The following is a 115,343-nucleotide window of genomic DNA, read 5'->3' on the forward strand; positions in this document are numbered from 1 at the left end:
GAGCCGATATGGGTGAAGAGCCATGCGACAGCTATGAGACAGCCGGTGAAAATCCATGGCACGAAGTAAATCTCGGGCTGGTGGACATCGGTAATGGTGGATGTTCCGTCGATGAACCCGCCGAGGTGCCTCAGCCATGCGTTGGACATGGCATGTGGCATCGTCAGCCAGGCCCAGCACAGGGCTGCTGCTGCTGGTGCGGCAATACTTCGGGGAAGACGTCCGCCGGCGTACCAGCCGATCACGGCCCACTCGGTAGGAACGATGATCATGTGTGCCAGTGCGGTCCATCCGGCACCGGAAGGAAATACTCCGGTATTGATTCGTGCCAGTACGACGGCGAAGACAAGAAGTGCGGCTCCTAGAGCGGCGGCAGGAGCACCGATGAACAGGATCAGCGACCATCGTGACCGTGCGGATGCGGTCAACATGGGGCGTATGTGTCGCATCCGCCCCGAGTCCCATGCGGCACATGCGGCGACGGCCGGGGCGACTGTGGCCAGAGCGTAGATCGTGCTCTCGCCCGACTCGACTCCGTAGTGGGATGGAACGGTGGAAACCGCACTCTGCATGTACAGGTACACGAACAGGGCGGCCGGCAGGATGACCCATAGGGCCGCCGAACGACGCAACTGATGCCAGAGGATCACCGGGATCCTCCTTCGAGGACAGCAGTGTAGGCGTCTTCCGCGGCACGTTCCGAGTGGACCTGGGTGCCCGAACGGGCGAGAAACGAAGCCACGGGTCCGCTGAACAGGACCCTTCCCCCATGAAGGACCACGACGTCGCTGAAGGCTTCGCTGATGTCGGCGATGTCATGGGTGGAGACGATCACATGCGTTTCGTTCCGCAGCGACGCGATGAGCTGAAGGAAAGATCTTCGCTGCTTCGGGTCGAGTCCTACGGTGGGTTCGTCAAGGAGTAGGACCTTGGCACGGTGGACGAGGGCCTGAGCGATTGCGACACGCTGCTGCTGTCCGCCAGACAGATCACTGACCTTCCGGTCCGCCTGCCTACCAAGCCCTACACGTTCCAGCGCCTCACCAGATGCGCTCGAGGCGTCGCGCTGCGTCATGCCCTTGAGCCATCCCGCGTAGGTGACGTGTTGCCGGCAGGTCATCCCCGAGAGGAACGAAGGCTTCTGCGGGAGCCACGCCACTGATGCGCGGTAGGCCGCGGACTGTTTGCGGTTCCACGGGCTCAGGCCGTCGAATGTCACGTCTCCGGACCGTGGGCGCAGTGCGCTCGCGCCGAGCGACAGCAGTGTGCTCTTGCCTGCTCCATTGGGTCCGAGGAGAACGGTGGCTCCAGAAGTGAAAGCAAGGTCAAGGCTCTGGATGACGTCATCACCTCCTCGATAGCGGAAGGTGCAGTCGCGGAAGGTGAGAGTCATGGAGGACCTTTCTGGGCGCCGGGCCCTGCCGCATGGTGTGCAGCGGGGCCCGGCGAGGTACCGATCAGTAGTAGACGGCCACCGACTGGACCGTCACGGGAGCGTAGACGTTGGACCCGTAGTCGATCACGAAGTAGTAGTCACCGCTGCCGTGGCCGTCCCACGTGGCACTCGATGTGGCACCGGAGTTGAAGCAGTTGGTGAAGTTCGCGTTCGTGTACTTCGGGTCAGGCCCGAAGGTGTCCTTACGCAGCATCACGCCCACGGCTTTGGGGAGGCCGCCACCTCTGTTGCAGCTGGTGAACTTAATAGTCGTGGAACCGCCGTTGTCGGTCCAGCGACGTGACTCGAAGTCATTGCCAGCGCTGGTGATGTGACTGGTCCAGGATGACGCCTGAGCGGGCACCGCGAGAACGCCGACAGCTGCCGCCGCTGCCGCGGTACCGATGATCATGGCGCGCTTGCCTGCGCGGGTCATCGTTGAGCCGGTCATGAAATGACCTTTCTGTAGGGCGAGTTGACATCGTCAACCTCATCAAACCCTAGAAACTGCACAGGATGAATGTAGATTCTCATGTGATGGTGATCTCATATGTGACTGAGTGTTCGCTTTGACTCCACGATCGTTCGCGTGTATCCGCACGCCGCCGTCGGGGCCCGTCAAGAGAGGAGCAGGCAGGCGAGCCGACCGCCCATGTCCTATGAGCGGCAACGGCAGTTGGTGGCGGGGTGGAACTTCGATATTCAGCAGCGCCCGACAGCGGATGGCTACACGTACACGCTGCCGTTGAAGGCCAAGGGTCTGACCTCGATTCTTCACTGGCGGTGTGACGCCGGTCGGCTCGGCGACTTGCCCGTAATATCCCCTGCCGTTCGAGGATGGGCCGTCGCGTGACGCTGCGGGGCGTCGGGTTCCACGGGCCCGAGGGTGCTGCGGGTTCCCTCCTCTCCGGTGTCGTTGGGGCGGGGCCGGTCGTCAGGTGTCGGCCGGGAGGCCGGTTGCGTGTCGCCAGGCGGTGGCGAACGCGGGTGCCCAGGGCCAGGTGCGGTCGAGGTGCAGGGTGCGCCGGCGGGCGTGGGTGGTGAGGCGGGCGGGCAGGTGATAGAGCTTCGTCCGGATTGTCTCCGGTTCGGCGGCGGCGAGTTCGGGTTCGTCGTGCAGGAGGAGGAGTCGGGTCCAGGCGTCGAGGTCGGCGGCGAGGGTGGCGGCCAGCATCCAGGCGGCGTTGAGCTGGAAGGACTTGGAGGGCAGTAGCCCGAGCCCGACTCTCTTGATCGCTTTGATGCGGTCCTCGACCTCGGCGTGATCACGGTAGAGAGCGTCGACGAACCACACCTGTCCGGAGCCTGGGACCCCGGAAAGCCCCTGGTGGGTGGGGATGTTCGTGGCGACGATCTGGTAGCGCCAGCCGGTGCGCTGCTCGAACGCGGTCAGCTTCTTCAGGTCGCGGCGCGAGGGTTTGACCCGGCGCACGATCAGCCGTGTCCCCTCGGGCCAGCCGGTCAGGTCGCGGACCCCGGTCAGCTCGGCGACCTGGTAGGTGACCTTCTCCCCGTCCGGGCCCTTGATCTCGTGGACCTCGCCGTCCTGGCGCAGCGCGTCACTCCACACGTCCGCGGGCAGCAGTGCGATCGCTCTCTCGTCGGCGGTGTTGATGGCCCAGCCGGTGATCCAGCGCACCCGGCGGCGGCTGGTGGTCAGCGCCTGCAGATGCTCAAGGAGGCCATGACTGAAGGCCGCGCCGTCGATCCGGATCAGCAGCTTCGACCACAGCGGCAGCGGGAGCTGGTGCAGGGCTGCCGCGAGGACGCTCTTGTGGTCGGCGATGTCGTTGGCCGCGGCGTTGCCCGGCCGCAGCAGCATCGTCACGCATTCGCGGGTGTTGGCCAGCCAGGCTCCCAGCGGGTGATGCCCGTAGCTGCCCTTGAACGTGCCGGCCGCGCCGTCCTTCTTGCTGGTGCAGGTCACGAGGGTGGCGTCGAGATCGAGGACGTACCAGTTGGTGAGCTTGCGCCCGCATACCGAGATCCAGGGAAACCCGCCGGGGCGCAGGGCGAGCAGCGTCCACACCCCACGCCGTATCACGGCACGGACGCGCTCCACCCGGGCTGCGACCGGGCCGTCGATGGCTTCCAGCGTGCGCCACAGGGTGCTGTCCGAGACCGGACAGGGGAACAACGGCCGCCAGTGATGCTGCAGTTGCTCGGCCTGCAGGATGTTCCTCGCGCCGAGGACGATCGCGCAAGCCAGCTGGACAAGGGCCATCCCGCGATCCCGCCACCCCGGCCCGACGCCCTGCGGCAGCGCGGCGGTCAGGGCCCGGGTCAGCCCGACGCGGTCCGCTATCCGGCGCAGCAGCACCACGCCCGCGTGCCCGACCAGGTTCTTGCCGTCGGCCCGCACGACGAGCCGGTGATTCCATTCGGTAGCCTGCACCTGTCGGGTGCCCCCACTCTGCGACGTTCTTGATCTAGGAAATCCAGATCATCGCAGGTCAGGGGCACCCTTCTGCTGTCAGGTCGTCACATCGCTGGCGGACGGCCCTCGTAGCTGAATACACGAGGATGAAGGTCAAGCAGCAGGCCGACGGAAGCCTGTTGTTCACCGACAGGAAGAACAAGAAGCGGTCCGTCATGCCCGCCCCGGTGATGTGGGACGCCACGGTCGACAAGGTCTCCGGCGAGCACACCAATCGGGCCAAGGTCGACATGAAGGTGGTCCAGCGCAAGGGCGCGGTCGACCTCGTCATCACGCCGGACGCGAAGTTCCTCGCCAACCCCGAGACGATCTTCCCGGTGACCGTGGATCCGTCCACCTCGTCGCTGGGCAATGTTTTCGACACCTACGTACAGCAGGGTGAGACCGTCGACTGGTCCACCGACACCGAACTGGACCTCGGCAACCCCGGCACGACGAACAGCGACGGCACCCCGCGCACCGCCAGGTCGTTCATCACCTGGAACACCGCGCCGATCTCCGACGCGCTGGTCTCCAGCGCGAAGCTGAGCCTATTCAACTTCCACTCCGGCAACACGACCTGCGCCGCCCAGTCCTGGGAGGTATGGGCCGCCGGCAAGGCGTCCACCGCCTCGCGCTGGACCGCACAGCCAGCCTGGACGGCGAAGAAGGCCACGTCCACCGAGACCAAGGGCAACCCGGCCTGCACCTCGGCCCCGGACGGCTGGATCAACGCCGACGTCAGCACCCTGGTGCAGGAGTGGGCCTCGGCGAAGAACGCCACTTCCGGCATGGGCCTGCGCGCCACCAGCGAGACGGTGACCGCCCAGTGGAAGAGGGTCAACTCCGCCAACAACGCGGCCAACCCGCCCAAGCTGGTGGTCACTTACAACTACCGGCCGCGCACCGGCACCAAGCAGGAAGCTGGCCCGCCCTACTTCTCCTACGGCGGCGCCTACACCGTCAACACGGTGACGCCGACGCTGCGCGACACCTTCGTCGACCCCAACGGTGACAAGGTCAACGGCACCTTCCAGATCTTCGACAACGCCACCAACACCCAGGTCGGCGACGTCATCGTCTCCCCGTTCGTGCCGTCCGGGCAGGCCGCCTCGGTGACGGTCCCCGCCGGGGTGCTGGCCAACGGCAAGACGTACAAGTTCCGCACGTCACCCTACGACGGAGTGCACTACAACACCGGCTGGTCGGCGTGGAAGACCTTCACCGTCGACACCACCGCTCCCCCCGCCCCGACGAAGATCGTCTCGGCGGACTACCCGAGCAGCGCGTGGGTCAAGGGCGCGGGCCAGGCCGGTACGTTCACGGTCACCCCGCCCGGCTCGGACCACAACTGGCTCGAATGGTCCCTCGACGTCGTGACCTGGACCAAGACCGCCACCAGTGGTGCCACTGGGGACAAGCCGATCTCGATCGCACCCGCGCGTGACGGCACCCACACCGTGCAGGTGCGCTCCGTCGACAAGGCGGACAACAAGTCGGAGGCGATCGAGTACACCTTCCACGCGGGCCCCGGCGGGTTCATCCAGCCGAGCGAGGGCGAGCGTACTGCCCGCCGTCTGCCGCTGGTCGCCGAGGCCGACGCGGCCAAGTACGACAGCGTCTCCTTCCCCTGGCGCCGCTCGGAAGCCGACCCGTGGGTGACGATCCCCGCCGGTGATGTCACCTCTGGCGGCACCGCGTTGACCGCTTGGCCGGTGGCTCTCAGCGGCGGCAAGAACGCCGCGCTCGTCTGGAATGCCACCAGCACGGTCGACCCCGACGGCACCGTACAGATCAAGGCCGACTTCACCGGCCCCAACAGCGCCACCGGCAGCACCCAGCCGCTGACGATCGTCGTCGACCGCAACGCGGCCGGCGCGGCGTCCGACGAGATCGGCCCCGGCTCGCTGAACCTGCTCACCGGTGACTTCACCCTTTCCGAGAGCGATGCCTCCTACCTCGGCCTGTCCGTGAACCGTACGGCGTCCTCCCGGACCCCGACGCCGGGGCGAAGCAGGAGGGACAGGTCTCCATCTTCGGCAAGGAGTGGACAACCGGCACGGCGGCGGAGCTGACCGACTCGGACTACAGCCACCTGCGCCAGACGTCCGCAACCGCCGTCGCTGTCATCACCGCCGATGACAGCGAACTGCACTTCACTGCCAACGCTGCCAAGACCGGGTGGATCCCCGAGCCCGGCGCCGAAGACCTCACGCTCACGGGCAGTGTGAGCGGGAGTTTCACGCTCTCCGATACCGACGGGGCGGTCACCGCCTTCACCAAGCCCGACGCCGCCGCCACCACTTGGCAGGTCTCCTCTACGCTGCTGGACGGCTTGGCGAACTCCACCACCGTCGTCTCAGAAACGGTGACCGTCGACGGCAAGAAGCTGGCCCGCCCCAAGCGGGTCATCGCGCCGAGTTCCGGCGCTACTGCCGCCGCCTGTACCGCGGCTCCGGCGACCAAGGGCTGCCGGGCCCTGGAGTTCGTCTACGCCGCCTCCACCACCGCCACCAGCAGTGTCTTCGGTGACTTCACCGGGCAGGTGAAGGAGATCCGGCTGTGGTCCACCGCTCCCGGCGCGGCCACGGCGACCAGCAAGTCGGTCAGGACGTACCTCTACGACGAGTCGGGACGGCTCCGTCAGTCGTGGCATCCGCAGATCTCTCCCTCCCTCAAGACGGAATACGCCTACGACAGCGCGGGCCGCGTCACCCAGGTCACGGCTCCCGGCGAACTGCCGTGGACCTTCGCCTACGGCAAGGCCGGATCCAGCAGTTCAGCCGGTGACGGCATGCTGCTCAAGGCATCCCGCCCCGGCCTGAAGCAGGGCACCGCCGACACCGTCGAGGGCGAGGCCGCCACCACCGTCGTCTACGACGTTCCACTCAGCGGGGCCAACGCCCCGTACCAGATGGCCGCCGCGAATGTCGCCGCCTGGGGGCAGACGGACGTCCCCACCGACGCCACCGCGGTCTTCCCCGCCGACGCGACACCAGCCGGCAACTCCGGCGACAGCCTCGGCGCCGGCTCCTATACCCGGGCAGGCGTCACCTACCTGGGCATATCCGGCCGCGAGGTCAACAGTGTCACCCCCGGCGGACACGTCACCACCAGCGAATCCGACCGTCATGGCAACACTGTCCGTGAACTGTCGGCAGCCAACCGCTCCGTCGCACTGGGCACCACTCCCGCCGACAAGGTGACACAAGCCGAACTCGGCATCGGGCAGCTGACCTCGGCCGAACGAGCCGAGCTGCTGTCCACCCGCTCGGTCTACAACGAGGACGGCACACGGGAACTGGAGGAGTTCGGCCCGTTGCGCCGGACCGACCTGACCTCGGATCTCAAGTCCGGTGCCACCACCTTGGTGGCGGCCGGAAGCCCTGTGACCGCTCGTAGTTGGACGGTCAACGAATACGATTCGGGACGCCCGACCGATGGCACTGCCACAGTCAAGGACCAGGTCACCAAGGTCACGACCGGGGCCCAGGTACGCGAGCACCCGGGCGTGCAAGGGGAGACCCGTGTAAACCAGACCGAATTCGACTGGGCCAAGGGCGTGGCCACCAAGACGGTCCAGGACCCGGTAGGTCTGGCGATCACCACCTCGACCGAGTACGACGCCCAGAGCCGGGTCACCAAAGAAGTTCCGCCCGGCTCCACCGGTTCTGACGCCGCCGCTCGCGTGACCACCTACTGGTCCGCCACGGGTACCGGCGCCTGCGCCGGACGGCCCGAATGGGCCGACCTGGTCTGTTCCGTCGGCCCGGCCGGTGCGATCACCGGCGGGGGAACCAATCCCACCGAGCTGCCGACCACCGCCACGGAGTACGACTGGTGGGGCAACGCGGTGAAGGTGACCGACGTCGCCAACGGCGTCACCCGCACCACCTCCACCAGCTACGACAGCGCCGGCCGGCCGACCACCGCACGCGTCACCGGAGGCGTGGGCCAGGCCGTACCCGACAGCACCACCGAGTACGACCCGGCGAGCGGCAAGACCATCAAGACCACCTCGCCGACCGGCGGGACGATCACAGAGGCGTTCGACAAGCTCGGCCGACAGATCTCCTACACCGACGCCGACGGCGGTGTGACCACCACCGAGTACGACCAGCTCGACCGGCCGGTCAAGAGCACCGACAACGCGCCATCGACCGTCACCTTCACCTACGACCACGCCGCCGAACCACGTGGTCTGGCGACGAAGACCACCGACTCCATTGCCGGGGTATTCACCGCCGCCTACGACGCCGACGGATCCGTCACGTCCGAGAAGTTGCCCGGCGGCTACACCCTCACCCAGACCGAGGACACCACAGGGTCGGTGACCGACCGCGTCTACACCCGCGACAGCGACGGTGCCGTCCTGGTCACCGACACCGTGACCGAGTCCGTACACGGCCAGATCACCATCCACGCCGGCTGGTCCGACCAGAGCTACGGCTACGACGCGGTCGGTCGGCTCACTTCGGTACAGGACACCGCGGACACCGTCTGCACCCGCCGTACCTACGGCTTCGACCAGCGGACCAACCGCACCTCCCTCGGCACAGCCACCGCGGCGCCGGGGACCGACTGCCCCACCACCGCGGACACCACCAAGAACTCCACCTACGACAGCGCCAACCGCCTCACCGACACCGGCAACAGCTACGACGCGTTCGGACGCACCACTGCTCTGCCCACACAAGGGACTGTCGGCTACTTCGCCAACGACCTCGCATACCAGCAGACCGCGAACGGCAAGCGGCAGACCTGGCAGCTCGACGCCGCCCACCGCTTCCGATCTTGGAAGACCGAAACCAGCAGCGGCACCACCTGGACGCAGACCGGGTCCAAGCTCAACCACTACGACGGCGACGGCGACAACCCCCGCTGGATCGTCGAGGACACCGCCACCGGCACACTCACCCGCAACGTCGACTCCGCCGCCGGCGACCTCGCGGCGACCACCAGCAAAACCGGCGATGTCGTCCTGCAGCTCACCAACATCCACGGTGATGTCGCCCTCCAGCTACCGCTGGACACCTCCAAGGCGCCCATCGCCCTGGACAGCGACGAGTACGGCAACCCGCGCAGCGGACAGGCTGCTGCCCGCTACAGCTGGCTCGGCGGCAAACAGCGATCCGCTGAAACCCTCACAGGACTCACGCTGATGGGCGTACGCCTGTACAACCCGACTACCGGACGCTTCCTGTCCACCGACCCGGTCTACGGCGGAAATGCCAACGCCTACGATTACGTGCACGCCGACCCGGTCAACCGCTTCGACCTCGACGGAAAGTGGAGCTGGCGCAAGGCTTGGAAGAGCACCAAGCGATTCGTCAAGAAGTACAAGTGGGACATCGCGCTGACCGCGGCCAGCTTTGTCCCGGGACTGGGCGCGGCGGCTTGGGCCTATCGCGCCTACCGGGTGGTGCGGGTGGCACGCCTGGCCCACAAGCTCAACTACGCTCGCGGCAGCATCCGTGCCACGCGCGCCACCGCCTGGCTCGCGGGACGCATGTGGACCGGCCGTGGCGCCGTCCGAGGGGTGGCCAACAACGGAGCCAGGATGTGGTCGCGGGGCAAGTACTCCTACCGGTCAGCTGCCCGGAAGGGTAAGTTCGGCCGGTCCTCGAACCTCACTTGGGGCGCGAAGAACCACCACAACTACTTCAACTTCCACATCAACCACGTAAGGATCTCTCGGTGGGGTCGGTACTGATTGACCGCTCGTCTTGGCCGCAGGACGGAAGGATCGGTCGGATCACCGCGGGCGAGTACGCGGGGTCATACCTGCTCCTCGCCGCGGAGATCAATGACTCGTGGGCCTTCTACATCAGTGAAGACCCGCGAACCGGCAAAGTCGACGAGCTCGAAGCCGACGACTTCTGGGCCACGGAGGAGGACACACCTCTGCTCGTCGAGGAGATGGCGGTTGACTGGGCCGCCGACTCGGAAGACGAGGCGCTGGAAAAAGAGATCTTCGACATCCGCAGCGAATGGCACAAACGGCGCCGTAGAGGCTCCATGATCCGGTCACTGTTCCGACGTCCGGGACAGCCCGACTGATCTACCTGGGGGCCACCGGCCGGAGCGGACTTCCGGCCGGTGGCCCCACTCGCAGAAGCGGCCGCAGTCGCGGACAACCGCTGCGAGGGTCCACCGGCCTGCGGCTGTCTCCCGATCAGGCAGGTGCCCATGCCTACATCCCGTGAAGGAAGCAGGATGTTTGCCGCGCACGACAGTTACCCACTCGTCCGGGCCGGGGCCCGGTTCGAGAACGGCCTGCTGGTCGAACGCACCGAAAGCCACGCGGCCTGAGGAGAATGCCCACATGACCGTCTCCGACACCTACGGCACGAACTCCTACACGGCCAAGGACTTGGCCGGCCTACTCGCCGACCGACTCGACGTGACCTTCACCGAACGCGAGAGCGACTACCTCGGCGTCTACTTCCTGGCCACCCTCGCCGACACGACCCGCCTCCAGATCCAGCCGAACGCCATTCCCGGAGACGACGGGGAAGACGATCTCTACGACGACGAGCACCCCGACGTGTCGGTACTCCTGCTCATCACCTCGCCAGCCGCCGCCGAGCCTCTCAACGACGAACTCTCGGCGATCGGAGGACTCACCAGGCTCCGATCAACTCGAAGCTGAGCAACTGCCGATCCACAAGTCTTGACTATTGCTCGCGGCTGTTGCCGAGATGGCACTACACCAGCCCGGGCCAGTGGCCATCCCGACGTCCGACGTCGACGACATGGCGCGGCTGTGCGGTGACCATCCGGCTCATCGGCATCTGAGCGGGGAAGCGCCGTTGTCAGCAGTACGTGCGACCGCGGCCGCTGTCGCAGGTGTGTACGCAGCGGAACTGACGGATCGGGCGTGATGGGGAACCTTGATGTGAGGACCTGGCGGTGATCGCCCGTCGACGAGATGACGACCGCTGCGGGGCTGCGTGGTGCGCGGTTGAACGTCCCTGATGCAGAGCCGGCGGACGCAGGAGCCGCACAGGGTGACGGACGTCCAGAGCCCATCGAGTACCGCCGTAGGCTCTGAGGCATGAGTCTGCGCCTGAGCACCGTGATCCTTCCGTACCGCCGCTGGAATGAAGGCGGCCGTGCGGCCTGGCAGCGCGCAGAGGAACTCGACTTCTACACCGCGTACACCTATGACCACCTGTCCTGGCGGAGCTTCCGTGACGGACCCTGGTTCGGCGCTGTCCCGACCCTGACCGCCGCCGCGACTGTCACCCGGCGCATGCGCTTGGGGACCCTCGTCACATCGCCTAATTTCCGGCACCCAGTGCCGTACGCCAAGGAGCTGATCTCCCTTGACGACATCTCCGGCGGCCGGTTCACGCTGGGTGTCGGTGCAGGCGGCGCAGGATTCGACGCCATCGTGCTCGGGCAGGAGGCGTGGACGCCGCGCGAGCGTGGCGACCGGTTCGCCGAGTTCGTGCCGCTGCTCGACCGGCTGTTGACCGAGGGTTCGGTGTCGTACGAGGGCGCCTTCTACTCCGCGCATGAGGCGCGCAACATCCCGGGCTGTGTGCAGCGCCCGCGGCTGCCCTTCGCGGTGGCCGCGACCGGGCCGCGCGGGCTCCGCCTCGCCGCGCGGTACGGGCAGGCGTGGGTGACCACCGGGGACCCCAAACTGTTCGAGTCGGGCACCCCCGAGCAGTCGGTTCGGGCTATTCGCGGACAGCTCGAGAAACTGGCCGACGCGTGCGCTGAGCTCGGCCGCGATGAGGCCGAGCTCGGCAAGGTCCTGCTCACCGGTTTCACACCGGACCGTAGCCGTCCGCTGGAGTCCCTGGACGCGTTCGTGGACTTCGCGGGCCGACACCGGGAGCTGGGGTTCACCGAGATCGTGATGCACTGGCCGATCCCCGACTCGGACTTCGCCGCGGATGAGAAGGTCTTCGAGCAGATCGCCATGGAAGCGCTCGCCCAGCTGCGCTGAGTGGTCATTGGCCTTCTACAAGGGCCGAGGGGCTGGGGGCCGAGGTAGTCTGCCCATCTGCCCGTCACAGGGTTTGCCAGGCGGCCAGCCCTGCGAACATGTCCTCAACATCTTGGCCGCATTGTCGCAGGTCACGATGTGGTGGGCGAAAAAGGCTTGACTGACGTCACCAGGGTGCCCAGGCGCAGGCGGTCCGTGGCCGTGGCGGCGGCGGTGAGGGTGGGCAGGGCTCCGAACCAGGGGCCGTCCCGGAAGGACCGCCAGGACAGGTGGTCGTAGGTGTACGCGGCGTGGAAGCCGAGTTCCTCGGCGCGCCGCCACTTGGCCCGGCCTCCCTCGTGCCAGCGGTCGACGGGAAGGATCACGGTACTCAGCCGCAGGTTCATGCCCCGAGCCTACGTCGGGCCCGGAGGTGTCTCCCCGCACCCCCGGAGCGCCACGGCCCCACGCCCGGCAGGGCCACCGGTCCTCACGGCCGCCCACCCCGCCGGGGCCCCGAAGCGTCACGGCCGCACACCCGGCAGGGCGAGCGTCACGGCCTCTCGCCTGCTCAGGTCCACGAGCGTCACGGCCGACACGCTCGGTCGCGCCACCAGCACCTCACGGCGGCACGCCCGGTCGGGCACCGGAGCTACCGCGCCGGCCCTCGGCATCGGGCCGACTGCACCGCTTCGGCCCCGCAGGCGGGCGGCCCCTCGCACGATCGTGCGGCCATCTGCGGGAGAATGGCCCGGTGACCTCAGCGACTCGACAGCCCGAGACCCCGGCCGCCGCCCTCCCGCCGCGGCTCATCGCCACCGATCTCGACGGCACACTGTTGCGGGACGACCAGTCCGTCTCCCCGCGCACGGTCGCCGCCCTCGCCGCCGCCGAGGAGGCGGGCATCGAGGTCTTCTTCGTCACCGGCCGCCCGGCCCGCTGGATGGACGTCGTCAGCGACCACGTGCACGGGCACGGACTGGCGATCTGCGGCAACGGCGCCGCCGTGGTCGACCTCCACGGCGGCCCCGGCGCCCACCGGTTCGTGAAGGTGCGCGAACTGGCACGGGAGAACGCGCTGGACGCAGTCCGGCTGCTGCGCGAGGCCGCGCCCGGGACCATGTACGCCGTCGAGCAGACGTACGGCTTCTACCAGGAGCCGGAGTACCCCAAGATGCACATGGAGATCCCCGACCACCTCGCTCCGGCCGAGCAGCTGCTCGCTCAGGACGCGCCCGGGGCCGGTGAGCCGGTGCTGAAGATCCTCGCGTTCCACCCCACGATCGACCCCGACGCCTTCCTCACCGTCGCCCGGCTGGCCATCGGCGACCGTGCCAACGTGACCCGCTCCAGCCCCAGCGCCCTGCTGGAGATCAGCGGCCCCGACGTCTCCAAGGCCAGCACGCTCGCCCTGTGCTGCGCGGAGCGCGGCATCTCCCACGAGGAGGTCGTCGCGTTCGGGGACATGCCGAACGACGTCGAGATGCTCACCTGGGCCGGGCGGTCGTACGCGATGGGCAACGCCCACGCCGACGTACTCGCCGCGGCCTCGGGACACACCGTCGCCAACAACGAGGACGGGGTCGCCGTCGTCATCGAGCAGCTGCTCGCCGAGCGGGGCTAGAACCGGGTCAGGACGGGTCGGCCGCTCTCGGACGCGGCTCCCCTCCCAGACAGCCTCCTGCGTCGCCGACGGCCGTGCCGATCGCCGTGCGGCACGCCCGTGCCTACAGCGGCGGCGAACCCCACGGACCGTGCGGCCACGGACCTTCCAGCCACCAACCCTCCGGTCACGGGCCCTCCGGTCACCGGGTCACCGCCAGGAGCTCCGCGGCTTCCTCCCGCTCGGTCATGCGGCGCAGCGGACCCTCCACGGCGGTCAGCTCCGCGTACGGGCCGCGCTGTACCACCCGCCCCTCGTCCAGGACGACCACCTCGTCGACCGCCGCCAGGCCGGCCAGCCGATGGGTGACGATCAGGGTCGTGCGGCCCTCGGTGGCGGCCAGCAGGTCGTGGGTGAGGGCGTCGGCGGTCGGCAGGTCCAGATGCTCGGCGGGCTCGTCGAGGACCAGAACGGGAAAGTCGGCGAGCAGTGCCCGGGCCAGCGCCAGCCGCTGCCGTTGTCCGCCGGACAGCCGGGCCCCGTGCTCGCCCACCAGGGTGTCGAGCCCGTCGGGCAGGCCGTCGGCCCATTCCAGCAGCCGGGCCCGCGCCAGCGCGTCCCTCAGCTCCGCCTCGCTCGCCCCCTTCCGCGCCAGCAGCAGGTTCTCGCGGACCGAACTGTCGAAGAGGTGCGCGTCCTGGGCGCACAGCCCGACGAACCGGCGCACGTCGTCGCCGTCCAGCGAGCGGGCGTCCACCCCGGCCAGCGTGTACGAGCCCGCGCCGGGGTCCAGGAACCGCAGCAGCACCTGCGCGAGCGTGGTCTTGCCCGAGCCGGAGGCACCCACGACGGCGATCCTGCGCCCCCGCGTCAGTGTGAGGTCGACGCCGGTGAGGGCGTCCCGGTTCTGCCCGGCGTGGCGGGCCGCCAGCCCCTGGACCACGAGCGGGAACGGCGACGCGGGCGCCCGCCCGGGCCGCGCGGGTTCGCGTACCGCTTCGGGAGAGTCCAGCACTTCGAACACCCGCTCCGCGCTCCGGCGCACCCGCTGGCGGTATCGCACGGCCGCGGGCAGTCCGAGGACGGCCTCGAAGGCGGCCAGCGGGGTCAGGACCACCACCGCCATGATCACGCCGGCCAGCCGCCCCTCCGTGACCGCCCGAGCCCCCACGAGTGCCGCGGCGGTCACGGTCAGCCCGGACGCCAGCGCGGTCAGTCCGTCGCCGAGCGCGGTGGCGGTCGCCGTGCGCGAGGCGATCCGGGTGAGCACGGAGTCCGCCTCGCGCACCTCTGAGGTACGGGAGCGCAGGGCGCCCGCCACGGTCAGCTCGGCCGTGCCCGTGAGCAGGTCGGCCGTGCGTGCGGCTAGCGTGCCCCGGGCGGGGGCCAGCCGGCGCTCCGCCCGGCGCGCCACCGCGCCGGTGACCAGCGGGACGCCCACCCCGGCCGCCAGCAGCCCGGCGGCGAGGACGGCCCCGGCCTCCGGCAGCAGCCACGCCGTGAAGGCGACGGACCCCGTCGAGACGACGACGGCGGCGCCGACGGGCAGCAGCCAGCGCAGCCAGTAGTCCTGGAGGGCGTCCACATCGGCGACCAGTCGCGACAGCAGGTCGCCGCGGCGCGTCGTGCGCAGCCCGGCGGGCGCCAGCCGCTCCAGCCGCCGGTAGACGGCGACCCGGGTGTCGGCCAGCATCCGCAGCACGGCGTCGTGCGACACGAGCCGCTCGGCGTACCGGAACACCGCCCGTCCGATGCCGAAGGCGCGGGTCGCCGTCACGGCCACCATCAGGTACAGCACGGGCGGCTGCTGCGAGGCCCGCGAGATGAGCCAGCCGGACGTGGCCATGAGGCCCACGGCGCTGCCGAGAGCAAGGCTGCCCAGCAGCAGCGCGAGACTGAGCCGCCCGCGCCTCGCCCCGGCCATGGCACGAACCCGTGCGAGAACGCCGTCGTCCTTCCCGCCACCGCTCACGCCGGTGTTCCCGCCGGTGTTCCCGCCGAGCTGCGTCCCCAGCGCACCCGGGACGGCCTCGACCGCCTTCTCCGCCACCCCCGCCGCCCCCGCCGAAAGGTCGTGATCGCCCGCGGGGGAGGCCTCCAGGGGGCCGTGCGCCACCGCCCCGGCCGCCGCGCCCGGTCCGGCTCCAAGGCCGGCCTCGGCCTCGGTCTCGGCTTCGGCTGTGATGTCGGCCCCGTCCGCGGCCGGCTCCAGCCGCACCACGCGGTCCGCTACCGCGAGCAAAGCGGGCCGGTGCACGACCAGCAGCACCGTCCGGTCGGCCGCCAGCCGACGCACGGCCGCCACGACCTCCGCCTCGGTCTCCCCGTCGAGCGCCGCCGTCGGCTCGTCCAGGAGCAGCACGGGACGGTCCGCGAGGAACGCCCGCGCCAGTGCGAGCCGTTGCCGCTGCCCGGCGGACAGCCCGGCACCGTCCTCACCGAGTGCGGTGCCGGCCCCACCGGGCAGGGCGTCGACGAACTCCAGCGCGCCCGCGTCCGCCAGCGCACGCCGCACGTCCGCGTCGTCGGCGTCGGGACGCGCCAGCCGGACGTTCTCGACGATCGTCCCTGCGAAAAGGTACGGACGCTGGGGCACCCATGCGACCCGCGACCGCCACTGCTCCAGGTCGACGTCCGCGAGGTCGACTCCCCCGGCCAGCACCCGGCCCTCGGTCGGACGCACGAAACCGAGCAGAGTGTTCAGCAGGGTCGACTTGCCGGCGCCGCTCGGCCCGACGAGCGCGACCGTCTCGCCGGGCCGGACGGTGAAAGTCATGTGCGAGACGGCGTCGGCGGCCCGCCCGGGGAAGCGGACGGTCACATCCTCGAAGGCCAGGCCGCCTCCGGTCACCGCAACCGTGCCCGGCGCCGGCACCGCCGTCTCCAGCACCTCGAAGATCTCCTCGGCTGCCGCGAGGCCCTCGGCTGCCGCGTGGTACTGCGCTCCGACCTGCCGCAGCGGGAGATACGCCTCGGGGGCGAGCACGAGGATCACCAGCCCGACGTACAGGTCCATCTCACCGTGCACGAGCCGCATGCCGATCGTCACAGCGACCAGGGCCACGGAGAGCGTCGACAGCAGCTCCAGCGCGAACGACGAGATGAAGGCGATCCGCAGCGTCCGCATGGTCGCCTGGCGGTACTCGCCGGTGATACGGCGGATCGACTCGGCCTGCGCCTTGGCCCGCCCGAACACTTTCAGCGTGGGCAGCCCGGCGACGACGTCCAGGAAGTGCCCCGACAGCCGGGACAGCAGTCGCCACTGACGGTCCATCCGCGCCTGCGTGGCCCAGCCGATCAGCATCATGAAGACCGGGATCAGCGGCAGAGTCCCGACGATGATCGCGGCGGACACCCAGTCCTCGGTCACGATCCGCGCCAGTACCGCGACCGGGACAACGACCGCCAGCCCCAACTGCGGCAGATAGCGCGAGAAGTAGTCGTCCAGGGCGTCCACACCACGTGTGGCGAGGGCGACCAGTGAACCCGTGCGCTGCCCGCTGAGCCAGCCGGGCCCCAAGGCGGTGGCCCGCTCCAGCAGCCGGCCCCGCAGCTCCGACTTCACGGCGGCGCTGGCGCGGTGCGCGGCGAGTTCGGTGAGCCAGGCGACCAGCGAACGGCCGATTGCCACCGCCACCAATAGCACCAGCGGGGTGCGCAGTTCGGCGACCGTCATACCGTGCTGGAAGGCGCCGACCACCACCTCAGCGATCAGCATCGCCTGCGCGATGACCAGCGCCGCCCCGACAGCGCCCAAGCCGACGACCGCCACCAGAAGGAAGCGGGTGGCCCGGGCGTATCGCAGGAGACGCGGGTCAATCGGTTTCACGTGAAACACCCTCTCCTCGACGGGCGCGTTTCATGTGAAACACGCCCTCTCTCCTCATGGGTGGTGTTTCACGTGAAACACCACCCATTCCGGCCTGCGTCGGCCGTCGCCGGACTCAGTGCACCGGCTCGGCGAGGTGCTGCGTGCCGATCCGCTTGCGGAACACCCAGTAGGTCCAGCCCTGGTAGAGCAGGACAAGCGGGGTGGCGACCCCCGCACACCAGGTCATGATCTTCAAGGTGTAAGGACTCGACGAGGCGTTGGTCACCGTCAGGCTCCAGTCCTCGTTGAGCGAGGACGGCATGACGTTCGGGAAGAGCGACAGGAAGAGCATCGCCACGGCGGCCACGATCGTCACGCCGGAGAAGGCGAACGACCACCCCTCGCGCCCCGCCTGGTTCGCCACGAGGGCCGCGATCAGTGCGACGACCGCCACGACGAGGGCCACCAGACTCTTGGCGTCACCACTGTCGATCTGCGTCCAGGCCAGGAAGACCAGCGCGAGGACGGCGGTCACGACACCGACCTTCGACGCCAGCTTCCGGGCCCGCTCCCGGATGTCGCCCACCGTCTTGAGCGCCGTGAACACCGCCCCGTGGAAGGTGAACAGCGTCAGCGTCACCAGACCGCCGAGCAGCGCGTAGGGGTTGAGCAGGTCCCAGAAGCCGCCCACGTACTCGAAGTTCCGGTCGATCTTGACGCCTCCCACGATGTTGCCGAAGGCGACGCCCCACAGGAACGCCGGGAGGAGCGAGGTCCAGAAGATCGCTGTCTCCCAGTTGCGCTGCCAGTTCTCCTCGGGCCGCTTGGCCCGGTACTCGAAGGCGACGCCGCGCACGATCAGGCAGACCAGGATGAGCAGCAGGGGCAGGTAGAAGCCGGAGAAGAGCGTGGCGTACCACTCGGGGAAGGCGGCGAACGTCGCGCCGCCCGCCGTGAGCAGCCACACCTCGTTGCCGTCCCATACCGGCCCGATGGTGTTGATGAGCACCCGCCGCTCGGGCCGGTCGCGGGCGAGCAACCGGGTGAGGATCCCGACCCCGAAGTCGAAGCCCTCCAGGAAGAAGTAGCCGGTCCACAGGACGGCGATGAGGACGAACCAGACGTCGTGCAGTTCCATGACTGTGCAGCTCCCTCGGCCTAGTAGGAGAAGGCCATCGGCTTGTCGGCGTCCTGGGAGTCGCCGCCGATCTTCGTGGGCGGGTTGAGGTCGGCCTCGGTGAGTTCGGGCGGGCCGGCCTTCACGTACTTGGCCAGCAGTTTGACCTCGACGACGGCGAGGATGGCGTACAGCGCGGTGAAGACGGTCATCGAGAGGAGGACCTCGCCCTGGGAGACCCCGGGGGAGACCGCGTCCCGGGTCTGCAGGACGCCGTAGACGACCCAGGGCTGGCGGCCCATCTCGGTGAAGATCCAGCCCCAGGAGTTGGCGATGAGCGGGAAGCCCAGAGTCCAGATCGACACCAGCCAGTAGAGCCGCGTGAGCTTGGGGCCGAGCGCCTTCTTCCTGAACAGCACCACGTGCGGCACCTCGTCCTCGCCGATCCTCAGGTGCTGCGGCAACAGGAACTTGCGGCGGGTGAGCCAGAGTCCGGCCAGTCCGATCGTGAAGGAGGTCATGCCGAAGCCGATCATCCAGCGGAAGCCCCAGTAGGCGACGGGGATGTTGGGCCGGTAGTCGCCGGGCCCGAACTTCTCCTGCTCGGCCTTGTTCACGTCGTTGATGCCGGGCACATACGAGCTGAAGTCGTCGTTCGCGAGGAAGGACAGCAGACCCGGAATCTCGACAGCGACCGTGTTGTGGCCCTTCTCGACGTCGCCGTAGGCGAAGACGGAGAAGGGGGCGGGTGCCTCGCCGTCCCACAGCGCCTCGGCTGCCGCCATCTTCATCGGCTGCTGCTTGAACATCACCTTGCCGAGGACGTCGCCGCTGACGGCGGTGAGCAGACCGGCGATGACCACGGTGACCAGGCCCAGCCGCAGCGAGGTCTTCATCACCGGGATGTGCTTCCTGCGGTAGAGGTGGAAGGCGGCGATGCCGACCATGAAGGCGCCACCGGTCAGGAAGGCCGCGGACAGGGTGTGGAAGACCTGGGCGAGCGCGGTGTTCTGGGTGAGAACGGCCCAGAAGTCGTTCAGCTCGGCCCGGCCCTTCTCCTCGTTGAGCCGGTAGCCCACAGGGTGCTGCATCCACGAGTTGGCCGCGAGGATGAAGTAGGCCGACAGGATCGTGCCGATCGAGACCATCCAGATGCAGGCCAGGTGGATCCTCTTCGGCAGCTTGTCCCAGCCGAAGATCCACAGGCCGATGAAGGTGGACTCGAAAAAGAAGGCGATCAGGGCCTCGAAGGCCAGCGGAGCGCCGAAGACGTCGCCGACGAAACGCGAGTAGTCGGACCAGTTCATACCGAACTGGAACTCCTGCACGATGCCGGTGACGACGCCCATCGCGATGTTGATCAGGAAGAGCTTGCCCCAGAACTTGGTCGCCCTGAGGTACTTCTCGTTCTCCGTGCGCACCCACGCGGTCTGCAGACCGGCTGTCAGGGCCGCCAGGGAGATCGTCAGGGGGACGAAGAGGAAGTGGTAGACGGTGGTGATGCCGAACTGCCAGCGCGCCAGGGTCTCCGGCGCCAAAGCCAGGTCCACGTCGCCGCTCCTTACTCACGCTTGTGAATGCGTTCACATTCACAAGCCATTATGCCGTACGGGCTTTCGATAGAGAAAGGGGGGTCCCCGCCCACTCGCGGAAACCCCCCACACCCGTCCTGACCAGCCAGAACCCCCTGGCAACCGGACGATGACCACCCGCACCGGGCGCTACAGCTCCTTACGGAAGCCCTCCGCCGCCTTCAGGAGGATGTCGTTCGCCTCGTTCTCGCCGATCGTCACCCGCACGCCCTCACCCGGGAACGGCCGCACCACGACGCCGGCGTGCTCGCACGCCGCCGCGAAGGCCGCCGTCCGCTCGCCCAGTCGCAGCCACACGAAGTTGGCCTGCGTCTCGGGCACCGTCCAGCCCTGCGCACGCAGGGCCTCGACCACGCGCAGCCGCTCGCACACCAGCGTGCCGACCCGGCCCAGCAGCGCGTCCTCGGCGCGCAGCGAGGCGATCGCGGCCTCCTGCGCGAGCTGGCTGACGCCGAACGGCACCGCCGTCTTGCGCAGCGCCTCCGCGACCGGCTCGTGGGCGATGGCGAAGCCCACCCGCAGACCGGCCAGGCCGTACGCCTTGGAGAAGGTCCGCAGCACGCACACATTGGGCCGCTTCCGGTACAGCTCGACGCCGTCCGGCACCTCGGGGTCGCGGATGAACTCGCGGTAGGCCTCGTCGAGCACGACCAGCACGTCCTGCGGCACCCGGTCCAGGAAACGTTCCAGCTCGGCCCGCCTGACCACGGTGCCCGTGGGGTTGTTGGGGTTGCAGACGAAGATCAGCCGCGTCCGGTCGGTGATCGCGTCGGCCATGGCGTCCAGATCGTGGACGTCCCCCGGCGTCAGCGGCACCTGCACGGCCCGCGCGCCGCTGATCTGCGTGATGATCGGATACGCCTCGAAGGACCGCCAGGCGTAGATCACCTCGTCGCCGGGGCCCGAGGTCGCCTGGACCAGCTGCTGGGCGACGCCGACCGAGCCGGTGCCGGTGGCCAGATGCGCGGCCGGAACGCCGAAGCGCTCGGAGATCTCGTTCACCAGCGCCGTGCATGCCAGGTCCGGGTAGCGGTTGAAGGCAGCGGCCGCGGCCGTCACGCTCTCCATCACCCCGGGCAGCGGCGGATAGGGGTTCTCGTTCGAGGACAGCTTGTAGGCCACGGGACCGCCCGCCGCAGCCGGCCTGCCCGGCTTGTAGGTGGGGATACCCTCCAGCTCGGCGCGCAGCTTGGGGCTCGTCTCGCTCACCGCAGTCCTCCTCGTGACACCACCGGCTTCAATACTGCTCACCTTATGAGGATTCGGCCCCGGTGCGTACAGGCGAGAAGCCCGCGATGGGGAACCGGCAGGAGCGGGACGCCGTCCGGCCACTACGGAAGGCCCCGTCCGGCCACTACGGAAGGCCCCGTCCGGCCGCCTCGGAAGGCCCCGTCCGGCCACTTCGGGAGGCGGGGACTTCCGTGATGTATGCGGATGAAGACGGATGAAGGGGCGGACGTCCGGGGGGCGCGCCGCACCTATATCCATGCGCCGGTGGCTCACGCCGTGGCGCGCATCCCTCGTGCAGGTGAGTTGAGACCTCTTCGAAACATCGGTGCGTTGGCAGGCTCATCCGTGCCGACACGTCACGTCCTGGGGTTGGAACCGCCAACTGACTTTGTTTCTAGTGCACTTGACCCACTTTCACCTTGCAGAAACGTGCCTGTCAACGCGTGCATATGCGTCCGCCCTACCCCACCGAATGAGCCCTACTATCGGCTCGCCATGACAGCAGCAGGGAAGCACCAGGTGAGCCGCGCGGAAACCTCACGCCGAAGCAGCCGGCCGGGCCGGGCGGGCATCAGGGACGTGGCCGCCGCCGCCGGAGTGTCCATCACGACCGTCTCGGACGCCCTCAACGGCAAGGGCAGGCTCCCCGATGCCACCCGACGCCATGTCCGCGAGGTCGCCGACCGACTGGGCTACCGCCCCTCCGCGGCCGCCCGAACCCTCCGTACCGGCAAGTCGGGCCTCATCGGCCTGACCGTGACCACGTACGGGGATGAACCTTTCACCTTCACCGAGTTCGCCTACTTCGCGGAGATGGCGCGCGCCGCCACGTCGGCCGCGCTCGCCCGCGGCTACGCGCTCGTGATCCTCCCCGCGACGTCGCGCCACGACGTGTGGTCGAACGTCGCCCTGGACGGCACGGTCGTCATCGACCCCTCCGACCATGATCCGGTGGTCAGCGAGCTGGTCCGACAGGGTCTACCGGTCGTCTCCGACGGCCGCCCGGCCGGCGCGCTCCCGGTCACCGCGTGGGTGGACAACGACCACGAGGCAGCCGTCCTCGACATCCTCGACCATCTGGCCGACGCCGGCGCCCGCCGCATCGGCCTGCTCACCGGCACCACCACGGACACGTACACGCACCTGTCGACCAACGCGTACCTGCGGTGGTGCGAGCGGGTCGGCCAGGACCCCGTCTACGAGGCCTATCCCGCCCACGACCCGTGCGCGGGCGCCGTGGCCGCCGACCGGCTGCTGGCCCGCCCGGACCGGCCGGACGCCGTCTACGGCCTGTTCGACCCCAACGGCACCGACCTTCTCGCCGCCGCCCGCCGCTACGGGCTGCGCGTCCCGGAGGAGCTGCTGATCGTCTGCTGCAGCGAGTCAACGGTGTACGCCAACACCGAGCCGCCCGTCACCACCCTCTCCCTCAAGCCGCGCCGCATCGGAACGGCGGTGGTGCAGCTCCTCATCGACGCGATCGAAGGCGTCCAGTCGGAAGAGACCGTCGAGCAGGTGGTACCGACCGAGCTCATGGTGCGAACGTCGTCCCAGCGCCGCCTGCCGCGCACGACGGTCAGCCCGCCCCGGACACCGGAGAAGGGGTGACCGGGCCGGCCGGCCTGAGAGCGACCACGCCGGAGGGGTGACCCCTCCGCGTGCCGCCGGGTGACCCCACCGGGGGAGTCACCCGGGGAAGGCACCCGGGGAAGGCGCCCACGGATGCGCCGGAGGGAAAGCCATCGGCCTCGGTCGGGACAGCCGCTGCGGGCACGGGGACCCGGTTCCGGGAGTGGCCGCGTCGCGTCAACGCCGGTGAGGAAGCAGCACGTATGGGCGATTTCCGGTGCGCGGGGAACGGCGGGGGCAGCCGGAGTCCGGGACGATCCGTCGGACGACGGCGAGGCTCCCGGCCGGCCCTCGCGGCAGACCCCGGCGCCCGCCCCCGCGCATCGCGCTCCCCCCTGCAGTCACCGAAGTCACACACGTCCCAGCCGACGCAACGCCTTTCACCGGGCCCCCGCCCGGCGTCCACCCCGCCGACCGGCGGGAGCCGTCCGGTGGTGCGGCGGTGCGGACACGGTGTGCGGGAGGGGCGGGGACTGCCGAAGCCCGGGCCAATCGGGGCGAAAGCCGCGACGAACCGGAGCCTCGCCTCGATTCCCCACCCCTGGGTCATCACACGGCGCGATCCGCATTCCTATGATGGGCGCACGGCACCGCGGGCCGCTGCGACCAGGCAGCCCGAAGGGTGCAGATGCGGCGCGATGGTGGAGGGGTCTGATGACTCAGGGGGCCGGTCAGGGACCCGAGGTGGAGCGGACGGCGACGTTGCGTGACTTCCGGGTGCCCGCGTACGTCAACGAGACCGGTCCGTACGACCACGACACCCATCCCGGGAACGCCGCACCGCCCATCGAGGAGCCGCTGGAACACCCGGACGGCTATACGCCGACCCAGCGCGACCTGCCCGTCATCCACCGTCGCGGCGACACACTCCAGGTGACCGTGGACCCGGCAGCCGTCCAGGCGCCGGTGCCCGCGACCGGCCCGGGCCCGCTGTTCGTCGTCGGCGACGTGCACGGCTACCTCGACGAACTGGTCGGCGCCCTGCGAGAGCAGGGGCTGCTCGACGCGGCCGGCAACTGGTGCGCGGGCACGGCCCGCCTCTGGTTCCTCGGCGACTTCACCGACCGCGGTCCGGACGGCATCGGCGTCATCGACCTCGTCATGCGGCTGTCCGCCGAGGCCGCCGCGGCCGGCGGGTACTGCAAGGCGCTCATGGGCAACCACGAACTGCTGCTGCTCGGCGCCAAACGGTTCGGCGACACCCCGGTCAACTCCGGCGCCGGCACCGCCACCTTCCAGGCGGCCTGGCTGCTCAACGGCGGCCAGAAGTACGACATGGACCGGCTCCAGGACCACCACCTGCAGTGGATGTCCCGTCTCGACGCCATGGAGGAGGTCGACGGCCATCTGCTCGTCCACTCCGACACCACCGCCTACCTCGACTACGGCGACTCGATCGAGGCGGTCAACGACACCGTCCGCGAAACGATCACGCGTAACGACGCGGACGAAGTGTGGGACCTGTTCCGCAAGTTCACGAAGCGTTTCTCCTTCCGCGACGAGGGCGGCGCCGACGCCGTGCGTTCCCTCCTCGATACGTACGGCGGCACCCGCATCGTTCACGGCCACAGCCCGATTCCGTACCTGCTCGGCGAAGTCGGCTCCGAGGAGGGCGAGGACAGCAGCGGGCCGCATGTCGAGGGACCGCACGTCTACGCCGACGGGCTGGCCATCGCGATGGACGGCGGCGTGACGATGGCCGGGAAGCTCCTGGTCCAGCAATTGCCCCTGAACGCCTGAGCGTCACCGATCGCCTACGGTGCGTCACCCGGCCCGCTCCGGACCCGTCACCGTCACCGCAGGCCAGAGGCCAATTTCGGCAAACCCCCTGTCACGCCATGCCGTCGCCGCTCTACCATCGGTTCATCCGTAGCAGGCTCCCCTCCGTTTCTGCCCGACGGCTCGTTGGCATGCGAGCCCCAAGCCCTACGGAGCATCGGGGGATGCACATGAACAGCGTTCCGCAGCACCTGCACAGCGAGGACCGCCAGGAGTACGAGCGGATCCTCGACGAGGCGCTGCGCTCCGCCCCGTACCACCCGGAACTGACCGATGTGGGACAGCGACTCAACGCCGAACAACTGCGCACCATGGCCCTCAACGCCTCCGCGCTCATCACGGTGGCCGCGGCGGCCGAGTACCAGCACTACGTCAAGATCCGCGAGGAACTGCGCCATCCCGCGCCGACGACCCCGTCGGGCCCCTCGTCCACCACCGGGACCGGCCCCGCGGAGCCGGGCGCGACCGCGATGGGCATCGCCAACAGCATGGGGGAGGCGGCCCAGGCCGCCGAAGCCGCCGGCGCCGGCGCGGTCGCCGCCGTCCTCACCCCCGTCCTCGCCGGGACCGCGGCGGCGATATTCCTCCTCGTCGGCTACATCCTCAGAGCGCTCGACCCCCAACAGGCGTTCGCCCAGACGATGCTCACGGCGGGCTGGGCCTTCGGGGCCGTGGCCGCGGCCGCGATCCTCGTCGCCACCATCGCGCTGCTGCTCACCGCCCTGCGCAACCGGCCATCACTGGAAGCCGGACCGTACAGCGAACTGAGCGAAGAGGTGGACCAGGCCAGAGAGGCCTGGCGGGAAGCCCTGCTGGAGCGCGGCATCCTGCCGTTCCTCCAGGAGGCCCTCACCGCTCCGGGGGCGGTGGCCCCCGTGCACAGCGACCCCGTGCCGCCCGCCCCCGTCAGCCGCCTGCCGAAAATCGGCTACGACCGCCCGGGGTTCAGCAGCCCCGACGACGGCCGCTCGGCCGGCTCACGGCCCAGTTTCAGCAGCCCCGACTACTCCAGCCCGGACTTCGGCGGGCCGGACCACCAGCCGGAATAGCACCCTGGCACCCTGGCACCCCTGGCCGCCACGACCCCCTGGCCGCCGGAATGGGCGTCCGGCGTGCGCCCCGGCGAGCCCAGCAGCCAGACCGCCCGGCAAGCCTCACCGCCCGGCCGCCAGGTCCACAGGCCGGTGCCGGGAACGCAGACCGGCCGACGCCCCGAGCATCGGCCGACGCCCGAGGGCCGGGATGGCCAGAGTCGAGGCGGTGCCGGTTGGGCTGAAGCCGGCTCAGGCAGCACCAGGGATCGGCTGAAGCAGGGGGCCGAGGCTCGGCAACGGCCTGCCCCGTCTCAGGCGACGGACGGCGGTGCGGGACCGGAGCGCCACCGACAGCCGCAGGCACGCGCCTCCCGACGGCTGCAGGCACGCGCCTCCCGACGGGCGCAGGCCGTCAGAGGATGCCGGCCTGCCCCGCAGCCGTGATCCAGCTGGGGAACTCGGAGAGAAGCCGGTCGTACAGCTCCTGGTCCGGGACGCTGCCGATGTCGTCGACGGCGAAGAAGCCCACGTTGTCCACGCGACGCCCGGGCAGCGTGTCGAACCGTTCCAGGACACCGTAGTTGGACCGGCCGAGTCCCACGAACTGCCAGAAGATCGGCTCCTCGACCGCGGCCCGCAGCTCCCGTTCGATCGCCGCGTCCCGGTAGACCCCACCGTCGGAGAAGAACAGCACCAGGGTCGGAACAGGTGCCGGATTCTCCCGCACAAAGGACCTGACCTGTGCGATCGCCTTCTGCTCCTCGTTCTGGATGCCGACCGAGCGCATGTCCACCTGCCCGGGCTCCATCCCCTTGCGAGGCTTCTTGCCGCGCCGGAACAGACTGATCTCTCCCCCGCGCACATGCAGTCGCAGCCACTCGGGAAGCTCCCCCAAGCGCAGGTCGGGAAGGCGAGCGGCTTCGCTGGCGAACGTCCATGCCTGCATCTCCCCGTCGTCGTCGAGTTGCGCCACCACCGCCGCCATCCGCTCCACGACGTCCGCCACCACCCCCCGGGAGTACAGGAACGCCATGGAACCGGAGGCGTCGAGGACGAGCACGACCCTGGCGCTGATCCCGGCCGCCCCCCGCTTGCTCAGGCTGACGGCGACCTGCTCCTTGCGCAGCGACAGACGCTTGCGCATGTCCACGGGAAGCCGCTCCTCCCCCTTGGTCAGGCGGGGACCCGAGGGCCCGGTGACACCCGCACCCGTCTCCCGCAGGCCTGGGTGACCGGGCGTCACCGAAGCCGACGGGACAGCCGAGGGCCCGCCCGGGCCAACGACCCGGGGCGTGTCCGGGTGGACCTCCCGGGGCGTGTCCGGGTGGACCTGCGGCGCCCTGCCCGGCTGACCGGACGCCTGCTCCTGCCCCTCGTCGATCGTGATCCCGAAGTCGGTGGCCAGCCCCGCGAGTCCGGACGCGTATCCCTGCCCGACCGCCCGGAACTTCCAGCGGCCCTCGCGCAGGTACAGCTCACCGCCGATGAACGCCGTCTCCGTGTCGGCCTGCATCTCGAAGCGAGCCAGTTCGGACCGCCCGTGCGTGTCCAGCACCCGCAGCGTCAGACCGGTGACCTGCCCGAAGACACCGCCGTCGGCCGACGCACACAGCACCACCCGCGTGATCACGCGCTCCAGCGCGCTGAAGTCCACCTCCACCGTGTCGGTCATGAAGCCGTCGGCGCGCTGCTTGCCGAGGTGCCGCACAGCCCCGGACGCGTGCCGGGGCTGGTTGTAGAAGACGAAGTCACCGTCGCCCCGCACCCGTCCGTCGGCGGTCAGCAAGAGCGCCGAGGCGTCGACGTCCGGCCCTCCGGCGCCCTCGGACCAGCTGAGTTCCACACGAACAGCGTGCGAGTCGACCGCCAGGTTGGCGCCCTTGCTCATGGATCGCGCAGTCATGAGCACAGTCAAGCACCGCGTCCCCGGGTCCCGGCCGGGTGAACCTCCCCGGCCGGGAACGCGGGCGGACCGCACCCGGGCCTCGGAACGGCCCGGGTCGTCCGTCGGCCACCCCCGTCAGGTGGCCAGGGGCAGATACACCCGGTTCCCGCCCTCCGCGAACTCCTTGGACTTCTGCGCCATGCCTTCCTCGATCTCCGCCCTGCTACCGCCGTGAGCACGCCGGATGTCCTGTGAGATCTTCATCGAGCAGAATTTCGGACCGCACATCGAGCAGAAGTGCGCCGTCTTCGCGGGCTCGGCCGGGAGGGTCTCGTCGTGGAACTCCCGTGCCGTGTCCGGGTCGAGGGCAAGGTTGAACTGGTCCTCCCAGCGGAACTCGAAGCGGGCGTCGGACAGCGCGTCGTCCCATTCCTGCGCACCGGGGTGCCCCTTGGCGAGGTCGGCGGCGTGGGCAGCAATCTTGTAGGTGATGACACCCGTCTTGACGTCGTCACGGTTGGGCAGACCAAGGTGTTCCTTGGGCGTGACGTAGCAGAGCATCGCCGTGCCCCACCAGGCGATCATCGCAGCGCCGATGCCAGAGGTGATGTGGTCGTACGCGGGCGCGACGTCCGTCGTCAGCGGGCCGAGCGTATAGAACGGAGCTTCATCACAGATCTCCTGCTGAAGGTCGATGTTCTCCTTGATCTTGTGCATCGGGACATGCCCCGGGCCTTCGATCATGGTCTGTACGTTGAAACGCTTGGCGATCGTGTTGAGTTCCCCGAGCGTCCTCAACTCGGCGAACTGCGCCTCGTCGTTGGCGTCCGCGATGGAACCCGGTCGCAGCCCGTCGCCCAGCGAGTAGGTGACGTCGTAGGCGGCGAGGATCTCGCAGAGTTCCTCGAAGTTCTCGTAGAGGAACGACTCCTTGTGGTGGGCGAGGCACCAGGCGGCCATGATCGAGCCGCCGCGCGACACGATGCCGGTCTTGCGGTTGGCGGTGAGCGGGACGTACGGGAGACGGACACCCGCGTGGACCGTCATGTAGTCCACGCCCTGCTCGGCCTGTTCAATGACCGTGTCCTTGTAGATCTCCCAGGTCAACTCCTCGGCGCGACCGTCGACCTTCTCCAGTGCCTGGTACAGCGGCACCGTGCCGATGGGGACGGGGGAGTTGCGCAACACCCATTCGCGGGTGGTGTGGATGTTGCGCCCGGTGGACAGGTCCATGACCGTGTCGGCGCCCCAACGGGTCGCCCAGGTCATCTTCTCGACCTCCTCCTCGATGGAGGACGTCACCGCCGAGTTCCCGATGTTGGCGTTGACCTTCACCAGGAACCGCTTGCCGATGATCATCGGCTCGATCTCCGGGTGGTTGACGTTGGCCGGCAACACGGCCCGGCCCGCCGCTATCTCATCGCGCACCACCTCAGGAGAGACGTTCTCCCGGATGGCCACGAACTCCATCTCGGGCGTGATCTCTCCCCGGCGCGCGTACGCGAGCTGAGTGACGGCCCTGCCGTCCCGGCCACGGCGCGGCAGGCGCGGTCGGCCCGGGAACACCGCATCCAGGTTGCGCAGGCCTCCACGCGGCGAGGTGTGCTTGATGCCGTCGTCCTCGGGACGGACGGGACGGCCCGCGTACTCCTCGGTATCGCCACGGGAGATGATCCAGTTCTCGCGCAGCGGAAGGAGTCCCCTGCGCACGTCCGTCTCGACGAGCGGATCGGTGTACGGGCCGGACGTGTCGTACAGCGTGACCGACCGGCCGTTGGTGAGGTGCACCTGTCGGACCGGCACCTGGAGGTCGGGGCGTTCACCCTCGACGTACCCCTTGTGCCAGCCGATGGACCTCCCGCTCTCCACAGCGTTGACGTCGACCGCGTGCTCGCTGGTGACGTCCTGCATGGAGGCAGGCGTGCGTGCGTCCTTGTTGGTCATGAGACCTACTCCCTACGCCGGCATTACCCGGTAACAGGTTCGGCGGTCGACGCAGCGGCTACCGTCTCCCGACGCTCATGGGAAACATCACTCGATTCGAGAGACGTTTCACGTGAAACATCGCGAAGGCGGAGGTCAGCGTCCTCTCAGCCCGGTGCTCCGAGCTCCCGCGTGTGCAAAAGGTGGCTCCACGCTAGCGGCTCTTGTGGCGCGGTGAACAGTGGGCCTCTTTCGTTCTTGCGATGATCGGGCGGTGACGACACACCAGCCCCCGTACCCGCCGCCTGAGCCGCCCCGCCGGCCTGCCGCCGGAAACGGTCCCGGCAGTGGCCCAGGTGCCGGTGCCGGCAACAGCTTCGAGCACGGCTCCAGACGCGGCCCCGGAGAAGACCGCCGTGTCGATCGCGGTGTCGATCGCGGTGTCGACAGCGGTTTTGAGGGCGGGGGTGACCGCGGTCGCCCCCACGGCACTGGCCCTGCACACCCTCCGGGATACGCCGGCGGGTTGGGCGGCCTGGGCGGTCTGCGTCGTCAGGGTCGTGGTGCGACTCCAGGCGGCCAGGACCCAGGTCCCGGCGGAGCTCCTGCGCAAGGGCGCGGGAACGGACAGGGGCAGCGATTGGGGCAGGGCACCGGGACGGGATCGCCGGGGCAGCCACCTGAGTACGGGCGGGAACAGAATTCCGGTAACGGTCACGATCCGTTCTTCGACGCACCTCGTCACAGCGGCTGGGGGAACGGCCCTGCCGACAGCCACGGCGAGGGGCACGATGACGGCCACGGGCACCACCGCCTCGGTGACGACGCGCAAGGGCCCGGCCACGCCCACGAGGCCTCCCACGGCCACGGTTCCCATTCCGGTCACGGTCCCGGCGCTGTTCCCGGTTCAGCCGGCGCCGCCAACGGTGGGAACGACGGATACGGGCCAGGACACGGGCCAGGACACGGGTCAGGGCATGGGTCGGGGCATACGCATGGCCACAGCCACAGTCACGGTCCGGCCGCCCCCGTCTCCCAGCACCTGCGCAAGGTCATCGCAGCCATCCTCATCCCGTTCGGCGCCGCGGTGATGGTCGGGCTCGTGGTGCTGTGGCCCGGCGGGGCCCCGGCGCACGAGCGCACCGGCGTCGGCTTCGACCGGCAGACCCAGCAGGCCACGGTCACCAAGGTGCTGCGCGTGAGCTGCGCGTCGGTGAACGCCTCCGGCGACACCCCCACCGGGGACACTTCGACGGCCGAAGGATCCTCCGCCCAGCAGCAGGCGAGCGGCACCTGCAAGAAGGCCACGATCCGGGTGGACACCGGCGACGACAAGGGCCGCACGTTCACCGAGATCGTCCAGCCGGACCAGTCACGACAGTTGGAGCAGGGCGAGAAGGTCGTGGTCGCCTACGAGCCCTCCGCGCCGAAGGACCTCCAGTACTCGGTCGCCGACGTGAACCGCCGTGTCCCGATGGCGTTGCTGGCCATCATCTTCGCGGTCGCCGTCGTGGTCGTCGGGCGGCTCCGCGGCGTCATGGCCCTGATCGCGCTGGCCATCAGCTTCATGGTGCTGAACTTCTTCGTCCTCCCCGCGATCCTGCAGGGCTCCAACCCGCTGATCGTGGCGGTGGTGGGGTCGAGCGCCATCATGCTGATCGCGTTGTATCTCTGCCACGGTCTCTCGGCCCGCACCTCCGTCGCGGTGCTCGGCACGCTCATCTCGCTGCTGCTGATCGGCGTCCTCGGTTCGCTGTTCATCGACTGGGCGTTCCTGACCGGCAACACGGACGACAACACCGGCCTGATCCACGGCCTGTACCCGTCCATCGACATGAGCGGTCTGCTGCTCGCCGGCATCATCATCGGCTCGCTCGGTGTCCTCGACGACGTGACCGTCACCCAGACATCGGCGGTCTGGGAGCTGCACGAGGCCAACCCGTCGATGGGCTGGCGTGCTCTGTACCGCGCCGGCATCCGCATCGGCCGGGACCACATCGCCTCAGTGGTGAACACGCTCGTTCTCGCCTACGCGGGCGCGGCGCTGCCCCTGTTGCTGCTCTTCTCGATCGCGCAGAGCAGCGTGGGGACGGTCGCCAACAGCGAGTTGGTCGCCGAGGAGATCGTACGGACGCTGGTGGGCTCGATCGGCCTGGTCGCCTCCGTGCCCGTCACGACGGCTCTGGCGGCCCTCGTGGTCGCCGCGGACCGGCCGCCCGCGGGGTCGGCGCCCACAACAGCTCAGAGGGCGTCTCCAGCGGCATCGACGGCTTCGGCGGGAGCTGCGGGAGCGGCACCCGCGGTTTCGGCCCAGAGTCGGGGCGGCCGCGGCAGACGGCGCAAGCACTGATCGCTCGCCGGGCCGGAAATCCGCCGGTCCGGCCCCCGCTGCGCCGGCCCGCCATGACGACAGCTCCCGCGCTACCCCACCAGGGCAGCCGAGCGGCTCGCCCAGCACGTGCGGGCCCACGCAGCACAGGCCGCACAGGCCGCACAGGCCGCACAGGCCGCACAGGCCGCACGCGAGGATGGGCGGTGCCGAGCGGCGCGGACCGCGCACATAGGGCTGGCGCGGCCCGCGTCGGAACCGGAGGCGCCCGCAGCCGGCCACGCGCCGTCAGGAGACGAAGAACCGTTCCTGCGCAATGCTGCCCACAGCGAGGCACCCGGATCCGGCACCGCCCACCACCACCGTCACCTCAGCCGGCGTTCTGCTCCTCCGCCAGGATGCGGTTCAGCGCCTCGTCCAGATGGGTGTCGAAGTCGGCGAGAGCCCCCTCCTGGCCCAGCGGAACCACCTTGTCGGTTCGGTCGAGGAAGGCCACCAGCGGGGCAGCCGATGAGCGGAAGAGCGCCTGGTCGCCGCCGACCTGAAGCCGAATCAGAACTTCGCCCAGCACATCGGGTTCCACGGGTGACACCCGGACGTCTCCCTCTCCGCACGGCCTGCCCACCCCGTCGATGAGCAGCTCGCGCCCGAAAGCCCAGGTCACCGGGGCATCGCCGGGCAGATGGAAAGTGAGCCGCACGGCATAGGGATCGCACGACTCGTACCCCAGCTCCACGGGGATGCGGAACGAGAGCTCCTCGGAGACGAGGAAGCTCATCATGACCTCTGCCTGTACTGCCTGTACGGACTCGCGCATCGCCTTACCCCGTCATTTGCCTTCGACTGGCCGGGAATGGACCATCTGACACTGCACGCATCTTGCAGAAAGTACACAACAGATCACAAGGAGTGAGTTTTCAGATACTGATAGAGATCGCGAGTGATCCCAACAGTCGCCCCACCTCGTTCTGCAACTCCCGGGCCGCGGGCAGCAGCCGATCGGCGTGATGGGCGGGAAGGGAGATCGCCATGGTGGCTGCCGTGGTGCCCACGGTGATCGGAATGGCGGCGCAGACCGTGCCCAGCGCGTACTCCTGCCGCTCCAGAACGGGGTCCATGCGCCGCATGCGTTCCAGGCGCCGCAGCAGTGCGTGGTTGTCCCGCACGGTGTAGGGGGTGATGGACTGCGCCGGGTAGCGGCGCAGGTGGTCGCGGCGGGTGTCCTCGTCCAGCTGGGACAGAAGGCACTGGCCGATGGCGTGCGCGTGTCCGGTCTCGCGGAAGTCGGCCCATTCCTCCACCGCCGGATTTCCCGGGGTGTCCGAGACGCACATGATCTCGATCTCGCCGTCTCGGTAGCGGGCGTAGTACACGGGCACACCGATCGAATCGCGCCACTGCGCGAGAGTGTCGGCAACCGTGCTGCGACGTTTCTGCGCCGCTCCGCTGCTGCCGAGCCGCTCAGCGGCCTCGCCGAGGAAGAACAGTCCCTTGTCCCGGCGCAGATAGCCCTCGTGCACCAGGGTGCGCAGCAGGTGGTAGGCCGTGGGCAGCGCCAGACCGGTCTCCCGGGCCAGCTGCTTGGCCGGGGCTCCGTATGTGTGCTCGGCGACGGATTCCAGCAGCCGCATGGCTCGCTGTACAGAGCCGATCAGGGTGGCCGCCGGATGCGGCTGCTCGGGAACCCCGGGGTTAGGGGGGAGTTGGAAGGGAGGTGCCGGGGAGCGCGGCTGGTCGGGAGGCACGTGCGGCTCTGCGGATGCGGTGTCAACCATGGCCAAGGGTCACTCTCGAAGGGCGAGGGGGCGGTCCGTGCAAGGAACACGGGTGGGGGTGTACGCCGCTCGCGGGCATCGTCCCGCGTCGAGTTCCGGACTTTAACCGGCTGCCACCGCGTGCAGACGGACTGTCAGGAAAACTTCCCCCGGGCGAGGGAACCGGCGAATCGTGTTACCGATCACCGGTCTCCCGCACCGCTCACCAGTCGCGGCGCGACGAGGAACTCGACAGGAACTTCCGCACCACGTAGATCAGTCCGCCGACCAGCGCCACGAAGACCAGCAGCTTGAAGAGCAGGCCGATCACGAACCCGACGACGCTGGCTATCAGCCCGCCGAACACGACCAGGGCGATGACCGGCACCGCGACCCACTTCACCCACCACGGCAGTCCCGAGAAGATCTCTTGCATCGCCCTGGTCCTCATTCTCTTCGGTCGAGGTCCGGCACTCCTGTCGGGCCGGATCATTTCGATGTTCTGGCATCGATGCTAGGGCCGAGAGGGGTGCCGGCGGGGGCCTCGCACCCCTTGTCCTCCCCTGACCGATCCCCTAGGGAACCCTGAGGCCGGACCTCGGCTGCACGGTGGAGACGGTCAGCCCTCCGGCGGCGAGAACACTACGAGGACTCGCAGGTCCTCGCTGATGTGATGGAACTTGTGAGCGACACCCGCCGGGACGTACACCACGCTGCCGCGGGCGACCTGTGTGGTCTCCAGGCCGACGGTGATCGACGCTCGTCCGCTCACAACGAAGTACACCTCGTCCTGGTTGTGCGGGTTCTGTGGATCATGCGTGCCCGCATCGAGCGCGTACAGCCCGACCGACATGTTCCGTTCGCGCAGAAACTGCAGGTAGGCCCCGTCATTGGCGGCGCGTTCCGCCTCCAGTTCATCCAACCGGAATGCCTTCATCTACCTTGTCCGCCCTCGTCCGGTGCTCGTTGCCGATCTCTCTGCCACGATCAGACACATGAAGAATTTCGTAGTCAAGACGATCGCCAACGCAGGTGCCCTGGCGGTCGCCGTCTGGCTGCTCGACAAGATCACCCTGACCGGTGACAGCACGGGCAAGAAGATCGGCACCCTCCTCGTCGTCGCCTTGCTCTTCGGCCTGGTGAACTCCGTGGTCAAGCCGATAGTGAAGGTACTGACCTTCCCTCTGTTCATTCTCACGCTCGGTCTGATCACCCTGGTGGTCAACGCCCTGATGCTGCTGCTCACCTCATGGCTGGCCGACAAGTTCGACCTGAGTTTCCACGTGGAGGGTTTCTGGACCGCGGTTCTGGGCGGCCTGATCATCTCGGTCGTGTCCTGGGCGCTCAACGTCGTCCTGCCGGACGGGGACTGAGCAGTCGATGACCTACCGTGTCTGTTTCGTCTGCACCGGCAACATCTGTCGCTCGCCGATGGCCGAGGCGGTCTTCCGCGCGCGAGTGGCGGAGTCCGGCCTCGAGGGACTGGTCGAGGTCGACAGCGCAGGCACGGGTGACTGGCACGCGGGCGAGAACGCCGACGCGCGTGCCCTCGCCGTCCTGGAAGGGCACGGATACGCCCTCGACCACACGGCCCGGCGATTCGAGCCGTCCTGGTTCGCCCGCCTCGACCTGGTGATCGCCTTGGACTGCGGCCATCTCAGGGCCCTACGCGGGCTGGCTCCCACGCCGGAGGACGCAGCGAAGGTACGGCTGCTGCGGTCCTATGCCCGCCCGAAGGCCGGACGTCTCCCGGGGGCCGCCTCACCCGCTGCGTCCGACCCGGCCGACCCGGCTGACGGCGACCTCGACGTCCCCGACCCCTACTACGGGGGTCTGGAAGGCTTCGAGGAGTGCCTTGAGATGGTGGAGGAGGCGAGCAACGGTCTGCTCGCCGCCGTACGGGACGATGTGGAAGGCCAGTGACATGAACGGTTTCGCTGCGAACGGGGGCCCTTCGGGGGGCGACGGCGAGGGCACCCGCGCGGTGCGGGCCGGGCTGCCCGAGCCGGTGAAGTACGAGCCGACCCTCCCCGGTCCGGTGTTCGCAGCCCACTTCCACCTGCCGGGCGAGCCCACGGGTCCCTACACCTACGGACGCGACGAGAACCCGACGTGGACCCGCCTGGAGGACGCCATCGGCGAGCTCGAGGCGCCGGGGCAGGACGGCGTCGAGACGCTCGTCTTCGCCTCCGGCATGGCCGCGATCTCCTCGGTGCTCTTCTCTCAGTTGCGCGCCGGCGACGCCGTCGTGCTGCCCGATGACGGCTACCAGGCACTGCCTTTGGCGCGTGCACAACTGGAGGCGTTCGGCATCGAGGTGCGGACCGCGCCGACGGGCGGCAACGCACAACTCGCCCGCCTCGACGGTGCGAAGCTGCTGTGGATCGAGTCCCCGTCGAACCCCGGGCTCGAGGTGTGCGACATCGGCCGGCTGGTCGAGGCGGCACACGCGCGCGGCGTGCTGGTGGCCGTCGACAACACGCTCGCCACCCCGCTCGGCCAGCGCCCGCTGGCGCTGGGCGCCGACTTCTCGGTGGCCAGCGGCACCAAGCAGCTCACGGGGCACGGCGATGTCCTTCTCGGCTACGTCACCGGGCGTGGCGGCCGGCCGATGACGGCCGTACGGCACTGGCGCAAGATCGTGGGGGCGATTCCCGGGCCCATGGAGGCGTGGCTCGCCCACCGATCGATCGCTACCTTGCAGCTGCGGGTGGACCGGCAGAGCGCCGGCGCTCTGGCCGTGGCCGAGGCTCTGCGGGGGAGGCCCGAGGTGAGCGGACTGCGCTATCCAGGACTGCCGGACGACCCCTCGCACAAGGTCGCCTCGCAGCAGATGCGCCGCTATGGGTGCGTGGTCTCCTTCACGCTGCCCACGCGCGCGCGTGCCGAGCGTTTCCTCGAGGCCCTGCGCCTGGTGGACGAGGCGACGAGCTTCGGCGGGGTCCGCTCCACCGCGGAGCGGCGCGGACGCTGGGGCGGGGACGCGGTACCGGAGGGGTTCGTCCGGCTGTCCGTGGGCGCCGAGGACGTCGAGGACCTCGTGGCGGACGTGCTGCGTGCGCTGGAAGAGTCGGCGGAATGACCGGCTTACGCACCCCCCTCCAGGCGTCCCCGGTCACAACGGACGGTCCGAGCCTCCCCCCTCGTGGCTCGGACCGTCCGCGGTTCTGCACGCGAAGAACCGCGTCCACAAGGCTAGTTGACTCTGTGTCAGTGTCCAATCACTCTGACGGCAGAGACCTATCGACTTATTTATAGTTGAGCCCTGCCTCAGAGCCGGGAGGGAAGCGGGAAAGAGGAGGAAGCGCCATGGATCTGGCCTTGCTGCGCACGTTCGTGACGGTGCACCGGGCCGGCTCCTTCACCCGCGCCGCCGCTCTGCTGGGCCTGTCCCAGCCGGCCGTGACCTCGCAGATCCGCACTCTGGAGCGCCAATTGGGCCGCCCCCTGTTCCTGCGCCAGGCTCGCGGCGTCACCCCGACCAGCATCGGCGACGAGCTCGCCCACAAGGCCGCTCCGCATCTCGACGCCCTGGCGGAGATCGCTCAGACCGGCCTGGACGACGAGTCCGCCGAGCGCACGCTGCACCTCGCCGGACCTCCCGAGTTCACCGCCGAGCGAGCCCTGCCCGCGCTCACCGGACCGTCCCGCGACGACGGTCAGGGATTCGCCGTGCGCGCCTCCTTCGGGAACGCCGAGGAGGTCCTGGAGGGCGTGGCCGCCGGGCACCATGACCTCGCCATCAGTACGGCCCGGCCGCGAGGAGCGCTCCTCATGGCCACCCCGCTGTGCGACGAGGAGCACGTCCTGGTCGCCGCCCCTCAGTGGGACGAGCTGATCGACGCCGGAACGCCGTGCCGCAAGGACGCGTCCGCGCTGGAGAACCTGCCCGTCGTCGAGGTTCATGAGTCGCTTCCCCTGGTCTCCCGGTACTGGGCAGCGGTCTTCGACTCCCGCCCAGCGGCATCGGGCGCCGTCATCGTTCCCGACCTTCGTGCGGTGCTTGCCTGCGCGATCGCGGGCGCCGGCCTTGCGGTGCTGCCCCGCTATCTGTGTGCGGCCGCACTCGAGCGCGGGGAGGTCGTCGCGCTGCATGAGCCCACGGTGCCTCCGCTGCGCACCTACGTCCTGGTCGTGCGCACCGGAACGCTGGCGGTGCCCCAGGTGGCAAGGGCCCACGAGCGCTTGCTGGCGGCCGCTGCCGACTGGTGCTGACGCCCTTTCCGCACGATGTCACAGCGTGGGTCCGTCTGGTCACGCATCACGATGTTTCACGTGGAACCAGCCGGGCCACATTTCTCCCATGACCGTCCGACCCGTGGTCAAGCGCACCGCACGAGCCGTCCTGCTGGACGGCGACAACCTGATCCTGATCAAACGCACCAAGCCCGGTGTGGATCCCTACTGGGTCACGCCTGGTGGCGGGGTCGAGCCGGACGACGCAACAGTCGTGGACGCCCTGCACCGCGAGGTCCACGAAGAACTGGGCGCCAAGATCACCGACGTGGTCCCGTGCTTCGTGGACACCGTCGAGCACATCGGCGACGACGGCGGTGCGACCGGTGTGAAAGTGCAGCACTTCTTCGTCTGCCGTCTGGAGTCCATGGACCCGGCACAGAGGCACGGCCCTGAGATCGAGGAACCGGCCGGCGAGTACGAGATCGTCCGTGTGCCGTTCACCCGTGTCGGAATCGCCTCCGTCCACCTGGTGCCGCTGTCGCTGCGGCACTATCTCGACGGCAACATCGAGGGCGTTCGCGCGATGCACGCACCCGACCTCGGCTGACGCCCGGATCCGGTAGCGGCGCGACGCGGAGTACGGGGTCCCCGGGGCCTGGCGTCAGTGGCCTGGTCCGAGAGCTGCTCAACGGTGTCTGGCAGGGGTACGGCCAAATGCACGTGCCCCAAACGACCGAAGGAAACGGGTGGACGCCAACAGTGCTGGTCGGACAACCTGAACGACGTGCCGATTCCGTCCCTCACCGCGCTGCCCATCCGTCGTCTGACGCACCGCGATCTCGCCGCCTGCGCCGACTTGTCCGAGGACCGGGGGTGGCCACGCGAGGAGCACAAGTGGCGCCTTCTTCTGTCGGCCGGAATGGGTTACGGCATCGACGACCCCGACGGGGGCCTCGTCAGTGCCTGCGTCGTCACCGAGTACGGCCCGTACGGCACTCCCTCCCTCGGGGCCGTCGGCATGGTATTGGTCGCCGAGCGGCACGCCCGGCAAGGCGTCGGCCGACGCCTCATGCGGCACATCGTCTGCCGGATGGGCACCACGCCACTGACCCTGCACGCGACACCGAACGGCCGTCCGCTCTATGAGGAACTGGGCTTCAAGACCACCGGCCGGGCGGAAATGCTGCGCGGGCGTTTCACGACGGACGCACCGGGTCGGGACGTCCAACGGGCGGGCGTCGCCACACGTGCCGCCACGGCCGAGGACCTGCCCTCGATCCTTCGCCTTGACGAGGAGGTCTTCGGCGTCGACCGCACCCATGTGATCACCCGCCTGCCCGCCTTCGCCGACCAGTTCCGGGTCGCCGAGGAGGACGGCCGGATCATCGGCTACTCGGCGGCCTGGCCCAACATGGACACGCAGGTCGTCGGCCCGTTGATCGCCCGGGACACGAAGACCGCGCAATCCCTTCTCGCCTCCCTCGCGGCCCGGACCGACCGGCCGCTGCGCACGGACATCGACGTTCGGCACGAGGAGCTGCTGGCGTGGGCGAAGGCACGGGGACTGGAGTCGGTCGCCTTCAACTCCGTGATGACCCATGGCATCCCGGAGTTGCCAGGGGACTGGCGCCGCCGTTTCGCTCCCCTGACCGTGGCCGCCGGCTGACGAAACGAAGGGGCTGACGAGCAAAGACGCGGGGGAACACCGACTCATCACCCGGCGGGTCACCCGGCTGGAGGACCGCGGGCTCCTCGAGCATTACCTCTGCCCCAGCGACCGCCGTGGCATCTGCACCAGCGTCACCGAAGCCGGCCCGACGCTGCTCGCGGCAGCCCGTCCGACCAGCGACACCGGCCTGCGCGAGGCCCTCGACGAAGCGCCGAGAACCCTGAGCCGGCCCCCTCGTACGGGTCGTGGAGACCCTCAAGGCACCCGCCGCCGCATGAGCCTAGAGTGGCGGCATGGGAGATCTTGAAATACGCGCCGCCGTCGCAGAGGACGTTCCGGCGATCGTCGGGATGCTGGCGGACGACCCCCTGGGGGCACAGCGCGAGTCGCCGGACGACCTGAGCCCCTATCTGGCCGCTCTGGAACGACTGGCGGCCGACCCTAACCAGCGCTTGGTCGTCGCCGTCCGCGAGGGGCGCGTCGTCGGCTCTTTGCAACTGACGATCGTCCCGGGCCTGTCCCGGCGTGGTGCGACCAGGTCGATCGTCGAGGCGGTACGCGTGCACGCCGACGAGCGCGGCAGCGGTCTGGGCACACGGTTCATGGAGTGGGCGATCGAGGAGTCCCGACGGGAGAACTGCCAACTGGTGCAGTTGACGTCTGACGTCACCCGCACCGACGCCCACCGGTTCTACGAGCGACTCGGTTTCACGGCCTCACATGTGGGTTTCAAGCTGCAGCTCTGACGGGTTGGGCCTCAGGAGCGGAACGCCGAGGCGGAGGCACCGTGTTTCACGTGAAACAGGGCGCACCCCGTTCGTCGGCTCCAGGCACCGCCCGTTCCCCTCGTGGCGGTCAGCTGATCCCCCGCCATCCCTCGGAGTCGACTCCACCGGGCACTGCGGCCCCTACGTCGTACGGCTGGCGCGTGAACACGAACGAACCCAGGTCCAGGTGGTCCACACTCCCGTCAGGCCGCCGTACGGCCTTCAGGCGCTCTCCGGCGTAGTAGCCCTCCAGGCCGGTCCAGGTACCGTCGCCGTTCGGCCGGAACCGGGAACGCCGTCCGCCGCCGGACAACGGCCCCAGGGAGACGAGCCCGTCGGCCGTGACCCGAAGAGCGAAAGCGCTCGTGCCCCAGTACCACTGCCCCGCCAACTCCAGTGCGGAAGCGTCAACTTCGGCCAGCGGGCGCCACGGTTCGGGGATCCGTGGCTCGGCGTCGGCGACGATGCGCACGAGATCGGACGCCACCTGAGAGGTCATGAGGCCGGAGGTGCAGTTGGCGAGCACCACCGCGGCCACATCGTCCTCCACACCGATGGTGAGGGACGCCAGGAAGCCCGGCACCGATCCGGAGTGGCCCACGAGCAGACGGCCGTCACGGTGCTGGATCTGCAGCCCAAGGCCGTAGGTGGCTCCCTCGGCAAGATCCCCCGGCTCTGCGGGCGCCGACGGCGTCCGCATCTCGCGCAGGGTCGCCGCACCGAGTACCCGGTCGTCGCCGCGCGTCAGAAAGGCGGCGAAGCGTGCGAGGTCGCCTGTCGTGGACCAGAGCTGTCCCGCGGAGGCCATACGCCCGAAGTCCTCCACCGGCTCGGGCAGCATGACGTCGGCCCAGGGATGAACGGCCCAGCCGCCCGCAGCCGGCACCCCCGGCCGCACCCCCGTGCGCTTCAGCCCCAGAGGTTCGATCACCTCACGCCGCACTGCTTCTTCCCAGGACACCCCTCGGAGCTTTTCCACGAGTGCGCCCAGGACGGTGTAGCCGACGTTCGAGTAGTGATACCGACGTCCGGCCGCGTACGGAACGGCCTGGTCGCCCAGGACGTCGGCGAGCTCGGGACGCAGCGAGCCCGGGGTGCGCTCCCACCACGGGCCGGGCGACTCGGCGGCCAACCCTGCGGTGTGGGACAGCAGTTCGGCCACGGTGGCCTCGCCCGCGCCGGTGCCGGGCAGGTGCTTCTCCAACGGATCCTCGAGACCGAGCAGTCCCTCGTCACGCAGCCGCAGTACGAGGACGGCGGTGAAGGTCTTGGTGATCGAGCCGATCCGGTACTGCACGTGCTCGTCCGGTGCGTGACCCTCTACCGAGGTCCGCGCCCCGTGCCACACGGCCTGCCCGTCCCTTACGACCGCGGCGACGAGCGACGGGGCCCGACCTTCCGCTTGAGCCACGGCGATCCGGTGGAGCAGGGCCCGTCGGGTGCCGGCCAGCAGGCCTTCCTGAGATGTCGTCATGGGCTCAGTCCACCCGCCGCAGCCCTCCGCGTCGAGCTCATTTCACCGGGGCCGCGCGATCAGGTCTGGGCCATGTCCACGAACCGTGAGTAGTGGCCCTGGAAGGCGACCGTGATCGTGGCCGTCGGGCCGTTACGGTGTTTGCCCACGATGATGTCGGCCTCGCCCGCGCGCGGGGACTCCTTCTCGTACGCGTCCTCGCGGTGCAGCAGGATCACCATGTCGGCGTCCTGCTCGATGGAGCCGGACTCACGCAGGTCGGACACCATCGGCTTCTTGTCCGTTCGCTGCTCGGGGCCACGGTTGAGCTGTGAGAGCGCGATCACCGGCACCTCCAGCTCCTTGGCCAGCAGCTTGAGGTTACGGGACATGTCCGAGACCTCCTGCTGACGGCTCTCGGAACGCTTGGAGCCGCCGGCCTGCATCAGCTGCAGATAGTCGATGATCACGAGCTTGATGTCGCTTCTCTGCTTCAGCCGACGGCACTTGGCGCGGATCTCCATCATGGACAGGTTCGGGGAGTCGTCGATGTACAGCGGCGCGGAGGAGACCTCGGGCATGCGGCGGGCCAGCCGGGTCCAGTCGTCGTCGGTCATGGTGCCGGAGCGCATGTGGTGCAGGGCGACACGGGCCTCGGCGGACAGCAGACGCATCGCGATCTCGTTGCGGCCCATTTCGAGGGAGAAGATGACGCTCGGCAGGTTGTGCTTGATCGACGCCGCGCGTGCGAAGTCCAGCGCGAGCGTGGACTTTCCCATGGCGGGACGGGCCGCGATGACGATCATCTGGCCCGGGTGCAGACCGTTGGTGAGCGAGTCGAGGTCCGTGAAGCCGGTGGGCACGCCCGTCATCTCACCGCTGCGCGAGCCGATCGCCTCGATCTCGTCGAGAGCGCCCTCCATGATGTCGCCGAGCGGCAGGTAGTCCTCGCTGGTGCGCTGCTCGGTGACGGCGTAGATCTCCGCCTGGGCCCGGTTGACGATCTCGTCGACGTCGTCGTCGGCCGCGTATCCCATCTGGGTGATGCGGGTTCCGGCCTCGACCAGACGGCGCAGGACCGCCCGCTCGTGGACGATCTCCGCGTAGTACTCGGCGTTGGCTGCCGTCGGCACCGTCTGGACGAGGGTGTGCAGATACGACGAACCGCCCACCTTGTTGATCTCGCCACGCTTGGTGAGTTCGGCCGCGATGGTGATCGGGTCGGCCGGTTCTCCCTTGGCATAGACGTCGAGGATCGCCTGGTAGATCGTCTCGTGCGCCGGCTTGTAGAAGTCATGGCCCTTGAGAACCTCGACCACGTCCGCGATGGCGTCCTTCGACAGGAGCATGCCGCCGAGGACGGACTGTTCGGCGTCGAGGTCCTGCGGCGGCACCCGCTCGAAAGGCGTTCCGCCCCCCTCCCAGTCGCCGCTGTCCCGGCCCCGCTCGTGCTGCTCCTCGCGTCCACGGCCGCCGCTCCCCCCTCGCCGGGAGGCGGGCAGACGATCACTGGGACCGCTGTCGGCCCACGGGTCGTCCAAGGGCTCGGAAATGCTCACCGAGCCACCTCCTCCCGTCCGCCGAGCGGACCTCGCCGTGCCTCTGTTCTACGGCACGGCACTGACAATTGAGAGACCCAACTCCGTTTGTGGCGCGTCGGTTTTGTGAGCTTTCCTCGGCCGACGGACGGAGCGGGCGCCGGACCACGGTAGGCCCGCGGGCACCGTCAGCCAATCTGGTTATCCACAGGCCATGTGGACGACGGCCCGGATGCTGTGGAGAACTCCGCCAAACCTGTGCACGACCCGGTGGACAGGCCTGTGAACAAGCCCTCGATTTTTCTGAACTACCCCCCCTGACCTGCACTTTCCCCATCCACCGGCTGTGCAGAAGAAAAAGTTGCCCGGTCGGACCAAGATCCCTTCGAACGGCGCGCGAGAAGGAGTGGGACACAACAGCGAGTAAGGGTCTCAAGTCAATTGTGTCTGTTACCTGTGGACGATTAGATTAGTGCTCATGACACAAGCTCCCGCGCCAGCCAAAACCCCCCGGCGGCGGCACGATCGCGAGATCCTCGCACTCGCCGTGCCGGCGTTCGGCGCACTGGTCGCCGAGCCTCTCTTCGTCATGGCCGACAGCGCGATCGTCGGCCATCTGGGCACTGCCCAACTGGCTGGACTCGGCATCGCTTCCGCTCTCCTCACGACCGCCGTCAGCATCTTCGTCTTCCTCGCCTACGCCACCACCGCCGCCGTTGCCCGCCGCGTCGGCTCCGGTGACCTTCAGGCCGCCATCCGGCAGGGTATGGACGGCATCTGGCTGGCGCTGCTGCTGGGCGCTGCCGTTATCGTCACCGTCCTGCCCGGTGCCCCGGCCCTCGTGGACCTCTTCGGCGCCTCGGACACAGCCGCGCCGTACGCCACCACTTATCTGCGCATCTCGGCCCTCGGCATCCCTGCCATGCTCGTCGTCCTGGCGGCAACAGGGGTGCTGCGCGGGCTGCAGGACACGAGGACACCTCTCTATGTCGCCGTCGGCGGATTCGTCGCCAACGGTGCCCTGAACGCCGTTCTCGTCTACGGTGCGGATCTCGGCATCGCGGGATCCGCCTGGGGTACCGTCATCGCCCAGTGGGCCATGGCCGCGGTCTACCTCGCGGTGGTGATCCGGGGAGCCCGCCGACTTGGCGCCTCACTGCGGCCCAACGCTGCGGGCATCAGGGCGTCGGCCCATGCCGGAGCCCCTCTGCTGGTCCGAACGCTGTCGCTCCGGGCGATTCTGATGATCGCCACCGCCGTGGCGGCCCGTCTCGGGGACGACGACATCGCGGCCCACCAGATCGCTCTGGGCTTGTGGAATCTGCTCGCCTTCGCCCTCGACGCCATCGCCATCGCCGGACAAGCCATCATCGGGCGGTATCTGGGCGCCGATGATCCCCAAGGGGCGCGGGACGTCTGCCGTCGCATGGTCGAATGGGGCATCGCCGTGGGTGTGGCGCTCGGCCTGCTGGTCGTCATTGCCCGGCCGCTGTTCCTGCCTCTGTTCACCAGCGACCCAGCGGTGAAGGACGCCGCTTTGCCCGCTCTGCTCGTGGTCGCGCTCTCCCAGCCCCTCTGCGGCATCGTCTTCGTACTGGACGGTGTGCTGATGGGTGCGGGAGACGGCCCCTATCTGGCCTGGGCGATGGTGGCCACCCTGGCCGTCTTCACGCCTGTGGCACTGCTGGTGCCGGTTCTCGGCGGCGGTCTGACTGCGGTATGGGGAGCGATGGCGTTGATGATGACCGTGCGGATGCTCACCCTCTGGCTGCGGGCCCGCTCGGGTCGCTGGGTCATCACCGGTGCAAGCCTCTGACCGTTTCACGTGAAACAGGCAAGCAGAAGGGGCCGCACCCGATGGGTACGGCCCCTTCTCAGCTCTCAAGCCGATTCCCAGCTCTGTGAGCCGGGCGAGCGCAGCGATCAGGCCGCGACGACCTCGATGTTGACCTTGGCGGCAACCTCGGGGTGCAGACGCACGGACGTCTCGTGAGCGCCCAGGGTCTTGATCGGCGAGCCGAGCTCGATGCGACGCTTGTCGACCTCGGGGCCACCGGAAGCCTTGATCGCCGAGGCGACGTCGGCCGGGGTGACGGAACCGAAGAGACGACCGGCGTCGCCGGAGCGGACGGCCAGACGAACCCTGACGCCCTCGAGCTGGGCCTTCACAGCGTTGGCCTGCTCGATGGTCTGGATCTCGTGGATCTTGCGAGCACGACGGATCTGCTCGACGTCCTTCTCGCCACCCTTGGTCCAACGGATCGCGAAGTTCCGCGGGATCAGGTAGTTGCGAGCGTAGCCGTCCTTGACGTCGACGACGTCGCCCGCGGCGCCGAGGCCGGAGACCTCGTGAGTGAGGATGATCTTCATTTGTCGGTCACCCTTCCCTTATCGCGCCTGGGCGGTGTAGGGCAGCAGCGCCATCTCACGGCTGTTCTTGACGGCCGTGGCGACGTCACGCTGGTGCTGCGTGCAGTTGCCGGTCACGCGACGGGCACGGATCTTGCCGCGGTCGGAAATGAACTTCCGCAGCATGTTCGTGTCCTTGTAGTCCACGTACGTGACCTTGTCCTTGCAAAAAGCGCAGACCTTTTTCTTAGGCTTGCGCACAGGCGGCTTCGCCATGGTGTTTCTCCTGTGTGATCAAGAAGTGGGGATACGACCCGCCTTCGACCCGATCGGGCCCGGACAACCGGGCCCGAAGGCCTAGAAGGGGGGCTCGTCCGAGTAGCCGCCGCCGCTGGCGCCGCCGGAGTTGCCACCCCAGCCGCCGCCACCGCCACCGCTGCCGCCCTGGTTGCCACCAGCGGGAGCGCCGGTCGCCCAGGGGTCGTCGGCCGGAGCGCCGCCGCCGCCCTGCTGGCCGCCGCCGGAGTTGCCACCCCAGCCGCCGCCACCCTGGCCGCCACCGCCACCGCCGCCGTAACCACCCTGGCCACCGCGGCCGGAAGCCTTGGTGACCTTGGCCGTGGCACTGCGCAGGCTGGCGCCGACTTCCTCGACGTCCAGCTCGTAGACCGTGCGCTTGACGCCCTCACGGTCCTCGTAGGACCGCTGCTTCAGCCGGCCCTGCACGATGACGCGCATGCCTCGCTGGAGCGACTCCGCGACGTTCTCCGCCGCCTGACGCCAGACCGAGCAGGTCAGGAACAGGCTCTCGCCGTCCTTCCACTCGTTCGTCTGGCGGTCGAAGGTGCGGGGAGTGGACGCGACACGGAACTTCGCGACCGCCGCACCGGAGGGGGTGAAGCGCAGCTCGGGGTCGTCGACAAGATTGCCGACGACCGTGATGACGGTCTCGCCTGCCATGGGGGAACCTCTCGGCGGGTTTGCTGCTGGCTGCTGGTGCTGCTACTCGGAATCCCGAGATCAGCTGAGCGTGAGCTCAGTGGGTCTCGGGGCGGAGGACCTTGGTCCGGAGGACCGACTCGTTCAGGTTCATCTGGCGGTCGAGCTCCTTGACGACCGCAGGCTCGGCCTGCAGGTCGATGACCGAGTAGATGCCCTCGGGCTTCTTCTTGATCTCGTACGAGAGACGACGACGGCCCCAGGTGTCGACCTTCTCGACCTTTCCGTTGCCCTCACGGACGACGGAGAGGAAGTTCTCGATCAGCGGGGAGACAGCGCGCTCCTCGAGATCGGGGTCGAGGATGACCATCACTTCGTAGTGACGCATGTGGAACCCACCTCCTTTGGACTCAGCGGCCACGGTCGATCCGTGGCAGGAGGGTTGTGATGCGTACGCAACGGTATCGGCCGCCACTGACAATCGGGGGTCGGCTGGCGACATCCTCGATCTGAGCTGGGCGGACTCCCTGGCATGGCCTGGGCAGACACCGGTGCAGAGGGTACAGACTACCTGCACACACGCTTCCGGTTGAAATCCGGCGTGGGTGACCGTCAATCTGTACACGTCGGGTGTGTATGGCGCTACGATGCGCCGCCTTCCGCAGGAGGTGCCGTATGGCACAGGCATTGCGACCCAATACCGCCGGATCTCTCTTCGCCACCGACGGCAAACCCCATCCGCTCCAGCACGCACTGCTCGCGGTGACGCTGGTGCTCGGCGTGACGGCCTTCATCACGTCGTTCTTCCACAGCCTGCATCTGCTCAGCTCCTGGACCGGACTGGTGGGAATCCTGACCGGCGCGTACGGGCAGTGGATCTCCGAGACCACCCGTGAGCGCTTCGGTCTGATCCTGGGTCTCGGCGCCGCGGGCTTCGGCTTCTTCATCGGCATGGCGCACGGCGGCCTGTTCGGCGGACTCTGGTGACCCGGTCGGCGCCGCCGGCCGCGGCGCCCCGGGCCTCCCGCGTCCCGTAGGACACCCGGAACACCCACGAACCCAGACGGAACGCCCCGGCCGCGCACGGGCCGGGGCGCAGGTCCCATACGCCCAGTCAGGCCGCTCGAAAGGCGCAGTAGGCTTCGGCGCGAGAGCCGGAGCCCCTGAACCCATGGGGACACACCAGCCCGAGGAGCGCCCCGAATGAGCCTGACCCTGAGGACGATCAGCCGAGAGCAGCATCTGGCATACATCCAGAGCCTGCCGTCGGCGAGCCACATGCAGGTTCCGGCCTGGGCCGACGTCAAGGCCGAATGGCGTTCGGAGAGCCTCGGCTGGTTCGACGAGCGGACCGGGGAACTGGTCGGCGTGGGTCTCGTCCTCTACCGCCAGTTGCCCAAGATCAAGCGCTACCTGGCTTATCTGCCCGAGGGCCCGGTCATCAACTGGTACGCGCCGAATCTCAACGAGTGGCTGGAACCGATGCTGGCGCACCTCAAGCAGCAGGGCGCGTTCTCGGTGAAGATGGGTCCGCCGGTGATCATCCGTCGCTGGGAGGCCACCTCCATCAAGGCCGGCATCCAGAACCCGGACGTGAAGCGGCTTCGCGACATCGAGGCCGATTTCATCGAGCCGCGTGCCTTCGAGGTGGCCGACAAGCTGCGCCGCATGGGCTGGCAGCAGGGTGAGGACGGCGGCGCCGGTTTCGGCGACGTCCAGCCGCGCTACGTCTACCAGGTGCCGCTGGCGAACCGTTCCCTTGAAGAGGTCCACAAGAACTTCAACCAGCTGTGGCGGCGCAACATCAAGAAGGCCGAGAAGGCCGGCGTCGAGGTCGTCCAGGGCGGTTACCACGACCTCGAGGAATGGCAGCGGCTGTACGAGATCACGGCCGTGCGCGACCATTTCCGGCCGCGCCCGCTGTCGTACTTCCAGCGCATGTGGACGGCCCTCAACTCCGAGGACCCCAACCGGATGCGGCTGTACTTCGCCCGCCACAACGGTGTGAACCTCTCGGCCGCCACGATGCTGATCGTCGGCGGACACGTCTGGTACTCCTACGGCGCCTCCGACAACATCGGCCGTGAGTTCCGTCCGTCGAACGCCATGCAGTGGCGCATGCTGCGCGACGCCTACGCGCTCGGCGCCACCGTCTACGACCTGCGCGGCATCTCCGACTCACTGGACGAGACCGACCACCTCTTCGGCCTGATCCAGTTCAAGGTCGGCACGGGCGGCCAGGCCGCCGAGTACCTCGGCGAGTGGGACTTCCCGCTCAACAAGCTGCTCCACAAGGCGCTCGACATCTACATGTCGCGCCGCTGACGCCGGTCACGTTCAGTGCTTGCATGTCTCTGACACCCTCTGACACCCCTGACACCTCTGACGCACTTCCCCCACAACCGCAGCCACGAGAAAGGTCCCGGGTCCGGCCATGGCGCTCACGCTCTACGTCGACACCGCGCGCTGGCGGGCGCACCACAAGCACGTGCAGGAGCAGTTCCCGGGGCTCGTACCGGTCTGCAAGGGCAACGGCTACGGCTTCGGGCACGACCGGCTGGCGGAGGAGGCCACCCGACTGGGTTCGGATGTCCTCGCCGTCGGCACGACGTACGAGGCCGCGCGCATCAAGGACTTCTTCGGCGGCGACCTCCTGGTGCTGACGCCCTACCGGCGTGGTGAGGAGCCCGTCCCGCTGCCCGACCGGGTCGTGCGCTCGGTGTCGTCGGTCGACGGCGTGTACGGCCTCGTGGGGGCCCGCGTGGTCATCGAGGTGATGTCGTCGATGAAGCGGCACGGCATCAGCGAGCAGGACCTGGCGCAGCTGCACGCGGCCATCGAGAACGTCCGGCTGGAGGGCTTCGCCATCCACCTGCCGCTGGACCGCACCGACGGCTCCGACGCCGTCGAGGAGGTCATCGGCTGGATGGACCGGCTGCGGGCGGCCCGGCTGCCGCTGCACACGATGTTCGTCAGCCACCTCAAGGCGGACGAACTCGCCCGGCTGCAGCAGCAGTTCCCGCAGACCCGCTTCCGCGCCCGGATCGGGACGCGGCTGTGGCTCGGGGACCACGACGCGACCGAGTACCGCGGCGCCGTCCTGGACGTCACCAAGGTCTCCAAGGGCGAGCGCTTCGGCTACCGGCAGCAGAAGGCGGCCTCCGACGGCTTCCTGGTGGTCGTCGCGGGCGGTACGTCGCACGGGGTGGGCCTGGAGGCCCCCAAGGCCCTGCACGGCGTCATGCCGCGTGCGAAGGGCGTCGCCCGGGCCGGTCTCGCCACGGTGAACCGGAACCTCTCCCCGTTCGTCTGGGGCGGCAAGCAGCGCTGGTTCGCCGAGCCGCCGCACATGCAGGTGTCCATCCTGTTCGTGCCCTCGGACGCTCCGGAGCCGCACGTCGGCGACGAGCTGGTGGCCCATCTGCGGCACACCACCACCCAGTTCGACCGGCTCGTGGACCGCTGAGCGGCGTACGGATGTGACAGAGGCCGTACGCGGAACCTCCGTGTACGGCCTCTGTCACATCCGCGCGGTGTGGTGTTCGCTCACGGCGAACTGTCGATGACGTCCTGCTTGCCCCAGTCCACCTGGTGGCCGTCGAAGTGCGAGGCGTGCCCGGGAGGATGGGCGGCCGCGCCCAGAACGAAGACGTCCTCCGCTCCGTCGAGCACCCCGCCCGAGGGATCGTCGTCGCCGCCCAGACGTACCACGTCCCGTTCTGGCATCAGGATGTCACGCACGACCACTCCGCACAGGTAGAGCGTTCCCAGCAGGTGGACGCCGATGGCCCAGTGGTAGCCGTCGGTCGGCAGGCCTTTGTGGGCGTCGCCGCCCATCGTGTACGCGAGGTACATCCAGATGCCCAGGAAGTAGACGACCTCGCAGGCCTGCCAGATCAGGAAGTCCCGCCACTTCGGCCGGGCCAGCACCGCCAGCGGCACCAGCCAGAGCACGTACTGCGGCGAGTAGACCTTGTTGGTCAGGATGAAGGCCGCGACGATCAGGAAGGCCAGCTGGGCGAAGCGGGGCCGGCGGGGCGCGGTCAGCGTGAGCGCTGCGATACCCACCGCGCACAGCACGACCAGGAGCGTGGCGAGCGTGTTCACGCTGTCGGTGGTCAGCGGGTCGCTGGAGTTCTGGGCCAGGATCAGCCAGAAGGAGCCGAAGTCGACGCCGCGCTCCTGACTGAACCGGTAGAACTTGGACCATCCCTCGAAGGCGAAGAGCATGACCGGCAGGTTCACCAGGAGCCAGGCCACGACCGCGCCCCCAAGCGCCTTGCCGAAGTCTCGCCACTTCCCGGCACGCCAGCACAGCATGAACAGCGGGCCGAGCAGGAAGACCGGGTAGAGCTTGGCGGCGGTGGCAAGCCCCAGCAGGAGGCCGAACGCCACCGCCCGTCCCCGGGACCACATGAGCATGGCCAGGGCCGTCAGCGCGACCGCCAACAGGTCCCAGTTGATGGTCGCGGTCAGTGCGAAGGCGGGCGCCAGGGCGACCAGCAGGCCGTCCCACGGCCGTCGGGCGTGTGTCCGGGTCACACAGACGGCGATCACGGCCGCGCACGCCATCAGCATCCCTGCGTTGACCATCCAGTACCACTGCTCCTGGTGCTGGATGCTGCCGCTGCCCGGCGTCAGCCAGTTGGCCACCTCCATGAACACGCCGGTCAGCACGGGGTACTCGAGGTAGTCCATGTCGCCAGGGAGCTTGTCGAAGTACGGCACGAGCCCGTCGGCGAAGCCACGCCCCTGGTAGAGGTGCGGGATGTCCGAGTAGCAGGCGTGCGTGTACTGGGAGGTGGCCCCGAAGAACCAGCCTCCGTTGTAGCAGGGCGCCTTCTGGATCAGTCCTAGGGCGAACATCCCGATCGCCACGAGCGCGATGATCCGCACGGGGGTCCACCAGGACGTCCCCAGCAGGGCTCGCCGGCCGAGAGGACCTCCGATCAGCTCACTGCCGGCCGCGGCCACCGGATCGTCACGGGTCGGCTTTACGGGATCCGGCTCGTTCACTCGCGCCGACGTCGATTCTGCACTGGGCATAGGCGCCATCCTGCCGTACCGACCTAGGGAAACACCGAGGGCCGCCCCACCGGGTGCGGTGGAGCGACCCTCGTTTCACGTGAAACATGCGCATGTTTCACGTGAAACACCCAAGCCAGACTGCGAGCCGGCTGATTTACGGCTAACCGGCTGGGCCCCCGAAGAACCCACCTCTGGGATCGCCCTCGGTCTCCGATGAGCTGGGCGACGGGCTGCCGCCGCCGTTACCCCCGTTGCCGCCGTTGCCGTTCCCGTTGTTCGTCCCGCCGTTGCTCTCGTCGTCGCAGCCGAAGAAGCGGTTGCAGGTCTCCGATGAGGAGGGCGAGGGTTCGATCGAGGGCTCGCTGGGGGACGGCGACGGCGACGGCTCCTCTTCCTCGGTTTCGGAAGCGGAAGGCGACGGCGACGGCGACGGCTCCGCGTTGACGATCTCGCCGATGGGCTGGGGCTCCGGGAAGCCCTTCGCCGGGGTGCCCTTCAACGCCGCGCTCATGTAGTCGTGCCAGATCTGTGCCGGGAACGAGGCACCGTGGATCTTCTTCTGGCCACCCGTTCCAAACATCTCCAGGAACGTACGGTTCTTGTTCGACTCGTCGTCGTCGTAGCGGAACATGCTCACCGCGGTCGACAGCTGCGGGGTGTAGCCCACGAACCAGGCCGACTTGTTGCCGTCGGTGGTACCGGTCTTACCGGCGACCTCACGGCCGGGCAACTGGGCGTTGGTACCGGTGCCCTTCTCGACCACGGTCTTCAGCACGTCCGTGACGTTGTCGGCGACCTTCGCGGTGAACGCCTGCTTCGTCTCGTTCTCGTGCGTGAAGATCTGGCCCTTCTCGCTCGTGACCTTCTCCACGGAGTACGGGTCGCGCTGCTTGCCGCTGGCGGCGAAAGTGGCGTACGCGCCTGCCATCCGGATCGCGCTCGGGTCGGAGATACCGATCGAGAACGACGGGAAGCCGCTGTTGGTCAGGCTGGACTCCTTCAGACCCGCGCTCTTGGCGGACTCCTTCACCTTGTCCAGGCCGACGTCCATGCCCAACTGCACGAAGGCGGAGTTCACCGACTCACGCATCGCCTCACGAAGGTCGATCTTGAACTTGGGCGGGGTGCCGAGCGAGACGTTGCCGTCGTTCGTCTGCAGCCACTCCTCGCCCTTCTCGTTCTTCCAGACCGTACCGTCGTAGTTCTCGATCTTGAGCTTGTTCTTGCCGCTGAACAGGCTCTCCGGCGAGACGATCGTGCGTTCGTCCTGCGCCTGCGACGACCCCAGATCCGGATCGCGCACGCCCCAGGTCATCGCGGCCGCCAGTACGAACGGCTTGAACGTCGAACCGACCTGCGCGCCGGTCTGGTCGGCGTTGTCGGTGAAGTGCTTGGTGGCGTCCTCACCGCCGTAGACGGCCCGGATGGCACCGGTGGACGGTTCCACGGACGCCCCCCCGAACTGCACGTGGGTGTCCGTCTCCGGCCGTTGCTTCGGCTTGATGTTGGCCTGCTGGACCTTCTTGACCGACTCCTCGAGCTTCGTGACCTTGGCACGGTCGAAGGTCGTGTAGATCGAGTAGCCGCCCTGCTGCAGCAGCTCCGGGGTGATCCCGGTCTTCTTGCTGTTGGTGACCAGGTAACCGTTGGCGAGGTCGACGAGATAGCCGATCTGGCCCTTGAGGTCCGTGTTCGACCGGGGGTTCTCCCACTTGGGGAGCGTGGTGAACTTGGCGCGCACCGAGGCGTCCAGATGGCCGTACTGGACCATCTTGTCGAGCGTGTCCTGCATCTGGCGCAGAGCCCGCTTGCTGTTGGCGGCGGGCGTGGCGCCGACCGAGTCGACCGAGGTCGCGCCGGCGGGGTCGTAGTACGTGGCGCCCTTCAGCATGGCGGACAGGAAGGCGCACTCACCCGGGTTGAGCTTGATCGCGTCCTTGTCGAAATAGGCGCGTGCGGCGGCCTGAATGCCGTAGGCGTTGCGCCCGTAGTAGGCCGAATTCAGGTAGCCGGCCATGATCTGGTTCTTGTCGACCTCTGCGCCCACCTTGATGGACACGAAGATCTCCTTGAACTTCCGGGAGATCGTCTGCGACTGGTCGTTGAGCATCGCGTTCTTGACGTACTGCTGGGTGATCGTCGATCCGCCCTGCGTCTGTCCGCCCCGGGCCATGTTGAACACAGCGCGGGCGATGCCCTTGGGGTCGATGCCGCTGTCGTCGTAGAACGTCTTGTTCTCCTGCGAGATCACCGCCCAGCGCATCTCCTCCGGGATCTGCGAGAGGTCGATGTTCTGCCGGTTCGTCTCCCCACCGGTGGCAACCATCTGGCTGCCGTCCTTCCAGTAGTAGACGTTGTTCTGCGCCGTCGCCGTTTTGGCGATGTCCGGGATGCCCACCATCGCGTATCCGATGCCCGCCACGGCCACCAGGCTGCCGACGAAACCGACGAACAGGCCGGTGACGAGCTTCCAGGACGGGACCCAGCGCTGCCAGCCGTCCTTCCCGGCGCGCGGGTAGTCGACCAGACGCTTCCGGCCGGGCGTGGCACGCCCTCTGCCCCGGGCCGGGCCGGTGGAGCCGCCACGGCGGCCTCCCGCGGGCTCGGCTGCTCTACGCCGTCCGCCCGCGTTCCTCGGGGACGTGCGTCGGGCGTCGGCGCGGCTGCCGAGCGGCTGCTCCTCGCCTCCGGCCCCTTGCCCCAACCCGTAGTCGGAGGGAGATCCGGTGGCGCCTCGCGGTGCCGCGCGGCGGCCGGAGGACGGACCGGACTGGCCGCGTCGGGCCGCGGCACGTCCGCCTCCCTGCGGCTGCGGCGGTTTGCGACGGTGCTCGCTCATCGAACGATTACTCCTCGGGCAGGCGCATCCGTGCGCGCCTGGAAAAGGCGGCTGGTTTCCTGTCCCCCCAAAGTACGGACGCGGTGGGTCGCGCATTCACCCGTACTGCACCGAGGACCTCGACGCCCCCCGGCGTCTCATGGGTCCCGGTGGTGTGCATGGCGCACAGACTACGCACCGCCAAAACCTGCCCAGACGTCAAATTCACCCCAAAAGGGACGACCTGCCTCCAAGTAATCGGTGATGTGATCCCGTTCACCACTTCCCCCCTTGTCGCATCCGGAACGCCGTTCTATCGTCGTGATGTATCGAGTCGATACATCAGCGCGAGATAAGCAGAGGCGGACCGAAGGGAGGCGACGATGAGCCGGCGTTCCGGGATCCTCGAGTTCGCTGTCCTCGGGCTGCTCCGCGAGTCCCCGATGCACGGCTATGAGCTGCGCAAACGACTCAATACGTCACTGGGTGTGTTCCGTGCGTTCAGCTACGGCACGCTCTACCCGTGCCTGAAGACGCTGGTCGCCAATGGCTGGTTGATCGAAGAGCCGGGACACACCTCCGAGGATGCCCTCGCCGCTCCCCTCACCGGGCGGCGCGCCAAGATCGTCTACCGATTGACGGCGGAAGGTAAGGAGCACTTCGAGGAACTGCTCTCGCAGACGGGCCCGGACGCGTACGAGGACGAGACCTTCGCCGCTCGTTTCGCCTTCTTCGGGCAGACGTCGCGCGATGTGCGCATGCGCGTGCTGGAGGGCCGCCGCAGCCGGTTGGAGGAGCGCCTCGAGAAGATGCGCGCATCCCTGGCCCGCACGCGGGAGCGCCTCGACGACTACACGCTTGAGCTCCAGCGCCACGGAATGGAGTCCGTGGAGCGCGAAGTGCGCTGGCTGAACGAGCTCATCGAGAGCGAGCGGGCCGGACGGGACCTCAAAGGTTCCGACTCCGGGGGGCCCGCTCAGCAGAACACCACATCTGGATCGACGGGCGTCCTGCCCCGTCCCGGGGACACCCCCGGGACGGATTCGCCCGACGACACCGCCACGTGAGCGCCCACTCAGGGCCTCACTCGTACACACAGGGAGCAACCGGAATGGGTTCGGTTCGCGTAGCCATCGTCGGCGTGGGCAACTGCGCGGCATCGCTGGTGCAGGGCGTCGAGTACTACAAGGACGCCGACCCGGCGACCAAGGTGCCGGGCCTGATGCACGTGCAGTTCGGGGACTACCACGTCGGTGACGTCGAGTTCGTCGCGGCTTTCGACGTCGACGCGAAGAAGGTCGGTCTCGACCTCTCGGACGCCATCGGCGCCAGCGAGAACAACACCATCAAGATCTGCGACGTCCCGAACAAGGGCATCACGGTCCAGCGCGGCCACACCCTGGACGGTCTCGGCAAGTACTACCGCGAGACCATCGAGGAGTCCGCCGAGGCCCCGGTCGACGTGGTCCAGATCCTCAAGGACCGCCAGGTCGACGTCCTCGTCTGCTACCTGCCCGTGGGCTCCGAGGACGCGGCGAAGTTCTACGCCCAGTGCGCCATCGACGCCAAGGTCGCGTTCGTCAACGCCCTCCCGGTCTTCATCGCCGGCACCAAGGAGTGGGCGGACAAGTTCACCGAGGCGGGCGTCCCGATCGTCGGCGACGACATCAAGTCCCAGGTCGGCGCCACCATCACTCACCGGGTGATGGCGAAGCTGTTCGAGGACCGAGGTGTCCGGCTCGAGCGCACCATGCAGCTCAACGTCGGCGGCAACATGGACTTCAAGAACATGCTGGAGCGCGACCGCCTCGAGTCCAAGAAGATCTCGAAGACGCAGGCCGTCACCTCGCAGATCCCCGACCGCGAGCTGGGCGAGAAGAACGTCCACATCGGCCCGTCGGACTACGTGGCGTGGCTGGACGACCGCAAGTGGGCGTACGTCCGTCTCGAAGGCCGTGCCTTCGGCGACGTCCCGCTGAACCTCGAGTACAAGCTCGAGGTGTGGGACTCCCCGAACTCCGCGGGTGTCATCATCGACGCCTTGCGCGCCGCGAAGATCGCGAAGGACCGCGGCATCGGCGGCCCGATCCTGTCGGCGTCGAGCTACTTCATGAAGTCCCCGCCGGTCCAGTACTTCGACGACGAGGCCTACGCCAACGTCGAGAAGTTCATCCGCGGTGAGGTCGAGCGCTAGCCCGACCGAACAGAAATTCGCTCCTGCCAGGGCTGAACAGGGTCCCCGGGTATCCGACCCGGGGACCCTCCCCGTATGTGAGGCTGTGCCCATGGCCGTCGTCCGTGATCTGCGCGTCCTGCTGCGCTTCGGGAACTTCCGTCGGCTGCTCGCTGTACGGCTGCTCTCCCAGTGCGCGGACGGCGTCTACCAGGTCGCGCTCGCCACCTACGTCGTGTTCTCCCCGGAGAAACAGACGTCGGCCGCGGCGATCGCCTCCGCCATGGCCGTCCTGCTTCTGCCCTACTCCCTGGTCGGCCCCTTCGCCGGCGTCCTCCTGGACCGCTGGCGCCGCCGGCAGGTGTTCCTCCACGGCAACCTGCTGCGCGCCCTGCTGGCGTCCGCGACGGCCGCCCTGATGGTCAGCCAGGTGCCCGACTGGCTCTTCTACGCCTCCGCGCTGTGCGTCACCGCGGTCAACCGATTCGTTCTCGCCGGCCTGTCCGCGGCTCTGCCTCGCGTGGTGGACGGTGAGCGTCTGGTGATTGCCAACTCCCTTTCGCCGACGGCCGGGACGCTGGCCGCGGTCGCGGGCGGTGGTCTCGCCTTCGCCGTCCGCTTGGTGGTCGCGGACTCCGACGCCGCGGTCGTGCTGCTGGCGTGCGCACTGTATCTGTGCGCCGCGCTCATGTCCCTGTCCATGGCCGCGGATCTGCTCGGCCCCGGCCGGGCGCTGGACCCGACCCGGCTGACGGCCGCGCTCAGGGGCACCGCCCGCGGCCTCTCGGCCGGCGTGCGGCATCTGTCCGAGCCGCGGCGCAGGGAGGCGGCCTGGGCGCTCGTCTCGATCTCGCTGATGCGGTTCTGCTACGGCGCCCTGACCGTCATGGTGCTGATGCTGTGCCGGTACGCCTGGTCGTCCGACCCGGACGACGGACTGGCCCTGCTGGGAGTCGCGGTGGGCGTCTCCGGAGCCGGGTTCTTCCTCGCGGCGGTGGTGACACCTGCGGCGGCAGAACGGCTGGGCCCGCTCCGCTGGATCGTCGTCTGCTCTACAGCGGCCGCCGTCCTGGAGCCCCTGCTGGTGCTCCCCTTCGCCCGGACAGCCGCGTTCGTCGCCGCGTTCGTGCTGGGGCTGGCCACTCAAGGCGCGAAGATCGCCACCGACACCATTGTCCAGTGCTGTGTGGAGGACGGCTTCCGCGGCCGGATCTTCTCGCTCTACGACGTTCTGTTCAACGTCGCGTTCGTCGGCGCCGCCGCAATCTCCGCCCTGATGCTTCCGCCTGACGGCCGTTCCGCTGCGCTGGTGGTCACGATCGCCGTTATCTACGGAGGAAATGCTTGCGCTATGGCCCACTTTGTACGTCGCCGCGTGTCACATCAATGACACAGACTCCCTCTCGGGTACGGCGTTGTCAGTGGGGCCCGGTAACTTACGTGCGTCTTACTTCGCGAGTGATTTCGCGCCACACCTAAGTTTCTAGGGGGACCCCCAAATGTCGACTCCGCCGCCCCAGGGCCAGAACCCGTTTGCGCAGCAGGGCCAGCAGCCCTACGGCCAGCCCGAGGGCCAGGCACCCTACCCGCCGCAGGGCACGGCGCCGTATGCGCCTGTCCCGCCGGCGGCCCCCGGCAAGCGTGTCAGCAAGAAGGTGCTGCGCATCGTCGGCTTCATAGTCCTCGCGATAATCATCGCCGTGGTCAAGTGGCAGATGGGCAAGACCGACGCCGAGACCACGTCCGTCGGCAGCTGCGTACACAACAAGGGCAGCCAGTCTGATCCCGACCTGAAGACGGTCGACTGCTCCTCTGCCGACGCCCAGTACAAGGTCGTCGGGAAGTTCGACAACAGCAGCGACGACAAGAAGTGCGCAACGGTCACGGAAGCCGAGATCGCATACATCCAGTCGGGCGGCAACCACGACGTCGTCCTCTGCCTGAAGGCAACCAAGTAAGGCAGTCGGCAAGCATCAAGCGGTGTTTCACGTGAAACACCGCCTGGCCGCACGAGAGCGCCGCACGGGGTAGGCCCCATGCGGCGCTCTCGTCGGTGCTCGCAGAATGGCCGCTCAAGTGTCGGCCGCCACTGAAAGGGGCGGTCATGTTTCACGTGAAACATGACCGCCCCTTTCAGCTTCAGACCTGCTCGGACCACCACTGCTTGAGGGCGGTCACCGCGGCGTCGTGCTCCATCGGTCCGTGCTCCAGGCGCAGTTCCAGCAGATGCTTGTACGCGTTGCCGATGGCGGGGCCCGGGCCGATGCCCAGGATCTCCATGATCTGGTTGCCGTCGAGGTCGGGACGGATCGCGTCCAGCTGCTCCTTCTCCTTCAGCTGGGCGATGCGCTCCTCCAGCCCGTCGTACGCCCGTGAGAGCGACGCCGCCTTGCGCTTGTTCCGCGTGGTGCAGTCCGACCGGGTCAGCTTGTGGAGCCGGTCGAGGAGCGGTCCGGCGTCCCGGACATAGCGACGCACCGCGGAGTCCGTCCACTCGCCCATGCCGTACCCGTGGAAGCGCAGGTGGAGTTCGACCAGTCGTGAGACGTCCTTCACCAGCTCATTGGAGTACTTCAGGGCCGTCATCCGCTTCTTGGTCATCTTCGCTCCGACCACCTCGTGGTGGTGGAACGAGACGCGGCCGTCCTTCTCGAAGCGTCGGGTGCGCGGCTTGCCGATGTCATGCAGCAGCGCCGCGAGTCGCAGCACGAGGTCGGGGCCGTCCTCCTCCAGGTCGATCGCCTGCTCGAGGACGATCAACGTGTGCTCGTAGACGTCCTTGTGCCGGTGGTGCTCATCGCTCTCCAACCGCAGGGCGGGCAGCTCTGGCAGCACGTGGCCGGCGATGCCGGTGTCAGCCAGCAGGGCCAGCCCCTTGCGCGGGTGTGTGGAGAGGATCAGCTTGTTCAGCTCGTCCCGTACCCGCTCGGCTGAGACGATCTCGATGCGGGCGGCCATCTCCGTCATCGCCGTGACGACCTCGGGGGCGACCTCGAAATCAAGCTGGGCGGCGAAACGGGCGGCGCGCATCATCCGCAGCGGATCGTCCGAGAAGGACTCCTCCGGCGTCCCCGGCGTACGCAGCACTCGCGCCGCGAGGTCGCCCAGGCCTCCGTGCGGGTCGATGAACTCGTTCTGGGGCAGCGCCACGGCCATGGCGTTCACCGTGAAGTCACGCCGGACGAGGTCCTGCTCGATGGAGTCGCCGTAAGACACCTCGGGCTTGCGCGAGGTGCGGTCGTACGCCTCCGAGCGGTAGGTGGTGACCTCGATCTGAAAGCATCGGTCGACGCCTTCGACGCGGGCCTCCTTCTGAAGCCCCACGGTGCCGAAGGCGATCCCGACTTCCCACACGGAGTCCGCCCAGGGGCGCACGATCTTCAGGACGTCCTCGGGCCGGGCGTCCGTCGTGAAGTCCAGATCATTGCCGAGCCGGCCGAGCAAAGCGTCCCGTACCGAACCACCGACCAGGGCGAGGGAGAACCCCGCCTCCTGGAAACGGCGGGCGAGGTCGTCGGCGACAGGGGCTACCCGCAGGAGCTCGTTCACCGCGCGGTGCTGCACCTGGCTCAGGGCGCTGAGGTTGTCTTCGTTGGCGTTCGGCACAACAGAAGAGGGTACGTGGCCCGGCGAGCCGAGGCCGCCCTGTTTCACGACCGCCGGACGTACCCTGGGGTAAGGGTCCAACCAGGGCTTTGCCGACCATAAGGCCTGAGAAGAACGTCCTCCCTCATACCGGCACACAGCGGACGGTCCACCGTTCTTTCACGATCTTGTGGCGCACTCCGCGGCACTTCCCCTCAGCGCGCATCGTTACCATGCGTGGACGCACATTCCGACGACCACTGACGACGACGAGGGACGGGCGAACGCGTGGCCGAGGCGGCAGACTTTCCGGGGATGCATCCCTCACCTGCCCGCCGGTGGCTGCGGCGCACCGGCGCACTGCTCGCCGGGGTGCCCTTGCTGGCCGGTCTCCTTCAGCTGCCCGCGCAGGCCGCCGGCCAGTCCCACGCCAAGGCCTCCTCCGACGCGGGAACCGTGGCCGTCGCCGTCGACTCGCTCACCCCCGCCGCACCCGGCGACGGGGACACCGTGACCGTCTCCGGCACCGTCACCAACAACGGCAAGCAGGCGGTCACCGACGCCCACGTGGGCCTGAGCGTGGGCGCACCGCTCACCACCCGCTCGGCGATCGACAGCGCCGCCGGGCACGCGGACGCCCTCCCTGCCGACGGCACCGAAGTGGGCGGCAAGTACGTCGCCGCGTTCGCCAAGCTCACGCCGGGCGTCGCCGAGCCCTTCACCATCTCCGTCCCCGTCGGCAAGCTCGGCCTAGACAAGGACGGCGTCTACCCGCTGAGTGTCGCCCTGTCCGGCGAGACGTCGGCCAAGCAGTGGGAACAGGTCCTGGGCGTGCAGCGGACGTTCCTGCCGTGGCAGCCCGACGCCGCGGGCACCCGCACCCGGACGACCGTGCTGTGGCCGCTGACCTCCGGCGTCCACATGACGGCGGAGACCGGCTCGAACGCCCAGCAGACGCCGGTCTTCCTCAACGACGACCTGGCCCATGAGATCGCTCCCGGCGGCCGCCTCGACCAGCTCCTGAGCCTCGGCAGGGCACTCGACGTCACCTGGGTGATCGACCCGGACCTACTGGCATCCGTCGACGCCATGACCGGCAGCTACGGGATCCGCGGCGAGGGCGACGCCCCCACGGCCGGCACCCGGCAGGCCGTCGCCAAGCAGTGGCTCGCCGATCTGCAGAGCGCGGTGACCGGCAAGGAAGTCGTGGCGCTGCCCTTCGCCGATCCCGACCTGGCCTCGCTCGCGCACAACGGCACCGGCGTCACCGGCTCGCTCAACCAGCTCAAGGCCGCCACCGACGTCGCCGCCACCACCGTGGAGACTGTGCTCCACGTCACCCCGAACACCGACTTCGCCTGGCCGGTGGAAGGCGCCGTCGACCCCTCGATCGTGAAGGTCGCCACCTCCGCCGGCGCCGACAAGGTGATCGCGCGCAGCGACAGCCTGACAGACGGCGACCTCTCCTACACGCCGTCCGCAGCCCGGCCGATCGGTGGCGGCACCACGGCGGTGGTGGCGGACGCGCGGCTGTCGACGGCGTTCCAGGGTGATCTGACGAGGGCATCCGCGACCACGCTCGCCGTGCAGGAGTTCCTCGCGCAGAGCCTCGAGCTGAACCTGCAGACGGACAAACAGCGCAGCATCGTCGTCGCCCCGCAGCGCATGCAGACCGCTTCCCAGGCCCGGGCGCTGTCACAGGCCCTCACGACGCTCCAGACCGGCACCTGGTCGCAGTCCCAGCCGCTCGCGGCGGCCGCCAAGGCCAAGCCCGATCCCCGCGCCAGCACCAGGGTGCCGTCGAAGAATTCGTACCCCTCCGCGCTGCGCAAGCAGCAACTGCCCCGGTCGGCATTCGAGCAGATGGCCGAGACCCAGGAGGAACTCGACAACTTCAAGGTGATCCTCGCTCGGGAAGCCCGTGTGGTGACTCCCTTCGGGCGGGCCATAAACCGCGAGATGTCCACCTCCTGGCGGGGCCGCAGCACCGAAGCGAGCGCCTTCCGGCAGAGCGTGCGGGCGTACCTCGACACGCTCACCGGTCAGGTCAAGCTGATCGACAAGTCGGGCACGAAGCTTTCCGGGCGCAGCGCCACGATCCCGGTGACGGTGCAGAACAACCTGGTGCAGGGCGTCGACCACCTGATTCTGCGGCTCACATCGACGAACCCGACCCGTCTGGAGATCGTCGGCGACGACTACGCCGAGCAGCGGATCACCGTCTCCGGTGGACACACGTCGACGGTGAAGTTCCCCACGTCCGCCAACGTCAACGGCCAGACACGGGTGATCGCGCAGCTGTACACCGAGGACGGCCAGAAGTACGGCCAGGCGGTCGCCTTCGAGGTGAAGGTCACCGAGATCACGGCCACCGTGATGCTGGTCATCGGCGGCGGCGTCCTGCTCCTCGTGCTGGCGGGCTTCCGTATGTACACCCAGCGCAAGCGCGCCGCGGCCCGGGCGACCGAGGAACCGGACGAGGCCCAGGAGACCGGTGAGGCCGGCTCCGGCGCTGCGGACGAGCCCGCCGCCGGGCAGGAGAATCCCGGGGATGCCGAGGATCACACCGGTGAGGAGTCCGGCGTCCCGACCGGCCCGGACACCCCGCAGCAGCCGAGTGACGGGACACCGGACACCGCAGCGGAAAGCGCGGACCCGTCCGGCACGGGTGAGAGAGTGGACCGTTGAGGATGTCGTGGCCGGTGGGCCCGGGACGATGAGGTGGGGTAACCATGAACGCGCCGTACGAGGGTGACCGCGGCCAGGCCGCGGGCGGCTCGGGCCCTCCCGAGGGCATGCCGCCCGAGAACGGACAGGTGCCGCCGCAGCACCCCGCGGACATGTACCTCCAGGACGCCTACGACCAGGACCCCTACCGGTCCCAGGACCTCACCGCGCAGGACCCGGTCGCCGAGGCGCTCTACGACCGCGCCGCGCACCCCCCGCCGCCGCCCGGCGCCCACCAGCCGCCGCAGCCGCTCTACGGCACGCCCCCGCAGTCCCCGTACGCCCCCGACCCGCGTATGTGGGCCCAGACCCCGGCGCCCGAGCCTGAGGGCCCCACCCAGTACCTGCCCTACGGCGACAACCCGCGCACCACCCGGTTCGTCGGCGTCGACGACCTGGTGACACACTCCGGCGAGCAGCAGCACCAGCCCGACGCCTTCGCCCACCTCTTCCGGGACCAGCAGCAGAGCGGTCACCCCCAGCAGCAGGCCGGCTCGGCGGAGCCCCCGGCTGTGCCGGGCCCGGCACAGCCTCCCGGCGGACCGGCGGGGGCTGCCCGCTATCAGACCCCGGCGTCCCCTTCCCCCGCGGTGGACCAGACGATGAACCTCACCGCCACGCCCGACGCCGCTCCCGTGCCCGACGCCGCGGTTGCCCCGAAGAAGGGCGGCCGCGCCGCGGGTCTGCTGAAGTCCAGCGCCGTCATGGCGGCGGGCACGATGGTCTCCCGCCTCACCGGCTTCGTCCGTTCCGCGCTGATCGTCTCGGCACTGGGCATCGGTGTCCTCGGCGACACCTTCCAGGTCGCCTACCAGCTGCCGACGATGATCTACATCCTGACCGTCGGCGGCGGCCTCAACTCCGTCTTCGTGCCGCAGCTCGTGCGCGCCATGAAGGAGGACGAGGACGGCGGCGAGGCCTTCGCCAACCGGCTGCTCACCCTGGTCATGGTGGCGCTGGGCGTGCTCACGGTCGCCGCGATCGCCGCGGCCCCCGTCCTGATCCGCCTTTTGTCCGACTCGGTCGCCAGCAACCCGGCGGCCAACGAGGTCGGCGTCACCTTCGTCCGCTACTTCCTGCCCTCGATCTTCTTCATGGGCGTCCACGTGGTGATGGGTCAGATCCTCAACGCGCGCGGGAAGTTCGGCGCGATGATGTGGACGCCGGTCCTCAACAACATCGTCATCATCGTGACGCTGGGCATGTTCATCTGGGTCTACGGCACCTCCGCCGACTCGGGCATGAAGGTCACGACCATCCCGCCGGAGGCCGAGCGGCTGCTCGGCGTCGGGATCCTGCTCGGCCTGGTCGTGCAGGCCCTCGCGATGATCCCGTACCTGCGCGAGACCGGGTTCCGACTGCGGCTGCGCTTCGACTGGAAGGGCCACGGGCTCGGCAAGGCCGCGACCCTCGCCAAGTGGACCGTCCTGTTCGTCCTGGCCAACCAGGCCGGCGCGCTCGTCGTCTCCCAGCTGTCCACGTCGGCCGGCGAGGACTCGCCGGTCGAGGGCACCGGCCTCGCGGCCTACGCGAACGCCCAGCTCATCTGGGGCCTGCCGCAGGCCATCATCACCGTCTCCCTGATGGCCGCGCTGCTGCCCCGCATCTCCCGCTCGGCCGCCGAGGGCGACGGCGGCGCGGTCCGCGACGACATCTCGCAGGGCCTGCGCACCACCGCCGTCGCGATCGTGCCGATCGCCTTCGGCTTCCTCGCCCTCGGCATCCCGATGTGCACGCTGATCTTCGGCTCCTCGGGCACCAGCGAAGCCACCAACATGGGCTTCATGCTGATGGCCTTCGGCCTCGGCCTGATCCCCTACTCCGTGCAGTACGTCGTCCTGCGCGCCTTCTACGCCTACGAAGACACCCGCACCCCCTTCTACAACACGGTCATCGTGGCCGCGGTCAACGCGAGCGCCGCGGCGCTCTGCTACTTCGTCCTGCCCGCCCGCTGGGCGGTGGTCGGCATGGCGGCCTCCTACGGCCTGGCGTACGCGATCGGGGTCGGCGTCGCCTGGAACCGGCTGCGCAAGCGGCTCGGCGGCGACCTCGACGGCTCCCACGTCCTGCGCACGTACGCCCGTCTGTGCATCGCCTCCGTACCGGCCGCCCTGATCAGCGGCGCGGCCTGCTACGGCATCGGCCACAGCCTCGGCCAGGGCGTCCTGGGCTCGTTCGCCGCGCTGCTGGCCGGCGGGGCGCTGCTGCTCGGCGTCTTCTTCGTCGCCGCCCGCCGCATGCGCATCGAGGAGCTCAACTCGCTCGTGGGTATGGTGCGCGGACGCCTGGGTCGCTGAGACAAGGGGTAGGCGCACAACCATCGCCCGCCGCTGCGTGTCGTGCATAGCGGCGGACTGTGGGCACAATTGGGTTCGGCGTCGGACGGCGCGCACGGGGTCGGACGGCGCGCAATGGATGGGGAGGCAGGAACGACGGTGGCAGAACGGAGCACAGCTGCCGTCGACGTGGCAGACAACAGCGGTGACGAGCCGCTGACCGCACAAGCGGACCAGTCCACGGCCGACGGGGTGGTCAAGAACCGGGAGCAGGACACGGACAGCGACGAGGCACAGGGGAGCGGCGGGACGGAGCGTCCCGGAAAGGCCTCACCGCCGGAACTGCACAGCGGTCACAAGCTCGCCAGACGCTACCGCCTCGAAGAGTGCGTCACCCGTCTGGACGGTTTCAGCAGTTGGCGTGCGGTCGACGAGAAGCTTCGTCGGGCCGTGGGCGTCCACATCCTGCCCGCGGACCATTCACGGGCCCGTTCGGTGCTGGCCGCGGCCCGCTCCTCCGCCCTGCTCGGCGATCCCCGCTTCGTCCAGGTGCTGGACGCCGTCGAGGAGAACGACCTCGTCTACGTGGTCCACGAATGGCTGCCCGACGCCACCGAACTGACCGCGTTGCTCGCGGCCGGTCCGCTGGAGCCGCACGACGCCTACCAGATGGTCAGTCAGATCGCCTCCGCGATGGCGGCGGCACACCGCGAAGGCCTGTCGCACCTGCGGCTGAACCCCAACGCCGTGCTGCGCACCTCCTCGGGGCAGTGGCGCATCCGCGGCCTCGCCGTGAACGCCGCCCTGCGCGGCGTCGCCACCGACACCCCCCAGCGCGCCGACACCGAGGCGATCGGCGCCCTGCTCTACGCGGCGCTCACGCAGCGCTGGCCCTACGAGAACGACGCCTACGGGCTGTCCGGCCTGCCCAAGGACGTGGGGCTGATCGCACCCGACCAGGTGCGCGCCGGCGTCCACCGCGGGTTGTCGGAGCTGTCCATGCGCGCGCTCGTCAACGACGGCGCGACCGCATCCCGGCACGAGGCCGCCTGCACCACGCCGGAGGAGCTGGTGAAGGCGATCGGTGAGATGCCCCGCATCCGCCCGCCGGAGCCGGCGTTCACCGCACCGCCGGAGTACCAGCGCACGACGTACCAACAGGGCACCTACGGCCGCCCCGCGCCACACCCGGGCGCCGCTCAGCGAGTGCCGGTGCCGCCGGCTCCGCTGCAGGGCCGCACCGGCAGGGCCCTGAAGTGGGCGGTCTCCGCCCTACTCATCGCCGCGCTCGGACTCGGCAGCTGGCAACTCGCGGACGCCCTGATGGACCGCGCCAAGCCCGACGACACCGACCAGACGCAGACGACCGACGAGGGCGACAAGAGCAGCACGGCGCCCAAGCCGGTCAGTGTCCTCAAGATCCACGATGCCTCCGAGTACTACCCGGACGGCACCCCGCAGCACGCCAACGACGCGAAGCTCACCTACGACGGCGACAGTTCGACCTACTGGCGGTCGCGCTCCTTCGACGAGGGGCCCGTGCTCGCGCCGTACAAGAAGGGGGTGGGCATCGTCTACGACCTCGGCTCGGAGAAGGACGTCTCAGCGGTCTCCATAGGGCTTCTCTACAGCGGCGACTACACCGCAGCCGGCCTGTACGCGGCCGATTCGCTCTCGTCGTCGGCTCCTCTGTCGTCCATGAAGAAGATCGCCGAAGCCCGGACGTCCGGTCGGGAACTGAAGATTCCCGCCAAGACAGCGGTGAAGACGCGATACGTTCTCGTATGGATCACCGCCGCGCCCAAGAACGCCCGCGACCAATGGACTGGCGACGGCTACAAGCAGGCCATCACCGACGTGAAGTTCACGGGCTGACGTCTCACCGGAAGGGGAGGAGGCCCATGCCGGACGGCGCCGCACACGACCCAGTGAGCGACATGGACCTCCTCGCCCGCCACGTCGAGGGCGACCCCGACGCCTTCGGCGAGCTCGTACGGCGTCACCGTGACCGCCTCTGGGCGGTGGCCCTGCGCACGCTGGGAGACCGCGAGGAAGCCGCTGACGCCGTCCAGGACGCCCTCGTGTCCGCCTACCGGGCCGCCCACACCTTCCGCGGCCAGTCCGCCGTCACGACCTGGCTGCACCGCATCACGGTGAACGCCTGCCTCGACCGGGCGCGCAAGGCGGCTTCCCGCAAAACCTCACCGGTCGACGACGCCGAACGGCTGGAGCAGCTGCTGGAGCCGCACGAGTCCGCGTCCGCCCCCGCCGAACGCAACGACCTGCACCGCCAGCTCATCGAGGCGCTCGGCACCCTCCCGCCCGACCAGCGCGCCGCACTGGTCCTCGTGGACATGCAGGGCTACCCCGTCGCCGAGGCCGCCCAGGTGCTCGACGTGCCGACCGGGACCGTCAAGAGCCGCTGCGCCCGTGGCAGAGCGAGACTCCTGCCCCTGCTCACCCATCTGCGGCCGGGCGGCGGTGACGCCGACAAGAACCCCGAGGCCGGCAGAAGACGGGGGTCAGGACGGAACCAGGCGCAGGGGACATCCGTCCCACCGGCAGCGGAACCTCATGTCGAGGGTCCGGACGGCGCCGGGACAGGCGATTCCACTGCAGTGAAGGGCGGAGGTGGGCGGGCGTGACATCCACGAGAGACACGACCGGGCACCCGGACGTCGCAGAGATCTCCGACCTCACCGAGGGCCTGCTCGATCCCGCCCGGAGCGCCGCCGTCCGCCGACACCTGGACACCTGCACCCTCTGCGCGGACGTCCATGACTCGCTGGAGGAGATCCGAGACCTCCTCGGCACGCAGCCCGAACCGCCGCGCATGCCGGGCGCTGTCGCCCGCCGTATCGACGCCGCCCTCGCCGCCGAGGCCCTGCTTGGCGCCACGGCCGCCGACGCGGAAGCGGCCTCTGTTTCACGTGAAACAACGACGGCCCCAGGCCGCCCCGCGGGGCATGCCCGCAGCACCACCACTGGGCCGGGCCGGAAAAGCCAGAAGGGCGGCAGCGGCCGCACGCGGCTCGGTCGTCGTCGGGTAGCCGTCCTCGGCGCGGTCTTCACCGCGGCGGCACTGGGACTCGGCTCGGTCCTGGTGTCGTCCCTCACGGGCGGCGGGAGCCCGGGCACCACGGCGCATCAGACCGCCGTGCCGGACACCTTCTCCACCAGCAAGCTCGAGGGGCAGGTCGCCGCTCTCCTGACCAAGGCCGGAGGCTCCCGCACCCCGCAGAGCAAGGGCATCCAGGGAGAGACCGGCGACGAGTCCGGCAGCGAAACCGGCAAGGGATCGCCCCGAGTCCTGCGACAGCCCACGCTTCCGTCGTGCGTGCAGCAGGGGATCGGCCGCAGCGAGCCGGCTCTCGCCACTGAAGAGGGCACCTACCAGGGGACGCCGGCTCTGCTCGTCGTACTCCCCGACACTTCGGACAGCACCCGGGTCGACGCCTACGTCATGGACAGGACCTGCGTGGATCATGCATCGGCGAGCCCGGCCGACGTTCTGCTGACGACCACTTACACCCGTCGCTGACGCCCGTCACACGCATCGCCGGCATCCTCTGTCGCGCATCATCCCTCTGCCGGCGTTCCCTGCGGTCTCGTCCCTCCGTGTGCCCGGACACACCGGGAATGCGCGCCCCTTAGGATCCGTTGGGTGGGGTGAGAGTCCAAGTGGCTCCCACCGCTCGACCGATGCAGTCCCCAGAGACGAGGAATCCAGCCGTGAGCGACGTCCGTAACGTGATCATCATCGGCTCCGGTCCCGCCGGCTACACCGCCGCGCTGTACACCGCGCGCGCGTCGCTGAAGCCGCTGGTGTTCGAAGGCGCAGTCACCGCGGGCGGTGCTCTGATGAACACCACCGAGGTCGAGAACTTCCCCGGCTTCCAGGACGGCATCATGGGCCCCGAGCTCATGGACAACATGCGCGCCCAGGCCGAGCGCTTCGGTGCCGAGCTGATCCCCGACGACATCGTCTCCGTGGACCTCACCGGTGAGATCAAGACCGTCACGGACACCGCCGGCACTATCCACCGTGCCAAGGCCGTCATCGTGACCACCGGATCCCAGCACCGCAAGCTCGGCCTGCCGAACGAGGACGCCCTGTCCGGCCGCGGCGTCTCCTGGTGTGCCACCTGTGACGGCTTCTTCTTCAAGGACCAGGACATCGCCGTGATCGGCGGCGGCGACACCGCGATGGAGGAGGCCACCTTCCTCTCGCGCTTCGCCAAGTCCGTGACGATCGTCCATCGCCGGGACACGCTGCGCGCCTCCAAGGCGATGCAGGAGCGCGCCTTCGCCGACCCGAAGATCAAGTTCATCTGGGACAGCGAGGTCGCGGAGATCCACGGTGACCCGAAGCTGGCCGGGCTGAAGCTGCGCAACCTCAAGACCGGCGAGCTGTCGGACCTGGCGGTGACCGGTCTGTTCATCGCCATCGGCCACGACCCGCGGACCGAGCTCTTCAAGGGCCAGCTCGACCTCGACGAGGAGGGCTACCTGAAGGTCGCCGCGCCGTCCACCCGCACCAACCTCACTGGTGTCTTCGCCGCCGGCGACGTCGTGGACCACACCTACCGCCAGGCGATCACCGCAGCCGGCACCGGCTGCTCCTCCGCTCTCGACGCTGAGCGCTACCTCGCCGCGCTCGCGGACGAGGAGCAGGCCGAGCCCGAGAAGACCACCGTCTGACCCCCCTCCCCGCCCCCCTGCACAGAGAAGTAAGGAGCCCCCTGTGGCCGGCACCCTGAAGAATGTGACCGACGCCGACTTCGAAGAGGTCGTCCTCAAGAGCGACAAGCCCGTCCTGGTGGACTTCTGGGCCGAGTGGTGCGGTCCGTGCCGCCAGATCGCTCCCTCCCTCGAGGCGATCGCCGCCGAGCACGGCGAGAAGATCGAGATCGTCAAGCTCAACATCGACGAGAACCCGGCCACGGCAGCCAAGTACGGCGTCATGTCGATCCCGACCCTCAACGTGTACCAGGGCGGCGAGGTCGCCAAGACCATCGTCGGTGCCAAGCCGAAGGCTGCACTCGTACGCGACCTAGAGACCTTCATCTCCGAGTGACGAACCGTGCGTGAGGCATCGCGCAGCTTCACGACAGACACGTGTGGGCCAACCCCGGGGCTGGCCCACACGTGTTTCACGTGAAACATCGGCCCGCCGAAAAAACCGGCGTACCGACAGGCCTCTACAGAGGCCGCAACGCAGGTTCCTTCTGGACCGCCCCCAGCAGCCGGTCCAGCGCCATCTCCACGTCTTCCTTCCAAGAGAGCGTCGTCCGCAGCTCCAGCCGCAATCGGGGATGGGCGGGATGAGAACGCATCGTCTTGAAGCCCACCGCCAGTAGATGATCGGCAGGGAGTACGCAGGCCGGCCCGGACCAGCGGGCGTCGCCGAACGCCTCGATCGCCTTGAAGCCCCGTCGCAGCAGATCCTTGGCGACGGTCTGGACCATCACACGGCCCAGACCCTGCCCCTGGTACCCCGGCATGATGAACGCTGTCATCAACTGCACGGCGTCCGGCGACACGGGGCTCGTGGGAAAGGCCGTCGAGCGGGGAACGTAGGCAGGCGGCGCGTAGAGAACGAAGCCCACCGGAGCGTCGTCCACATAGACGACCCTGCCGCACGATCCCCAGTCCAGCAGGACGGCAGAAATCCAGGACTCCTTCTCCAGAGCGGATGTCCCCGCATTTACCGCGGCCTCGCCCCTGACGGGATCCAGTTCCCAGAAGACACACGAGCGACAGCGTCTGGGAAGGTCCTGAAGGTTGTCCAGCGTGAGCGGTACGAGCCGACGCCCCATGAAGGCTGTTCCTCGCTTCCTACGCCCGCGGCTTCACGAGCGGCTGTCAGAGCGCCCCGTTCCCTGAGCAGACTGCCGACGAATCCGCCGACCGCCCCCAGTCCCAGTCCCGCGCTCACCAGTCCGGTCCGGCTCATCGTTCGCATGCCCTCGCCTCCCGCTCCGAGGTACTGCCAGGTGGATGCGCCACAACCTCTCCGCATCGTATCCACCATGCGAGACCATCGATACTGTCCGCAAGCAAAGAGCGAGCCGTGTTCCGGTACACAACCGGACACGGCTCGCTCACCGGCCCCTCAGCCCGGCTCTGGCACGGCTCTGCCCCGGGCCGAGCCGCCGCTCAGTCCTCCGTCTCCTCCGCCTCGCCCTCGACGACACCCTGCTGCAGCACAGGCCCCTCTCCGGGAGCCAGCGTGCCGAGGATGCGCTCGAGGTCCTCCATAGAAGCGAACTCGACGGTGATCTTGCCCTTCTTCTGGCCGAGGTCGACCTTCACCCGCGTCTCGAAACGGTCCGAGAGCCGCGTCGCGAGGTGGGTCAGCGCCGGCGACACCCGACCCCCGGCACGCGGCCCCTTGGCGCGCTGAGCCGTCTGCGGACGCGAGCCCATCAGCGTCACGATCTCCTCGACCGCTCGCACCGAAAGACCCTCGGCGACAATGCGGTGAGCCAGCCGGTCCTGCTCCTCCGAGTCGTCGACCGAGAGCAGTGCCCGGGCGTGCCCCGCAGAGAGCACCCCGGCCGCGACCCGGCGCTGGACCGCCGGCGAGAGCTTCAGCAGACGCAGGGTGTTGGAGACCTGCGGACGGGACCGGCCGATACGGTCCGCCAACTGATCATGCGTGCAGTTGAAGTCCTTCAGCAGCTGATCGTAGGCGGCCGCCTCTTCCAGCGGATTCAGCTGAGCCCGGTGCAGGTTCTCCAGAAGGGCGTCCAGGAGCAGCTTCTCGTCGTCCGTGGCCCGCACGATCGCCGGGATCGCCTCCAGGCCCGCCTCACGGCAGGCCCGCCAACGCCGCTCGCCCATGATGAGCTCGTAGCGCCCGGGGCCGACCTGACGCACCACGACCGGCTGGAGGAGCCCGACCTCCTGGATGGAGGTGATCAGCTCATGCAGGGCATCCTCGTCGAAGACCTCACGCGGCTGGCGCGGATTCGGCGTGATGTGGTCGAGGGGGATCTCAGCAAAGTGCGCGCCGATGGGCGGCGCAGGCGTCTCGAGGATGCTGCTCGCGGACAGCTCCTCTGTTTCACGTGAAACAGCCGGCAGTGTGGCCACCTTCGCTGCGGCCACCCCCCGGTCAGTCGTCAGCACCGGGCCCGATGCGGGCGAGGTGGACCCTCCGCCGACTTGAGCCGGCGTCTTCTCTGTCGGGGCAGCGGGGATCAGCGCACCAAGGCCACGGCCCAACCCCCTCCGTCGCTCACTCACTGGACGCCCTCCACCATGTTCGGGTTGTTCTGATTGCCGATATGGGCGTGCGTGGCGTCATAGCTGACACCGACGCCCTTCAGCGCAAGCTCTCGTGCTGCCTCAAGATAGGAGAGGGCACCGCTCGATCCGGGATCGTAGGTCAGCACCGTCTGCCCGTAGCTCGGCGCTTCGGAGATGCGGACGGAGCGGGGAATGCTCGTCCGCAGTACCTCGTCGCCGAAGTGGGTGCGCACCTCTTCGGCGACCTGTGACGCGAGGCGCGTCCGGCCGTCGTACATGGTGAGCAGGATGGTCGACACATGCAGGGTCGGGTTGAGGTGTCCCCGAACCAGGTCGACGTTGCGGAGCAACTGTCCGAGTCCCTCCAGTGCGTAGTACTCGCACTGGATCGGGATCAGGACCTCGGCACCGGCCACCAGCGCGTTGACCGTCAGCAGGCCGAGGGAGGGCGGGCAGTCGATGAGGATGTAGTCCAGCGGCTGCTCGTACGCCTGGATCGCTCTCTGCAGCCGGCTCTCACGGGCCACAAGAGAGACCAGCTCGATCTCCGCGCCGGCCAGGTCGATCGTGGCCGGGGCACAGAAGAGGCCTTCCACATCGGGGACCGGCTGGACAACCTCCGCAAGCGGGCGGCTGTCGACCAGCACGTCATAGATGGACGGGACCTCGGCGTGGTGATCGATCCCCAGCGCGGTGGACGCGTTGCCTTGCGGGTCGAGGTCGACCACCAGGACACGGCCGCCATGCAGGGCCAGGGAAGCGGCAAGGTTGACGGTCGTCGTCGTCTTGCCCACACCGCCCTTTTGGTTGGCGACGACAATCACACGGGTCTGCTCAGGGCGTGGCAGACCCTCGCCGGCGCGGCCCAGAGCCTCCACCGCGAGTTGGGCAGCACGACCGATCGGAGTGTCATCCATCGGGGGCGGTGTTTCACGTGAAACATCCTCCCCGAACGACTCGGTACGGGGACCGGGGACCGGATCGGTCATCGGTCCCGCGATGTTGGCGTCGGACCGCAAGGCTTCACTCTCCTCGACTTCAGGCTCGCAATGAACAGAGCCTCCCATGTCTTCGGGGTCGTGAACCAGTGAGGCCTGGTCTTCTGTGGAGAAATCCGTCTCTGTGGACAACTCGCGCACCTCATCGAGTGAACCGAGAGGCTTGCGGTCGCGAGGTTCGGCTGCGGCGCGACCGCGACTGATGATGCCTTGGAGCAGTGAGCGACGTTTCACGTGAAACACGATGCACAGCCCGTGTGGCCGGACCCTTGCGACACTCCGCGACGAGGAGGATGGGCAGCTTGTGTGGAGTACGCCTCAGCGGCGTCGCCGGGTCCGGCCGGTCCGCGCCGCCTTCGCCCGCTTCGCCGCGAACCGTACACCGCCCGGGCTCTCCCCGACCTCGACCCGCACCACCGTGGACAGCGGCTCCACCACTCCCTCACCGACCTGCAGAATGGAAGTGCCCACCGCGCCCAGCTTGCTCAGGGCGGTGGCCGCGCTCTTCAGCTCCTCCTCCGCGGTGTCCCCCTTGAGGGCGAGCATCTCACCGTAGGGTCGCAGCAGAGGGATGCCCCAGGTGGCGAGCCGGTCCAGGGGTGCCACAGCCCGGGCGGTCACCACATGGACCGGTGACATCGTGCCCATGACCTCTTCGGCACGGCCGCGGGCAACCGTCACATGGTCCAGGCCCAGGAGCTCGACGACCTCGGTGAGGAAGTTGGTGCGGCGCAGCAGCGGCTCGAGCAGGGTGATCTTCAGGTCCTCCCGCACGAGCGCCAGCGGAATGCCAGGCAGCCCGGCACCCGAGCCCACGTCGCACACCGTCACACCCTCCGGCACAACCTCGGAGAGCACGGCACAGTTCAAAAGGTGCCTCTCCCACAGGCGAGGCACCTCACGCGGGCCGATGAGCCCACGCTGCACGCCTGCCTCGGCCAGCAGCTCGGCGTATCGGACCGCATCATCGAAGCGATCGCCGAATACCTCGCGTGCCACCTCGGGCGCAGAGGGGAGCTCCGCTGCCTCCGTCACGGGGACCGTCCTTCCGTACCGCATCAGCGCTTGGAGCGCCGACCACCAGAACTACCAGGCTGACAAAGACCGGCCCCGTCTGCACAACAGACGGGGCCGGGGTGATGTACGTACCGAATCAGTTGGGCAGCACGACGACGAAGCGCTGCGGCTCCTCGCCCTCGGACTCGCTGCGCAGGCCGGCGGCCTTGACCGCGTCATGGACGACCTTGCGCTCGAAGGGCGTCATCGGCTTCAGCCGCACCGGCTCACCGCTGTTCTTCGCGTCGGCCGCAGCCTTCGCGCCCAGCTCGGAGAGCTCGGCACGCTTGCCGGCGCGGTAGCCCGCGACGTCCAGCATCAGCCGGCTGCGGTCACCGGTCTCCCGGTGCACGGCCAGGCGCGTCAGCTCCTGCAACGCCTCCAGCACCTCGCCGTCCCGGCCGACCAGCTTCTGCAGGTCACGGGTGCCCGCGTCGCTGATGATCGACACGGCGGCGCGGTCGGCCTCGACGTCCATATCGATGTCGCCGTCGAGGTCGGCGATGTCCAGCAGACCCTCGAGGTAGTCCGCCGCGATCTCGCCCTCCTGCTCCAGGCGGGTCAGGGTGTCTGCACCTTCGGCGGCGGCGGAGGTGGTGCCTTCCGTCACGGGATGGGCTCCTTCTACTTCTTGGACGGGGACTTGGGGCGCTGCGGGCCGCTCTTGCGCTGCCCGGACTGGGCCTTGCTGCGGCCTCCGCTACCGGGCTTGGGCGTGGCCTGCTTGGCACCTCCGGCGGCCTGGGAGGGCTTGGCGTCCTCCGGCTCGTCAGACTTGATCAGCGAGGTGGTCTCGCCGGCCGCCTTGGGGGCAGTGGACTGGCGCTGGGACTTCGACTGCCGCTTGGGCTGCTGACGCTTGGCGGCCGCGCTCGTCTGCGCGCCGTCCTCGGCCTGCGCGGCGGCCTGGGCCTCGCTCTTGATCACGGTACCGTCGGCCTGGGCCGCGAAGCCCACCTTGGTCAGACCGTTGATGAACTTGCGCTCGGCGTCGTTGCGCTCGCGGCCCTTGGCCACGATGGCCTTAACGATGGCCTTCTCACCGCGGCTGCGGGTCTTGCCGTGGTGCGTGACGTGCTTGTACAGGCGCTCCAGGTACGCGGCCTGAGCCTTGGAACCCGGCGTCGGGTTGTTGCGGATCACGTACATCTGCTGGCCCATGGTCCACACGTTGGTGGTCAGCCAGTAGACGAGGACACCCACGGGGAAGTTGATGCCGAATACGGCGAACATGACCGGGAAGACGTACATCAGCATCTTCTGCTGCTGCATGAACGGCGTCTTCACCGAGGTGTCGACGTTCTTCGTCATCAGCTGGCGCTGCGTGAAGAACTGCGAGGCCGACATCAGGACGATCATGATCGCGGTGACCACGCGGACGTCGGTCAGCGACGCGCCCAGCGACTCCACCTTCGCCGCGCCGTCGGTGAACTTCGCCGCCAGCGGAGCGCCGACGATGTGCGCCTTGCGCGCGCTCGCCAGCAGCTGCTCGTTGATGACGCCGATCTGGTCGCCCGTCGCGATGCCGTTGAGCACGTGGTACAGGGCGAAGAAGAATGGGGACTGCGCCAGGATGGGAAGGCACGAGGAGAGCGGGTTGGTGCCCGTCTCCTTGTACAGCTTCATCATCTCTTCGGACTGACGCTGTTTGTCGTTCTTGTAGCGCTCCTGGATCTTCTTCATCTCGGGCTGGAGCGTCTGCATGGCCCGCGTCGACTTGATCTGCTTCACGAAGAGCGGGATCAGGCAGATACGGATCAGGATCACCAGAGACACGATCGACAGGCCCCAGGCCCACCCGGTGTCGGGGCCGAAAATGGCGCCGTACACCGTGTGGAACTGGACGATGACCCAGGAGACAGGTGTCGTGATGAAGCTGAAGAGGCTGGCAATCGTGTCCACTAATCATGCTCCTTGGGCATGGGACGGTGTCTCTGCGGCCGGGCTCGAAGCAGTCGGGCCTTCGGTGGCCGTTTCGGCGGCGGAGGTCCCGCCCCTGCGTGCACGCCAGGCGTCACGCAACATTTCGTGCCACCGCGGGCGCTTGCGCGGCGGAACATGGTCCACGCCGCCGAGCGACCACGGGTTGCACCGCAGGATCCGCCAGGCGGTGAGTGCCGTTCCCTTGATCGCGCCGTGTCGGTCGATGGCCGTGTAGCCGTAGTGGGAGCACGACGGGTAGTACTTGCACACCGGCCCGAGCAGCGGACTGATCGTCCACTGGTAGAGCTTGATCAGAGCCAGCAGCGGGTACTTCATCGCGCGCCCCCTCCCAGTAGCCGTACGAGGGCGGCATCCAGGTCTTGGGCCAGCTGTGCGTGGTCGGCGTCGCCCGCCCCGGGCAACGCCCGTACGACTACCAGGCTACCGGGGGGGAACCGGGTGACTCGCTCGCGCATCAGGTGACGCAGTCTGCGCTTGACCTCGTTGCGCACGACCGCGCCGCCCACAGCCTTGCTCACGACGAAACCCGCACGCGTCGGGGGAGCGCTCTCCCCAGGCGCGTGCGGGTCCGTGGAACCGCTTCGAAAATGGACCACGAGGGTCGGGCGGCCGGCCCGACGACCTCGTCGTACCGCGGTCGCGAAGTCCTCGCGCCGCCTCAGCCGATGCTCGGTAGGCAGCACGACGTCATGACCTGATCAGGCTCAGGCGGACAGGTTCGAGCGACCCTTGCTGCGGCGGTTCGCGAGGATCGCGCGACCGGCACGGGTGCGCATCCGCAGGCGGAAGCCGTGGGTCTTGGCACGACGGCGGTTGTTCGGCTGGAAGGTGCGCTTGCTCACTCGGGGGCTCCAGAAATCAATCGGTGGTGGCGGGGTGCCGTCCTGGCTGTCACCGTGCGCCCACGAGGTAGCTCGCGGTCAACGCCCGAGTGCACCGCTTCCCGATCACCTGACGCGATCTGTGCCCATCGGAGGCAGGCGGCAGCAGCCATCGACAACTCGACCTGGTTACGGTACGCGCGGCTACGCCATCCGGTCAAACCGGCGGTCACAGGGAGACACTGTCCACAGCCTGGGGACAACAACTTGAACCGTACCCGTCGCCCTGACTACCGTGGCTGAACTCCGATTCGTTCCTTTGCCCTGCCCCCGCCCGAAATGAATCCCGACCGTCCCACACTCACACGTTCGTGGGACCCACGAGAGAGCGTGCCCTGTGGCTGACGTGCCTGCCGATCTTGCCGCAGTGTGGCCACGAGTACTGGAGCAGCTCCTCGGGGAGGGACGCGCCCAGGGCGTCGAGGTGAAGGACGAACGCTGGATCCGCCGCTGCCAGCCGCTCGCGCTGGTCGCCGACACCGCCCTGCTGGCCGTGCCGAACGAGTTCGCCAAGACCGTCCTGGAGGGCCGCCTCGCGCCGATCGTCAGTGAGACGCTGAGCCGCGAGTGCGGCCGCCCGATCCGCATCGCGATCACCGTCGACGACTCGGTCGGCGAGCTCCCGGCCCCGTCGCCGTCGGCGCCGCCCGCACCGCAGCACGCCCGCTACGACGAGCCGGAGCTTCCCGCCGCGCCCTACGACGGACCGGACGGCCGCTACGAGTCCCAGAACCAGTCCGCGTACGAGGGCCGTTACGAGGGCTACGGCCGGCACCGCGGCGACCAGCTGCCCCCCGGGGCCGGCGACCAGTCGCCCGGCACGCGCCCGGACCAGCCGCCCGGCTCCCGCGCGGACCAGCTCCCCACCGCGCGCCCCGCGTACCCGTCGGAGTACCAGCGCCCCGAGCCGGGCGCCTGGCCGCGGCCGCAGCAGGACGAGTACGGCTGGCAGCAGCAGCGGCTCGGCTTCCCGGAGCGCGACCCCTACGCGTCGCCCTCGTCCCACGACTCCTACGGCGGGCACCCGGCCCAGGACCCGTACGGCTCGCCCGCGCAGGATTCCTACGGGCCGCCGTCCCAGGACTACCGTCCCCAGCCTGTGGACCGTCCGCCGTACGACCGCAAGCGCGCGGAGTACGAGCCGCCGCGCTCCGACTACGACCAGCGCGACCCCGGCCGGCGTGAGCTGTCCGAGCCGCCGGCCGGTCCCGGGCACCCGCACCGCGGCGGCCCGGCCGGCCCCGGCCAGAGCGGCGCGGGCGGGTCCGTCGGCTCCCCCTCGGCGTCACCGGCGACGGCGGGTCCCGGTGAGCCGACCGCGCGACTGAACCCGAAGTACCTCTTCGACACGTTCGTCATCGGCGCCTCCAACCGGTTCGCTCACGCGGCCGCCGTCGCCGTCGCCGAGGCGCCCGCGAAGGCCTACAACCCCCTGTTCATCTACGGGGAGTCGGGCCTCGGCAAGACGCACCTGCTGCATGCCATCGGGCACTACGCGCGGAGCCTCTACCCGGGCACCCGCGTGCGGTACGTGAGCTCGGAGGAGTTCACCAACGAGTTCATCAACTCCATCCGGGACGGCAAGGGCGACAGCTTCCGCAAGCGGTACCGCGAGATGGACATCCTGCTCGTCGACGACATCCAGTTCCTCGCGGACAAGGAGTCGACGCAGGAGGAGTTCTTCCACACCTTCAACACGCTCCACAACGCCAACAAGCAGATCGTGCTCTCCAGCGACCGGCCCCCCCGGCAGCTGGTGACCCTGGAGGACCGGCTGCGCAACCGCTTCGAGTGGGGCCTGACCACCGACGTCCAGCCGCCGGAGCTGGAGACGCGCATCGCGATCCTGCGCAAGAAGGCGGTGCAGGAGCAGCTGAACGCCCCGCCGGAGGTGCTGGAGTTCATCGCCTCGCGGATCTCCCGCAACATCCGCGAACTGGAGGGCGCGCTGATCCGGGTGACGGCGTTCGCGTCGCTCAACCGGCAACCGGTGGACCTGGGGCTGACCGAGATCGTCCTCAAGGACCTGATCCCCGGCGGTGAGGACTCCGCCCCCGAGATCACCTCGACGGCCATCATGGGCGCGACCGCCGACTACTTCGGCCTCACCATCGAGGACCTCTGCGGCACCTCGCGCGGGCGCGCACTGGTCACGGCACGGCAGATCGCCATGTACCTGTGCCGCGAGCTGACGGACCTGTCGCTGCCGAAGATCGGCGCGCTGTTCGGCGGCCGCGACCACACGACCGTCATGCACGCGGACCGCAAGATCCGCAATCTGATGGCCGAGCGGCGCTCCATCTACAACCAGGTCACCGAGCTGACGAACCGCATCAAGAACGGCTGACGCCCCCGGAGAGCACCGTCGCGTGCTCGCCCCGCGGGAGAGCAGCGTCGCCTGCGCACGACGAGAAGCGTCCCTGGAGAAGCCTCCGGGGGCGCTTCTCGTCGTTCCACGGGTCGCGCGGACGGTCGCCGCCCGGCCCTCCACCGCCCTGCCCGCCCTCCACCGCTGTCCGGCGACCGTCCGCGGCCCTCTCCAGGGCCGGTAGGACAACTCCAGAACCCGCTGCAGAACCCGCATGACGACCGTCCGCGACCCCTTCGCGGGGTGCCCGCGGTCCCGCACGGCACATCCGGCCGGCGTACGACGGCCGCCCGCCCGTCGTACGCCGCTCGTACAGCGCTCACCCGTTGTTCGAATACGGGCCCGGGTTACGGCCTCTCTCCACAGATTCGGTGACTTTCTTCCGTCCACACCCTGGGGACCGCGAAGTTGTCCAGACTGTGTCCACAGGCGGACGAGGTGCGGGAGGATCTCTCCAGGTCACTTGGCTGTGGATTCGTGGACGAAGAATGTCCACAGGCTGTGGACAAAGAAATGATCCACAGCCTGTGCACGGAGTTGTCCACCGACTACCCACAGGCTGCGGCCAGTTGTCCCCAGCGATCTTCGACTTCTCCACACCTCTGTCCACTGTTCGGCAACTCGCCGCGCCTCCTCACCGGGTCGAGTGAAAGGCGTCACACGAAGGTGCCGGAGCGCCCTGTGGGAAACGAGGCCAAACCTGGGGACGCAGCTGGGGAGAACTCGCCCCACCCTGTGGACGGTGTGTGCAGAACTTTCCGTTCTCCACAGAAGACCCGAGTTGTCCACCGGCTCCACCCACAGGGTCGGTGGACAAAATATCGCCCCTGAGCTGCGAAAACGCAGTTATCCACTGTATCCACAGCCCCTACTACTACTCCCGACTAGAGAGAGCGAGGAATCCGTTTAGAAGGGGGTCCTGTGCACAACTCGCTCTCCGGTGCCCGGCTACCCCTCGTCACGACTTGACCCCGAGGGGCACCTACTGTCAGTGCGGTGCGTCAGACTGGTCCCCGGTGGTCCTGCCCCGCACCGGGGCCGACCACACCGAGACAGCGACGGAAGCCAGGCAGGGCGAGAAGCGCCGGCAACAGCAGGAGGCGGCAAGAGTGAAGATCCGGGTGGAACGCGACGTACTCGCGGAGGCCGTGGCCTGGGCGGCGCGCAGCCTCCCGGCCCGCCCGCCGGCGCCGGTCCTCGCCGGCCTGCTGCTGAAGGCGGAGGACGGGCAGCTGAGCCTGTCCAGCTTCGACTACGAGGTCTCCGCCCGGGTCTCGGTGGACGCCGAGACCGAGGAGGAGGGCACGGTCCTCGTCTCAGGCCGGCTCCTCGCCGACATCTGCCGCGCCCTGCCCAACCGCCCGGTGGAGATCTCCACAGACGGTGTACGGGCGACGGTGGTCTGCGGTTCCTCGCGGTTCACCCTGCACACGCTGCCGGTGGAGGAGTACCCCTCCCTGCCGCAGATGCCGAACGCGACGGGCACGGTGCCCGGCGAGGTCTTCGCCTCCGCGGCCGCCCAGGTCGCCATCGCCGCCGGGCGCGACGACACGCTGCCGGTGCTGACCGGCGTGCGCATCGAGATCGAGGGCGACACCGTCACGCTGGCCTCCACCGACCGCTACCGCTTCGCCGTCCGTGAGTTCCTGTGGAAGCCGGAGAACCCCGAGGCCTCCGCGGTCGCCCTGGTGCCCGCCAAGACGCTCCTGGACACCGCCAAGGCCCTCACGAGCGGCGACAGCGTCACCCTGGCGCTGTCGGGCGGCGGCTCCGGCGAGGGCCTGATCGGCTTCGAGGGCGCGGGCCGACGCACCACGACCCGCCTGCTGGAGGGCGACCTCCCGAAGTACCGCACGCTGTTCCCGACCGAGTTCAACTCCGTCGCCGTGATCGAGACCGCCCCCTTCGTGGAGGCCGTCAAGCGCGTGGCGCTGGTCGCGGAGCGCAACACCCCGGTGCGGCTCAGCTTCGAGCAGGGCGTGCTCATCCTGGAGGCCGGTTCCAGCGACGACGCACAGGCTGTGGAGCGGGTCGACGCCCAGCTCGAGGGCGACGACATCTCGATCGCCTTCAACCCGACCTTCCTGCTGGACGGCCTCAGCGCCATCGACTCCCCGGTCGCCCAGCTGTCCTTCACGACGTCCACCAAGCCCGCGCTGCTCAGCGGCAAGCCCGCGCTGGACGCGGAGGCGGACGACGCCTACAAGTACCTGATCATGCCCGTGCGGCTGAGCGGCTGAGCGGCCGTCCGGTCGGCGGCGCGGTCGCCCGAGGTCGTCCACAGGCTGTGGCCGAACGGTCTCCGGACTGTGGACGAAGCCGCAGGTGAGCGGCGAGATGGGTGGTACGTCTGAGCGCGTATGCCCACAGGTGTGCGTGAGGGTCCGGGTTTAGGCTCGGACTGGGCACGAGGTGCCTCACACGCCACACAGCGACCTAAGGAACAACTGATGGAGCTCGGTCTCGTCGGCCTCGGCAAGATGGGCGGCAACATGCGCGAGCGGATCCGCCGCGCCGGCCACACCGTCGTCGGATTCGACCGCAACCCGGACCTTGCCGACGTCCACAGCCTCGAAGAGCTGGTGGGCAGGCTCACGGGCCCGCGCGTGGTCTGGGTGATGGTTCCGGCCGGCGCCGCCACCCAGTCGACCGTCGACACGCTCGCCGAGCTGCTGGAGCCCGGCGACGTCGTCGTGGACGGCGGCAACTCCCGCTGGACGGACGACGAGAAGCACGCCGAGGAGCTCGCCGCCAAGGGCATCGGGTTCGTCGACTGCGGTGTCTCCGGCGGCGTCTGGGGCCTGGAGAACGGCTACGCGCTCATGTACGGCGGCGACGCGGAGAACGTCGCCAAGGTGCAGCCGGTCTTCGACGCGCTCAAGCCCGAGGGCGACTTCGGCGCGGTGCACGCCGGCAAGGTCGGCGCCGGGCACTTCGCCAAGATGGTCCACAACGGCATCGAGTACGCCATGATGCAGGCCTACGCCGAGGGCTGGGAGCTGCTCGAGAAGGTCGACTCGGTCACGGACGTGCGCGAGGTCTTCCGGTCCTGGCAGGAGGGCACCGTCATCCGCTCCTGGCTGCTCGACCTGGCCGTCAACGCCCTCGACGAGGACGAGCACCTCGACAAGCTGCGCGGCTTCGCCCAGGACTCCGGCGAGGGCCGGTGGACGGTCGAGGCGGCCATCGACAACGCCGTGCCGCTGCCCGCGATCACGGCCTCGCTGTTCGCGCGGTTCGCCTCCCGGCAGGACGACTCGCCGCAGATGAAGATGATCGCCGCGCTGCGCAACCAGTTCGGCGGCCACGCCGTCGAGAAGAAGTAATCCACAGGGTCGCTCCGCGATCCACAACCGCTCCACAACCGCGATCTACAGCCCTGGGGAGGTCGGCGAACGACCATGCACGTCACGCATCTGTCGCTGGCCGACTTCCGCTCGTACGCCCGGGTCGAAGTTCCGTTCGACCCGGGCGTCACCGCTTTCGTGGGCCCCAACGGGCAGGGCAAGACGAACCTCGTCGAGGCCGTCGGCTACCTCGCCACCCTCGGCAGCCACCGGGTTTCCTCCGACGCGCCCCTGGTCCGCATGGGTGCCGACCGCGCGATCGTCCGGGCGCAGGTCAAGCAGGGTGAGCGGCAGCAGCTGATCGAGCTGGAGCTGAACCCGGGCAAGGCCAACCGGGCCCGCATCAACAGGTCGTCGCAGGTCAGACCTCGTGACGTGCTGGGCATCGTGCGGACCGTGCTGTTCGCGCCGGAGGATCTCGCGCTGGTGAAGGGCGACCCCGGCGAGCGGCGCCGCTTCCTCGACGAGCTGATCACCGCGCGCTCCCCGCGGATGGCGGGGGTGCGCTCGGACTACGAGCGGGTGCTCAAGCAGCGCAACACGCTGTTGAAGTCCGCGGCGCTCGCGCGCCGGCACGGCGGACGGTCCATGGACCTGTCGACGCTCGACGTGTGGGACCAGCATCTCGCGCGCGTGGGCGCCGAACTGCTCGCCCGGCGCCTCGACCTGGTCGCCGCCCTGCAGCCGCTGGCCGACAAGGCGTACGAGCAACTGGCGCCCGGCGGTGGACCCGTGGCCCTGGAGTACAAGCCGTCGGCGCCGGGTGAGGCGCACACGCGTGACGGTCTCTACGAGCAGTTGACGGCCGCCCTCGCGCAGGCCCGTAAGCAGGAGATCGAGCGGGGCGTCACCCTTGTCGGGCCGCATCGGGACGATCTCTTGCTGAAGCTCGGGCAGTTGCCCGCGAAGGGGTACGCGTCGCACGGCGAGTCCTGGTCGTACGCGCTGGCGCTGCGGCTGGCCTCCTACGACCTCCTGCGGGCGGAGGGCAATGAGCCGGTCCTGGTCCTGGACGACGTCTTCGCCGAGCTGGACGCCCGTCGGCGGGAGCGGCTGGCGGAGCTGGTCGCTCCCGGCGAGCAGGTGCTGGTGACGGCGGCGGTCGACGACGATGTGCCCGAGGTGCTCGCCGGGGCGCGGTACACGGTGTCCGAGGGGTCGGTGGAGCGCGTATGAGCGCCGCCGACGAGCCCGCTCCGAAGCGGGTGCCCGAGCCGTCCGGCGTCGACCTCGCGCGCGTGGCGCTGAGGGCGGCGCGGGAGCAGGCACGCGCGCGTGGGGACGCGGCGCAACAGAAGAAGCAGGTCCGGCGCGGGGCGGGGTTGCGTTCCGGGGCGCGCGCGGACGGGCGTGACCCGATGGCGTTGGGCGCGGCGATCAACCGGCTGCTCAACGAGCGTGGCTGGGAGGCGCCGGCCGCGGTGGGCGGCGTGATGGGCCGGTGGCCGCAGATCGTCGGCGAGGACGTGGCGAAGCACTGTGTGCCCGAGCGGTACGACGAGGAGGAGCGGACGCTCGTCGTGCGCTGTGACTCGACGGCCTGGGCGACGAACCTGCGGCTGCTCGCGCCGACGCTGGTCGCGCGTCTCAACGAGGATCTGGGGCACGGTGCGGTGCGGTTGATCAAGGTGCTGGGTCCGGGCGGTCCCGTGCGCCGCTACGGCCCTCTGAGGGCCCCGGGAAGCACCGGTCCGGGCGACACCTACGGGTGAGGTGCGTCACGTCTTCGTGAGGCCGGGTGGTCCCGTCGTGACCGCCCGGCCTTCGTTTCGTGTACTCGCGCGTGGGTCTGCGCGGCGACCTGACTCCCAAGTAGCCAAGGGTTGACACCCGGAAGCGCTGAGTGCCGCTGTGAGCCTCTTGGAGCCCCCTTCCGTATATCGGGACCCGGAAGACGCCGGTTGAGGGCGGCACATGCGGACTCAGGTACCGGCAAACCCCCATCAGTGTCAGTGCTACCGGTAGACTGGAAGCCAATCCCGCCCCGAACGTGGGGACCGCCCGGGAGAAGTCGAGCAACGCTGATCAAGGCTTACCAACGCAACATGCCGCAGCCGCTCCGGCAACCCTCCGCAGAGGGGGCCCCGGAGGTCGGCTAGTGCTGTGCCAGAAAGGGCGCTTCGTGGCCGATTCCGGCAACACCGACGAGAACATCCCGTCCACCGACGCCGGCGCGAACAGCGGGGCGAGCACCTCGAGCCACGAGGTCACCGCCTCGTACGACGCCAGCGCCATCACCGTCCTCGAGGGTCTGGACGCGGTCCGCAAGCGACCCGGTATGTACATCGGCTCGACCGGCGAGCGCGGTCTGCACCACCTCGTGTACGAGGTCGTCGACAACTCGGTCGACGAGGCCCTGGCCGGCCACGCGGACACCATCGACGTGACGATCCTCGCCGACGGCGGCGTGCGGGTCACCGACAACGGCCGGGGCATCCCGGTGGGCATCGTGGCCTCCGAGGGCAAACCGGCCCTGGAGGTCGTGCTGACCGTGCTTCACGCGGGCGGCAAGTTCGGCGGCGGCGGTTACGCGGTCTCCGGTGGTCTGCACGGCGTCGGCGTCTCCGTCGTCAACGCCCTGTCGAGCAAGGTCGCCGTCGAGGTCCGGACCGACGGCCACCGCTGGACGCAGGACTACAAGATGGGCGTTCCCACGGCGCCGCTGGCCAAGCACGAGGCCATCGAGGAGACCGGCACGTCGGTGACCTTCTGGGCCGACGCCGACATCTTCGAGACCACCGAGTACTCCTTCGAGACGCTGTCGCGGCGCTTCCAGGAGATGGCGTTCCTCAACAAGGGCCTCACCATCAAGCTCACCGACGAGCGCGAGTCGGCGAAGGCCACCGCCGGGGCGGACGAGGCGGGTGCGGACGAGAAGGACGAGGTCAAGACCGTCACGTACCACTACGAGGGCGGCATCGTCGACTTCGTGAAGTACCTCAACTCCCGCAAGGGGGAGGCGGTGCACCCCACCGTCATCGACCTGGAGGCGGAGGACAGGGACAAGAGCCTGTCCCTCGAGGTCGCCATGCAGTGGAACAGCGGTTACAGCGAGGGCGTGTACTCCTTCGCCAACATCATCCACACGCATGAGGGCGGCACGCACGAGGAGGGCTTCCGTGCGGCGCTGACCAACCTGGTCAACAAGTACGCGCGCGACAAGAAGCTGCTGCGCGAGAAGGACGACAACCTCACGGGCGACGACATCCGCGAGGGTCTGACGGCGATCATCTCGGTCAAGCTGAGCGAGCCGCAGTTCGAGGGCCAGACCAAGACCAAGCTGGGCAACACGGAGGCCAAGACCTTCGTCCAGAAGGCGGTCTACGAGCACCTCAACGACTGGCTGGACCGTAACCCGGTCGAGGCGGCGGACATCGTCCGTAAGGGCATTCAGGCGGCCACCGCGCGCGTGGCGGCCCGCAAGGCGCGGGATCTGACGCGCCGCAAGGGTCTGCTGGAGTCGGCGTCGCTGCCGGGCAAGCTCTCGGACTGCCAGTCGAACGATCCCACCAAGTGCGAGATCTTCATCGTCGAGGGCGACTCGGCCGGCGGCTCGGCCAAGTCCGGCCGTAACCCGCAGTACCAGGCGATCCTCCCGATCCGCGGCAAGATCCTCAACGTCGAGAAGGCGCGGATCGACAAGATCCTGCAGAACCAGGAGATCCAGGCGCTGATCTCCGCCTTCGGCACGGGCGTGCACGAGGACTTCGACATCGAGAAGCTCCGCTATCACAAGATCATCCTGATGGCGGACGCCGACGTCGACGGCCAGCACATCAGCACCCTGCTGCTGACCTTCCTGTTCCGCTTCATGCGGCCGCTGGTCGAGGCCGGGCACGTGTACCTCTCCCGCCCGCCCCTCTACAAGATCAAGTGGGGCCGGGACGACATCGAGTACGCGTACTCCGACCGCGAGCGTGACGCGCTGATCGAGATGGGCCGCCAGCGCGGCAAGCGGGTGCGCGAGGACTCCATCCAGCGCTTCAAGGGCCTCGGCGAGATGAACGCCGAGGAACTGCGCGTCACGACGATGGACCAGGAGCACCGCGTCCTCGGCCAGGTCACCCTCGACGACGCCGCCCAGGCCGACGACCTGTTCTCGGTCCTCATGGGCGAGGACGTCGAGGCGCGCCGCGCCTTCATCCAGCGCAATGCCAAGGACGTCCGCTTCCTCGACATCTGAGTCGGTCTCAGCTGACCGCGTCAGAAAGGATTCCCCCCAGCAATGACCGACGAGAACACTCCCGTCAGCCCTGAAGAGGGCGGCGACATCGTCATGCGCATCGAGCCCGTCGGGCTCGAGACGGAGATGCAGCGCTCGTACCTCGACTACGCGATGTCCGTCATCGTCTCGCGTGCGCTGCCGGACGTCCGCGACGGCCTCAAGCCCGTCCACCGCCGCGTCCTGTACGCGATGTACGACGGCGGCTACCGGCCCGAGCGCGGCTTCTACAAGTGCGCCCGCGTGGTCGGCGACGTCATGGGCAACTACCACCCGCACGGCGACAGTTCGATCTACGACGCGCTGGTGCGCCTCGCGCAGCCGTGGTCGATGCGGATGCCGCTGGTGGACTCCAACGGCAACTTCGGCTCGCCGGGCAACGACCCGGCGGCGGCCATGCGGTACACCGAGTGCAAGATGGCGCCGCTGTCGATGGAGATGGTCCGTGACATCGACGAGGAGACCGTCGACTTCACGGACAACTACGACGGCCGCTCCCAGGAGCCGACCGTCCTGCCGGCCCGCTTCCCGAACCTGCTGATCAACGGCTCGGCCGGTATCGCGGTCGGCATGGCGACCAACATCCCCTCGCACAACCTGCGCGAGGTCGCGGCCGGAGCGCAGTGGTGCCTGGAGAACCCGGAGGCCTCGCACGAGGAGCTCCTGGACGCGCTGATGGAGCGCATCAAGGGCCCCGACTTCCCGACCGGCGCCCTGGTGGTGGGCCGTAAGGGCATCGAGGAGGCCTACCGCACGGGCCGCGGCTCGATCACCATGCGGGCGGTCGTCGAGGTCGAGGAGATCCAGAACCGCCAGTGCCTGGTGGTCACGGAGCTGCCCTACCAGGTCAACCCCGACAATCTCGCGCAGAAGATCGCCGACCTGGTGAAGGACGGCAAGATCGGCGGCATCGCGGACGTCCGTGACGAGACGTCCTCGCGCACGGGCCAGCGCCTGGTCATCGTGCTCAAGCGGGACGCGGTCGCCAAGGTCGTGCTGAACAACCTCTACAAGCACACCGACCTGCAGACCAACTTCGGCGCGAACATGCTGGCGCTGGTCGACGGCGTGCCGCGCACGCTGTCGCTGGACGCGTTCATCCGTCACTGGGTGGCGCACCAGATCGAGGTCGTCGTCCGCCGGACGAAGTTCCGGCTGCGCAAGGCCGAGGAGCGGGCGCACATCCTGCGCGGCCTGCTGAAGGCCCTGGACGCCATCGACGAGGTCATCGCGCTGATCCGGCGCAGCGACACCGTCGACATCGCGCGCACGGGCCTGATGGAGCTCCTGGAGATCGACGAGATCCAGGCGAACGCCATCCTCGAGATGCAGCTGCGCCGGCTGGCCGCCCTGGAGCGCCAGAAGATCATCCAGGAGCACGACGAGCTCCAGGCGAAGATCACCGAGTACAACGCGATCCTCGCCTCGCCGGTCCGTCAGCGCGGCATCGTCAGTGCCGAACTCGCCGCGATCGTCGAGAAGTACGGCGACGACCGCAAGACGATGCTGGTGCCCTACGACGGCGACATGTCCATCGAGGACCTCATCGCCGAGGAGGACATCGTCGTCACCGTCACGCGCGGGGGCTACGTCAAGCGCACCAAGACGGACGACTACCGCGCCCAGAAGCGCGGCGGCAAGGGCGTGCGCGGCGCGAAGCTGAAGGAAGACGACATCGTCGACCACTTCTTCGTCTCCACCACGCACCACTGGCTGCTGTTCTTCACCAACAAGGGCCGCGTCTACCGGGCGAAGGCGTACGAACTGCCGGACGCCGGGCGGGACGCGCGCGGGCAGCACGTCGCGAACCTGCTGGCCTTCCAGCCGGACGAGGCGATTGCCGAGATCCTCGCGATCCGCACCTACGAGGTGGCGCCCTACCTGGTCCTGGCGACCAAGGGGGGCTTGGTGAAGAAGACGCCTCTGAAGGATTACGATTCGCCGCGTTCCGGTGGTGTCATCGCGATCAATCTCCGTGAGACGGAGGACGGTTCCGACGATGAACTGATCGGAGCCGAACTCGTCTCGGCGGACGACGATCTGCTTCTGATCAGCAAGAAGGCGCAGTCGATCAGGTTCACCGCCACGGACGAAAGTCTGCGGCCCATGGGCCGTGCCACCTCGGGTGTCAAGGGCATGAGCTTCCGTGAGGGAGACCAGCTCCTCTCGATGAATGTTGTTCGACCCGGTACGTTCGTGTTCACTGCCACAGACGGCGGGTACGCGAAGCGGACCGCCGTCGACGAGTACCGCGTCCAGGGTCGCGGCGGCCTCGGCATCAAGGCCGCCAAGATCGTGGAGGACCGTGGCTCCCTCGTCGGCGCGCTGGTGGTCGAGGAGACCGACGAGATCCTCGCCATCACGCTGGGCGGCGGTGTGATTCGTACGCGGGTCAACGAGATCAGGGAGACGGGCCGTGACACCATGGGCGTCCAACTGATCAACCTGGGCAAGCGCGATGCCGTCGTCGGCATCGCCCGTAACGCCGAGGCGGGGCGCGAGGCGGAAGAGGTCGACGGCGGGATCGCCGTGGACGACACCGCCGAGGCGGCCCAGGCCGCCGGCACGGACGAGGGTGAGTCGCCCTCGGCCGAGTAGGACGAGGAGAGAGTCATCGTGAGCGGAGCCACGGGCGCCGGTACGTCTGCCGGCACGGGCAAGAACGGCGGCGGCCGTGGCTCCGCCGCCTCGGCGGGGGACGCGCGGACGACCGACGCGCGGGGCGCGGGCGCCGAGGGGCGTGTGGCCGACACCCACACCACCCAGCTGAAGGCCATCAAGGCACCCGCCGCCGACTCGCCCTCCACCGGCCCGCAGCCGCCCAAGGGTTCCCCGGGACCCTCCGGCGCGCAGGCCGGCCAGACCGCCCAGACCTCTCAGGCCAAGGGCCCGCGGGGGACCCAAGGGGGAACCGTGACGGACACCCGAGGCGCGCAGGGCAAGCCGGAGGCGTCGCCGCTTCCCGGCGAACGGCAGTCGCAGCAGCCCGCGGGGCCCTACCACCCGCCGCAGGCCTACCCCACCCAGGCGCCCCAGGCGGCCGGCACGGTACGCCGGCCGCGGACGGGCGCCCGCACCACGCCCCGTGTGCGCAAGGCGCGGCTGCGGGTGGCGAAGGCCGACCCGTGGTCGGTGATGAAGGTGAGCTTCCTGCTCTCCATCGCCCTGGGCATCTGCACGATCGTCGCGGCGGCCATGCTGTGGATGGTCATGGACGCCATGGGCGTGTTCTCGACGGTCGGCGGGACGATCTCCGAGGCGACCGGCTCGAACGAGTCGAACGGCTTCGACCTCCAGGCGTTCCTGTCGCTCCCCCACGTCCTGATGTTCACGTCGATCATCGCGGTCATCGACGTCGTCCTCGCGACGGCCCTCGCGACGCTCGGCGCGTTCATCTACAACCTCTCCGCGGGCTTCGTCGGCGGCGTCGAGCTGACCCTCGCCGAGGACGAGTGATCCCGCTCGTCCGCGCGTCCCGCACCCCGGCCGAGGCCCCGTGACTATCGATTTTGGGACTGCCCACGTCGTGCGCTAATCTTCAGGAGTCAGCGCGCGGGACACACCGCAAAGCGCGGCGGGGCTATAGCTCAGTTGGTTAGAGCGCATCCCTGATAAGGATGAGGCCACAGGTTCAAATCCTGTTAGCCCCACCAGCACAAAGACCCCCAACCGATCATGGTTGGGGGTCTTTGACATCTACGGCTGACATCAACGGCCGCGAATGGCTGCGGTCAGCCGATAAGCGGGTCCTCCAGGAGTTCGGCCAGCATCCCCACGGCCTCCCGTTCGCCGTCGCCCACAACGTGTGTATAGACGTCCATCGTCATGCTGATCTGGCTGTGCCGCAGGATCGCCTGAGCGACCTTGGGATGCACCTTCAGGAAGGCGAGCAGGGTGCCGCAGGTGTGCCGGGCGAGCCGGACCGTGATGCGCCGCACACCGGCCCGCTTCACGAGGCGATCGAAGGTCCGGGAGAAGCCCATCGGGTCGATCATGCCGCCGTGCTCAGCGGAGAAGATCAGGTCGTGCCCCTCCTCCTGCGCCCAGTGCTCACCGGCGATCTTGCGTTCCAGTTCCTGGAGCTCCCGGCGCTCCTCCAGGGCGCGGGCGCAGAACTCCGGCAGCGGAAGCACAGCCTGTGAGGACTCGGTCTTGAGGTCCTTCAGCACCAGGCCCACGCCCTTGACCCGCTGCACCTGCTTGACCGGGGTGAACTGACCGGCTTCGAAGTCGACATCCTGCCAGCGCAGGCCCAGGATCTCGCCCCGGCGCAGGCCAAGGACGAGCACCAGGACGCCGGCCGCGTAGAGGCGGTGGGCGCGGGCCGAGCGAAGGAACGTGATCGCCTCACGCGCGTTCCATGCGGTGCCCTTGTCCTTGCTGACCTTGGGCATGTCGACCAGGAGCGCGACGTTGCGCGTCAGCAGCTCCTCGCGCATGGCCGCGTTGAGGCCGTTCCGGAGGACACGCAGCACTTCGAAGCGGGTGGACGCACCGACTTTCTCCCGCTTCAGCGTGGCCATGAAGGTGCGGACCTGGGCGGGCGTCAGCTTGGCCAGCGGCTTCTTACCGAGGTACGGCAGCAGGTACAGCCGCAGCTTGGACTCGTACTTGACGTACGTGTTGTGCTCGCGCTCCGGCCTGATGACCTGCTCCAGCCAGTAGGCCAGCCACTCGCCGAGCGTCCAGGCACGGGACGGCACCGGGACGCCGTTGCGCTCCTGGTCCTGGAGCTTGCCGAGCTTCTCGTTCGTCTCGTCCCACGTACGGCCGTAGACGTACTTCCGGACGCGGTTGCCGTCGGTGTCGGTGACGTACGCGGCCCCGTGATACCGGCCGTCCTTGCGCTTCGTGATGGTTCCCCCGCCGTTGGGGCGACGCTTGGACATCAGTTGGCCTCCCCGATCCCACGGCGGATGAAGTCGCTCACGGCGTCGTCCGGGATGCGGCGGCATCCGTCGACCTTGATGGAGACCAGGCGACGGGTGCGGATGAGGTCGTAGACCTTGGTGCGGCCGACCTTGAGCCGGGTCATGACCTCAGGCACGGTGAGCAGTTCGGGGGCGGCGGTGGTCATGCTGCGGCTCCTTCCGCGTCGAGTTGGTCTCTCAGGGCTTCGCGTGCGGTCTCGCGGTTGAGTTGGATGTCGCGGCGGATGCCGGCGGCGAGCCAGGATTCGCCGGGGGTATGGCCGTGGCCGGCGTAGGACCAGTGGGCAAGGGTCAGGGTGGTTGTCTCCGTGGCGGACGGGTCGGGCAGGCCGAGGGCTTCGCGTTGCTGGGCCGCGCGGTAGTCGGCGCGGGTCTGGCGGAGGGCGCCGAGGGTGGTGGAGTAGCTGCGGGACTTGGTGGAGAAGTGGCCGCGGAAGCCGAGCATGTGAGCCCAGTCCCGGAGCTTGCGTTCGGGGTAGAGCGGGTGGAGATCAAGGCAGGTTTCGATGAGGCGTCGGGGGTGCTCGGGGACGTCGAGGATGACGAGCGCCTCTTTGTTGCCGACGCGGCGGTCTACGGTGCCGGTGGTCTCGGCGGCTTTGGTGGCGTACTTGGCGACGTAGGAGGCAACGGCCTGCTCGGTGATGTCCTCGCCGTGGCCGAAGGCTCCGATCGGCTGGACGTCGAGTTGCGTGCCCCAGCGCAGGGTTCGGGCGGGCTGGTCACCGGCCGGGGCGACGTCGACCGCGACGCGGGCGGCTGCGGCGTGGATCGCGTCGGTGAGCAGGTCGAGGGTCGCCCAGGCTGGAGGCGGCGAGTCGGGTCCTTCGGGCCCGTCGAAGCGGATCACCGCGTGAAAGTGGACGGCACCGCGTTTTTGGTACTCGGCGACCTTGCCGAAGGACACGCGGGAGGTCTCGCGGGCGGTCTTCTGGGTGAGGCCGGCCAAGCGGGCGATCTCGCGGCGGAGGTAGATCGTGAAGTAGCGCCACAGGTCGGATGCGTGGTTGTTCCACAGCACCGCGCCCGCGTAGTCGTAGGCGTCCGGGTCGAGGGGTGTGCCGAGCTCGGGGGCGTCTTCGGGGTGTCGTCGGCCGCAGCGGCAAGGGCGGTTGCCTGGGCGGTTGTGGACCGGGCCGAAGGAGGGGGCCGTCAGGGTGGCGAAGACGCGGGGGTGGTCGCGGATCGTGTGCGGGGTGCCCTTTGCCGGGTCGCCGACGAGGCCGGCCCGGATGAGGTGGTACGTGTCGCCCGCGTAGGTCCAGGCACAGGAAGGGCAACGGGAGGCCCGGCGGTTACCGCAGGCGATTCGAAGTCGGCCGCCCGGCTCGCTGTCGGTGCTGTAGGTGTGGAGGACTCGTCCGGTGGCCTTGTCGCGGGTGACGGTGGTGCCTTGCAGGTGGATCGGGTCGGTGCAGCCGCCGGTTCGGCGGATCTGGTCTTGGACGCGGTCGAAGCCGGGGGACCCGGCCAGCCTCAGCACGTCGGCGAGGGTGGCCGAGTCCAGGCCCGCCATGGTGGCGGAGTCGGTCACGCCTTGTGTCCCTTCAGCAGGATGGAACGGATGACGACCGCGCACACGGCCACCGAGGCGGCGGTGACGGCGACCGCCAGCAGCATGGAGACGAGGACCGCGCCGACGCCCAGGACGGCGGCGCTGCCACCGGCGACGAGGGCGAGCGCACTGCCGGGGGTGAGCTGGACCGTGGGCCGGTTGGAGGCCGGGGCGGACGGCATCGGGGCGGGAGGAGCCGCGTAGGGAACCGGCGTGTAGGAGTTCGGGACCGGGGCGGTCGAGATCGGGGCGGTGTCCTGAGGCGGGTACTTCGGCGTGAACACGAGAGTGGTCCCTTCTGCGGATCAGTCGAGGAGCGTGGCGACAGCGGGGGCGAGGACGCTGTGGGCGACGAGGTAGCCGCCGAGGAGGAGCAGGGCGACGAGCCACCACGGCGGGCGGGCGAGCTGGATACCGAGGACGGCGACGACGAGCACGGCGAACCAGAGCGGGACGGTCATGGCGGCGGTCTCCTGTCAGGCCTTGCAGCGGTGGGTACGGGCGGCGAGTTCGGCGGCGGCGCGGCTGTCGTACTCGGTGGAGAAGTCGCAGCGCGGGGCCGTGCAGGCGGCGAGGTGGCGGTTGCGGCCGCGGGCGATGAAGGAAGCAACCTGCACGGGGCCGATACGGCGGACGTTGCGGAAGCGCGGGTTCACGGGGTCGTCCCTTCTCAGAGGTGGGCGGCGACAGAGGCCGTCATGGACGGGGGCAGGCCGAGCCGGGTGCGTACGTCGTCGGCGTTGGCAGGCCGGCCGGTGGTGGCGTGGTGCTCCTCGGCCAGGGCCCGGACGCGGTCGACGAGGGCGGGCGGCAGGGAGACGGCCGGGGCGATAGGAGCCGGGACGGGTACCAGCTCGACGGCGGTGGCCGGAGCCGGTTCCGGGTCGATGGACGGTGCCGGGAGCGCGTCACGGTGGGGTTCCTCGGCGGGGGCCGGAGCCGTGGGTGTCTCCGTTTCCGTGGGTGCTACCGGGGTGCGGGGGGTGTGGGCGAGGAGAGTTCCGCCGAAGAAGGCGACGGCGGGCCAGCCGGCCACCACGACCCGAAGCGACGCGGGAACGTGGTCCAGGTCGAGGAGACCGGCGGTGGCGACGTTCGCGCCGAGGGACGCGGCGAGGGCGACCAGGAACCACAACCGCGGTACCCCGGCAGGACGCCCGGCGCGCTGCTGTTCCCGCATCCGACGCCAGGCGGCGACCAACAGCAGGTCGACGCTGACCGGGTAGGCCCACGCCTTCCACCCGCCCTGTCCGGCCGCATCGGCGAGGTCGTGCAGGTGGGAGAAGGACAGGGCACCGGCGATGACGGCTTGGACGATCACCGCGTCTACGCGGGAGAGCTGGGCACGCATCGGCTCGCGATCCCTTCCGTGCGGTCAGTTGGCGGAATCGAGCGACTCGGCACGCTCACGGGCCATGCGGGCCACCTCGGCGGCTTCGGCGTCGCCAGGCGTGCGGGCCGCGATGCGCTCCAAGACGTCCGCCTTGCGGCTCATGAGCGCCGCGTACTCAGCGGAAGTGCGGTTCGGGTTCTGACTGAGTGCGGCCAGGTCGGCGATCAGTGCGCTGACCTCGGCGATCGAGGGGCCTGACATGGGCTTCCTTCCGGTTCGCGGCATGGGAGGGGTAGGGACGTGGCGCGAGGCGGTCACGCCGACCGTGGGGAGGGGTGTGGTTACTCGGTCACCGGGCGGGCGACGGGCGCGGCCGGAGCGGCGGCGGGAGAGACCGTCCCGGCGGACTCGACGGCGACGGAGGGCCGGAAGGCGTCGAGGCGGGGCAGGTCCGGCACCAGGGCGGCGGTGTCGCGGCAGACGGCCGCCGCTTCGTCGAGGGACAGGTGCGGTGAGCGGGCGCGGGACCAGCCGCCGGAGGAGTCGCCGACGATCGCGACGCCGGGCCGTTCGGCCGGAATGGAGGTGGCAGCGAGGGCCGCCTCCGGGGAGATGTCGGCGAGCGCCATGTTCGCCGAGGACTCGTCGTTGACGCGGTGGCAGATGCGGCCGGTGAGCTGGGCGCGGAGCATGGTCGCTCCCTTGCCGAGTTCGGAGCCGAAGCGCTGCCCGCACACTTCGAGGTAGATGCCGGCCGCGCGGCCAAGCTGGGCGATCCGGATCAGCTTGGTGACCATGGCGTCCCGCCTCTTCTCGTCGTCGCGACTCGCGGCGAGGAAGAGTTCCGCGACCTCGTCGACGACGACCACGACCGGCACCGGCCGGACCGCGTCCGGCAGCCCCCACACGTCCGAGGTGAGCACGGCGTCCGGGCCCGCAGCGGACGAGAGGCCGATCAGACGGAACCGCGCCTCCATCTCTTCCAGCAGGACGTCAAGGAGTTCGTTCGCCCGGTCGGGAGTGTCGGCGAGCGCGGACAACCGGGTTGCGAACGGGGCCAGTTCGACGCCCCATTTGCAGTCGACGCCGACGAGCACGACGCGTTGCCGGGCCAGGCCGCACACCAGGTTCCGCAGGTACACGGACTTGCCGGACTGCGTCGCTCCGAGGATGAGTTCATGCGGCACGGCACGGAAGTCCCGCACGTGCCACCGTCCGTCATCCCGCAGGGCCATCGGGAGGGTGAGCGGCCCGCGTGGCTTCCACCGCCGTGCCGGCTGCACGTCGGAGAGCACGTCCCACCCGATCAGCCGCAGTTCGAGCCAGCCCGGCTTGGTGGGGCGGATGTGCACGGCGTGTGCGGCCCAGGCGTGGCGCAGCCGGTCGGCCGAGGCCATGAAGTCCTCGGGAGCCTGCCCGGTCGCCATGCGCAGCCGCATCACGAGCCCGGACCCGGTCGGCCACGGCAGCGACCGCCGAGGCGGGACGGGGGCCGCTTCCCGCCCGATCATCCGGGCCGTGGCCCGACGGACGGCCGAGGCCGGGACCGTCAGGCCGCAGGCGTCCATCGTGGCCCGGTAGGTGGTGAGCACGCGCAGCGCGACGAACGGATAGCCGACCAGCCACCAGAACGCGACCGGTGCGCGGCGGCGCAGGACGAGCAGGGCGGCGAGTGCCAGCAGGCACAGCGTCAGCGTCCAGATGGTGTTGTTCATGGCGTTCAGCCCTGCACCGGAGCGGGGGCGTTGACCATGACGGCGTCGGCCCGGTAGGCGATGCCGTGACGCATGCGGCCGCCGAACTCGCTCTCCCACGGCCGGGCGACGAGGCCGGGCAGGATGACCGGAGCTCCCATCGCCAGGCCTTCACCGATGCCCTTCTCGGGAACGGTGACCTTGATCATGTCCGAACCGCCCGCCGCGATGAACACCAGCTCCAGCACCATGAGCCGGTCGTTGGTGACCGGGTCGAGGGCAATTTCGCCGGTCTGACGGTCCCTGACCTTTACCTCGGGCAGCTTCGTGACCAGCAGCGTCGCAGCCGAGGAGTCAACGGGGATAACGCGCATTTCGTGAACCTCGCTTGGTCGGCGACGCCTTGACGAGCGTCGCATCGAACTGGATACCCCCCTAGACGGTGCAGGGAGCGACCCGCCCTAACTGTCTAGGGGGGTTGACGAAGACGATAGCCCGACGGGCCGTCAACTGTCTAGGGGGGTATACGTGCGAGTCTCAGGGCGCTCGCTCGTGCTACGGCAGCACCAGGTGCAGGGCGGTCGCGTCATCCTGCGACTTACCCCGCGGCCAACGTCGCCCCTCAGGGTCGCCGGCCTCAACCTCTCGAACGCGGCGGAGGAGCTCGCCGGGCCGGACGAGGTGAGTACGGTCAAGGTCTCGCCCCACGTGGCGAGTTGGAAGCGGTCTACGAGTCGCGTTGCGCCGTCGCTCAGCAGTGTCACGGATGTCAGCGACTCCAGCGGCACCGCCCCGGTGAGCGCATGTTCAGCCGCACGCGGTTCAGGCCCCGCGATCCAGAAGCCGCCCGGCTCGTTGCGGAATCCCGTCAGGGCGTTCCGGTACTCGGCCAGAGCGGCGGCATGTTCCGGTGAGCCGATAGGCAGCGCGTCGACCGGACCACGCAGTCTCCTGCCGACGTCGTCCAGGCGGCGGTCGGTGATCACGGTCGTAGCGCCGTCCCGGTCGGCGAGGAGAAGGGACGAGTCCCCGAGTACGAGGTACTCCAGAGCTCCCGCGTCGATCCGGACGGCGACGACCGTACTCGTCGGGCTGGCCCGAAAGGTCAGGTCACAGGTGTTCTCATGCAGGGACCGGACGGCGCGGATCGCGTCGGCGAGGCACTCGGCGAGAGGCCGGGCGGGGTGCGCCGTGATGGTGCTCAGCAGCAGCCCGCCCAGCATCGCGGAGAACCAGGCGACGCCGTGCGTACACCCGGTCTCCGCGCCAGCTACTCCGGCACCGTCGAGGAGAACGGCCGCCCCAGGAGCGGCGGCCGCGAAGTCCTCGTTGTCCCGCCACTCTTCGCCGGGCAGCGAGTCGAGGGAGACCCTCACGCCGACGGATCCTCGTCGTGCCGGTAGAGGGGGGTGAGCAGTTCGACCGACTGCGGCTCGCTGGTCTCGGGGTCGTAATCGACGCCCACCAGCGCGGAGAAACGATGATCGCCCACCTGCCCCCACAGCGCGTTCAGGTCGGACGCGAGCAGCTGCACGACGCCGAGGGAGCCCTGCGTGTGGATACCGGCGATGGCGAGGAGCGAGCCCTTGCCGTCGGGGCGCGGCAGCCTGCCGACGTATCCCACGTCGTACGCGCGGGCCGGGTCGCTGTCCTGCCCTGACTGGTAGACGGTGCCGGTTCGCCGGTCCACGACCGTCCAGGGCCCCGCTTCCGCGCGTTCCCAGCGCAGTACGGGATCCTGCGCGTAGGTGTCCCACATCTGCTGAGACATACGCGGGCCGCAGACGACCACCAGGCCGTCACGGTTGAGGTCGATGTCACCGCTCACAGGCACGTGCTCCGAGGTGACGTCGAGACCGTAGGACCGGGCGAGGTCTTCAAGGCTCTTTCCGGAACTGACGTCGTCCACGGCGACGACCGTACGGCCGCGCTCGTCGTCCCGCCGCAGCGGAGTAGCGACGATGACCGCACCTCGCCCGAGGAAGGACCCTTCCGGCGCCGGCCCGGTGTGGCGGATCTGATGGATCCGCCCGCGGCTCAGTCCGGCTTTCGTCGCGATCTGTGCGTAAGAGAGCCCTTGGGCATGGAGGTCTTGGACCACGCGCCGACGGAGCCGGGCCAGCTCGGTGACCTCCTGCTGCGCGTCGGCCAACCGGGTCGTGACCTCCCGCAGGAGCAGGTACGGATCATCGATCGCCGTGATCCGCTTCAACTCGTCCGACATGACCACACCTCCTAGAAGTACCCAGGAGTCTAGGGCCCTAGACGGTACGGGCGGGAGACGCCGCCCGGAACGAACGCCGATCACGTAGAACGCGGCCCTGCGCCGAGGCACACCCCGGGGGCTCACCCTCCACTGTCCACGAGGCGACCACGTGCCACCACCGAGCGGGACGCCATCACACACCCACCCGCGCCAGCTCCGCCCAGACGCAGCGCCCGCCGGAAGGCCGGTCCTGCACGCCCCAGTCCTTGGCACAGGCCGCGATCAGCATCAGCCCGCGGCCGCCCTCCTCGACCGAACTGCGCACACTCCGGACCATGGGTTCATCGTCGCCGCCTTGGTCGATCACCTGAATGCGCACCAGGTCGTCACCGAAGCCGACGACCACCAGGAACCAACCGCGGTACCAGCCGCTCCGCGAGTGCCGTACGGCATTGGCGGCCAGTTCGCCGACCACCAAGACGGCGTCGTCGATGAGGTCTGGCCCTTCGTCCTCGAGCAGGGCGCGAACGAAATGACGAGCCTCCGCCACCTGCCAGGCCAGGCCGGGAAACATGCGGCACCAACTTTTGAGCATGGGGAACACCACTCTCTGTCTAGGGGTCTAGACGATGCTGCGAGCAGGGTATTCCCAGACGCGACCGCAGCCCAGGCATCTTGAGGAATTATTCCTCTATCGGGTGGTGGAGGGGTCCAGCTCCTGAAACTCCCGCATCACGCGAAGCAGCAGCTCCCGAACCTCAGCCCCGAAGATCGCGGCCTCCTCGAAGCAGGCGAAGGTCTCCTCGTACGCCGCGATCTCGGCCGAGTCGTCCAAGGCGCGCTCACCCCGGAGGCTCTCGACGACGACCGCCCGACGGTCGCACAAGGTGAACCCGTGACGCGGCATGACCGGCACCGACCGACGCCACGGGATGACCCCAAGACGTACCGTGCGCAGACTCTCGACAGCCAACAGTCGATCGAACTGGGCGAGCATCAGCCCAGGGCTCCCCGGCCAGGTCCTCAACACGCCCTCGGTCAGTACGAACACCGACTCCCGTCCAGGCTCGTACAAGAGACTCTGCCGCTCCACACGGGCAGCAACCGCACGGCCGACGCCTTCAGGAGTGGAGTCCGGCGCGCTGTCGAAGACGTGTCGGGCGTACTCCGCACTCTGGAGCATGGCCGGCAGGACGACGCATTGGAAGGAGCGGACCAGCTGAGCAGACCGCACCGCTTCATCGAGCGGCGACCCGGTAGGTGCCTCACCGCCTGCACACTCCACACCGCCCGGAGCGGTTTCCACGGCGACCAGGAGGTCACGCACCTCCCGAGTGGTCGACTCGTCGAGGCCGAGGGCGCGAGTCAAGCGGCCCAACACGTCGAGGCTGGGGACCATTCGTCCGTTCTCCACCTTGGACACGGTGGGCTGGCCCACCCCAGCCCTCTGAGCCAGCACGGCCCCGGTCAGACCAGCCTCACCGCGAAGCCTTTTCAGGTGCGCTCCGAGCGCCTTCATCCGGTTCTGCCGCTCACTCCCCATGACCAGGGTTCTACACCACGAGGCAGCCGAGCCTGTCCAGGGCGTTCGTATCGGATCTTCGTCCGCTGACGCCGGGGAGAGCGATACATTGCGCGCCGTGAACATAATCGAGTGGTTACTTCGGATCGCTCTCGGCCTGGCGGCCCTCACGCAGGCTCTCGCCCTTGCTCCTGCCATCGGCCGACTGCGCGGATCCGAATCCGCGACGCGTTCCAAGGCGCGCCTTGACCTGCTGGAAATCGTCGGTTCCCTACTGTCATTCAGCGGCCTGCTGCTGGGTTCCGTTGTGACGGGATTCTGGTACCGGCTCGCCCTCGCTGGCTTCGCGATCATGACCCCCGTTTACGCCCTGAAGGGGGTTCGCTGGCTCCGCACCCGCCGCTCCACGGCCTGACCCAATGGACAGCTCCTGGAAGGCTGAGCCGTGACGATCACCGGTTCCGATGACCCAGGACGATCACCTGTTACAGGTTTCCCTACCTCATCAAGCCCCGGCTGCGCTCCGCTCCGCCGGGCGCGCTTCCCGGCTCTGGCTGCGCCCGCGCTCCTGCCTTCGGCCCGCTCGGCGCTGCCGCCGCCGACGCGCGCCCACATGTGGATAGGGCCGGAAGCCATGAGTCGATCACCCCATTGCGCGGCCTACGGTCAAGACGATGCCTCCGGCGGGGGATCGGCCGGCACCGGGATGGAGGGGGCGCCGTTCCCGACCGCGGGCCCGTAGTGGCGTGCGCGGGGAGCTCCCATCCCGTCCACCGCCGACCCAGGCAGAGCCGAGCAGACGCGGCCCATGGCGTCCAGGTCGTTCGTACAGTGGCGCGCTCCACCTGGACGCCATGAACCACGCCCGCTCCACGGTGTGTGGGTCGACGGCGGACGGGATGGAAGCTGGGGGCGGTGGTGGGTACAGGTTGACACCGAATGTTGCTCTGGTGGAACAGGGCTTTTGGGTACACTGCTGGGACGGCAAGCCGTGTACGCCGAGCCGCAGTGTTCTTGTGCCCACACCGCAAGTGACAGACGGTCAAGGCCCTTGGGGCCCACGTTTATTCATCGACCCCGGCGACAGCCATGGACCGATGAGAGTGTGGGTCTCGTCAAGGTCGGAGAAGGCTGTGACCAAGAGGGGCAAGAACTCTCTTAAGCAGAAGGCTCGTCAGATCGCTCGGCACGAGGGCATCCATTACAGTGCCGCTCTCGCCCGCCTGAGCGGCACCCAGCACTGTGAGCCCCACCAGACCGAGTGCGGGAATTCGCTTCCCGATGCAAACCTGCTCCGGAAGCTGGCGGCGGACAGGGCACCGTTCGAGCAGGTGCTGCAGAGGCTCGCGGAGCAGCGTTCGCCGGTGGATCAGATGATGCGGAAGCTGGCGGCGGACAGGGCACCGTTCGAGCAGGTGCTGCAGAGGCTCGCGGAGCAGCGTTCGCCGGTGGATCAGATGATGCGGAAGCTGGCGGCGGACAGGGCACCGTTCGAGCAGGTGCTGCAGAGGCTCGCGGAGCAGCGTTCGCCGGTGGATCAGATGATGCGGAAGCTGGCGGCGGACAGGGCACCGTTCGAGCAGGTGCTGCAGAGGCTCGCGGAGCAGCGTTCGCCGGTGGATCAGATGATGCGGAAGCTGGCGGCGGACAGGGCACCGTTCGAGCAGGTGCTGCAGAGGCTCGCGGAGCAGCGTTCGCCGGTGGATCAGATGATGCGGAAGCTGGCGGCGGACAGGGCACCGTTCGAGCAGGTGCTGCAGAGGCTCGCGGAGCAGCGTTCGCCGGTGGATCAGATGATGCGGAAGCTGGCGGCGGACAGGGCACCGTTCGAGCAGGTGCTGCAGAGGCTCGACCAGCTAAGGCGCTTCGGGCCGACGGATGTCCGGCCCCCCGGGCAGCCTCTGGGTAGCGAGCCTTCGTAAGTACCTCATCCGAAGTAAGAGATGCAATCGACTAGTGCCTCTTACTTCGCGACTCATGGCGCGTGCTTCCGTGCACCGATAGATGCAATCTTGGTCCGACTGGGGAAGTTTTTCTTGTACACAGCTGGGGACGAGGAAACCTGCTGGTCAATGGGTCTTTCTCGTGTGGCACGGCCAACTACTCACAGGCCTGTCCCGCAGGTTCCACACAGCTGTGGGTCAAGTCTCCACAGGGGCACCGAGGTTGTACCCAGGGCCTGTGGATATCCAGATTGGCTGGTGACAACGGGCGTGCCACTATCGGCAAGCCAACCGGCGGAACTGCCCGACTAGGCAGCGCAGTTGATGTTGAGCAGGTTCCACGTGAAACGACGCGCGGGAGTGACACCCGTGTCTGTAAGCGGAATTGGGCCTCTCATATGTCAGTGGCGTGCCGTAGAAAGGTCAGGCCCAGACGAGATGCGGGGCGCACCCGAGCACTTTGGCGAGAGGCAGGTGCGCCCCGAGAGAGCCAGGAGGAACATGAACACGCCCCGTCCGACCCACAACGCCCAGCTTCTACACGGAAGCTTTGGCGCTAGTACCACTGTTCCACGAGCCACTGACAACGCCCAATGGGTATGGCTCGGAGCAGTAGTCAGCTGCGTGATTGGAGCCCAGCCCCTTGCCGCAGCCCTCGATTCGGCGACTCAGTTGGTCACCGTTATCGTCGTGTTGCTGCTTGTCCGCGCGCACCTGCAGAGTCGTCCATGTACTGCTGCAGAGGAGAGTCGTCAAGTACGGCGCTGATGTCTGACACCAGTGGTTGACACCAACAGGGGCGAACAACGGCGGTCGACGCTGAACCTGAGTGGACCAGCGACCCAGGCCGAAGGTCGATTGACCCAGTACGCGCATCCGGCGTGATCGACCTGATAAGGATGAGGCCACAGGTTCAAATCCTGTTAGCCCCACCAGCCAGAAGACCCCCGGACCGATGGTCCGGGGGTCTTTTTTGAGCGTGCTGAGGGGGACGTCGGCCGGGGATGTCCTCGCGGGCCGTCAGGTCACGAAGAGCAGTGTCAACAGCAGCACCAGGCCGACCGACGCCGGGACGATGATCTCGTACGCCCAGCGCACTTCGGGCCTGCCCTGGCCCTCCTGGGTCGCGGCGCCTGCCTCCTGGAGCGCGCGCAGGCTGTCGATGGCACTGCCGGAACTCGGCCGCAGGCGTTTCGTCTCCGCGGTCGGCCGGTCCGGCCGGCCCGCGTCGAACAGGCCGCGGCGGTTCAGCGGCTGCCCGCCCGGAACCAGCGAGGACTCGACCATCCTCATCTGCTCGTATCCGGCCTGTCTGACGCCCCGGACGGAGACCGGGATGGCCCACAACTGGTACTTGGTGCCGAGCTGGTCGAAGACTTCGTTGGAGTGGCCGGCCCGCAACCCGGAGACGGCCTCCCAGGGCAGGGTGACGGTGCGGAACGGGTTGCGGACGCGCAACCGGTCGTCGTCGGCGAAGACCGCCGGACGCAGGGTGAGGGCGAACAGCAGGGGAACCACGAGCAGCATCCCCGCCAGCGACTTCCACAGCGTGGCGCCCCCGGTGCTGACGACCGCGATGACGCCGAGGCCCAGCACGACGGCGAGCGACACCGCTCCCGTGGCGATGCCGGCCGGCGACCGGAAGATCCGGTCGGTGGAGGGGGGTCGCGCGACGGACGGTGACTGGGGCTCGGCTGGCGACATGCCTGCGATTGTGCCCGACGGCGTGTGTGTCGGCCACGGTACGAATGGGAGCAGTCTGGGCCACCTGGTCCGGGCGGCGCCGGGGCACGGCGAAGGCCCGGTGGCTCCTGGGGAGCTGCCGGGCCTGCTCGTGCGGGCTGTACGCAAGTTCGCCGTCACGTCGGGGAGAGGCGGGGGCTCAGTTCTGCTGGGGGACGGCCGGCTCGGCGGGATCCTCGGGGGTGCAGGACGTCGTGTGCTCGGCCGGTTCCGTGTCCGGCAGACCGTGGTGGCGGCAGCTGGGGGACTTGCCGTGCGCCTCGGCGTGGATGCGCTGCTTCATCGTGGGGGGCAGGGAGCGGGCCTGGGACCAGAGCCAGGTCGACGACGACGACGCCGTCGGCCAGGCCGGCTGCTGTGCGGTGCCGACGCTCTCCGCGCTGCGCGCCGGCCCGGTCAGGGCCGTGGCCGTCGCGGCGGTCGTCGTGATGAGTCCGAGCGCCGTGCACAGCGCGAGGAAGGCGGTGACGATGGCGGTCCACAGCTTCATGACGCGGTTGTCGGTCATGGCCCCTCACATTCAGGTTGGGCGATTTGCGTACTTTCCTCATGATGTGTATAGAGGCCGTGAAGTGGTGGACCGACGCCCGTGGCGTGGCGTTGTTCCGATGAACACCACTCGGATGGGTGCAAGAGCGGCGAAATCGGCAGGAACATGAGCTGACAGGTTCTAAAAGGGATGAAAGTCGCCCTCGGTGGAGATGTGATCACCCTCCGATCGGAGTGCTGCGATCCGCTTCTACTGCGCTGCCGATGGCGGGAGTTGAGAGGCGGATGCAGGTCACCGATCGGTATCGGTCGGTGTGTATAGTCGGGCGGCAGAGATCCCCTACGCCAAGGAAAGACGAGGTAGCGCGGTGAAGAAGCTTCTCCTGGTCGCACTGGCCGCCATCGGCGGGCTCCTCGTGTACCGCCAGATCCAGGCGGACCGCGCCGAGCAGGATCTGTGGACGGAGGCGACCGACTCCGTGCCCACGGGTTCCTGAGTACCGATTCCGAAGACTGAGCAGACCCCGGCCGCAGCTCGCGGTCGGGGTCTTGTGTTGCGTAACCCCCGGACCACGGTTAACGGGCAGCCGAAGGCGGGCTTTCCGGACGCCCGTACGGAATGCACGGGTGCCACGCACGCGTGCCGGGCAGGATGGCTCACATTCGGTCCAAGGCGAGGGGACGGCGTTGATGACCCGGCGTGCGCGACGTGGGAGTGCCGGGGCGGCCCGGTGGCGGACCGCCGTGCGGACCGCCGTCGTGGGCGCGGTGCTGTGCGCGGCCCCGGCCGCGCTGCCCGGGCCGGCGGCGACGGCCGCGCGGGCGGCGACGACCGCGCCGGGCGCGCCTGGCGCGCGGAAGGCACCGGACGCCCCGCCCTACGCCTTCGCGGACGACGTCCGCCCCGCACCCGCGGCGACGGGCACCACCGGCGCCGTGAGGCTGGATCCCGGCGCGACCTACCGCAGTTCCCTCGAGAGCCAGGAGAAGGCCTACTACCGCCTCGAACTCGACGGCACGTCGAACGCGTACGTCGCCGTCACGGCCGTACCCCCGGCGGACGCCGCCCTCTCCGTCGGCGACGGCGTCAGCATCTCCGTACAGAACGCCGACGGCGCCTCCTGCTCCCGCGACTCGGCGACCGTCGGGGCGTCCAAGAGCCCGCAGCCGATCACCGCGTGGGGCGCGCGCGAAGTGCTCCCCGGCAGGAGCCTGTGCCAGAAGGCCGGGACGTACTACGTGGTCGTGGCGCGCACCGGCGTCCAGACGGGCGGCGGCAACGGGGGCGGCAACGGGGCCGGTAGCGGGGACGGCACTCGGGACGGCCGTGGCACCGGCTCGGGTGCCGGTGGCGAGGAGACGGCTCCCGCCGCCGGGGCCTGGGATCTGGAGCTCGCTCCCGTCACCGAGCCCGCCCTGCGGGAGGCGGCCGCCACGCGCGTGCCCGAGGCGTGGGACTCGGCGACGCCCACGCCCCCCGTGGCCGAGCCGACGGCCGTCCGGGGCGGAGCCGGATTCACCGGGGCCACCGCCGTACGGCAGGGCGTCTGGAGGGACGAGATCGTCCCGGCCGGACCCTCTTCTACAAGGTGCCCGTGGACTGGGGCCGTCAGGTGTCCGCCGCGGTCGACCTGGGGAGCGCCGACAAGGATTCCGGCTATGTGGTCGACGCCCTGGACATGACGCTCTACAACCCGGTGCGAGCCGAGATCCAGGACACCGCAGTGGGGTACGGCGGCACCCAGAAGTCGACGGCGCTGCCCCCGCTCCCGCCGGTCGGCTACGCCAACCGCTACGCCTCCACCACCTCCACCAAGGCCCTGCGGTTCGCCGGCGAGTACTACCTCGTGGTGCACCTCGCGGCGCAGGTGGGCGACCGGTTCGGGGACGGCCCCTACGGGCTGACCCTGCGGGTCCGGGTCGGCGGCCGGACACAGGACGGGCCGGGGTACGCGGCGCGGTCGGCGCCCCGCGGGATCTTCGACGTCGGCACCCCGGATCCCGAGCCCGAGGCGGCCGGGACAGCACACACCGTCGACGCGTCGCGCAGCGCGACGGCGGGCGGTGACCCCGCGATGAAGGCGGTGGCGGTGGGCGGCATCGGCGCCGGCAGCCTGCTGCTCACGGTGCTCGGGGCCTGGACCCTGACCGCGCGGCGCCGGGCCGCGGCTCAGATACGGGCCAACGCCCAGAACCCCACCGCGTAACAGGCCAGCGCGAGCAGCAGCAGGGGCACCGCGACCTTCACCGGCGGCCCGGGGCGTCCCCGGCGGGCGGCGCGATGCCCGCGGCGGCCGGTTGTCCGCGGCGAGGCAGCCGCCGCCACAGGTGCGTGCTGCGGGGGGTGCGGGTGTTGCGCGTGCTGCGGCGTCCGGGGGTCCCGGGCGGTGTACGAGGCGGTCGATGAGGTGTCGGCCCGAGGCTCACGGGTGGGCGGGGCGAACGTGGGCTCGTACGAGGCCTCGTACGCGGGCTCGTTGATCGGCTCGTAGGCGGGCGCCTGGTGGTACGTGGGCGCGGGGGAGCCGGGCGGTGGCGTGTGGCCGGGAGGACGGGGCATGGGGTGCCCCGGGGACGCCGGAGCGGACGCCTGCGCGGCGGGGAACGAGCCGGACGTCGGCTGCGGCGGCGGCAGAGGGAAGCTGCCGGTGTCCGACATCGAGGGGGCGTGCGGGGGCGCGTGCGAAGGGGCGTGCGAGGGAGTCGGGGTGCGCTCGGGAAACAGGGCGGACGCGGGACCCGGAGCGTGCGAGGGGGAGGACGGAGGAGCGGCGGGCCGGGGTGGCGCCTGCGCGGGCGCGGAAGGCGGCCGGGAGGGCAGGGAGGCGACGCTCGGGCGAGCGGGATCCCGTGGCCCGGCGGGCCCGGGCGCGGGGTTCTCGGGACGGGTGGTCGAGCCGTCGGACCGGGGCACGGGGCCGTCGGGACCGTACCCCTTGGGCAGCGGCCCGAGTTGGTCGAAGATCTCGATCATCTCGTCGTCCGGCCCCGGCTCCGGAAGGAGTTCGGCGGCCGCCGCGAGGGCCTTGCGCGCCCCCGTGGCGGTGCGGAAGCGCGCCTGCGGATCCGGCTGCAGGAGTGTGGCCACGACCTGCCACAGAGGCTCGGGGACGTTCTTGGGCGCGCCCGGCGTTCCGTGGTCCGCGAAGTACTCGACCAGGGCCTTGGTGTCCGGCTTGGCCCCTTCGAGCAGGTACAGCGCGACCAGTCCGACCGCGAACAGGTCGGCAGGGAAGTCGGGGTCGGCGCCCAGCATCTGCTCGGGCGCGAGGTAGCCCGGCGTCCCCACCACGAGGTCGGTGTCGGTCAGCCGGGGCTCGCCCAGCCGCATCGCGATGCCGAAGTCGGAGAGCCTGAGGCGCGGCCGTGCCGTCCCGGTGGCCTCCAGCAGGATGTTGGCGGGCTTGATGTCGCGGTGCACGACGCCTTCCGCGTGGACCGCGGCGAGCCCGGAGAGCAGCTGGTCGAGCAGCGTGCACACGAACACCGGCGGCAGGGGCCCGTAGTCGCCGACGATGTGGGCCAGCGAACCGCCGGCCACCAGGTCCATGGTGAAGAGGACCTTGTCGTCGTCGGCCGCCCAGCTGGCGGGCGCGAGCACATGAGGATGGTCGATCCGCAACGCCTGCTCGCGCACGAAGCGCAGCAGCGCGTGCGCGTCGCTCTGCTGGAGCACCTTGGCGGCGACATAGCGGCGGCGGCGATGGTCCCAGGCACGCCAGACCGCGCCGACCCCTCCGCGACCGATCGGGTCGGCCAGTTCGTACCGTGCGGCGAAGACCTCACCCATGGCAGTGCGTCGCTCCTCCCCCTCGCCCCTAAGGGTTCTCCCCCTTGCTACCCCCGTGACGGGCGATACGACCCCTGAGTCCCCCGTGGACTTCACGAGCGCCGCGCGCCCCGTGCATCCCCCCGAATTCCCGGTTCCGCCGGTTCCGCCGGTTCCGCCGGTTCCCTCGCGTTCCCCGTGGTGTCCCCGCGTCCCCCGTGGTGTTCCAGGCGCCCCCCGTGCACCCGTGTCCCCCGTCACGTGGTGCCGTGCCCGGTGCTGCCCGGTGCTGCCCGGTGCTGACCTGCGATGCCGGCTGCCGCCCCCGCGAGCTGCCGACCGTCCGGCTGCCGAACCCCCTTCGGCTACCGGGGCCCGCCGCTCAGCTCTGGTGGGACTGGTAGTGCGTCACGGCGTCGGAGGTGCGGCCGGCGCCGTACACCCGGAGGAACTCCGCCAGTTCGGGGTGGGTCGGGGCGAGCGTGTCCGCGGCGTCGATGATGTCGCCGGCGGCGGCCACCGAGCGCAGCAGCGACTGGATCTCGCGGACCACCCGCCTGACCGTGGGCGCCCCCGAACTGGTCGTCGTCTGTGTGGCGTTGCTGAGCACCGATCCCCCCTGCGACCGTTTGATCTCGTCCATGCGCTCGGTCGCCTCGGCGGCGCTGACGCTGCCGTCCGCGACCTGTGCGGCCAACTCCTGCAGGAGCTGCACCCGTTGCACCACGGCCGGATTGCCGATCTTCGCCCGCTGACCGCTCATCAGCTGCGACAGCATCGGCGCCGACAGTCCCAGCACCCCCGCGAGACGAGCCTGGTTGAGGCCAAGATCGTCGATGAGCTTACGGAAGAGCGCCCCCAGCGGCTCCCCGTACCAGTTCCGCTGCAGTTCCCGCGCTCTCGCGGTCGCTTCCTGCTGTGCGGCGTCCATTGCGTCTCCCCATCGCTTCCCCAGAAACCGCGGTTCGCTGTAGCGAACCACGTCCGAGCATCTTACGGAGAGTGGTCATCCGCGGGGACCCCCAATCTTTTTGCGAGATACCCCCGGTGACCCGGTACTCTGGTCTGCGGCGCCCGCCGGGACGAGCTCGAATCGGCCGGACGTCACCTTCCGGGGCCTTAGCTCAGTTGGTAGAGCGCTGTCTTTGCATGGCAGATGTCAGGGGTTCGACTCCCCTAGGCTCCACCACAAAGACCCCTCCTACCTGCGGTGACGCAGATGGGAGGGGTCTTTTTGGCGTGCTGGGGCGTGGTGAGAAGCCGGTGGGCGGTCGGTCGGGCGACCTGCTCGGCGGCCCTCCGGTCGGCTTCCGGCAGGCGGCCCGCTCAGTCGCGGTCGTCGCGCTTCGCGGCCTCCTCCTCGGCCTGCTTGGCCTGGACCTCGGGGTCCAGAACGGCCGGATCGGCGCTGCCGTCCACCGAGGTCAGGGTGGTGCCCGAGGAGGGCACCTCCGTGGCCGCCGGCGGCTCGACCAGCCAGTCCGGGTTGGCCTGCTTGTCCCACCACTTCCAGGCCGCGTACGTGCCGCCGACGGCGACGCCCAGCACGGCCAGCGCCTTGGCGAGCTTGCCCGCCCTGGCATGCCGCCGGTGCTTGCGCACCAGCTTCTCGATCTCCTTCGGCGTCACCTGACCGCGCAGGGCGGCCAGCGCGGCAGCGCCACGAGAGGCGGCTTCTTCCTTCACGGGGCCGGCCGCGGCAACCGCCTGTTCGATCCTCGGCCGGGAGTAGTCGGCCGCCTGCCGGGCGGCCAGACGGGTGCGGACGGCGGCTTCGTGCGCGGCCAGGTCGACCTTCGGCGGGACATGCGTCAGAGCCTGTTCCAGGCGCGGTGCGACGTGGGCGCCGTACTGGACGCGGGCCTGTTCGGCGGCCAGCGACACTTTGGGCGCGAGCCGTACACGGGCCTCGTGCGCGTAGAGCGCGGCCCGTTCCTTGGCCGTGTCGGCGTAGGGCGCCACCACTTCCGCGGCGTGCAGCACGCTTCCCTTCGCCGAGCCGGTCGCGGCGCGCACGCTGTCGATGCGGGTCACGGGTTCCTCCTCCTCGGTGGCGTACGGTATTTCGACTTTCCACCCTTTTACGGATCATGCCTGCCGAGTGCGGTCGCGGCATGTGTGGGCGGGCATACGGGTGCTGATCACGTGCGATAGCGGACGGATTCAGGGCGCATTCGGCACATTCGGCACAACGGCAACAGAGGTCCGACAGGGCGACAAAACCGACGATGCCACGGATCGGCTCCGTTCGCTCCCGTCCCGGAGGGCTCCGGCGCGTTTTCCGTAACCGGAAGCGCCGGAACCGGAAGCGTCGGCTGCGGACCGTAGAAACCCCCTACGGAACCCCTACGGAACCCCTACGGACCCCTTACGGACCCGTCCGGGGGCCCGGAAGGCGCAGGGCGGACCCGGGGGCATCCGGAAGCGACGGTTCGGCTTCAGCCGTCCCGTGCCGTGCGAGGATCGGGGTCACAGGAAGACGACGGAAGGCAGATCAAGATCGTGGCCGAGCACCTGTACGCCACCCTGAAGACCAGTGCCGGCGACGTCGAGATCCGGCTCTTCCCGGACCACGCCCCCAAGACGGTCAGGAACTTCGTGGAACTCGCCACCGGCGAGCGCGAGTGGGTCAACCCCGAGACGGGCGTGAAGTCCTCGGCCAGGCTCTACGACGGCACCGTCTTCCACCGGGTGATCAGCGGATTCATGATCCAGGGCGGCGATCCGCTGGGCAACGGCACCGGTGACCCCGGCTACCAGTTCGCGGACGAGTTCCACCCGGAACTGCGATTCGACAGGCCCTACCTGCTGGCCATGGCCAACTCCGGCCCGAACACCAACGGCTCGCAGTTCTTCATCACCGTCGCCCCGACGGCCTGGCTGACCCGCAAGCACACCATCTTCGGCGAGGTCGTCGACGCGGCCGGCCAGAAGGTCGTCGACGCCATCGCGAAGGTCCAGACCAACTCACGCACGAAGCGTCCGCTGAAGGACATCGTCATCGAGTCGGTCGTCGTGGAGCGCCGCACGACCTGAGTCCGGCCGGATACGCGGCGGGCCTTCGGGAACCAAACGTCCTGCTGGTCCGTAAGGATGAGCAGGGCGGTTCCTTCACCTGCTCCGACGACTTCAGACCACCCACTGGGAGCCCATATGGACCAGGCGTCCGGCAGCCGGCAGGACGACGCACACAGCGGCCTGCCCGTCTGCTACCGGCACCCCGGCCGGGAGACCGGCGTGCGCTGCACCCGCTGCGAGCGTCCGATCTGCCCGGAGTGCATGGTCAGCGCCTCGGTCGGCTTCCAGTGCCCGACCTGCGTCCGCGAGGGCTCCGGCACCGGTCACGCCCCGAGCGCCTCGCAGCCCCGCACGATCGCGGGCGGCGCGGTGGCCGACGACCCGCACCTGGTCACGAAGATCCTCATCGGTCTCAACCTGGCGATGTTCGTGGTCCAGCTGGCGGTCGGCGACAGCTTCACCGAGCGGTTCGACCTCCTCGGCCGCGCCTTCACGCCGACCGTCGGATTCGGCGAGCTCCAGGGCGTGGCCGAAGGCCAGTGGTACCGGATGCTGACCGCGATGTTCCTGCACGGCAGCTACATCCACATCCTGTCCAACATGCTCAGCCTCTGGTGGATCGGCGGCCCTCTCGAAGCGGCCCTGGGCCGGGCCCGCTACCTCGCCCTGTACCTGGTGTCCGGGCTCGCCGGCAGCGCGCTGGCCTATCTGCTGGCCGCGCCCAACCAGGCCTCGCTCGGCGCGTCCGGCGCTGTCTACGGGCTCTTCGGCGCGCTCGCGGTGCTGGTGCGGCGTCAGCGGTACGACATGCGTCCGGTGATCGCCCTGCTGGTGATCAACCTGGTCATCACGTTCGGCTGGAGCGGTATCTCCTGGCAGGCGCACGTCGGCGGCCTGGTCGCCGGCCTCGTCATCGGCGCCGCCATGGTGTATGCGCCGCGTGAGCGCCGCTCCCTCGTCCAGTTCGGGACCTGCGCGTTGATGCTGGGCGTGGTCCTCATCGTCACGCTCCTGAGAACCGCCCAGCTCACCTGAGCGCACTGTTGTCCACAGTGTGTGGCGAATCTTGTGCACAAAGTGCGGGAACAGCTGTGCCCCCTGCCGTCGACTCACGTTTCCGCAGGCCAGGCAGGGGGCGAACAGGATTTCGAGTGAAGATGACGGCCGGTAGTTACGTCACACCGGCGTCAACCTCCGAGGGGTTATCCACAGATCTTCGTTTCTTTCCCCAAGTGTGGATACCCCTGTGGATAACTCTGTGGAGATCCATGGGCAGAGCTGGTCGGGGCGTGTGCGGCGGGTGCCGCCTGTGTGACGTCAGGGGTGTGAGGGCCTTGAAGGACCCCCGTCACTTCCACTGGGTGGAGACGCCGAACCCGGCCGCGATGAACCCGAAGCCGACCACGATGTTCCAGTTGTTCAGCTGGTCGATGGGCAGCCTGCCGTCGGTGACGTAGAAGACCACGATCCAGGCGAGCCCGATGAGGAACATGGCCAGCATCACGGGTGCGACCCAGGCGCGACTGTTCAGCTTGATTGCGGTCGCCTGCTTCGCCGGGGGCGGCGTGTAGTCGGACTTCTTGCGGATACGTGACTTCGGCACGAGGGTCTCTCCTGTCGATGCGCTGCGTGGCCGCGCAGGTGCTGGGTCGGGCTCGGGGGCTGCGTATTCAGGGGGCTGCTGGGCTCCCCCGGGCGTCCGTTAGCGTAGTGCTTCTACGGCGCTGAAGGAGATAAGGGTACGTTGAGCAATTCTGCCGACTCCCCACGGACGGGATCAACGGGTTCCGCGCCCGATCCCGGACACGTTTCTCCATCGATGTCCTCGGCGGCCCCGGACGCGGTCCCTCCGCCCGCTCCCGGTCCCGGCCGCAGGGGCGGCTTCGGCGGCTTCCGGCCGGTGCGGCTGCTCACCGTGGGCGTCTTCGCCCTCGCCGGTCTCCTCTTCTTCACCAGCTTCAACACCGCCAAGGGCACCAACATCCGCACGGACGCCTCCCTGCTGAAGTTGTCCGACCTCATCCAGGAGCGCAGCCAGAAGAACGGCGAGCTGGACGAGACGAACGGCGCCCTGCGTAACGACGTGGAATCGCTGGCGGAGGCGGACGACGGCAGCACCCAGGCCCAGGACGAGAAGCTCGCCGGCCTGGAGAAGAGCGCCGGCACCCAGAAACTCAAGGGGCGTGCGGTCACCGTCACGCTCAACGACGCCCCGCCGAACGCCACCGCCAAGCTCCCCGGCTACCCGGAGCCGCAGCCTGACTACCTGGTAATCCACCAGCAGGACCTCCAGGCCGTGGTGAACGCGCTCTGGCAGGGAGGCGCCCAGGGCATCAAGGTCATGGACCAGCGGCTGATCTCCACCAGCGCCGTCCGCTGCGTCGGCAACACCCTGATCCTCCAGGGCCGCGTCTACTCCCCGCCGTACACGATCCAGGCGGTGGGGGACCCGGAGAAGATGCAGCAGGCGCTCGCGGACTCCCCGGCGATTCAGAACTACATGGTCTACGTGAACGTCTACGGCCTCGGCTGGAAAGTCACCGAGAACGGGACGGTGACTCTGCCGGGCTACTCGGGCACAGTGGATCTGCACTACGCCAAGCCTGTGAAGTAGCGGAGCAGCGGCCGCCGGGGGGCGCCTGTGTCGGTGCGGGTGATCGTCAGGACGTTCAGCGAGCTGTGTGTCACCGTGGGCGCCGTCATCGTCCTATTCGTCGTCTATGTGCTGTTCTGGACCGGAGTGCGGGCCGAGCGGGCCATGGAGGACCAGATCGACGTCCTGCACGAGCAGTGGGGGCGGCAGAGCGCGGACCCCGCCCCGAGCGCTGGCCCCGCCTCGGGCGCCGGCTCCGCCCCGAGCGCGAGCCCTACCGATGCCGCGCGACAGCCCGACTACCGCAGCGGCCGGCCCTTCGCGGTGATGTACATCCCGCGCCTTGGTTTCACGTGGAACAAGCCGGTGCTCGAGGGGACGTTGGCCGGCACGCTCAAGAAGGGGCTGGGCCATTACGCCGGGACGGCCCGGCTGGGGCAGACCGGGAACTTCTCCGTCGCCGGCCACCGCCGGACCTACGGTGACCCGTTCAAGGACTTTCCCGAGCTCAGACGGGGTGACGCCGTGGTGCTGACCGACGGGACGACCTGGTTCACGTATCGGATCGACAAAGGGCCCTACAAAACAGTGCCCTCGGACGTCGAGGTGATCGACGCTGTGCCACGTAAGTCGGGGTACACGCGTCCGGGCCGGTACCTGACGTTGACCACGTGCGAACCCGAATGGGGCCACAGTCACCGGCTGATCGTCTGGGCGCACCTGGACTCCACCCAGCCCGTGGAGGCAGGCGAACCCAAGGCTCTGCGCCGTTAGTCTGGTGGTGTACGGCGTGAGTCAGGTGCCGTGGTGCGACGGAAGGGACGGCATGTACGGCTGGATCTGGCGGCATCTGCCGGGAAACGCGTGGCTGAAGGCGCTGATCTCGATCGTGCTGGTGGTGGCCGTGGTGTACGCGCTCTTCCAGTACGTCTTTCCGTGGGCCGAACCGCTGCTTCCCTTCAACGATGTGACGGTGGACAACCAGTGAGCGCGCGCATTCTCGTCGTCGACAACTACGACAGCTTCGTCTTCAACCTGGTCCAGTACCTGTACCAGCTGGGCGCCGAGTGCGAGGTCCTGCGCAACGACGAGGTCTCCACGGCCCACGCGCAGGACGGTTTCGACGGCGTTCTGCTGTCCCCCGGGCCGGGTACGCCCGAGGAGGCGGGCGTCTGCGTGGAGATGGTCCGCCACTGTGCGGACACCGGGGTTCCCGTCTTCGGCGTCTGCCTGGGCATGCAGTCGATGCAGGTGGCGTACGGCGGGGTCGTGGACCGCGCGCCGGAGCTGCTGCACGGCAAGACCTCGCCGGTGGAGCACAAGGGCAGGGGTGTCTTCGCCGGTCTGCCGTCGCCTTTCACCGCGACCCGCTACCACTCGCTGGCCGCCGAGTCGGGGACGGTCCCTGCCGAGCTCGAGGTCACCGCCCGGACCCACGACGGCATCATCATGGGCCTGCGCCACCGGGAACTGCCCGTCGAGGGCGTGCAGTTCCACCCG

The 115,343-nt window shown here is 69.0% G+C and carries 100 protein-coding genes, 2 tRNA genes and 5 pseudogenes (2 of these 107 only partly in view); 54 read left to right on the forward strand and 53 right to left on the reverse strand.

Features of this window, described 5'->3' with window-relative positions:
* The 4 genes from QA802_RS20895 to QA802_RS20910 form a co-directional block, all read right to left on the reverse strand.
* On the reverse strand, window positions 1–650 hold the 5' portion of the coding sequence (locus QA802_RS20895) for a DUF7224 domain-containing protein (protein WP_334524909.1). 601 nt of this gene lie to the left of the window's left edge; only the first 650 of its 1,251 coding nucleotides appear in the window; its start codon is at window positions 648–650; the stop codon falls past the left edge of the window.
* Entirely contained in the window at window positions 647–1,393 is a 747-nt protein-coding gene (locus QA802_RS20900) for an ABC transporter ATP-binding protein (RefSeq protein ID WP_334524912.1), read from the reverse strand. The genes QA802_RS20895 and QA802_RS20900 overlap by 4 nt, the downstream gene beginning before the upstream one ends.
* Window positions 1,394–1,457: 64 nt before the next feature.
* Entirely contained in the window at window positions 1,458–1,886 is a 429-nt protein-coding gene (locus tag QA802_RS20905) for a hypothetical protein (RefSeq protein WP_334524915.1), read from the reverse strand.
* Between the two features lie 483 nt (window positions 1,887–2,369).
* Window positions 2,370–3,830, reverse strand: a complete 1,461-nt coding sequence (locus tag QA802_RS20910; RefSeq protein ID WP_334518312.1) for an IS1380 family transposase — start codon at window positions 3,828–3,830, stop codon at window positions 2,370–2,372.
* Between the two features lie 128 nt (window positions 3,831–3,958).
* Here QA802_RS20910 and QA802_RS20915 point away from each other — a divergent pair.
* The 5 genes and pseudogenes from QA802_RS20915 to QA802_RS20935 form a co-directional block, all read left to right on the forward strand.
* Window positions 3,959–9,564, forward strand: a pseudogene (locus QA802_RS20915) (DNRLRE domain-containing protein); the annotation flags it as partial.
* A complete protein-coding gene (locus QA802_RS20920) occupies window positions 9,549–9,911 on the forward strand; it encodes a hypothetical protein (RefSeq protein WP_334524918.1) in 363 nt (120 codons plus the stop codon). The pseudogene QA802_RS20915 and the gene QA802_RS20920, both read left to right, overlap by 16 nt.
* Before the next feature lie 265 nt (window positions 9,912–10,176).
* Window positions 10,177–10,503 (forward strand): hypothetical protein, encoded by a 327-nt coding sequence (locus QA802_RS20925; protein ID WP_334524920.1) that lies wholly within the window; start codon window positions 10,177–10,179, stop codon window positions 10,501–10,503.
* Window positions 10,504–10,537: 34 nt separating this feature from the next.
* Window positions 10,538–10,649 (forward strand): annotated as a pseudogene (locus QA802_RS20930) (DNA-binding protein); the annotation flags it as partial.
* Between the two features lie 259 nt (window positions 10,650–10,908).
* On the forward strand, window positions 10,909–11,811 hold the full coding sequence (locus QA802_RS20935; RefSeq protein WP_334524922.1) for an LLM class flavin-dependent oxidoreductase: 903 nt from the start codon (window positions 10,909–10,911) through the stop codon (window positions 11,809–11,811).
* A 137-nt stretch (window positions 11,812–11,948) separates the two neighbouring features.
* On the opposite strand, the pseudogene QA802_RS20940 reads toward QA802_RS20935, so the two are convergent.
* Window positions 11,949–12,197: pseudogene (locus tag QA802_RS20940) on the reverse strand (LLM class flavin-dependent oxidoreductase); the annotation flags it as partial.
* A 347-nt stretch (window positions 12,198–12,544) separates the two neighbouring features.
* Here QA802_RS20940 and QA802_RS20945 point away from each other — a divergent pair.
* Window positions 12,545–13,414, forward strand: coding sequence for a Cof-type HAD-IIB family hydrolase (locus QA802_RS20945; protein WP_319165751.1), 870 nt, complete (start codon window positions 12,545–12,547; stop codon window positions 13,412–13,414).
* Between the two features lie 181 nt (window positions 13,415–13,595).
* Here the strand turns inward: QA802_RS20945 and cydD are convergent, their stop codons facing one another.
* The 4 genes from cydD to hisC all read right to left on the reverse strand — a co-directional run bounded on the left by cydD (window position 13,596) and on the right by hisC (window position 21,122).
* A complete protein-coding gene (cydD, locus tag QA802_RS20950) occupies window positions 13,596–17,222 on the reverse strand; it encodes a thiol reductant ABC exporter subunit CydD (RefSeq protein ID WP_334524927.1) in 3,627 nt (1,208 codons plus the stop codon).
* A gap of 115 nt (window positions 17,223–17,337) precedes the next feature.
* Window positions 17,338–18,342, reverse strand: a complete 1,005-nt coding sequence (cydB, locus tag QA802_RS20955) for a cytochrome d ubiquinol oxidase subunit II (RefSeq protein WP_334524930.1) — start codon at window positions 18,340–18,342, stop codon at window positions 17,338–17,340.
* 20 nt (window positions 18,343–18,362) lie between these two features.
* Window positions 18,363–19,871, reverse strand: coding sequence for a cytochrome ubiquinol oxidase subunit I (locus QA802_RS20960; protein ID WP_334524933.1), 1,509 nt, complete (start codon window positions 19,869–19,871; stop codon window positions 18,363–18,365).
* A 171-nt stretch (window positions 19,872–20,042) separates the two neighbouring features.
* A complete protein-coding gene (hisC, locus tag QA802_RS20965) occupies window positions 20,043–21,122 on the reverse strand; it encodes a histidinol-phosphate transaminase (protein ID WP_319165755.1) in 1,080 nt (359 codons plus the stop codon).
* 516 nt (window positions 21,123–21,638) lie between these two features.
* On the opposite strand from hisC, the gene QA802_RS20970 reads away from it, so the two are divergent.
* The 3 genes from QA802_RS20970 to QA802_RS20980 all read left to right on the forward strand — a co-directional run bounded on the left by QA802_RS20970 (window position 21,639) and on the right by QA802_RS20980 (window position 25,600).
* Window positions 21,639–22,751, forward strand: a complete 1,113-nt coding sequence (locus tag QA802_RS20970; protein WP_334524938.1) for a LacI family DNA-binding transcriptional regulator — start codon at window positions 21,639–21,641, stop codon at window positions 22,749–22,751.
* A gap of 675 nt (window positions 22,752–23,426) precedes the next feature.
* Entirely contained in the window at window positions 23,427–24,512 is a 1,086-nt protein-coding gene (locus QA802_RS20975; RefSeq protein ID WP_319165757.1) for a metallophosphoesterase, read from the forward strand.
* A 203-nt stretch (window positions 24,513–24,715) separates the two neighbouring features.
* Entirely contained in the window at window positions 24,716–25,600 is an 885-nt protein-coding gene (locus QA802_RS20980; protein WP_334524944.1) for a hypothetical protein, read from the forward strand.
* A gap of 397 nt (window positions 25,601–25,997) precedes the next feature.
* Here the strand turns inward: QA802_RS20980 and QA802_RS20985 are convergent, their stop codons facing one another.
* Together QA802_RS20985 and thiC are read right to left on the reverse strand one after the other, a co-directional pair.
* On the reverse strand, window positions 25,998–27,488 hold the full coding sequence (locus QA802_RS20985; protein WP_334524947.1) for a VWA domain-containing protein: 1,491 nt from the start codon (window positions 27,486–27,488) through the stop codon (window positions 25,998–26,000).
* A 117-nt stretch (window positions 27,489–27,605) separates the two neighbouring features.
* Window positions 27,606–29,414: a phosphomethylpyrimidine synthase ThiC gene (gene thiC, locus QA802_RS20990; RefSeq protein ID WP_334524950.1), complete on the reverse strand. Its 1,809-nt coding sequence runs from the start codon at window positions 29,412–29,414 to the stop codon at window positions 27,606–27,608.
* A gap of 619 nt (window positions 29,415–30,033) precedes the next feature.
* Between thiC and QA802_RS20995 the strand changes: the two genes are divergently transcribed.
* Window positions 30,034–31,743, forward strand: a complete 1,710-nt coding sequence (locus QA802_RS20995; RefSeq protein WP_443042155.1) for a YibE/F family protein — start codon at window positions 30,034–30,036, stop codon at window positions 31,741–31,743.
* 349 nt (window positions 31,744–32,092) lie between these two features.
* Here the strand turns inward: QA802_RS20995 and QA802_RS21000 are convergent, their stop codons facing one another.
* The 4 genes from QA802_RS21000 to QA802_RS21015 form a co-directional block, all read right to left on the reverse strand.
* On the reverse strand, window positions 32,093–32,539 hold the full coding sequence (locus QA802_RS21000) for an SsgA family sporulation/cell division regulator (RefSeq protein ID WP_319165762.1): 447 nt from the start codon (window positions 32,537–32,539) through the stop codon (window positions 32,093–32,095).
* A 100-nt stretch (window positions 32,540–32,639) separates the two neighbouring features.
* Window positions 32,640–33,503 carry an IclR family transcriptional regulator gene (locus QA802_RS21005; protein WP_416070793.1) on the reverse strand — a complete coding sequence of 288 codons (864 nt, stop codon included), beginning with the start codon at window positions 33,501–33,503 and terminating at the stop codon, window positions 32,640–32,642.
* 196 nt (window positions 33,504–33,699) lie between these two features.
* Entirely contained in the window at window positions 33,700–33,912 is a 213-nt protein-coding gene (locus QA802_RS21010; RefSeq protein ID WP_319165763.1) for a DUF5326 family protein, read from the reverse strand.
* Between the two features lie 183 nt (window positions 33,913–34,095).
* Window positions 34,096–34,413, reverse strand: a complete 318-nt coding sequence (locus QA802_RS21015) for a cupin domain-containing protein (RefSeq protein ID WP_107442990.1) — start codon at window positions 34,411–34,413, stop codon at window positions 34,096–34,098.
* A 58-nt stretch (window positions 34,414–34,471) separates the two neighbouring features.
* Between QA802_RS21015 and QA802_RS21020 the strand changes: the two genes are divergently transcribed.
* The 8 genes and pseudogenes from QA802_RS21020 to QA802_RS21055 all read left to right on the forward strand — a co-directional run bounded on the left by QA802_RS21020 (window position 34,472) and on the right by QA802_RS21055 (window position 40,070).
* Complete coding sequence (locus tag QA802_RS21020) at window positions 34,472–34,849, forward strand: phage holin family protein (protein WP_334524957.1); 378 nt, start codon at window positions 34,472–34,474, stop codon at window positions 34,847–34,849.
* A 7-nt stretch (window positions 34,850–34,856) separates the two neighbouring features.
* Entirely contained in the window at window positions 34,857–35,399 is a 543-nt protein-coding gene (locus QA802_RS21025; RefSeq protein WP_334524960.1) for a low molecular weight protein-tyrosine-phosphatase, read from the forward strand.
* A gap of 1 nt (window position 35,400) precedes the next feature.
* Window positions 35,401–36,558: a cystathionine gamma-lyase gene (locus QA802_RS21030; protein WP_334524963.1), complete on the forward strand. Its 1,158-nt coding sequence runs from the start codon at window positions 35,401–35,403 to the stop codon at window positions 36,556–36,558.
* A gap of 227 nt (window positions 36,559–36,785) precedes the next feature.
* Window positions 36,786–37,691, forward strand: a complete 906-nt coding sequence (locus tag QA802_RS21035; protein ID WP_334524966.1) for a LysR family transcriptional regulator — start codon at window positions 36,786–36,788, stop codon at window positions 37,689–37,691.
* Between the two features lie 88 nt (window positions 37,692–37,779).
* Entirely contained in the window at window positions 37,780–38,262 is a 483-nt protein-coding gene (locus tag QA802_RS21040; RefSeq protein ID WP_020130685.1) for an NUDIX domain-containing protein, read from the forward strand.
* A gap of 177 nt (window positions 38,263–38,439) precedes the next feature.
* Window positions 38,440–39,321 (forward strand): GNAT family N-acetyltransferase, encoded by an 882-nt coding sequence (locus tag QA802_RS21045; protein ID WP_334524969.1) that lies wholly within the window; start codon window positions 38,440–38,442, stop codon window positions 39,319–39,321.
* Window positions 39,322–39,370: 49 nt separating this feature from the next.
* Window positions 39,371–39,602: pseudogene (locus QA802_RS21050) on the forward strand (winged helix DNA-binding protein); the annotation flags it as partial.
* A 15-nt stretch (window positions 39,603–39,617) separates the two neighbouring features.
* Complete coding sequence (locus QA802_RS21055; protein ID WP_334524972.1) at window positions 39,618–40,070, forward strand: GNAT family N-acetyltransferase; 453 nt, start codon at window positions 39,618–39,620, stop codon at window positions 40,068–40,070.
* A 109-nt stretch (window positions 40,071–40,179) separates the two neighbouring features.
* Here QA802_RS21055 and QA802_RS21060 read toward each other — a convergent pair whose 3' ends face one another.
* Window positions 40,180–41,565 carry a serine hydrolase domain-containing protein gene (locus tag QA802_RS21060; RefSeq protein WP_334524975.1) on the reverse strand — a complete coding sequence of 462 codons (1,386 nt, stop codon included), beginning with the start codon at window positions 41,563–41,565 and terminating at the stop codon, window positions 40,180–40,182.
* 59 nt (window positions 41,566–41,624) lie between these two features.
* Window positions 41,625–43,103, reverse strand: a complete 1,479-nt coding sequence (dnaB, locus tag QA802_RS21065; protein ID WP_334524978.1) for a replicative DNA helicase — start codon at window positions 43,101–43,103, stop codon at window positions 41,625–41,627.
* Window positions 43,104–43,560: 457 nt separating this feature from the next.
* On the opposite strand from dnaB, the gene QA802_RS21070 reads away from it, so the two are divergent.
* Window positions 43,561–44,898, forward strand: coding sequence for an MATE family efflux transporter (locus tag QA802_RS21070; protein ID WP_334524981.1), 1,338 nt, complete (start codon window positions 43,561–43,563; stop codon window positions 44,896–44,898).
* A 107-nt stretch (window positions 44,899–45,005) separates the two neighbouring features.
* On the opposite strand, the gene rplI is transcribed toward QA802_RS21070, so the two are convergent.
* From rplI to rpsF, 4 genes are all read right to left on the reverse strand, one after another.
* Window positions 45,006–45,452 (reverse strand): 50S ribosomal protein L9, encoded by a 447-nt coding sequence (gene rplI / locus QA802_RS21075; protein ID WP_107443001.1) that lies wholly within the window; start codon window positions 45,450–45,452, stop codon window positions 45,006–45,008.
* A gap of 18 nt (window positions 45,453–45,470) precedes the next feature.
* Window positions 45,471–45,707 carry a 30S ribosomal protein S18 gene (rpsR, locus tag QA802_RS21080; protein ID WP_020130672.1) on the reverse strand — a complete coding sequence of 79 codons (237 nt, stop codon included), beginning with the start codon at window positions 45,705–45,707 and terminating at the stop codon, window positions 45,471–45,473.
* An 81-nt stretch (window positions 45,708–45,788) separates the two neighbouring features.
* A complete protein-coding gene (locus QA802_RS21085) occupies window positions 45,789–46,391 on the reverse strand; it encodes a single-stranded DNA-binding protein (RefSeq protein ID WP_334524986.1) in 603 nt (200 codons plus the stop codon).
* A 76-nt stretch (window positions 46,392–46,467) separates the two neighbouring features.
* On the reverse strand, window positions 46,468–46,758 hold the full coding sequence (gene rpsF, locus QA802_RS21090; protein ID WP_006604399.1) for a 30S ribosomal protein S6: 291 nt from the start codon (window positions 46,756–46,758) through the stop codon (window positions 46,468–46,470).
* Between the two features lie 287 nt (window positions 46,759–47,045).
* Here rpsF and QA802_RS21095 point away from each other — a divergent pair, with 287 nt between their 5' ends.
* The 3 genes from QA802_RS21095 (at window position 47,046) to QA802_RS21105 (ending at window position 49,836) form a co-directional block, all read left to right on the forward strand.
* Window positions 47,046–47,357, forward strand: a complete 312-nt coding sequence (locus QA802_RS21095) for a hypothetical protein (protein ID WP_319165777.1) — start codon at window positions 47,046–47,048, stop codon at window positions 47,355–47,357.
* Between the two features lie 216 nt (window positions 47,358–47,573).
* Window positions 47,574–48,695, forward strand: a complete 1,122-nt coding sequence (gene femX / locus QA802_RS21100) for a peptidoglycan bridge formation glycyltransferase FemX (RefSeq protein WP_334524993.1) — start codon at window positions 47,574–47,576, stop codon at window positions 48,693–48,695.
* A gap of 109 nt (window positions 48,696–48,804) precedes the next feature.
* Window positions 48,805–49,836 (forward strand): alanine racemase, encoded by a 1,032-nt coding sequence (locus tag QA802_RS21105; RefSeq protein ID WP_319165779.1) that lies wholly within the window; start codon window positions 48,805–48,807, stop codon window positions 49,834–49,836.
* A gap of 80 nt (window positions 49,837–49,916) precedes the next feature.
* Here the strand turns inward: QA802_RS21105 and QA802_RS21110 are convergent, their stop codons facing one another.
* Both QA802_RS21110 and QA802_RS21115 read right to left on the reverse strand, forming a co-directional pair.
* On the reverse strand, window positions 49,917–51,416 hold the full coding sequence (locus tag QA802_RS21110; RefSeq protein ID WP_334524997.1) for a glycosyltransferase family 87 protein: 1,500 nt from the start codon (window positions 51,414–51,416) through the stop codon (window positions 49,917–49,919).
* Window positions 51,417–51,558: 142 nt separating this feature from the next.
* Window positions 51,559–54,237: a transglycosylase domain-containing protein gene (locus tag QA802_RS21115; RefSeq protein WP_334524999.1), complete on the reverse strand. Its 2,679-nt coding sequence runs from the start codon at window positions 54,235–54,237 to the stop codon at window positions 51,559–51,561.
* A gap of 362 nt (window positions 54,238–54,599) precedes the next feature.
* On the opposite strand from QA802_RS21115, the gene QA802_RS21120 reads away from it, so the two are divergent.
* The 4 genes from QA802_RS21120 to QA802_RS21135 all read left to right on the forward strand — a co-directional run bounded on the left by QA802_RS21120 (window position 54,600) and on the right by QA802_RS21135 (window position 58,347).
* Window positions 54,600–55,283: a PadR family transcriptional regulator gene (locus QA802_RS21120; protein ID WP_319165782.1), complete on the forward strand. Its 684-nt coding sequence runs from the start codon at window positions 54,600–54,602 to the stop codon at window positions 55,281–55,283.
* A gap of 44 nt (window positions 55,284–55,327) precedes the next feature.
* Window positions 55,328–56,410 (forward strand): inositol-3-phosphate synthase, encoded by a 1,083-nt coding sequence (locus QA802_RS21125; RefSeq protein WP_319276894.1) that lies wholly within the window; start codon window positions 55,328–55,330, stop codon window positions 56,408–56,410.
* A gap of 91 nt (window positions 56,411–56,501) precedes the next feature.
* A complete protein-coding gene (locus QA802_RS21130; RefSeq protein ID WP_334525009.1) occupies window positions 56,502–57,779 on the forward strand; it encodes an MFS transporter in 1,278 nt (425 codons plus the stop codon).
* A gap of 109 nt (window positions 57,780–57,888) precedes the next feature.
* A complete protein-coding gene (locus tag QA802_RS21135) occupies window positions 57,889–58,347 on the forward strand; it encodes an LppU/SCO3897 family protein (RefSeq protein WP_334525011.1) in 459 nt (152 codons plus the stop codon).
* A 181-nt stretch (window positions 58,348–58,528) separates the two neighbouring features.
* On the opposite strand, the gene QA802_RS21140 is transcribed toward QA802_RS21135, so the two are convergent.
* Entirely contained in the window at window positions 58,529–59,995 is a 1,467-nt protein-coding gene (locus QA802_RS21140) for a CCA tRNA nucleotidyltransferase (protein WP_334525013.1), read from the reverse strand.
* Between the two features lie 267 nt (window positions 59,996–60,262).
* On the opposite strand from QA802_RS21140, the gene QA802_RS21145 reads away from it, so the two are divergent.
* From QA802_RS21145 to trxA, 7 genes are all read left to right on the forward strand, one after another.
* Entirely contained in the window at window positions 60,263–62,662 is a 2,400-nt protein-coding gene (locus QA802_RS21145; RefSeq protein WP_334525015.1) for a DUF6049 family protein, read from the forward strand.
* 44 nt (window positions 62,663–62,706) lie between these two features.
* Window positions 62,707–64,998, forward strand: a complete 2,292-nt coding sequence (murJ, locus tag QA802_RS21150) for a murein biosynthesis integral membrane protein MurJ (protein ID WP_334525018.1) — start codon at window positions 62,707–62,709, stop codon at window positions 64,996–64,998.
* Between the two features lie 138 nt (window positions 64,999–65,136).
* Entirely contained in the window at window positions 65,137–66,852 is a 1,716-nt protein-coding gene (locus QA802_RS21155) for a protein kinase family protein (RefSeq protein WP_334525021.1), read from the forward strand.
* Window positions 66,853–66,878: 26 nt separating this feature from the next.
* Window positions 66,879–67,622, forward strand: a complete 744-nt coding sequence (gene sigM, locus QA802_RS21160; RefSeq protein ID WP_334525024.1) for an RNA polymerase sigma factor SigM — start codon at window positions 66,879–66,881, stop codon at window positions 67,620–67,622.
* Window positions 67,619–68,518, forward strand: a complete 900-nt coding sequence (locus QA802_RS21165) for an anti-sigma factor family protein (RefSeq protein WP_334525027.1) — start codon at window positions 67,619–67,621, stop codon at window positions 68,516–68,518. The genes sigM and QA802_RS21165 overlap by 4 nt, the downstream gene beginning before the upstream one ends.
* A 191-nt stretch (window positions 68,519–68,709) precedes the next feature.
* Window positions 68,710–69,678: a thioredoxin-disulfide reductase gene (gene trxB / locus QA802_RS21170; RefSeq protein WP_306950472.1), complete on the forward strand. Its 969-nt coding sequence runs from the start codon at window positions 68,710–68,712 to the stop codon at window positions 69,676–69,678.
* A 43-nt stretch (window positions 69,679–69,721) separates the two neighbouring features.
* Window positions 69,722–70,054: a thioredoxin gene (gene trxA / locus QA802_RS21175; protein ID WP_057576621.1), complete on the forward strand. Its 333-nt coding sequence runs from the start codon at window positions 69,722–69,724 to the stop codon at window positions 70,052–70,054.
* Window positions 70,055–70,178: 124 nt separating this feature from the next.
* Here the strand turns inward: trxA and QA802_RS21180 are convergent, their stop codons facing one another.
* The 9 genes from QA802_RS21180 to rpmH form a co-directional block, all read right to left on the reverse strand.
* A complete protein-coding gene (locus QA802_RS21180) occupies window positions 70,179–70,796 on the reverse strand; it encodes a GNAT family N-acetyltransferase (protein WP_334525033.1) in 618 nt (205 codons plus the stop codon).
* Between the two features lie 340 nt (window positions 70,797–71,136).
* On the reverse strand, window positions 71,137–72,228 hold the full coding sequence (locus tag QA802_RS21185; RefSeq protein ID WP_334525036.1) for a ParB/RepB/Spo0J family partition protein: 1,092 nt from the start codon (window positions 72,226–72,228) through the stop codon (window positions 71,137–71,139).
* Window positions 72,225–73,298: an AAA family ATPase gene (locus QA802_RS21190; protein WP_334534780.1), complete on the reverse strand. Its 1,074-nt coding sequence runs from the start codon at window positions 73,296–73,298 to the stop codon at window positions 72,225–72,227. Before QA802_RS21190 ends, QA802_RS21185 begins: the two co-directional genes overlap by 4 nt.
* 249 nt (window positions 73,299–73,547) lie before the next feature.
* Entirely contained in the window at window positions 73,548–74,264 is a 717-nt protein-coding gene (gene rsmG / locus QA802_RS21195) for a 16S rRNA (guanine(527)-N(7))-methyltransferase RsmG (RefSeq protein ID WP_334525039.1), read from the reverse strand.
* 118 nt (window positions 74,265–74,382) lie between these two features.
* On the reverse strand, window positions 74,383–74,895 hold the full coding sequence (locus QA802_RS21200) for a Jag family protein (protein ID WP_319165797.1): 513 nt from the start codon (window positions 74,893–74,895) through the stop codon (window positions 74,383–74,385).
* A gap of 14 nt (window positions 74,896–74,909) precedes the next feature.
* Entirely contained in the window at window positions 74,910–76,187 is a 1,278-nt protein-coding gene (yidC, locus tag QA802_RS21205) for a membrane protein insertase YidC (protein ID WP_334525043.1), read from the reverse strand.
* Between the two features lie 3 nt (window positions 76,188–76,190).
* Window positions 76,191–76,544 carry a membrane protein insertion efficiency factor YidD gene (gene yidD, locus QA802_RS21210; RefSeq protein ID WP_306950477.1) on the reverse strand — a complete coding sequence of 118 codons (354 nt, stop codon included), beginning with the start codon at window positions 76,542–76,544 and terminating at the stop codon, window positions 76,191–76,193.
* Entirely contained in the window at window positions 76,541–76,912 is a 372-nt protein-coding gene (gene rnpA, locus QA802_RS21215) for a ribonuclease P protein component (RefSeq protein WP_334525046.1), read from the reverse strand. Before rnpA ends, yidD begins: the two co-directional genes overlap by 4 nt.
* Window positions 76,913–76,933: 21 nt before the next feature.
* Window positions 76,934–77,071, reverse strand: a complete 138-nt coding sequence (gene rpmH, locus QA802_RS21220; RefSeq protein ID WP_334525049.1) for a 50S ribosomal protein L34 — start codon at window positions 77,069–77,071, stop codon at window positions 76,934–76,936.
* Window positions 77,072–77,447: 376 nt separating this feature from the next.
* On the opposite strand from rpmH, the gene dnaA reads away from it, so the two are divergent.
* The 9 genes from dnaA to QA802_RS21265 all read left to right on the forward strand — a co-directional run bounded on the left by dnaA (window position 77,448) and on the right by QA802_RS21265 (window position 90,700).
* Window positions 77,448–79,457 carry a chromosomal replication initiator protein DnaA gene (gene dnaA / locus QA802_RS21225; RefSeq protein WP_334525052.1) on the forward strand — a complete coding sequence of 670 codons (2,010 nt, stop codon included), beginning with the start codon at window positions 77,448–77,450 and terminating at the stop codon, window positions 79,455–79,457.
* A gap of 1,130 nt (window positions 79,458–80,587) precedes the next feature.
* Window positions 80,588–81,718: a DNA polymerase III subunit beta gene (gene dnaN, locus QA802_RS21230; protein ID WP_057576638.1), complete on the forward strand. Its 1,131-nt coding sequence runs from the start codon at window positions 80,588–80,590 to the stop codon at window positions 81,716–81,718.
* 210 nt (window positions 81,719–81,928) lie between these two features.
* Window positions 81,929–82,804 (forward strand): phosphogluconate dehydrogenase (NAD(+)-dependent, decarboxylating), encoded by an 876-nt coding sequence (gene gnd / locus QA802_RS21235; protein WP_334525055.1) that lies wholly within the window; start codon window positions 81,929–81,931, stop codon window positions 82,802–82,804.
* A 75-nt stretch (window positions 82,805–82,879) separates the two neighbouring features.
* Window positions 82,880–84,001: a DNA replication/repair protein RecF gene (recF, locus tag QA802_RS21240; RefSeq protein WP_334525058.1), complete on the forward strand. Its 1,122-nt coding sequence runs from the start codon at window positions 82,880–82,882 to the stop codon at window positions 83,999–84,001.
* The gene (locus QA802_RS21245) at window positions 83,998–84,537 is read left to right on the forward strand and encodes a DciA family protein (RefSeq protein WP_334525061.1); all 540 of its coding nucleotides are present in this window, start codon (window positions 83,998–84,000) and stop codon (window positions 84,535–84,537) included. The genes recF and QA802_RS21245 overlap by 4 nt, the downstream gene beginning before the upstream one ends.
* A gap of 410 nt (window positions 84,538–84,947) precedes the next feature.
* Entirely contained in the window at window positions 84,948–87,008 is a 2,061-nt protein-coding gene (gyrB, locus tag QA802_RS21250) for a DNA topoisomerase (ATP-hydrolyzing) subunit B (RefSeq protein WP_334525064.1), read from the forward strand.
* 42 nt (window positions 87,009–87,050) lie between these two features.
* The gene (gene gyrA / locus QA802_RS21255; protein ID WP_319165807.1) at window positions 87,051–89,645 is read left to right on the forward strand and encodes a DNA gyrase subunit A; all 2,595 of its coding nucleotides are present in this window, start codon (window positions 87,051–87,053) and stop codon (window positions 89,643–89,645) included.
* 18 nt (window positions 89,646–89,663) lie between these two features.
* The gene (locus tag QA802_RS21260) at window positions 89,664–90,503 is read left to right on the forward strand and encodes a DUF3566 domain-containing protein (protein ID WP_334525069.1); all 840 of its coding nucleotides are present in this window, start codon (window positions 89,664–89,666) and stop codon (window positions 90,501–90,503) included.
* A gap of 120 nt (window positions 90,504–90,623) precedes the next feature.
* Window positions 90,624–90,700, forward strand: a tRNA-Ile gene (locus tag QA802_RS21265).
* 78 nt (window positions 90,701–90,778) lie between these two features.
* Here the strand turns inward: QA802_RS21265 and QA802_RS21270 are convergent.
* From QA802_RS21270 to QA802_RS21335, 14 genes and pseudogenes are all read right to left on the reverse strand, one after another.
* A complete protein-coding gene (locus QA802_RS21270; RefSeq protein ID WP_334525072.1) occupies window positions 90,779–91,936 on the reverse strand; it encodes a tyrosine-type recombinase/integrase in 1,158 nt (385 codons plus the stop codon).
* Complete coding sequence (locus QA802_RS21275) at window positions 91,936–92,124, reverse strand: helix-turn-helix domain-containing protein (RefSeq protein ID WP_319276837.1); 189 nt, start codon at window positions 92,122–92,124, stop codon at window positions 91,936–91,938. The genes QA802_RS21270 and QA802_RS21275 overlap by 1 nt, the downstream gene beginning before the upstream one ends.
* Entirely contained in the window at window positions 92,121–93,512 is a 1,392-nt protein-coding gene (gene repSA, locus QA802_RS21280) for a replication initiator protein RepSA (RefSeq protein ID WP_334525082.1), read from the reverse strand. The genes QA802_RS21275 and repSA overlap by 4 nt, the downstream gene beginning before the upstream one ends.
* Entirely contained in the window at window positions 93,509–93,817 is a 309-nt protein-coding gene (locus QA802_RS21285) for a SpdD protein (RefSeq protein WP_334525085.1), read from the reverse strand. Before QA802_RS21285 ends, repSA begins: the two co-directional genes overlap by 4 nt.
* A gap of 21 nt (window positions 93,818–93,838) precedes the next feature.
* Window positions 93,839–93,994, reverse strand: a complete 156-nt coding sequence (locus QA802_RS21290) for a hypothetical protein (RefSeq protein WP_319276832.1) — start codon at window positions 93,992–93,994, stop codon at window positions 93,839–93,841.
* A gap of 15 nt (window positions 93,995–94,009) precedes the next feature.
* A complete protein-coding gene (locus QA802_RS21295; protein WP_319276831.1) occupies window positions 94,010–94,189 on the reverse strand; it encodes a mobile element transfer protein in 180 nt (59 codons plus the stop codon).
* A gap of 14 nt (window positions 94,190–94,203) precedes the next feature.
* Window positions 94,204–94,884 (reverse strand): DUF2637 domain-containing protein, encoded by a 681-nt coding sequence (locus QA802_RS21300; protein WP_334525091.1) that lies wholly within the window; start codon window positions 94,882–94,884, stop codon window positions 94,204–94,206.
* A 24-nt stretch (window positions 94,885–94,908) separates the two neighbouring features.
* Window positions 94,909–95,127: a hypothetical protein gene (locus QA802_RS21305; protein WP_319276828.1), complete on the reverse strand. Its 219-nt coding sequence runs from the start codon at window positions 95,125–95,127 to the stop codon at window positions 94,909–94,911.
* An 80-nt stretch (window positions 95,128–95,207) separates the two neighbouring features.
* On the reverse strand, window positions 95,208–96,581 hold the full coding sequence (locus QA802_RS21310; RefSeq protein ID WP_319276827.1) for an FtsK/SpoIIIE domain-containing protein: 1,374 nt from the start codon (window positions 96,579–96,581) through the stop codon (window positions 95,208–95,210).
* Between the two features lie 5 nt (window positions 96,582–96,586).
* A complete protein-coding gene (locus tag QA802_RS21315; protein ID WP_334525097.1) occupies window positions 96,587–96,934 on the reverse strand; it encodes an SCO3933 family regulatory protein in 348 nt (115 codons plus the stop codon).
* A 181-nt stretch (window positions 96,935–97,115) separates the two neighbouring features.
* A pseudogene (locus QA802_RS21320) lies at window positions 97,116–97,936 on the reverse strand (protein phosphatase 2C domain-containing protein).
* Window positions 97,933–98,784 carry a sigma-70 family RNA polymerase sigma factor gene (locus tag QA802_RS21325; RefSeq protein ID WP_334525100.1) on the reverse strand — a complete coding sequence of 284 codons (852 nt, stop codon included), beginning with the start codon at window positions 98,782–98,784 and terminating at the stop codon, window positions 97,933–97,935. The pseudogene QA802_RS21320 and the gene QA802_RS21325 overlap by 4 nt, the downstream one beginning before the upstream one ends.
* Window positions 98,785–98,959: 175 nt before the next feature.
* Window positions 98,960–99,361: an ATP-binding protein gene (locus QA802_RS21330; protein WP_334534782.1), complete on the reverse strand. Its 402-nt coding sequence runs from the start codon at window positions 99,359–99,361 to the stop codon at window positions 98,960–98,962.
* Window positions 99,362–99,457: 96 nt separating this feature from the next.
* Window positions 99,458–100,309 carry a helix-turn-helix domain-containing protein gene (locus QA802_RS21335; RefSeq protein ID WP_334525102.1) on the reverse strand — a complete coding sequence of 284 codons (852 nt, stop codon included), beginning with the start codon at window positions 100,307–100,309 and terminating at the stop codon, window positions 99,458–99,460.
* A gap of 97 nt (window positions 100,310–100,406) precedes the next feature.
* Between QA802_RS21335 and QA802_RS21340 the strand changes: the two genes are divergently transcribed.
* Together QA802_RS21340 and QA802_RS21345 are read left to right on the forward strand one after the other, a co-directional pair.
* Window positions 100,407–100,703 (forward strand): hypothetical protein, encoded by a 297-nt coding sequence (locus QA802_RS21340; protein WP_334525104.1) that lies wholly within the window; start codon window positions 100,407–100,409, stop codon window positions 100,701–100,703.
* Between the two features lie 718 nt (window positions 100,704–101,421).
* Window positions 101,422–102,210: a hypothetical protein gene (locus tag QA802_RS21345; RefSeq protein ID WP_334525106.1), complete on the forward strand. Its 789-nt coding sequence runs from the start codon at window positions 101,422–101,424 to the stop codon at window positions 102,208–102,210.
* Window positions 102,211–103,251: 1,041 nt separating this feature from the next.
* Here QA802_RS21345 and QA802_RS21350 read toward each other — a convergent pair.
* Window positions 103,252–103,935 (reverse strand): PH domain-containing protein, encoded by a 684-nt coding sequence (locus QA802_RS21350; protein WP_334525109.1) that lies wholly within the window; start codon window positions 103,933–103,935, stop codon window positions 103,252–103,254.
* A 178-nt stretch (window positions 103,936–104,113) separates the two neighbouring features.
* Entirely contained in the window at window positions 104,114–104,482 is a 369-nt protein-coding gene (locus tag QA802_RS21355) for a DUF6344 domain-containing protein (protein WP_334525112.1), read from the reverse strand.
* Between the two features lie 349 nt (window positions 104,483–104,831).
* Here QA802_RS21355 and QA802_RS21360 point away from each other — a divergent pair, with 349 nt between their 5' ends.
* The 3 genes from QA802_RS21360 (at window position 104,832) to QA802_RS21370 (ending at window position 106,670) form a co-directional block, all read left to right on the forward strand.
* On the forward strand, window positions 104,832–104,960 hold the full coding sequence (locus QA802_RS21360) for a DLW-39 family protein (protein ID WP_003999697.1): 129 nt from the start codon (window positions 104,832–104,834) through the stop codon (window positions 104,958–104,960).
* A 247-nt stretch (window positions 104,961–105,207) separates the two neighbouring features.
* Complete coding sequence (locus QA802_RS21365; RefSeq protein WP_334525115.1) at window positions 105,208–106,146, forward strand: hypothetical protein; 939 nt, start codon at window positions 105,208–105,210, stop codon at window positions 106,144–106,146.
* Window positions 106,125–106,670 (forward strand): hypothetical protein, encoded by a 546-nt coding sequence (locus tag QA802_RS21370; RefSeq protein WP_334525118.1) that lies wholly within the window; start codon window positions 106,125–106,127, stop codon window positions 106,668–106,670. Before QA802_RS21365 ends, QA802_RS21370 begins: the two co-directional genes overlap by 22 nt.
* Here the strand turns inward: QA802_RS21370 and QA802_RS21375 are convergent.
* Together QA802_RS21375 and QA802_RS21380 are read right to left on the reverse strand one after the other, a co-directional pair.
* Window positions 106,634–108,253 (reverse strand): protein kinase domain-containing protein, encoded by a 1,620-nt coding sequence (locus QA802_RS21375; RefSeq protein WP_334525121.1) that lies wholly within the window; start codon window positions 108,251–108,253, stop codon window positions 106,634–106,636. The two genes, QA802_RS21370 and QA802_RS21375, sit on opposite strands and share 37 nt — an antisense overlap.
* 361 nt (window positions 108,254–108,614) lie before the next feature.
* Window positions 108,615–109,163: a helix-turn-helix domain-containing protein gene (locus QA802_RS21380; RefSeq protein WP_334525124.1), complete on the reverse strand. Its 549-nt coding sequence runs from the start codon at window positions 109,161–109,163 to the stop codon at window positions 108,615–108,617.
* Between the two features lie 182 nt (window positions 109,164–109,345).
* Between QA802_RS21380 and QA802_RS21385 the strand changes: the two genes are divergently transcribed.
* Window positions 109,346–109,421, forward strand: a tRNA-Ala gene (locus tag QA802_RS21385).
* 137 nt (window positions 109,422–109,558) lie between these two features.
* Here the strand turns inward: QA802_RS21385 and QA802_RS21390 are convergent.
* A complete protein-coding gene (locus QA802_RS21390) occupies window positions 109,559–110,266 on the reverse strand; it encodes a DUF5324 family protein (protein WP_334525127.1) in 708 nt (235 codons plus the stop codon).
* Window positions 110,267–110,734: 468 nt separating this feature from the next.
* Between QA802_RS21390 and QA802_RS21395 the strand changes: the two genes are divergently transcribed.
* Together QA802_RS21395 and QA802_RS21400 are read left to right on the forward strand one after the other, a co-directional pair.
* Window positions 110,735–111,268, forward strand: a complete 534-nt coding sequence (locus QA802_RS21395; RefSeq protein WP_334525130.1) for a peptidylprolyl isomerase — start codon at window positions 110,735–110,737, stop codon at window positions 111,266–111,268.
* Window positions 111,269–111,385: 117 nt separating this feature from the next.
* Window positions 111,386–112,285 (forward strand): rhomboid family intramembrane serine protease, encoded by a 900-nt coding sequence (locus tag QA802_RS21400; protein WP_334525133.1) that lies wholly within the window; start codon window positions 111,386–111,388, stop codon window positions 112,283–112,285.
* A gap of 313 nt (window positions 112,286–112,598) precedes the next feature.
* Here the strand turns inward: QA802_RS21400 and crgA are convergent, their stop codons facing one another.
* Complete coding sequence (crgA, locus tag QA802_RS21405; RefSeq protein WP_334525136.1) at window positions 112,599–112,853, reverse strand: cell division protein CrgA; 255 nt, start codon at window positions 112,851–112,853, stop codon at window positions 112,599–112,601.
* A gap of 141 nt (window positions 112,854–112,994) precedes the next feature.
* On the opposite strand from crgA, the gene QA802_RS21410 reads away from it, so the two are divergent.
* The 4 genes in view from QA802_RS21410 to QA802_RS21425 are tightly spaced (at most 33 nt apart) and all read left to right on the forward strand, a layout consistent with a single transcriptional unit that may run on beyond the window.
* A complete protein-coding gene (locus QA802_RS21410; RefSeq protein WP_334525139.1) occupies window positions 112,995–113,864 on the forward strand; it encodes a DUF881 domain-containing protein in 870 nt (289 codons plus the stop codon).
* 33 nt (window positions 113,865–113,897) lie between these two features.
* The gene (locus QA802_RS21415; protein WP_334525142.1) at window positions 113,898–114,617 is read left to right on the forward strand and encodes a class E sortase; all 720 of its coding nucleotides are present in this window, start codon (window positions 113,898–113,900) and stop codon (window positions 114,615–114,617) included.
* Window positions 114,618–114,633: 16 nt separating this feature from the next.
* On the forward strand, window positions 114,634–114,831 hold the full coding sequence (locus tag QA802_RS21420) for a hypothetical protein (protein ID WP_319165820.1): 198 nt from the start codon (window positions 114,634–114,636) through the stop codon (window positions 114,829–114,831).
* On the forward strand, window positions 114,828–115,343 hold the 5' portion of the coding sequence (locus tag QA802_RS21425; protein WP_334525146.1) for an aminodeoxychorismate/anthranilate synthase component II. It continues 123 nt past the right edge of the window; 516 of the gene's 639 nt are visible here — the first part of the coding sequence; it begins with the start codon at window positions 114,828–114,830; its stop codon lies beyond the right edge, outside the window. Before QA802_RS21420 ends, QA802_RS21425 begins: the two co-directional genes overlap by 4 nt.

The organism is Streptomyces sp. B21-105 (genome assembly GCF_036898465.1).
Lineage (GTDB): Bacteria > Actinomycetota > Actinomycetes > Streptomycetales > Streptomycetaceae > Streptomyces.

Excerpts from the sequence above, each read along its gene's own strand:
- femX (WP_334524993.1), top strand. The coding sequence starts at position 47,574 with ATGAGCCTGACCCTGAGGACGATCAGCCGAGAGCAGCATCTGGCATAC.
- rplI (WP_107443001.1), bottom strand. The coding sequence starts at position 45,452 with ATGAAGATCATCCTCACTCACGAGGTCTCCGGCCTCGGCGCCGCGGGC.
- QA802_RS21305 (WP_319276828.1), bottom strand. The coding sequence starts at position 95,127 with ATGTCAGGCCCCTCGATCGCCGAGGTCAGCGCACTGATCGCCGACCTG.
- QA802_RS21085 (WP_334524986.1), bottom strand. The coding sequence starts at position 46,391 with ATGGCAGGCGAGACCGTCATCACGGTCGTCGGCAATCTTGTCGACGAC.
- QA802_RS21290 (WP_319276832.1), bottom strand. The coding sequence starts at position 93,994 with ATGACCGTCCCGCTCTGGTTCGCCGTGCTCGTCGTCGCCGTCCTCGGT.
- QA802_RS21190 (WP_334534780.1), bottom strand. The coding sequence starts at position 73,298 with ATGGGAGGCTCTGTTCATTGCGAGCCTGAAGTCGAGGAGAGTGAAGCC.
- QA802_RS20975 (WP_319165757.1), top strand. The coding sequence starts at position 23,427 with ATGACTCAGGGGGCCGGTCAGGGACCCGAGGTGGAGCGGACGGCGACG.
- QA802_RS21330 (WP_334534782.1), bottom strand. The coding sequence starts at position 99,361 with ATGCTCAAAAGTTGGTGCCGCATGTTTCCCGGCCTGGCCTGGCAGGTG.
- QA802_RS21020 (WP_334524957.1), top strand. The coding sequence starts at position 34,472 with ATGAAGAATTTCGTAGTCAAGACGATCGCCAACGCAGGTGCCCTGGCG.
- sigM (WP_334525024.1), top strand. The coding sequence starts at position 66,879 with ATGCCGGACGGCGCCGCACACGACCCAGTGAGCGACATGGACCTCCTC.
- rpsF (WP_006604399.1), bottom strand. The coding sequence starts at position 46,758 with ATGCGTCACTACGAAGTGATGGTCATCCTCGACCCCGATCTCGAGGAG.
- QA802_RS20980 (WP_334524944.1), top strand. The coding sequence starts at position 24,716 with ATGCACATGAACAGCGTTCCGCAGCACCTGCACAGCGAGGACCGCCAG.
- cydB (WP_334524930.1), bottom strand. The coding sequence starts at position 18,342 with ATGGAACTGCACGACGTCTGGTTCGTCCTCATCGCCGTCCTGTGGACC.
- QA802_RS21115 (WP_334524999.1), bottom strand. The coding sequence starts at position 54,237 with ATGAGCGAGCACCGTCGCAAACCGCCGCAGCCGCAGGGAGGCGGACGT.
- QA802_RS21095 (WP_319165777.1), top strand. The coding sequence starts at position 47,046 with ATGGCACAGGCATTGCGACCCAATACCGCCGGATCTCTCTTCGCCACC.
- QA802_RS21335 (WP_334525102.1), bottom strand. The coding sequence starts at position 100,309 with ATGGGGAGTGAGCGGCAGAACCGGATGAAGGCGCTCGGAGCGCACCTG.
- QA802_RS21300 (WP_334525091.1), bottom strand. The coding sequence starts at position 94,884 with ATGCGTGCCCAGCTCTCCCGCGTAGACGCGGTGATCGTCCAAGCCGTC.
- QA802_RS21135 (WP_334525011.1), top strand. The coding sequence starts at position 57,889 with ATGTCGACTCCGCCGCCCCAGGGCCAGAACCCGTTTGCGCAGCAGGGC.
- QA802_RS21035 (WP_334524966.1), top strand. The coding sequence starts at position 36,786 with ATGGATCTGGCCTTGCTGCGCACGTTCGTGACGGTGCACCGGGCCGGC.
- QA802_RS20905 (WP_334524915.1), bottom strand. The coding sequence starts at position 1,886 with ATGACCGGCTCAACGATGACCCGCGCAGGCAAGCGCGCCATGATCATC.
- QA802_RS21070 (WP_334524981.1), top strand. The coding sequence starts at position 43,561 with ATGACACAAGCTCCCGCGCCAGCCAAAACCCCCCGGCGGCGGCACGAT.
- QA802_RS21000 (WP_319165762.1), bottom strand. The coding sequence starts at position 32,539 with ATGCGCGAGTCCGTACAGGCAGTACAGGCAGAGGTCATGATGAGCTTC.
- QA802_RS21120 (WP_319165782.1), top strand. The coding sequence starts at position 54,600 with ATGAGCCGGCGTTCCGGGATCCTCGAGTTCGCTGTCCTCGGGCTGCTC.
- QA802_RS21125 (WP_319276894.1), top strand. The coding sequence starts at position 55,328 with ATGGGTTCGGTTCGCGTAGCCATCGTCGGCGTGGGCAACTGCGCGGCA.
- QA802_RS21180 (WP_334525033.1), bottom strand. The coding sequence starts at position 70,796 with ATGGGGCGTCGGCTCGTACCGCTCACGCTGGACAACCTTCAGGACCTT.
- QA802_RS21270 (WP_334525072.1), bottom strand. The coding sequence starts at position 91,936 with ATGTCCAAGCGTCGCCCCAACGGCGGGGGAACCATCACGAAGCGCAAG.
- QA802_RS20900 (WP_334524912.1), bottom strand. The coding sequence starts at position 1,393 with ATGACTCTCACCTTCCGCGACTGCACCTTCCGCTATCGAGGAGGTGAT.
- QA802_RS21310 (WP_319276827.1), bottom strand. The coding sequence starts at position 96,581 with ATGAACAACACCATCTGGACGCTGACGCTGTGCCTGCTGGCACTCGCC.
- QA802_RS21130 (WP_334525009.1), top strand. The coding sequence starts at position 56,502 with ATGGCCGTCGTCCGTGATCTGCGCGTCCTGCTGCGCTTCGGGAACTTC.
- QA802_RS21245 (WP_334525061.1), top strand. The coding sequence starts at position 83,998 with ATGAGCGCCGCCGACGAGCCCGCTCCGAAGCGGGTGCCCGAGCCGTCC.
- QA802_RS21015 (WP_107442990.1), bottom strand. The coding sequence starts at position 34,413 with ATGAAGGCATTCCGGTTGGATGAACTGGAGGCGGAACGCGCCGCCAAT.
- QA802_RS21275 (WP_319276837.1), bottom strand. The coding sequence starts at position 92,124 with ATGACCACCGCCGCCCCCGAACTGCTCACCGTGCCTGAGGTCATGACC.
- QA802_RS21025 (WP_334524960.1), top strand. The coding sequence starts at position 34,857 with ATGACCTACCGTGTCTGTTTCGTCTGCACCGGCAACATCTGTCGCTCG.
- QA802_RS21380 (WP_334525124.1), bottom strand. The coding sequence starts at position 109,163 with ATGGACGCCGCACAGCAGGAAGCGACCGCGAGAGCGCGGGAACTGCAG.
- rpsR (WP_020130672.1), bottom strand. The coding sequence starts at position 45,707 with ATGGCGAAGCCGCCTGTGCGCAAGCCTAAGAAAAAGGTCTGCGCTTTT.
- QA802_RS20985 (WP_334524947.1), bottom strand. The coding sequence starts at position 27,488 with ATGACTGCGCGATCCATGAGCAAGGGCGCCAACCTGGCGGTCGACTCG.
- QA802_RS21110 (WP_334524997.1), bottom strand. The coding sequence starts at position 51,416 with ATGCCCAGTGCAGAATCGACGTCGGCGCGAGTGAACGAGCCGGATCCC.
- yidD (WP_306950477.1), bottom strand. The coding sequence starts at position 76,544 with ATGAAGTACCCGCTGCTGGCTCTGATCAAGCTCTACCAGTGGACGATC.
- QA802_RS21350 (WP_334525109.1), bottom strand. The coding sequence starts at position 103,935 with ATGTCGCCAGCCGAGCCCCAGTCACCGTCCGTCGCGCGACCCCCCTCC.
- QA802_RS21060 (WP_334524975.1), bottom strand. The coding sequence starts at position 41,565 with ATGACGACATCTCAGGAAGGCCTGCTGGCCGGCACCCGACGGGCCCTG.
- gnd (WP_334525055.1), top strand. The coding sequence starts at position 81,929 with ATGGAGCTCGGTCTCGTCGGCCTCGGCAAGATGGGCGGCAACATGCGC.
- QA802_RS21315 (WP_334525097.1), bottom strand. The coding sequence starts at position 96,934 with ATGCGCGTTATCCCCGTTGACTCCTCGGCTGCGACGCTGCTGGTCACG.
- QA802_RS21400 (WP_334525133.1), top strand. The coding sequence starts at position 111,386 with ATGGACCAGGCGTCCGGCAGCCGGCAGGACGACGCACACAGCGGCCTG.
- QA802_RS21010 (WP_319165763.1), bottom strand. The coding sequence starts at position 33,912 with ATGCAAGAGATCTTCTCGGGACTGCCGTGGTGGGTGAAGTGGGTCGCG.
- QA802_RS21055 (WP_334524972.1), top strand. The coding sequence starts at position 39,618 with ATGGGAGATCTTGAAATACGCGCCGCCGTCGCAGAGGACGTTCCGGCG.
- recF (WP_334525058.1), top strand. The coding sequence starts at position 82,880 with ATGCACGTCACGCATCTGTCGCTGGCCGACTTCCGCTCGTACGCCCGG.
- QA802_RS21325 (WP_334525100.1), bottom strand. The coding sequence starts at position 98,784 with ATGTCGGACGAGTTGAAGCGGATCACGGCGATCGATGATCCGTACCTG.
- QA802_RS21355 (WP_334525112.1), bottom strand. The coding sequence starts at position 104,482 with ATGACCGACAACCGCGTCATGAAGCTGTGGACCGCCATCGTCACCGCC.
- QA802_RS21040 (WP_020130685.1), top strand. The coding sequence starts at position 37,780 with ATGACCGTCCGACCCGTGGTCAAGCGCACCGCACGAGCCGTCCTGCTG.
- QA802_RS21375 (WP_334525121.1), bottom strand. The coding sequence starts at position 108,253 with ATGGGTGAGGTCTTCGCCGCACGGTACGAACTGGCCGACCCGATCGGT.
- QA802_RS21030 (WP_334524963.1), top strand. The coding sequence starts at position 35,401 with ATGAACGGTTTCGCTGCGAACGGGGGCCCTTCGGGGGGCGACGGCGAG.
- thiC (WP_334524950.1), bottom strand. The coding sequence starts at position 29,414 with ATGACCAACAAGGACGCACGCACGCCTGCCTCCATGCAGGACGTCACC.
- murJ (WP_334525018.1), top strand. The coding sequence starts at position 62,707 with ATGAACGCGCCGTACGAGGGTGACCGCGGCCAGGCCGCGGGCGGCTCG.
- gyrA (WP_319165807.1), top strand. The coding sequence starts at position 87,051 with ATGACCGACGAGAACACTCCCGTCAGCCCTGAAGAGGGCGGCGACATC.
- QA802_RS20970 (WP_334524938.1), top strand. The coding sequence starts at position 21,639 with ATGACAGCAGCAGGGAAGCACCAGGTGAGCCGCGCGGAAACCTCACGC.
- QA802_RS20925 (WP_334524920.1), top strand. The coding sequence starts at position 10,177 with ATGACCGTCTCCGACACCTACGGCACGAACTCCTACACGGCCAAGGAC.
- QA802_RS20935 (WP_334524922.1), top strand. The coding sequence starts at position 10,909 with ATGAGTCTGCGCCTGAGCACCGTGATCCTTCCGTACCGCCGCTGGAAT.
- QA802_RS21105 (WP_319165779.1), top strand. The coding sequence starts at position 48,805 with ATGGCGCTCACGCTCTACGTCGACACCGCGCGCTGGCGGGCGCACCAC.